Annotated in this window: 98 protein-coding genes (2 of these 98 only partly in view); 45 read left to right on the forward strand and 53 right to left on the reverse strand. The window is 56.1% G+C overall.

The window, feature by feature from the left end; all coding sequences use genetic code 11:
- On the forward strand, positions 1-435 hold the 3' portion of the coding sequence (locus tag QCD69_RS04700; protein ID WP_253454669.1) for a methylglyoxal synthase. Its footprint begins 24 nt before the window's first position; 435 of the gene's 459 nt are visible here — the last part of the coding sequence; the start codon falls outside the window, past its left edge; the stop codon is at positions 433-435.
- A gap of 19 nt (positions 436-454) precedes the next feature.
- On the opposite strand, the gene helD is transcribed toward QCD69_RS04700, so the two are convergent.
- Complete coding sequence (helD, locus tag QCD69_RS04705; RefSeq protein ID WP_301251193.1) at positions 455-2,509, reverse strand: DNA helicase IV; 2,055 nt, start codon at positions 2,507-2,509, stop codon at positions 455-457.
- A 129-nt stretch (positions 2,510-2,638) separates the two neighbouring features.
- Here helD and QCD69_RS04710 point away from each other — a divergent pair, with 129 nt between their 5' ends.
- The gene (locus tag QCD69_RS04710) at positions 2,639-3,085 is read left to right on the forward strand and encodes a YccF domain-containing protein (RefSeq protein ID WP_253454671.1); all 447 of its coding nucleotides are present in this window, start codon (positions 2,639-2,641) and stop codon (positions 3,083-3,085) included.
- Positions 3,086-3,087: 2 nt separating this feature from the next.
- Complete coding sequence (gene yccS, locus QCD69_RS04715) at positions 3,088-5,214, forward strand: YccS family putative transporter (protein ID WP_253454672.1); 2,127 nt, start codon at positions 3,088-3,090, stop codon at positions 5,212-5,214.
- On the opposite strand, the gene QCD69_RS04720 is transcribed toward yccS, so the two are convergent.
- The gene (locus tag QCD69_RS04720; protein ID WP_253454673.1) at positions 5,211-5,834 is read right to left on the reverse strand and encodes a TfoX/Sxy family DNA transformation protein; all 624 of its coding nucleotides are present in this window, start codon (positions 5,832-5,834) and stop codon (positions 5,211-5,213) included. The two genes, yccS and QCD69_RS04720, sit on opposite strands and share 4 nt — an antisense overlap.
- A 199-nt stretch (positions 5,835-6,033) precedes the next feature.
- On the opposite strand from QCD69_RS04720, the gene sulA reads away from it, so the two are divergent.
- Together sulA and ompA are read left to right on the forward strand one after the other, a co-directional pair.
- A complete protein-coding gene (gene sulA / locus QCD69_RS04725; protein WP_253454674.1) occupies positions 6,034-6,531 on the forward strand; it encodes an SOS-induced cell division inhibitor SulA in 498 nt (165 codons plus the stop codon).
- A 348-nt stretch (positions 6,532-6,879) separates the two neighbouring features.
- The gene (gene ompA / locus QCD69_RS04730; RefSeq protein WP_301251195.1) at positions 6,880-7,944 is read left to right on the forward strand and encodes a porin OmpA; all 1,065 of its coding nucleotides are present in this window, start codon (positions 6,880-6,882) and stop codon (positions 7,942-7,944) included.
- A gap of 105 nt (positions 7,945-8,049) precedes the next feature.
- Here ompA and matP read toward each other — a convergent pair whose 3' ends face one another.
- Positions 8,050-8,505 carry a macrodomain Ter protein MatP gene (gene matP, locus QCD69_RS04735; RefSeq protein WP_125288689.1) on the reverse strand — a complete coding sequence of 152 codons (456 nt, stop codon included), beginning with the start codon at positions 8,503-8,505 and terminating at the stop codon, positions 8,050-8,052.
- Positions 8,506-8,688: 183 nt separating this feature from the next.
- On the opposite strand from matP, the gene QCD69_RS04740 reads away from it, so the two are divergent.
- Both QCD69_RS04740 and fabA read left to right on the forward strand, forming a co-directional pair.
- Positions 8,689-10,434: a Lon protease family protein gene (locus QCD69_RS04740; protein WP_301251197.1), complete on the forward strand. Its 1,746-nt coding sequence runs from the start codon at positions 8,689-8,691 to the stop codon at positions 10,432-10,434.
- A gap of 68 nt (positions 10,435-10,502) precedes the next feature.
- Positions 10,503-11,021, forward strand: coding sequence for a bifunctional 3-hydroxydecanoyl-ACP dehydratase/trans-2-decenoyl-ACP isomerase (gene fabA / locus QCD69_RS04745; protein WP_125288691.1), 519 nt, complete (start codon positions 10,503-10,505; stop codon positions 11,019-11,021).
- Between the two features lie 62 nt (positions 11,022-11,083).
- On the opposite strand, the gene rmf is transcribed toward fabA, so the two are convergent.
- From rmf to rlmKL, 6 genes are all read right to left on the reverse strand, one after another.
- On the reverse strand, positions 11,084-11,251 hold the full coding sequence (gene rmf / locus QCD69_RS04750) for a ribosome modulation factor (RefSeq protein ID WP_125288886.1): 168 nt from the start codon (positions 11,249-11,251) through the stop codon (positions 11,084-11,086).
- Positions 11,252-11,528: 277 nt separating this feature from the next.
- Positions 11,529-12,092, reverse strand: coding sequence for a membrane integrity-associated transporter subunit PqiC (gene pqiC / locus QCD69_RS04755; protein ID WP_301251198.1), 564 nt, complete (start codon positions 12,090-12,092; stop codon positions 11,529-11,531).
- Positions 12,092-13,732 (reverse strand): intermembrane transport protein PqiB, encoded by a 1,641-nt coding sequence (pqiB, locus tag QCD69_RS04760; RefSeq protein WP_253454678.1) that lies wholly within the window; start codon positions 13,730-13,732, stop codon positions 12,092-12,094. The genes pqiC and pqiB overlap by 1 nt, the downstream gene beginning before the upstream one ends.
- Complete coding sequence (pqiA, locus tag QCD69_RS04765; protein ID WP_301251199.1) at positions 13,719-14,993, reverse strand: membrane integrity-associated transporter subunit PqiA; 1,275 nt, start codon at positions 14,991-14,993, stop codon at positions 13,719-13,721. The genes pqiB and pqiA overlap by 14 nt, the downstream gene beginning before the upstream one ends.
- Before the next feature lie 14 nt (positions 14,994-15,007).
- Complete coding sequence (locus QCD69_RS04770; RefSeq protein ID WP_301251200.1) at positions 15,008-16,915, reverse strand: ABC transporter ATP-binding protein; 1,908 nt, start codon at positions 16,913-16,915, stop codon at positions 15,008-15,010.
- Between the two features lie 5 nt (positions 16,916-16,920).
- Positions 16,921-19,032 (reverse strand): bifunctional 23S rRNA (guanine(2069)-N(7))-methyltransferase RlmK/23S rRNA (guanine(2445)-N(2))-methyltransferase RlmL, encoded by a 2,112-nt coding sequence (rlmKL, locus tag QCD69_RS04775; protein WP_301251201.1) that lies wholly within the window; start codon positions 19,030-19,032, stop codon positions 16,921-16,923.
- A 135-nt stretch (positions 19,033-19,167) separates the two neighbouring features.
- Here rlmKL and QCD69_RS04780 point away from each other — a divergent pair, with 135 nt between their 5' ends.
- Entirely contained in the window at positions 19,168-20,283 is a 1,116-nt protein-coding gene (locus tag QCD69_RS04780) for a YcbX family protein (RefSeq protein ID WP_301251202.1), read from the forward strand.
- Here QCD69_RS04780 and QCD69_RS04785 read toward each other — a convergent pair.
- Together QCD69_RS04785 and pyrD are read right to left on the reverse strand one after the other, a co-directional pair.
- A complete protein-coding gene (locus QCD69_RS04785) occupies positions 20,280-20,822 on the reverse strand; it encodes a cell division protein ZapC (RefSeq protein ID WP_253454683.1) in 543 nt (180 codons plus the stop codon). The genes QCD69_RS04780 and QCD69_RS04785 overlap by 4 nt on opposite strands.
- A 162-nt stretch (positions 20,823-20,984) precedes the next feature.
- The gene (gene pyrD, locus QCD69_RS04790; RefSeq protein WP_253461041.1) at positions 20,985-21,995 is read right to left on the reverse strand and encodes a quinone-dependent dihydroorotate dehydrogenase; all 1,011 of its coding nucleotides are present in this window, start codon (positions 21,993-21,995) and stop codon (positions 20,985-20,987) included.
- 374 nt (positions 21,996-22,369) lie between these two features.
- On the opposite strand from pyrD, the gene ssuE reads away from it, so the two are divergent.
- From ssuE to ssuB, 5 genes are read left to right on the forward strand one after another with little or no spacing between them, the layout of a single operon-like run.
- Positions 22,370-22,921, forward strand: coding sequence for an NADPH-dependent FMN reductase (ssuE, locus tag QCD69_RS04795; protein ID WP_253454684.1), 552 nt, complete (start codon positions 22,370-22,372; stop codon positions 22,919-22,921).
- Between the two features lie 10 nt (positions 22,922-22,931).
- Positions 22,932-23,900 (forward strand): sulfonate ABC transporter substrate-binding protein, encoded by a 969-nt coding sequence (locus tag QCD69_RS04800; protein ID WP_301251203.1) that lies wholly within the window; start codon positions 22,932-22,934, stop codon positions 23,898-23,900.
- Complete coding sequence (gene ssuD, locus QCD69_RS04805) at positions 23,897-25,042, forward strand: FMNH2-dependent alkanesulfonate monooxygenase (RefSeq protein ID WP_253454686.1); 1,146 nt, start codon at positions 23,897-23,899, stop codon at positions 25,040-25,042. The genes QCD69_RS04800 and ssuD overlap by 4 nt, the downstream gene beginning before the upstream one ends.
- 7 nt (positions 25,043-25,049) lie before the next feature.
- Positions 25,050-25,841 carry an aliphatic sulfonate ABC transporter permease SsuC gene (gene ssuC, locus QCD69_RS04810; protein ID WP_253454687.1) on the forward strand — a complete coding sequence of 264 codons (792 nt, stop codon included), beginning with the start codon at positions 25,050-25,052 and terminating at the stop codon, positions 25,839-25,841.
- A complete protein-coding gene (gene ssuB / locus QCD69_RS04815) occupies positions 25,838-26,626 on the forward strand; it encodes an aliphatic sulfonates ABC transporter ATP-binding protein (protein ID WP_253454688.1) in 789 nt (262 codons plus the stop codon). Before ssuC ends, ssuB begins: the two co-directional genes overlap by 4 nt.
- A 64-nt stretch (positions 26,627-26,690) precedes the next feature.
- Here the strand turns inward: ssuB and pepN are convergent, their stop codons facing one another.
- Positions 26,691-29,306 carry an aminopeptidase N gene (gene pepN, locus QCD69_RS04820; protein WP_253454689.1) on the reverse strand — a complete coding sequence of 872 codons (2,616 nt, stop codon included), beginning with the start codon at positions 29,304-29,306 and terminating at the stop codon, positions 26,691-26,693.
- 263 nt (positions 29,307-29,569) lie between these two features.
- Between pepN and pncB the strand changes: the two genes are divergently transcribed.
- The 5 genes from pncB (at position 29,570) to QCD69_RS04845 (ending at position 35,793) form a co-directional block, all read left to right on the forward strand.
- Positions 29,570-30,775, forward strand: a complete 1,206-nt coding sequence (gene pncB, locus QCD69_RS04825; RefSeq protein ID WP_253454690.1) for a nicotinate phosphoribosyltransferase — start codon at positions 29,570-29,572, stop codon at positions 30,773-30,775.
- Between the two features lie 167 nt (positions 30,776-30,942).
- Positions 30,943-32,343 carry an asparagine--tRNA ligase gene (gene asnS / locus QCD69_RS04830; RefSeq protein ID WP_253454691.1) on the forward strand — a complete coding sequence of 467 codons (1,401 nt, stop codon included), beginning with the start codon at positions 30,943-30,945 and terminating at the stop codon, positions 32,341-32,343.
- A 300-nt stretch (positions 32,344-32,643) separates the two neighbouring features.
- Positions 32,644-33,795 carry a porin OmpF gene (gene ompF, locus QCD69_RS04835; protein WP_301251204.1) on the forward strand — a complete coding sequence of 384 codons (1,152 nt, stop codon included), beginning with the start codon at positions 32,644-32,646 and terminating at the stop codon, positions 33,793-33,795.
- A 259-nt stretch (positions 33,796-34,054) separates the two neighbouring features.
- Positions 34,055-34,420, forward strand: coding sequence for a coiled-coil domain-containing protein (locus QCD69_RS04840; protein WP_301251205.1), 366 nt, complete (start codon positions 34,055-34,057; stop codon positions 34,418-34,420).
- Positions 34,421-34,602: 182 nt separating this feature from the next.
- Positions 34,603-35,793, forward strand: coding sequence for an amino acid aminotransferase (locus QCD69_RS04845; protein WP_301251206.1), 1,191 nt, complete (start codon positions 34,603-34,605; stop codon positions 35,791-35,793).
- An 83-nt stretch (positions 35,794-35,876) separates the two neighbouring features.
- Here QCD69_RS04845 and QCD69_RS04850 read toward each other — a convergent pair whose 3' ends face one another.
- The 7 genes from QCD69_RS04850 to cmoM all read right to left on the reverse strand — a co-directional run bounded on the left by QCD69_RS04850 (position 35,877) and on the right by cmoM (position 46,471).
- Positions 35,877-36,506 carry an MBL fold metallo-hydrolase gene (locus QCD69_RS04850; protein WP_301251207.1) on the reverse strand — a complete coding sequence of 210 codons (630 nt, stop codon included), beginning with the start codon at positions 36,504-36,506 and terminating at the stop codon, positions 35,877-35,879.
- Positions 36,507-36,540: 34 nt separating this feature from the next.
- Entirely contained in the window at positions 36,541-37,095 is a 555-nt protein-coding gene (locus tag QCD69_RS04855) for a YcbK family protein (RefSeq protein ID WP_301251208.1), read from the reverse strand.
- Between the two features lie 187 nt (positions 37,096-37,282).
- Positions 37,283-39,073: a L,D-transpeptidase gene (gene ldtD / locus QCD69_RS04860; RefSeq protein ID WP_301251209.1), complete on the reverse strand. Its 1,791-nt coding sequence runs from the start codon at positions 39,071-39,073 to the stop codon at positions 37,283-37,285.
- 157 nt (positions 39,074-39,230) lie between these two features.
- Positions 39,231-43,682: a chromosome partition protein MukB gene (gene mukB, locus QCD69_RS04865; RefSeq protein ID WP_301251210.1), complete on the reverse strand. Its 4,452-nt coding sequence runs from the start codon at positions 43,680-43,682 to the stop codon at positions 39,231-39,233.
- Entirely contained in the window at positions 43,679-44,389 is a 711-nt protein-coding gene (gene mukE, locus QCD69_RS04870) for a chromosome partition protein MukE (protein WP_125288712.1), read from the reverse strand. Before mukE ends, mukB begins: the two co-directional genes overlap by 4 nt.
- A complete protein-coding gene (gene mukF, locus QCD69_RS04875; RefSeq protein WP_125288713.1) occupies positions 44,370-45,692 on the reverse strand; it encodes a chromosome partition protein MukF in 1,323 nt (440 codons plus the stop codon). The genes mukE and mukF overlap by 20 nt, the downstream gene beginning before the upstream one ends.
- On the reverse strand, positions 45,689-46,471 hold the full coding sequence (gene cmoM / locus QCD69_RS04880) for a tRNA uridine 5-oxyacetic acid(34) methyltransferase CmoM (protein WP_301251211.1): 783 nt from the start codon (positions 46,469-46,471) through the stop codon (positions 45,689-45,691). The genes mukF and cmoM overlap by 4 nt, the downstream gene beginning before the upstream one ends.
- A 129-nt stretch (positions 46,472-46,600) precedes the next feature.
- On the opposite strand from cmoM, the gene elyC reads away from it, so the two are divergent.
- On the forward strand, positions 46,601-47,392 hold the full coding sequence (gene elyC / locus QCD69_RS04885; protein WP_253454700.1) for an envelope biogenesis factor ElyC: 792 nt from the start codon (positions 46,601-46,603) through the stop codon (positions 47,390-47,392).
- Here elyC and QCD69_RS04890 read toward each other — a convergent pair.
- The 12 genes from QCD69_RS04890 to serC form a co-directional block, all read right to left on the reverse strand.
- Positions 47,357-48,250, reverse strand: a complete 894-nt coding sequence (locus QCD69_RS04890; RefSeq protein WP_301251212.1) for a YcbJ family phosphotransferase — start codon at positions 48,248-48,250, stop codon at positions 47,357-47,359. The two genes, elyC and QCD69_RS04890, sit on opposite strands and share 36 nt — an antisense overlap.
- Positions 48,251-48,346: 96 nt before the next feature.
- A complete protein-coding gene (gene kdsB / locus QCD69_RS04895; protein WP_253454703.1) occupies positions 48,347-49,093 on the reverse strand; it encodes a 3-deoxy-manno-octulosonate cytidylyltransferase in 747 nt (248 codons plus the stop codon).
- A complete protein-coding gene (locus QCD69_RS04900; RefSeq protein WP_125288718.1) occupies positions 49,090-49,272 on the reverse strand; it encodes a Trm112 family protein in 183 nt (60 codons plus the stop codon). Before QCD69_RS04900 ends, kdsB begins: the two co-directional genes overlap by 4 nt.
- An 80-nt stretch (positions 49,273-49,352) precedes the next feature.
- A complete protein-coding gene (locus tag QCD69_RS04905) occupies positions 49,353-50,558 on the reverse strand; it encodes a winged helix-turn-helix domain-containing protein (protein ID WP_301251213.1) in 1,206 nt (401 codons plus the stop codon).
- Positions 50,559-50,597: 39 nt separating this feature from the next.
- On the reverse strand, positions 50,598-51,578 hold the full coding sequence (lpxK, locus tag QCD69_RS04910; RefSeq protein ID WP_253454707.1) for a tetraacyldisaccharide 4'-kinase: 981 nt from the start codon (positions 51,576-51,578) through the stop codon (positions 50,598-50,600).
- The gene (gene msbA, locus QCD69_RS04915; protein ID WP_253454708.1) at positions 51,575-53,323 is read right to left on the reverse strand and encodes a lipid A ABC transporter ATP-binding protein/permease MsbA; all 1,749 of its coding nucleotides are present in this window, start codon (positions 53,321-53,323) and stop codon (positions 51,575-51,577) included. The genes lpxK and msbA overlap by 4 nt, the downstream gene beginning before the upstream one ends.
- Positions 53,324-53,359: 36 nt before the next feature.
- On the reverse strand, positions 53,360-55,621 hold the full coding sequence (locus tag QCD69_RS04920) for a ComEC family protein (protein WP_301251214.1): 2,262 nt from the start codon (positions 55,619-55,621) through the stop codon (positions 53,360-53,362).
- Positions 55,622-55,851: 230 nt separating this feature from the next.
- Positions 55,852-56,136 carry an integration host factor subunit beta gene (gene ihfB, locus QCD69_RS04925; protein WP_013201528.1) on the reverse strand — a complete coding sequence of 95 codons (285 nt, stop codon included), beginning with the start codon at positions 56,134-56,136 and terminating at the stop codon, positions 55,852-55,854.
- A gap of 86 nt (positions 56,137-56,222) precedes the next feature.
- Positions 56,223-57,896, reverse strand: coding sequence for a 30S ribosomal protein S1 (rpsA, locus tag QCD69_RS04930; protein ID WP_125288723.1), 1,674 nt, complete (start codon positions 57,894-57,896; stop codon positions 56,223-56,225).
- 117 nt (positions 57,897-58,013) lie between these two features.
- Positions 58,014-58,700, reverse strand: coding sequence for a (d)CMP kinase (gene cmk / locus QCD69_RS04935; protein ID WP_125288724.1), 687 nt, complete (start codon positions 58,698-58,700; stop codon positions 58,014-58,016).
- Between the two features lie 207 nt (positions 58,701-58,907).
- A complete protein-coding gene (aroA, locus tag QCD69_RS04940) occupies positions 58,908-60,194 on the reverse strand; it encodes a 3-phosphoshikimate 1-carboxyvinyltransferase (RefSeq protein ID WP_253454711.1) in 1,287 nt (428 codons plus the stop codon).
- Positions 60,195-60,272: 78 nt separating this feature from the next.
- Positions 60,273-61,358, reverse strand: coding sequence for a 3-phosphoserine/phosphohydroxythreonine transaminase (serC, locus tag QCD69_RS04945; RefSeq protein ID WP_125288726.1), 1,086 nt, complete (start codon positions 61,356-61,358; stop codon positions 60,273-60,275).
- A 307-nt stretch (positions 61,359-61,665) separates the two neighbouring features.
- Between serC and ycaO the strand changes: the two genes are divergently transcribed.
- The 4 genes from ycaO (at position 61,666) to pflA (ending at position 67,872) form a co-directional block, all read left to right on the forward strand.
- Positions 61,666-63,423, forward strand: a complete 1,758-nt coding sequence (gene ycaO, locus QCD69_RS04950) for a 30S ribosomal protein S12 methylthiotransferase accessory factor YcaO (RefSeq protein ID WP_301251219.1) — start codon at positions 61,666-61,668, stop codon at positions 63,421-63,423.
- 359 nt (positions 63,424-63,782) lie between these two features.
- Complete coding sequence (gene focA / locus QCD69_RS04955) at positions 63,783-64,640, forward strand: formate transporter FocA (protein WP_253454714.1); 858 nt, start codon at positions 63,783-63,785, stop codon at positions 64,638-64,640.
- Positions 64,641-64,711: 71 nt separating this feature from the next.
- The gene (gene pflB / locus QCD69_RS04960) at positions 64,712-66,994 is read left to right on the forward strand and encodes a formate C-acetyltransferase (protein ID WP_301251220.1); all 2,283 of its coding nucleotides are present in this window, start codon (positions 64,712-64,714) and stop codon (positions 66,992-66,994) included.
- Positions 66,995-67,131: 137 nt separating this feature from the next.
- On the forward strand, positions 67,132-67,872 hold the full coding sequence (gene pflA, locus QCD69_RS04965) for a pyruvate formate lyase 1-activating protein (RefSeq protein WP_253454716.1): 741 nt from the start codon (positions 67,132-67,134) through the stop codon (positions 67,870-67,872).
- Positions 67,873-67,909: 37 nt separating this feature from the next.
- Here pflA and QCD69_RS04970 read toward each other — a convergent pair whose 3' ends face one another.
- The 6 genes from QCD69_RS04970 to lrp all read right to left on the reverse strand — a co-directional run bounded on the left by QCD69_RS04970 (position 67,910) and on the right by lrp (position 77,280).
- Positions 67,910-69,061 (reverse strand): MFS transporter, encoded by a 1,152-nt coding sequence (locus QCD69_RS04970; protein ID WP_253454718.1) that lies wholly within the window; start codon positions 69,059-69,061, stop codon positions 67,910-67,912.
- A gap of 317 nt (positions 69,062-69,378) precedes the next feature.
- Positions 69,379-70,671, reverse strand: a complete 1,293-nt coding sequence (gene serS, locus QCD69_RS04975; RefSeq protein WP_125288732.1) for a serine--tRNA ligase — start codon at positions 70,669-70,671, stop codon at positions 69,379-69,381.
- Between the two features lie 86 nt (positions 70,672-70,757).
- Positions 70,758-72,101: a replication-associated recombination protein A gene (locus QCD69_RS04980; protein WP_301251221.1), complete on the reverse strand. Its 1,344-nt coding sequence runs from the start codon at positions 72,099-72,101 to the stop codon at positions 70,758-70,760.
- 7 nt (positions 72,102-72,108) lie between these two features.
- Positions 72,109-72,720: an outer membrane lipoprotein chaperone LolA gene (gene lolA / locus QCD69_RS04985; protein ID WP_301251222.1), complete on the reverse strand. Its 612-nt coding sequence runs from the start codon at positions 72,718-72,720 to the stop codon at positions 72,109-72,111.
- Positions 72,721-72,892: 172 nt separating this feature from the next.
- Positions 72,893-76,666, reverse strand: a complete 3,774-nt coding sequence (locus QCD69_RS04990; RefSeq protein WP_301251223.1) for a DNA translocase FtsK 4TM domain-containing protein — start codon at positions 76,664-76,666, stop codon at positions 72,893-72,895.
- Between the two features lie 119 nt (positions 76,667-76,785).
- Positions 76,786-77,280 carry a leucine-responsive transcriptional regulator Lrp gene (gene lrp / locus QCD69_RS04995; RefSeq protein WP_006118610.1) on the reverse strand — a complete coding sequence of 165 codons (495 nt, stop codon included), beginning with the start codon at positions 77,278-77,280 and terminating at the stop codon, positions 76,786-76,788.
- 521 nt (positions 77,281-77,801) lie between these two features.
- Here lrp and trxB point away from each other — a divergent pair.
- The 5 genes from trxB to infA all read left to right on the forward strand — a co-directional run bounded on the left by trxB (position 77,802) and on the right by infA (position 83,581).
- On the forward strand, positions 77,802-78,767 hold the full coding sequence (gene trxB / locus QCD69_RS05000; RefSeq protein ID WP_301251224.1) for a thioredoxin-disulfide reductase: 966 nt from the start codon (positions 77,802-77,804) through the stop codon (positions 78,765-78,767).
- A gap of 148 nt (positions 78,768-78,915) precedes the next feature.
- Positions 78,916-80,673 (forward strand): heme ABC transporter permease/ATP-binding protein CydD, encoded by a 1,758-nt coding sequence (gene cydD / locus QCD69_RS05005; protein ID WP_301251226.1) that lies wholly within the window; start codon positions 78,916-78,918, stop codon positions 80,671-80,673.
- Positions 80,670-82,379, forward strand: coding sequence for a heme ABC transporter ATP-binding protein/permease CydC (gene cydC / locus QCD69_RS05010; protein WP_301251228.1), 1,710 nt, complete (start codon positions 80,670-80,672; stop codon positions 82,377-82,379). The genes cydD and cydC overlap by 4 nt, the downstream gene beginning before the upstream one ends.
- A gap of 33 nt (positions 82,380-82,412) precedes the next feature.
- The gene (gene aat / locus QCD69_RS05015) at positions 82,413-83,105 is read left to right on the forward strand and encodes a leucyl/phenylalanyl-tRNA--protein transferase (RefSeq protein WP_253454730.1); all 693 of its coding nucleotides are present in this window, start codon (positions 82,413-82,415) and stop codon (positions 83,103-83,105) included.
- Between the two features lie 257 nt (positions 83,106-83,362).
- Entirely contained in the window at positions 83,363-83,581 is a 219-nt protein-coding gene (gene infA / locus QCD69_RS05020) for a translation initiation factor IF-1 (protein ID WP_125288739.1), read from the forward strand.
- Between the two features lie 86 nt (positions 83,582-83,667).
- Here the strand turns inward: infA and clpA are convergent, their stop codons facing one another.
- Together clpA and clpS are read right to left on the reverse strand one after the other, a co-directional pair.
- The gene (gene clpA / locus QCD69_RS05025) at positions 83,668-85,944 is read right to left on the reverse strand and encodes an ATP-dependent Clp protease ATP-binding subunit ClpA (RefSeq protein ID WP_125288740.1); all 2,277 of its coding nucleotides are present in this window, start codon (positions 85,942-85,944) and stop codon (positions 83,668-83,670) included.
- Positions 85,945-85,972: 28 nt separating this feature from the next.
- On the reverse strand, positions 85,973-86,293 hold the full coding sequence (gene clpS, locus QCD69_RS05030; RefSeq protein ID WP_125288741.1) for an ATP-dependent Clp protease adapter ClpS: 321 nt from the start codon (positions 86,291-86,293) through the stop codon (positions 85,973-85,975).
- A 317-nt stretch (positions 86,294-86,610) separates the two neighbouring features.
- Here clpS and cspD point away from each other — a divergent pair, with 317 nt between their 5' ends.
- From cspD to ltaE, 4 genes are all read left to right on the forward strand, one after another.
- On the forward strand, positions 86,611-86,844 hold the full coding sequence (gene cspD, locus QCD69_RS05035; protein WP_125288742.1) for a cold shock-like protein CspD: 234 nt from the start codon (positions 86,611-86,613) through the stop codon (positions 86,842-86,844).
- Between the two features lie 279 nt (positions 86,845-87,123).
- The gene (gene hcp / locus QCD69_RS05040) at positions 87,124-88,761 is read left to right on the forward strand and encodes a hydroxylamine reductase (protein ID WP_301251230.1); all 1,638 of its coding nucleotides are present in this window, start codon (positions 87,124-87,126) and stop codon (positions 88,759-88,761) included.
- A gap of 129 nt (positions 88,762-88,890) precedes the next feature.
- On the forward strand, positions 88,891-90,612 hold the full coding sequence (poxB, locus tag QCD69_RS05045) for a ubiquinone-dependent pyruvate dehydrogenase (RefSeq protein WP_301251231.1): 1,722 nt from the start codon (positions 88,891-88,893) through the stop codon (positions 90,610-90,612).
- A 59-nt stretch (positions 90,613-90,671) separates the two neighbouring features.
- On the forward strand, positions 90,672-91,682 hold the full coding sequence (gene ltaE, locus QCD69_RS05050) for a low-specificity L-threonine aldolase (protein WP_301251232.1): 1,011 nt from the start codon (positions 90,672-90,674) through the stop codon (positions 91,680-91,682).
- Here ltaE and QCD69_RS05055 read toward each other — a convergent pair.
- Positions 91,679-92,497: an N-acetylmuramoyl-L-alanine amidase gene (locus QCD69_RS05055; RefSeq protein WP_301251233.1), complete on the reverse strand. Its 819-nt coding sequence runs from the start codon at positions 92,495-92,497 to the stop codon at positions 91,679-91,681. The two genes, ltaE and QCD69_RS05055, sit on opposite strands and share 4 nt — an antisense overlap.
- Positions 92,497-92,820, reverse strand: coding sequence for a heavy metal-binding domain-containing protein (locus QCD69_RS05060; protein ID WP_125288747.1), 324 nt, complete (start codon positions 92,818-92,820; stop codon positions 92,497-92,499). The genes QCD69_RS05055 and QCD69_RS05060 overlap by 1 nt, the downstream gene beginning before the upstream one ends.
- 104 nt (positions 92,821-92,924) lie before the next feature.
- On the opposite strand from QCD69_RS05060, the gene QCD69_RS05065 reads away from it, so the two are divergent.
- From QCD69_RS05065 to QCD69_RS05090, 6 genes are all read left to right on the forward strand, one after another.
- The gene (locus QCD69_RS05065) at positions 92,925-93,461 is read left to right on the forward strand and encodes a lipoprotein (RefSeq protein WP_253454739.1); all 537 of its coding nucleotides are present in this window, start codon (positions 92,925-92,927) and stop codon (positions 93,459-93,461) included.
- A 187-nt stretch (positions 93,462-93,648) separates the two neighbouring features.
- Positions 93,649-94,377 carry an arginine ABC transporter ATP-binding protein ArtP gene (gene artP / locus QCD69_RS05070; RefSeq protein ID WP_253454740.1) on the forward strand — a complete coding sequence of 243 codons (729 nt, stop codon included), beginning with the start codon at positions 93,649-93,651 and terminating at the stop codon, positions 94,375-94,377.
- Between the two features lie 14 nt (positions 94,378-94,391).
- On the forward strand, positions 94,392-95,123 hold the full coding sequence (gene artJ, locus QCD69_RS05075; RefSeq protein WP_301251234.1) for an arginine ABC transporter substrate-binding protein: 732 nt from the start codon (positions 94,392-94,394) through the stop codon (positions 95,121-95,123).
- A gap of 4 nt (positions 95,124-95,127) precedes the next feature.
- Positions 95,128-95,850 carry an arginine ABC transporter permease ArtQ gene (gene artQ, locus QCD69_RS05080; RefSeq protein ID WP_301251235.1) on the forward strand — a complete coding sequence of 241 codons (723 nt, stop codon included), beginning with the start codon at positions 95,128-95,130 and terminating at the stop codon, positions 95,848-95,850.
- Complete coding sequence (gene artM / locus QCD69_RS05085) at positions 95,844-96,512, forward strand: arginine ABC transporter permease ArtM (protein WP_253454743.1); 669 nt, start codon at positions 95,844-95,846, stop codon at positions 96,510-96,512. The genes artQ and artM overlap by 7 nt, the downstream gene beginning before the upstream one ends.
- A gap of 131 nt (positions 96,513-96,643) precedes the next feature.
- A complete protein-coding gene (locus tag QCD69_RS05090) occupies positions 96,644-97,405 on the forward strand; it encodes a transporter substrate-binding domain-containing protein (protein ID WP_301251236.1) in 762 nt (253 codons plus the stop codon).
- Here the strand turns inward: QCD69_RS05090 and rlmC are convergent.
- Together rlmC and QCD69_RS05100 are read right to left on the reverse strand one after the other, a co-directional pair.
- Complete coding sequence (gene rlmC, locus QCD69_RS05095) at positions 97,391-98,518, reverse strand: 23S rRNA (uracil(747)-C(5))-methyltransferase RlmC (protein ID WP_301251237.1); 1,128 nt, start codon at positions 98,516-98,518, stop codon at positions 97,391-97,393. The genes QCD69_RS05090 and rlmC overlap by 15 nt on opposite strands.
- A gap of 48 nt (positions 98,519-98,566) precedes the next feature.
- Positions 98,567-99,019 carry a YbjO family protein gene (locus tag QCD69_RS05100; protein WP_301251309.1) on the reverse strand — a complete coding sequence of 151 codons (453 nt, stop codon included), beginning with the start codon at positions 99,017-99,019 and terminating at the stop codon, positions 98,567-98,569.
- Positions 99,020-99,281: 262 nt separating this feature from the next.
- On the opposite strand from QCD69_RS05100, the gene QCD69_RS05105 reads away from it, so the two are divergent.
- Genes QCD69_RS05105 through QCD69_RS05115 form a run of 3 tightly spaced genes read left to right on the forward strand, consistent with a single transcriptional unit; the run spans position 99,282 to position 101,530 of the window.
- Positions 99,282-99,950, forward strand: a complete 669-nt coding sequence (locus QCD69_RS05105; protein ID WP_301251239.1) for a nucleoside recognition domain-containing protein — start codon at positions 99,282-99,284, stop codon at positions 99,948-99,950.
- Positions 99,940-100,413 carry a YjiG family protein gene (locus QCD69_RS05110; RefSeq protein WP_253454747.1) on the forward strand — a complete coding sequence of 158 codons (474 nt, stop codon included), beginning with the start codon at positions 99,940-99,942 and terminating at the stop codon, positions 100,411-100,413. The genes QCD69_RS05105 and QCD69_RS05110 overlap by 11 nt, the downstream gene beginning before the upstream one ends.
- A gap of 13 nt (positions 100,414-100,426) precedes the next feature.
- Positions 100,427-101,530 carry a M20 peptidase aminoacylase family protein gene (locus QCD69_RS05115; RefSeq protein WP_301251240.1) on the forward strand — a complete coding sequence of 368 codons (1,104 nt, stop codon included), beginning with the start codon at positions 100,427-100,429 and terminating at the stop codon, positions 101,528-101,530.
- Between the two features lie 59 nt (positions 101,531-101,589).
- On the opposite strand, the gene potI is transcribed toward QCD69_RS05115, so the two are convergent.
- From potI to QCD69_RS05155, 8 genes are all read right to left on the reverse strand, one after another.
- Positions 101,590-102,435 carry a putrescine ABC transporter permease PotI gene (gene potI, locus QCD69_RS05120; RefSeq protein WP_253454749.1) on the reverse strand — a complete coding sequence of 282 codons (846 nt, stop codon included), beginning with the start codon at positions 102,433-102,435 and terminating at the stop codon, positions 101,590-101,592.
- Positions 102,432-103,358 (reverse strand): putrescine ABC transporter permease PotH, encoded by a 927-nt coding sequence (gene potH / locus QCD69_RS05125; protein WP_367317859.1) that lies wholly within the window; start codon positions 103,356-103,358, stop codon positions 102,432-102,434. The genes potI and potH overlap by 4 nt, the downstream gene beginning before the upstream one ends.
- Before the next feature lie 12 nt (positions 103,359-103,370).
- The gene (gene potG / locus QCD69_RS05130; RefSeq protein WP_125288891.1) at positions 103,371-104,504 is read right to left on the reverse strand and encodes a putrescine ABC transporter ATP-binding subunit PotG; all 1,134 of its coding nucleotides are present in this window, start codon (positions 104,502-104,504) and stop codon (positions 103,371-103,373) included.
- Between the two features lie 92 nt (positions 104,505-104,596).
- Positions 104,597-105,706, reverse strand: coding sequence for a spermidine/putrescine ABC transporter substrate-binding protein PotF (gene potF, locus QCD69_RS05135; protein ID WP_253454750.1), 1,110 nt, complete (start codon positions 105,704-105,706; stop codon positions 104,597-104,599).
- A 396-nt stretch (positions 105,707-106,102) separates the two neighbouring features.
- The gene (locus tag QCD69_RS05140; protein ID WP_253454751.1) at positions 106,103-106,582 is read right to left on the reverse strand and encodes a YbjN domain-containing protein; all 480 of its coding nucleotides are present in this window, start codon (positions 106,580-106,582) and stop codon (positions 106,103-106,105) included.
- An 86-nt stretch (positions 106,583-106,668) separates the two neighbouring features.
- The gene (rimK, locus tag QCD69_RS05145) at positions 106,669-107,571 is read right to left on the reverse strand and encodes a 30S ribosomal protein S6--L-glutamate ligase (RefSeq protein WP_253454752.1); all 903 of its coding nucleotides are present in this window, start codon (positions 107,569-107,571) and stop codon (positions 106,669-106,671) included.
- Between the two features lie 20 nt (positions 107,572-107,591).
- Entirely contained in the window at positions 107,592-108,314 is a 723-nt protein-coding gene (gene nfsA / locus QCD69_RS05150) for an oxygen-insensitive NADPH nitroreductase (RefSeq protein ID WP_253454753.1), read from the reverse strand.
- Positions 108,298-108,582, reverse strand: a complete 285-nt coding sequence (locus QCD69_RS05155) for a DUF1418 family protein (protein ID WP_301251242.1) — start codon at positions 108,580-108,582, stop codon at positions 108,298-108,300. Before QCD69_RS05155 ends, nfsA begins: the two co-directional genes overlap by 17 nt.
- 186 nt (positions 108,583-108,768) lie before the next feature.
- Here QCD69_RS05155 and QCD69_RS05160 point away from each other — a divergent pair, with 186 nt between their 5' ends.
- Complete coding sequence (locus QCD69_RS05160) at positions 108,769-109,032, forward strand: GrxA family glutaredoxin (RefSeq protein WP_125288765.1); 264 nt, start codon at positions 108,769-108,771, stop codon at positions 109,030-109,032.
- A 78-nt stretch (positions 109,033-109,110) separates the two neighbouring features.
- Here QCD69_RS05160 and ybjM read toward each other — a convergent pair whose 3' ends face one another.
- A complete protein-coding gene (gene ybjM / locus QCD69_RS05165) occupies positions 109,111-109,479 on the reverse strand; it encodes an inner membrane protein YbjM (protein ID WP_253454755.1) in 369 nt (122 codons plus the stop codon).
- A 263-nt stretch (positions 109,480-109,742) separates the two neighbouring features.
- Here ybjM and QCD69_RS05170 point away from each other — a divergent pair, with 263 nt between their 5' ends.
- From QCD69_RS05170 to QCD69_RS05180, 3 genes are all read left to right on the forward strand, one after another.
- Positions 109,743-111,428 (forward strand): aspartate:alanine antiporter, encoded by a 1,686-nt coding sequence (locus QCD69_RS05170; protein WP_253454756.1) that lies wholly within the window; start codon positions 109,743-109,745, stop codon positions 111,426-111,428.
- Positions 111,429-111,814: 386 nt separating this feature from the next.
- Positions 111,815-112,420, forward strand: a complete 606-nt coding sequence (gene ybjG / locus QCD69_RS05175; protein WP_253461051.1) for an undecaprenyl-diphosphate phosphatase — start codon at positions 111,815-111,817, stop codon at positions 112,418-112,420.
- 498 nt (positions 112,421-112,918) lie between these two features.
- Positions 112,919-114,178: an HAAAP family serine/threonine permease gene (locus QCD69_RS05180; RefSeq protein ID WP_301251244.1), complete on the forward strand. Its 1,260-nt coding sequence runs from the start codon at positions 112,919-112,921 to the stop codon at positions 114,176-114,178.
- A gap of 47 nt (positions 114,179-114,225) precedes the next feature.
- Here QCD69_RS05180 and QCD69_RS05185 read toward each other — a convergent pair whose 3' ends face one another.
- On the reverse strand, positions 114,226-115,343 hold the 3' portion of the coding sequence (locus tag QCD69_RS05185; RefSeq protein ID WP_253454758.1) for a serine hydrolase. 85 nt of this gene lie beyond the right edge of the window; 1,118 of the gene's 1,203 nt are visible here — the last part of the coding sequence; its start codon lies off the right edge, out of view; the stop codon is at positions 114,226-114,228.

Raw genomic sequence — 115,343 nt, forward strand, 5'->3', positions numbered from 1 at the left:
GGGGAAAAAAAACATATTGCGCTGGTCGCGCACGATCACTGTAAAGCCTCAATGATGGCGTGGGTCGACAGCCATAAAGCGCTGTTGCAGCACCATACGCTGTACGCAACCGGCACCACCGGCAATCTGATCCAGCGCGCCACCGGCCTGCCGGTTACCGCTATGCTAAGCGGCCCAATGGGCGGCGACCAGCAGGTAGGCGCACTGATTTCGGAAGGCAAAATCGACGTGCTGATTTTCTTCTGGGATCCGCTGAACGCGGTACCGCACGATCCTGACGTCAAAGCGCTGCTGCGCCTGGCAACGGTCTGGAATATCCCTGTTGCGACCAATCGCACCACCGCCGACTTTATTATTCATTCTCCGCTGTTCGCACAGCCGCTTGATATTTCTATTCCTGACTATCAACGTTATTTGCAGGCGCGCCTGCAGTAGACGCCACGGGCGTGCCGGATTACGGCTTGCGTAACAGCGGCACGCCCATGCGTTTAAATTCTGCTACAAAGCCTGACGGCGCATCGCTGTCAAACAGCAGCCAAACCTGTTTTTTCGCCCGCGTAATGGCGACATAGGCCAAACGCCGCTCTTCGGCGTCGGGAAAATCTTCCGGCTGCGGCAGCAGCGCCTGCTCGATAACCGACTCTCTGGCAGCGGCCGGAAACCCATCCTCGCCGCTTTTTAATCCCAGCACCAGTACGTAATCTGCTTCCTGCCCCTTGCTGGCGTGTATCGTTGCAAAAGAAATATTCAGGCCCGGCCAGCGCGTCTTCGCTTTAGCCAGCAGCGTCGGTTGCTGGTAGTGGTAGCGCGCGAGGATCAGGATTTCTTCTTCCTGCGTGACGTAGCCGCTGAGCTTATTCAGCAGCGCTTCCAGCTGTGACTCAGGCAGCAACGAGAGCGCTTTTTTAGTGGCTTTGCTCAGGCTGTTCAGCGGCTTTTTCAGCTGGGACGGGTTGCGCTGGATAAAGTCATTGGCTATTTCGCCAATACGCTCGTTGAATCGCCAGGTCGTGTCCAGCACGCAGCGTTCGCCTTCGCCAAAATAATGATGAAAGGCGGTAGTGAGCGCCATTTCCGCGCCGCTAAAGCGATAAATCGCCTGCCAGTCATCGCCCACGGCGAACAGCGAAGTCTGACTGTTTTGCCTGCGCAGCGCCGCCAGCAGAGCCGCTCGCTGCGGCGACATATCCTGAAATTCATCGACCAGAATGTGCTTCCACGGGCTGATAAAGCGTCCTTTTTCCAACACGGCGATCGCCTGATGGATCAGCCCGGCGAAATCTACCGCGCCTTCTTCTTTCAGTGCGCTTTTCCAGGCTTTTAACAGCGGCGCCATCAGTTTAACTCGTTTGCTGAACAGCTCGCGAACCGCTTCCGGCGCGGATTCGATCATCGCGGCCTGCGCGCCGCCGTGCATCCGCATGAGCTCCAGCCAGCGCTCCAGACGCTCGCCGACTCTGTTGGCCAACGTCTCATCCTGCCAGTAAGCGCCTTCGTCCAGCTCCCAGCCCAAATCCTCATGAAGCCACTGCCGCCAGCCGCTGGCCTGCGCTTTTTTCTCGCTGCACTGTTGCTGCCAGGTTTCTGTCAGCAGCCTGCGCCTCAGCGCGCCGTCGGTTTCCAGCTTGCTAATCACTGGCGACCTGTTGCTGCCCTGCTGAATAATGTGCAGCGCCAGGGAATGAAAAGTGCGCGCTTCAACGTCATCACTACCGAGGCGCGTTTTAAGCCGGTGGTTCATTTCTTCCGCGGCCCGACGGCCAAATGACAACAGCAGAATTTGCTCTGCGGCAGCCGCTTTACGCATCAGCAGCCAGCCTGCACGTGCCACCAGCACCGAGGTTTTCCCGCTGCCCGCCCCGGCCAGCACCAGCACCGCTTCCTCGCCGTTGACTACTGCGCTGGCCTGGAAGGCGCTAAGCGGTGAACTTTCGACGCCGGCAAAAAAATCGGCATACTGCGCCAGCATTTTTTCCGTCCAGCGCCTGTTGCGCTGCTGACGCTGCGCCTCGCTGTTTTCCAGCCAGCGCTGACAGAAAAGGTATGCTTCGCGACAGGATTCAAACTCTTCAAGACGGCTGACGGGCAAAGGCTGAGAGGAGAAAGCATCCCGGATTTTTTCGCCCCAGTTCGCCACTTCCTGACGTTTCAGCCAGCGATCCTGCTGCTCAAACTCGCTCAGGCTGGCAACCTGCTGCTGTAAAACTTCGGCGGCGATCGGGCTCATCTGCTGGCTCCACGCCTGCCACGCCTGATTAAGGTAGTGATAAAAACGCTGCGTTTCCTGCCACTCCGTGCCGTGCAAACGCACCACTTTATTATCGGGCAGCGAAAACTCCAGCTCTCCCCAGACCAGTCCGCGCTTGCAGCGGATCGCCAACAGCTGGTTAAAAGGGATCAGGTATTCATGCTTCTGACCACTGACTTCGACGCCGGCTGCGAGCAGACGCACCCGATTATAGGGATGCTGCGCCAGATGCTTACCCAGCGAGGTTGCTTTCAGTTCCATAGAGGCTCTCGGGCTGCGGTTAATCTGCCGGACAGTTTACCCGGCAAGGATGTACCGCTCCAGCGTTAAAACACGGTATAATCAACGTATTGAATTTTCTTTTTTCGCGCAGCGCGAGGACCCTATCTGATGCGTACCGTTTTAAATATTTTAAATTTCTTTCTGGGCGGTTTTGTCACGACTTTCGGCTGGCTTGTTGCCACGCTGCTCAGCATCGTTTTCATTATTACGCTACCGTTAACCCGTTCCTGCTGGGAAATCACCAAGCTTTCGCTACTGCCGTTTGGCAACGAAGCGGTGCATGTGGATGAGCTTAATCCCGGCAAAAAAAATGTTTTGCTGAACTCCGGCGGCACCGTATTAAATATCGTCTGGTTTATTTTCTGCGGCTGGTGGCTTTGCGTCACCCATATCCTGGTAGGCATCGCGCAGTGTATTACGCTTATCGGTATCCCTACGGGCATCGCACACTTTAAGATCGCCGCTATCGCACTCTGGCCGGTCGGACGCCGCGTAGTCAGCGTTGAAGTCGCCAAAGCCGCCCGTGAAGCCAACGCCCGCAGCCGGTATAACTAACTATGCGTCTGTCGCTGTCGCCACGCCTGCGCCGCTATGCCTATAACAGCGCCCTGCTCTACAACCTGCGCATCTTTTTTGCGCTGGCCGGCACGGCGGGCGTGCCTTTATGGCTGGGCCAGATAACCTGGACTATCCCGCTAACGCTGGGCGTTGTGGCGGCAGCGCTGGCCGATCTTGACGATCGCCTCAGCGGCAGGCTGCGCAATTTATTGATCACCCTGGTTTGCTTTTGCGTGGCCTCCGTCTCGGTGGAGCTGCTTTCTCCTTTTCCCTGGCTGTTTACCCTTGGGCTGGCGCTGTCTACCTGGGGGTTTATCCTGCTCGGCGCGCTGGGTCAGCGTTACGCGACGATTGCTTTCGGCGCGCTGCTGATCGCTGTCTATACGCTGCTGGGGCTTGGTCTGTTTCCCCAGTGGTATTTGCAGCCCTCGCTGCTGTTGACGGGAGCTATCTGGTACAACCTGCTGACGCTGATCGGTCATCTGATTTTTCCCGTACGTCCGTTACAGGAGAATATTGCGCGCTGCTTTGAAGGCCTGGCGCGCTACCTGGAGGCGAAAGCAGGTCTCTTCGATCCAGACATCGAAGAGAATGACGACGCTTCGCTGATTGAAGCGGCAATGACCAATAGCCAGCTGGTCGCCACGCTGAATCAAACCAAGATTTCCATCCAGTCCCGGCTGCGTGGCGATCGCGGGCAGCGCAGCACGCGCCGCACGCTGCACTATTATTTCGTGGCGCAGGATATTCACGAGCGCGCCAGCTCTTCCCACGCGCAATATCACGCCTTACGCAAAGAGTATCGCTACAGCGATATTCTGTTCCGCTTTCAGCGGCTGTTAACCATGCAGGCGCGCGCCTGCCAGCAGCTCTCCAACGCTATCTTGCTGCGCGAACCCTGGCAGCACGATCCGCGTTTTGAGCGCGCTTTTGTGCACCTTCAGGCCGCGCTGGAGCGCCTGAGTGCAAACCAACCCGCCAGCAGCGAACTTAAGGCCATGCACTACCTGCTGCATAACCTTAAGGCTATCGACGCCCAGCTGGCGACCATCGAGTCCGAGCAGGTTTTGCAGGACAACAGCGATGGACGTCTTTCCAGTGAAGGCCTGACCGGCTGGGCAGATATCCGTCTGCGCCTGAGTCGCCATCTTTCGCCGCAGTCGCCGCTTTTCCGTCACGCCGTGCGCATGTCGCTGCTGCTCTGTACCGGCTACGCTTTTATCCAGATCACCGGGCTGGAACACGGCTACTGGATCCTGCTGACCAGCCTGTTTGTCTGCCAGCCCAACTATAACGCGACGAAAAGGCGCCTGGCGCTGCGTATTGTCGGCACGCTGGCCGGTATAGCGATTGGTCTGCCGCTACTCTGGCTGATCCCCTCTGTTGAGGGACAGCTGATACTCATTGTGCTCACCGGCGTGCTGTTTTTCGCCTTCCGACAGTCGCAATATGCCTACGCCACGCTTTTTATCACCCTGCTGGTACTTTGCTGCTTTAACCTGCTTGGTGAGGGGTTCGAGATCGCGCTGCCGCGTATTATCGATACGCTGCTGGGCTGCGGCATAGCCTGGATCGCCGTGGCCTTTATCTGGCCCGACTGGCGTTTCCGCCAGCTTTCCGCCGTCGCGGATCGCACGCTTAATGCCAACTGCCGCTATCTGGACGCCATTCTGGTGCAGTATCACCAGGGCAAAGATAATCGCCTGGATTACCGCATTGCCCGGCGCGATGCGCACAACTGCGACGCCGAGCTGGCCTCAGTAGTGTCTAATATTTCGGCCGAAAAAAACGCCAGCGCGGGCCTGCGTGAAGACGCTTTCCGACTACTGTGCCTGAACCACTCTTTTCTCAGCTATATTTCCGCGCTGGGCGCCCATCGCGAGAAAATCACCAACCCGGCCATGCTGCAACTGATGGATGATGCGGTCTGCTACGTCGACGACGTGCTGCATATTGATATTGTTGATGAAGACAAAGCGGCCAGGCTGCTGGGCAATCTTTCCGCCCGCCTGGCAGCGGCGGAAGCGGCGCCGGACACAAAGGAGCCGCTGGTCTTACAGCAGGTTGGCCTGCTGGTTGCACTGCTGCCGGAAATTGTTCGGTTGAAAAAAAAGGGGCTGGCCTAAGACTTTTGCTGCCTGGCCCAGCGCCGCAGCGTTTCCTTATGCCACTGCCGAAGCTCGGTTTTGACGCTTTCCGGCAGCGCTTCGTAATGGCGGCCCGCGATCGCGCCTTCCAGCGCGAAAAGGACGTTGATGCCCAAATTATTGTTGCTGGCGTACAGCTTGAGCCAACAGCGTCTGGCGCCCTGCTCTTTGAGCATGGCGATAGTGCTGATGCCGACCTGACGTAGCAGCGTCTCGATGCGGATAGTCAAATTGGGCAAATCTTTCAGGCGCTGATTTTGCTGCTTTTGCGTTCGCTGCTGGCGTGCGCCCTGCAGGCAAAGCCGGGAGAGCGCCACCAGCTGCCCGTGCTCTTTCCACAGCGGGTCGTCCACCCGATAATAATCCAGCGCGACCGGCATCCCTCTTTTAGTAAAATGCAGAGGCTGCATCTTCCGCTCCACGATATAGGGCTTTACCTGCTCGCAGGCCCGCAGATAAAGCTCCCCTTCCGCTACCAGCGCGAACACCACGTTCTCTATCGACAGGCTGTAGCCGCCGAACTGGCTGCGGCATTCGATTTCGCCCAGTTCGGCAAGCTGGCGTCTGGCTTTTTCAATCTGTTTTTTTGACTGGCTCATCCTTTTCTCCCTGTATACAGAACACCCTCGTCCCTGTGAGAAATGAAAAGTATGCAATCGTGGTAACAGGTTCAATTACTAATTGCCGTTACAGCCGGTTTCATTGTGATTTTGCGAGACGTTATCAAAATTTAGGGTTGATCTTTGTTCACCACCCTTATACTGTATATCCATACAGTGACCTGCGAGCAAAGCCGATATGCGTACTCATTCCATGAAATCTCATTCTGTTAACAGCCGTTTTCCTCAGCCCCGCTCTTCATCCCATAGCGAAGCGACTGGCCTGATCAGCGAACTGATCTACAGCGAGAATCAGCCGGGCATGACGCAAATGCTACTGCTCCCTTTGCTGCAACAGCTGGGCACGCAGTCCCGCTGGCAGCTATGGCTGACGCCGCAGCAAAAGCTGAGCCGCAGCTGGCTTGCGCGTTCCGGGCTGCCGCTTAATAAAGTGATGCAGGTCCAGGGGCAGGCCATTAATACGCTGGAGGCCATGATTAAAGCGCTGCAAACGGGGAACTACAGCGTGGTGCTGGGTTGGCTGCCTGAGGAACTGACCGAGGAAGATCGTCGTCGGCTCCATGACGCAGCGTTAAGCGGCCAGGCTTTAGGTCTGATTATGCGACCGGATCCGGTCGAAATTGTCGCGTGCAGACCCTTTAATGGGTTAAAAATTCAGTCGAGTTTGTATCATTAAGTAAAAATAAGAGTTTTCTCATCATAAACTTCTTCGCCGGGCATGATAAGCGTCTGATTATGCTATGACCCGGCGTGACAATGGTTTAGCCGCGTTTTTCCCGGAAGTTATCTCCCGCCGTCCTGTACGCAAATGTGTAAAAATGTGTACAAAACGCCGTTTTTTTTCAGACCGCCTTCACATCTTACTTGTAAGTTTGCTGGTACGTTGTAGACTTTACGTCGCCAGGGTGCTCAATAATCTCCCTTTTTTGGATGAGTCATAATCGAGCGTCATAACCCGGCGAAGGATTAAATCAAAGAGCTAATGAAAGCTCATTGCCTATTTGGATGATAACGAGGCGCAAAAATGAAAAAGACAGCTATCGCAATTGCAGTGGCACTGGCTGGCTTCGCTACCGTAGCGCAGGCCGCTCCTAAAGATGACACCTGGTATACCGGTGCGAAACTGGGCTGGTCTCAGTACCACGACACTGGTTACTACGGTAACGATTATGCGAACAACGACGGCCCAACTCACGAAAGCCAGCTGGGCGCAGGTGCCTTCGGTGGTTACCAGGCTAATCAGTACCTGGGCTTCGAACTGGGTTATGACTGGCTGGGTCGTATGCCTAACAAAGGCAATGTCGTAAACGGCGCATTCAAAGCACAGGGCATTCAGCTGGCTGCGAAACTGAGCTACCCAATCTATGACGATCTGGACGTGTACACCCGTCTGGGCGGCATGGTATGGCGCGCTGACTCCACGCAGAACAACAACGGTACTCGCATCAGCGATCACGACACCGGTGTTTCTCCGCTGGCAGCTGTAGGTGTTGAATACGCTGTAACCAAAAACTGGGCTACCCGTCTGGACTACCAGTGGGTTAACAACATCGGTGATGCAAACACCGTTGGCACCCGTCCAGATAACGCCATGCTGAGCGTAGGTGTTTCCTACCGTTTCGGCCAGGATGAAGCAGCGCCAGCACCGGCTCCGGCTCCAGCACCAGCGCCAGTTGTTGAAACCAAGCGTTTCACCCTGAAATCAGACGTGCTGTTCACCTTCAACAAGGCGACTCTGAAGCCAGAAGGTCAGCAGGCTCTGGATCAGCTGTACACCCAGCTGAGCTCTCTGGATCCTAAAGACGGCAACGTCGTGGTTCTGGGCTTCACCGACCGTATCGGTTCTGACCAGTACAACCAGAAACTGTCTGAGAAACGTGCACAGTCCGTTGTTGACTACCTCGTGTCTAAAGGCATCCCTTCTAACAAGATCTCTGCACGTGGCATGGGTGAAACTAACCCAGTTACCGGCAACACCTGTGACAGCGTGAAAGGCCGTAACGCCCTGATCGAATGTCTGGGTCCAGACCGTCGCGTAGAAATCCAGGTTAAAGGCATCAAAGACGTGGTAACTCAGCCTCAGGGTTAAGTTTACGCTTTGATAAAAACCCCGCTTCGGCGGGGTTTTTTGTGGGCGCTATTTCGCGCTGCTGCTTATTGTCCCGCCGGCCGTAATTGCAGACCGTCGACAGGTCTAATCCGGCTTGCCCAGGATCGCCTGCAAATCCTGCCTGAGTGAAGACATCTGGCTGGCATATTTTTCTTTATGCTCTGCATCTTCTATCAGCTGCACAATGGTGTCCGAAAGCGTGACGTTTCGCCGCTGCGCCAGCGCGGCCAGCCGCTGCCAGACCAGATACTCCAGATCGATAGATTTCTTCCGCGTATGCTGATGTTCTGCATTAAAGTGACGCTTGCGGCGCGCGCGTATACTTTGCTTCATGCGGTTTTCCAGCGCCGGATTGATATGACGGGCAATCCATGTCGTTACCTCGCCAGGGCTGTGTTCTATCGCCAGCAGCTCACCGACGGCAGCCTGGGCCGCGCTTCGCTCCAGATAACGCGTGATCGCTTCACCTTCCCGGTGTTTTTTCACCAGGTATGTCCACTTCCATCCGCTTTCAAGGTTTTCCAGTTGCTGGTATTTCATCGGGATCTCATGCTAAACCTGTAACCTATTTAGAATAACAGCTTTTTTAACATAGCCGCACGGAAAACCAGAGCGAACTCGCAATTGCGGCCCGTAAGGGTGCAAAGAAGAACTCAGCGATGCTTAACAGGCTGAAATCTTGTATAATGGCGTATTACTCATTTTAAGAAAAAAACGATAACTTTGATCAACAACCAACTTGAATGGCGCGCCCTGCAGCCCGATACCGACAGCGTTCAGTCGCTTTTCTCCGAGCTTCCTGATGATTCCTGTTACTTTTCCGAAGTACAGCCACGCCTGTTCAATACGCTGAGCCTGCTGCTGGACAGCCAGGCAAAACTGCCGCTGATGCTGGTCAAAACGCCGGAGCACCCGGAGTATCAGGCTCTGCTGCAGACCGTGATTTCAGGTTTTGATGATGAAAGCGTGACGCTGTACGGCGGTCATTATCATATTGACGGCGCGGCGGTCAGCTGGCGTCCGGCCGAGTCGGAGCAGGATAATTTTGCCTCGACGGGCGGCGTGCACAGCGCAGACTGGATTGAGGCGGAACAGCTGTTCGGCTGTTTCCGTCAGTACAATAATACGTTAACGCTTGAACCCGGACTGGTGCACAAGGCTAACGGCGGGACGCTACTGCTTTCTTTACGCGCCCTGCTGGCCCAGCCGCTGCTCTGGCTACGTCTGAAGCAAATCCTCAGCACCCGCCAGTTTAGCTGGCATTCGCCCGACGAGTCCCGGCCGCTGCCGGTTGCCGTGCCGCCAATGCCGCTGCATTTTCGTCTTATCCTGACCGGTGAACGCGACGCGCTGGCTGATTTCCAGGAGATGGAGCCGGAGCTGGCGGCGCTGGCGTTCTATTCGGAATTTGAGGATAACATTCAGATCGTCGACGAGCAGTCGTTCGCTTTGTGGATCAAGTGGGCACGTTCGGTCGCTGCTGATGAAGATCTGCTGATTGCAGACGATCTTTGGCCGGTGCTGATGCGTGAAGCGGTACGCTATACCGGCGACCAGGAAACGCTGCCGCTGTGTCCCGTCTGGCTGGCTCGCCAGTTCCAGGAGGCGGCGGCCAACAGCGATGAAAACCTGATCAACGGCGAACACCTTCAGGCGGCGCTGGATAATCGCGAGTGGCGCGAAGGCTTCCTTGCCGAGCGAATTCGTGACGAGATCCTGCTGGATCAGATCCTGATCGAAACCGAAGGCGAGGCGATTGGTCAAATCAACGCCCTTTCCGTTATCGAATTTCCCGGCCATCCCCGCGCCTTCGGCGAGCCTTCCCGCATCAGCTGTGTCGTACACGTGGGCGACGGCGAGTTCCATGACGTGGAGCGTAAAGCGGAGCTGGGCGGCAACATCCATGCCAAAGGCATGATGATTATGCAGGCATGGCTGATTGCGGAGCTGGAGCTTGATCAGCAGCTGCCCTTCTCCGCCTCGGTCGTGTTTGAACAATCCTATTCAGAAGTCGATGGCGACAGCGCATCGCTGGCCGAACTCTGCGCCCTGATCAGCGCGCTGTCCAGCCAGCCGATTACGCAACAGATTGCCGTGACCGGCTCGGTGGATCAGTTCGGTCGCGTGCAGCCGGTCGGCGGCCTGAACGAAAAGATCGAAGGCTTTTTCCATATCTGCCAGCAGCGCACGCTGAACGGCAGCCAGGGCGTTATCATTCCTGCGGCGAACGTGCGTCACCTTTGCCTGCAGCAGGAAGTGGTGGATGCCGTGCGGGAAGGAAAATTTCACGTCTGGGCGGTGGAAAGCGTGGAGGAAGCCCTTCCTCTCCTGACCAAAACCGAATGGGACAAAGAAGACGCGCCTTGTCTGCTAAGATCGATTCAGGAGCGCATTGCGCAAATAAACCAACAGGAAGGTCGGCAACGTCCGTGGCCGCTGCGCTGGCTGAACTGGTTTAACCAGAGCTAATCGGGCTTGCTCAGCTTACAGCTGTAAGCTAACCTTCGTGCTTCAATAAAATAAGGCTTATTAAGAACATGGTAGATAAACGCAAATCCTACTCAAAAGAAGACCTGATTGCCTCTGGTCGCGGTGAACTTTTCGGTGCCGAAGGCCCGCCGTTGCCGTCTGGCAACATGCTGATGATGGATCGCGTCATCGAGATGAATGAAGATGGCGGCAACTACGGTAAAGGCTTTGTGGAAGCGGAGCTGGATATCAATCCCGATCTGTGGTTCTTCGGCTGCCACTTTATCGGCGATCCGGTGATGCCAGGCTGTCTGGGTCTTGATGCGATGTGGCAGCTGGTAGGCTTCTATCTGGGCTGGCTGGGCGCGGAAGGCAAAGGCCGTGCGCTGGGCGTAGGCGAAGTTAAATTTACCGGCCAGGTTCTGCCAACGGCGAAAAAAGTCTCTTACCGTATTCACTTTAAGCGTGTTATTAACCGCAAGCTGGTGATGGGCGTAGCCGATGGCGAAGTGCTGGTGGATGGCAACGTTATCTATACCGCTACCGATCTGAAAGTGGGTCTGTTCAAGGACACCACCGCTTTTTAAGCGCGTTTAAAAGACGAAACCTCCGCCCGGGCGGAGGTTTTCCTTTTCAATAACAGAGCGGATTACGCGGTAACCGTCCTGTCCTCCATGGCCTGTCGCCAACCTCCCAACCAGTGAGATCTTGCATCTATCATTTGATAGGGACACATCTCTTTAGGGCGTCCGGTAATACCGGCCTGATAACCTCTGGAATGTGCCCGTTCGAGCCGATCTCGTTTCTGTCTCTTCATCATGCCTGTAATCCCCTCTTCAGGTCAGGTGGAATCTGGTGGAAAGAAATCAGTGAGTGCATACGCAGTCACAATTTAGTTCTAACGCCATTTTCGCTGAAGATCAACGCGCAAATTTCACGCCAATGTCATAAACCTGTGCGAGGATAGTGGAAACTTATCGCCTGAAAACTCTCCTGAAAACCAGATAACCTCCTGTATGGCAATAAAAAAAGCCCCGATTGTGCAATCTTCTGATTGTCGACAAACCGGGGCTTAGCGCCAGTGATTAATTTTTCTAATTAAGGCTGCGGATACCGTTAGCTATATCCTGCGCCTCCTGCTGCCAGCCTTCTGCCAGCGTTCTGACCAGCGCGTCGTAGCCATCCTCTTTCTGCGGCAGGGCCAGCGTAAACGAGCGCTTCACGATTTGCCCCTGATGCTCCAGCACCCAGTCGCCGCTGATCACCGCATGGCCGTCGTAACGACCGTGGAAGCCGGTCACCGTTACGTTGAGCTTATCCTGCTGCTGGCCCAGCGGTGAAGCCGAGACCAGCGAGCCGGGCAGCGCCTGGCTCAGGTTCGCCACCAGCGTTTGCTGTAGCTGCTGGTCGAGCGGGCTGGCCCAGAGGTTATTGGCAGCAATCGTATATTTCACGTCGCTGGTTTGGTAAACCAGCCCGTTACCGGACAAATAGTCCGGAACGGAAACATGCTGGACAAAAACCGCTGGCCGCGCGGCATCAACGCTGCTGACGGCCGCGCCCTTCGCCGCCACGGGCAGCTGGTAATAGGTGGTATCGGACGTGCTGCTGCAGGCGCTCAGCGCCAGGATCAAAGCCACAGGTAGCCATTTTTTCATTATTTCGCCCTCTTCGGCTGGGGATCCTGGCCGGGTTTTGCTTCAAACACCAGCGCATTGCTCTTGCTGTTCAACGTTTTCAGCACCGGCTGCAGTTCACGCAGCACCTGATTGAGCTGCTGCATATCGCCGACCAGTTTGCTGTAGGCCGGTGCGCCAGGCTGGAAGCCTTTCATGCTGGCGTTCAGCTCGCGCAGCGTTTTCTGCATATCGGCCGGTAGCTCTTTCATCGACTGGCTGCCGGTGATCTGGTTGATGTTATCCAGCGTTTTCTGCAGCTCGCGAATAGTGCGCTGGCTCTCTTTCAGCGTGCCCGTGGCCTGATTAATCATCGGGTTCAGCGGCAGCGAATTGATTTTATCCAGCGTATCCATCAGTTTCTGTTGGATCTGCGCCAGTCCGCCGCTGGTCGTTGGGATCAGCTCATAGCCCGCAAAAGAGGCCGGTCCTTTGAACGGTTTGGCATTGCTGTCAAAATCCAGATCGATATAGAGCGAGCCGGTCAGCAGGTTGGCCGACTTCAGCGAGGCGCGAAGACCCGCCTTGATACCGTCCTTCAGGTGCTGCTCAATATCAAAGTCCTTGCCCAGCATACTCTGGAAGCGGTCCGGCTCGATGCGGATCAGTACCGGGATACGGTAATCGTTGCCCAGCTGCTGCGCGACTTTAGTGGATTTAAACGGCACTTCCGCGACCGTTCCCAGCCTTATGCCCCGGAACTCTACAGGCGCGCCCGGCTGCAGGCCGCGAATAGAATCGCTGAAGAACATCAGGAAGTCTTTATGCACGGTGTAGAGCGAATCCTGAATGCTGCGCTGATCGTCAAACAGCTTATATTCCGCTTTATTCGCCGCCGCCTGTCCCAGATCCCAGCCGTCCGGCACGTCAAAGCTGACGCCGCCGCTGAACAGCGTGGTCAGCGAGCCCATTTCAACCCGCATACCTGAAGCGGACATATCTACCGCGATGCCGCTGTCCTTCCAGAAGCGCACGTTTGTCGTGACCAGCCGGTCATAAGGGGCGGCGATAAACAGCTGATAGGTCATCATACGTTTGTCGGCGTCGAACTGGCTGGTTTCCACCGAGCCTACGCGATAGCCACGGAACAGCACCGGATCGCCAGGGTTCAGCTGGCCCGCTTTTGCGCTGTCCAGCGTAATGCGTACCCCTTTGGCATCCGGCGGCGCCAGCGGCGGCGCATCCAGCAGCTTATACTGTTCGGGCTGTTCGCCTTTGCTGCCCGGCTGCAGCTCAATATAGGAGCCGGAAAGCAGCGTCCCCAGACCGGTAACGCCTTCGCGGCCGATGGTCGGTTTAACCACCCAGAACGCGCTGTCGCCTTTCAGCAGTTTTTCCATGCCGGCGTTAAGGCGCGCGGTAATTTTCACGTGCAGCAGATCGTCAGTCAGTACGGCGCTTTCTACCGTGCCGACATCAACGCTGCGGCTTTTAATCGCCGTTTTACCGCCTTCGATGCCTTCCGCGTTGGTGGTGATCAGCGTGACCAGCGGCCCCTGATGGGTGAAATGATAAACAAGGATCCACGCACCGATTAATACGGTGACAATGGGGATGATCCAGACTGGTGACCAACGTTTGATTCGATCAACCGTCGCCACGCCATGATTATTTTCCTGCAATGCCTGGCTCCTCTTTAGTTTGGGTACTGACACGATCCCAGGTCAGACGGGGGTCAAACGTCATGGCGGCGAACATCGTCAGGATCACCACCAGCGCAAACAGCAACGCCCCCGTCGCGGGATAAATATTCATTAGCTGGCCCATGCGCACCAGCGCGGAGAGCACAGCTATCACAAAGACATCAATCATTGACCAGCGGCCGACAAACTCCACCACCTCGTAGATTTTATGCATCCTTTCGCTGTCCTGATGCGGCTTGCTTTTGCCGTTGGCATCCCAGCAAAGCCAGCCGATAGCCAGCATTTTTAGCGAAGGCACCATGATACTGGCGATAAAAATCACCAGCGCAACCGGATAGGAGCCTTCTCCCCACAGCAATACCACGCCCGCCATAATGGTAGACGTCGTTTTGCTGCCAAGGGATTCCGTGATCATAATTGGCAGCAGGTTAGCGGGAATATATAAAAGCAGTGAGGTCAGCAGCAGCGCCATTGTCCATTGCAGGCTGTGCCTGCGCCGGGCGTGACCGCGCGTGCCGCAGCGTGAACAGGAGAGTTGTCCGACCGGCAGTATGGCTGTACAGCAGCTACAGGAACGCAGATCCTGCGCCAGGCCGCTGATGGCAGGCACCGGTTTCGCCGGCAACGCAGGCAGAGGCGCAATGCGCTGCCACATCCAGCGGCGATCGACGCACTGAAAAGCGCGCAGCTGCAGCACGCAGAACAAACACCAGGGAATAAAACTGGTGCCGATGCCGATATCGCCGTAGGCCATCAGTTTTACAAAGCTGACCAGCACGCCGGCCAGGAAAATTTCCGCCATGCCCCAGGTTTTGATCTGAAACAGCGCGCGCGCCATCGCTTTTTTTAACGGCGTGGGCAGATTAACCGGGTTCACCAGCAGCAGGATAATAAGCATACAGAGCGCGGGCACGGCCTGCACGAACAGCAGAAACAGCGTCGCCAGGCTGCTGTAATCCACCGAAACCATGACCTGCGGGATACGCATCAGCGTAATTTCGCTGCTCATCCCCGCCACGTGCATATTGACGAACGGAAACAGGTTCGCCAGAAGCAGCATAAACAGCGCCGCCAGCGCATAGCCGGTTGGCCGCTTGCGCGGCTCATCCCAGTTCATGACCAGCGTGGTATCACAGCGCGGGCAGCTGGCTTTGCTGCCCGGCGTGAGAGGCGGCAACTGTGTCATCAGGTCGCACTGCGGGCAAAGCATCCACTGGTCGGCCTGGTGCGATGAACACATAGATTACCTCGGGGTTATTGGTTTTTCAGCGATTCCAGGTATTCCCAGCGCTCGAAAGCCTTTTCCAGCGCCTGTTCGGCTTCGGCAAGCGCATCCAGTACCGGCTGGGTCACGTCGTGCGACTGGCCAAAGAAGCTGGCGTCGGCCACCTTCGCCTGCAGCGAGGCCAGCTCGTTCTCCAGCTGCTCCATCTTCTGCGGCATCTGCTCCAGCTCGCGCTGCAGGTTATAACTCATCTTAGCCGCCGGACGCTTTGCCGGATCGCTTTTTACGGTTTCCTGACGCGTGGCCGGCGCGCTTTGCGCTGCGCTGCGGGTTTGCTTGTAGGCGGTGCGCTGTAGCTGAGCATCATGATAGCCGCCGACAAAGGCGCCGATCTCGCCCTGGCCTTCAAAAATCCAGCACTCGGTAACAGTATTATCGACAAACTGACGATCGTGGCTGACCAGCAGCACCGTGCCCTGATAGCCGTCGATCAGCTCTTCCAGCAGTTCCAGCGTTTCCACGTCCAGATCGTTGGTCGGTTCATCGAGGATCAGCAGGTTGCTGGGCTTCAGGAACAGGCGCGCCAGCAGCAGGCGGTTACGCTCTCCGCCCGACAGCGCACGTACTGGCGTCATGGCACGCTTAGGATGGAACAGGAAGTCCTGCAGATAGCCCAGCACGTGGCGCGGCTTGCCGTTAACCATCACTTCCTGCTTGCCTTCCGCCAGGTTATCCATCACCGTGCGATCGGGATCGAGTTCCGTCCGGTGCTGATCGAAATAGGCCACTTCAAGCTTGGTGCCGATATGCACGCGACCGCTGTCCGGTTTCAGCTGATCGAGCATCAGCTTCAGCAGCGTAGACTTGCCGCAGCCGTTCGGGCCGATCAGCGCAATTTTGTCGCCGCGCTGCACCTGGCGGGAGAAATCCTTCACCAGCTGTTTGCCCGCCACGCCGTAGCTGACGTTTTCCAGTTCAAAGACGATTTTGCCGGAGCGGCTCGCCTCTTCCACCTGCATATTGGCTTTGCCCATCACTTCGCGGCGTTCGGCGCGCTCGTTGCGCAATGCTTTCAGCGCGCGGACGCGTCCTTCATTACGGGTACGACGGGCTTTGATGCCCTGACGGATCCAGACTTCTTCCTGCGCCAGCTTGCGGTCGAATTCGGCGTTCTGCATCTCTTCCACGCGCAGCGCTTCTTCTTTGCCCAGCAGGAACTGATCGTAGTCGCCCGGCCAGGAAACCAGCTTGCCGCGATCGAGGTCAACGATACGCGTCGCCATATTGCGGATAAACGAACGGTCGTGCGAGATAAAGATAATGCTGCCCTGGAAAGTTTTCAGGAAGGTTTCCAGCCAGTCGATGGTTTCGATATCCAGGTGGTTGGTCGGCTCGTCCAGCATCAGCACGCGCGGATTGCTGACCAGCGCGCGGCCCAGCGCCGCTTTACGCAGCCAGCCGCCGGACAGCGAGGAGAGCGGCGCATCGCCGTCCAGGCCGATCTGCTTCAGCACGTCCTGAATACGCGTTTCCAGCTGCCACAGGTTCTGGTGATCGAGAATGCTTTGCAGCCTGCCCATTTCGTTCAGGTTTTTCTCGCTGGGATCGCTCATTACCAGATGCGAAATCGCATGATAGGCCTTCAGGTACTCGGCCTGTTCATTCACGCCTTCGGCAACGAAGTCATACACCGAGCCTTTTACGTTACGCGGCGGATCCTGTTGCAGGCGCGCGATAACCAGGTCCTGCTCATAAATGATGCGCCCATCGTCCAGCGGCTGCTCGCGGTTGATGATTTTCATCAGCGTTGATTTGCCCGCGCCGTTGCGCCCTACCAGACAGACGCGCTCGTTCTCTTCAATATGCAGCTCGGTGTTATCCAACAGCGGCGCGTCGCTGAATGAGAGGTAAGCGCCATGAATACTGATCAGTGACATAAAACTTATTCCTTACCGGCGTGAGTAATCAGCCAGCAGTTATGAATTTGACGGTTGCGGGCGAAGTCCTGCGACTGCGTTTTCGCGGTAATTTCTTCAGCGTGCAGCTGAAGCTCGGCCAGGCCTTCCAGATCCATTTTGAAGCCGCGCTTATTGTTGGAGAACATGACGGTGCCGTTTTTGCGCAGCAGCCTTTTCAGATCTTTCATCAACAGCAGATGATCGCGCTGCACGTCAAAACTCTCTTCCATTCTTTTCGAGTTCGAGAAGGTTGGCGGATCGATAAAGATCAGATCGAACTGCTCGTCGGACTCGCGCAGCCAGCTCAGGCAATCTGCCTGCATCAGGCGGTGCTGGCGGCCGGTCAGGCCGTTCAGACGCAGGTTGCGTTCTGCCCATTCCAGATAGGTGCGCGACATATCCACCGTGGTGGTGCTTTTGGCGCCGCCCAGTCCGGCATGCACGCTGGCGCTGCCGGTATAGGCAAACAGGTTCAGGAAGTCTTTGCCCTTGCTCATCTGCCCAAGCATTTTACGCGCGATGCGGTGATCCAGGAACAGGCCGGTATCCAGATAGTCGGTGAGATTTACCCACAGCTTCGCGTTAAACTCGGAAACCTCGAAGAAGTCGCCCTTTTCGCCCAGCTTCTGATACTGGCTTTTGCCTTTCTGCCGCTCGCGGGTTTTCAGCACCAGACGGTTTGCCGGCAGATCCAGCACGCTGAGCGTGGCGGCAATAACGTCAAACAGGCGCTGACGGGCTTTAGACGGCTCGATGGTCTTCGGCGGCGCATACTCCTGCACCACCACCCACTCGCCATAGCGATCGACAGCGACGTTGTAGTCCGGCAGATCGGCATCGTAAATGCGGTAGCACTCAATGCCTTCCTGACGCGCCCATTTTTCCAGCTTCTTCAGGTTTTTACGCAGGCGGTTAGCGTAGTCTTCCGCAATCTGCGCCACGCCGGAGGTATTCACTCCCAGCTGATAGTTTTTCTGTACGCAGTCCAGCGGGCCGTTTTTCGCCTTGAACTGGCGTTCAGCACGCAGCTGCAGGCAGCTCAGCAGCTCCGGCGACGCGCTGAACAGCGACAGGTTCCAGCCGCCGAAATGCTGTTTCATCAGGCGTCCCAGCTGGCTGTGCAGCGCAATCAGGGCCGGTTCGCTTTCCAGACGTTCGCCGTAAGGCGGGTTGCTCAGCACGGTGCCGGTTGGCCCTTCCGCCAGCGGATTGGTCAGCTTCAGCACGTCCTGGGTGGTAAAGCTGATAAGCTCCGCCAGGCCTGCACGACGGGCGTTAACGCGCGCGCGTTCAATGACGCGGGAGTCGTTATCGTAACCATAAAAACGGGACGTCGTTTCCTGAAGCCCGCGACGAGCGCGCACTTTCGCTTCGCTGGTCACTTCACGCCACAGCGCCTCGTCGAATTTGTTCCAGCCGGTAAAGCCCCAGTGGGTGCGATGCAGGCCAGGCGCGCGATCGCTGGCGATCATCGCCGCTTCAATCAGCAGCGTGCCCGAGCCGCACATAGGATCGACCATCGGCGTGCCCGCCTGCCAGCCGGAGCGCTGCACGATAGCCGCCGCCAGGTTTTCCTTGAGCGGCGCCATGCCGGTTTGCTGGCGATAGCCGCGCTGGTGCAGGCCTTCGCCGCTCAGATCCAGCGCAATGCTGGCATTGTCTTTGTTCAGCCAGACGTTAACGCGGATATCCGGCTGCTCGCGATCCACATCCGGTCGCGCCAGGTTTTTGCGGGTAAAGCTGTCCACGATGGCGTCTTTGACTTTAAGCGCGCCGTACTGGCTGTTGCGGATCACTTCATTCAGCCCGCTGAAATGCACGGCAAAGGTTTTATCGCTGCCGAACAGCGCCGGCCAGTCGATAGCCTGTACGCCCAGATAGAGATCCAGGTCGCTGTATACGCCGCATTCGGTCAGCGGCAGCAGGATGCGGGAAGCCAGGCGGCTCCACATCAGGCTCTGATACATCAGACGATCGTCGCCCTGAAAATGTACGCCGCCCTGGACAATCTGGCAGGCCTCGGCCCCCAGCGCTTCCAGTTCACTTTTTAACAGCTCTTCGAGCCCACGCGCCGTACTGGCAAACAGAGAATTCATAACATCACTTATCATCTGGAAAATTGCTGCGCATTATAGCTAATCCGGGGCGCATGTCATAAAGTTAGCTTCTTTTCGTCAGCCGCTCCCGGCTCTTTTTTTGCGCTGGCGTTTTCTTCCCTGCTGGAGAGCACCATGATTAGCCTGTCCCGTCTGTTTATTCATCCCGTAAAATCCATGCGTGGCACGCAGGTTTCTCATGCTCAGGCGCTTGCCAGCGGCCTGGCCTTCGATCGTATTTTTATGCTTACCGAGGCGGACGGCACCTTTATTACAGCGCGTCAGTATCCTGAAATGGTGCTTTTTACGCCCGCACTGCTGCCGGACGGTCTGCTGCTGGCGGCGCCGGACGGCAGCAGCGCCACCGTGCGCTTTGCGGATTTCGCCGCCGAGCCTGCGCCGGTGGAAGTCTGGGGCAACCATTTCACCGCGCTGATTGCGCCTGCGCCAATCAACAGCTGGCTGAGCGGCTTTTTTCCGCGTCCCGTGCAGCTTCGCTGGGTAGGACCAGAGATGACCCGGCGCGTGCAGCGATTTAGCGAGGTGCCGCTGGGCTTTGCCGACGGCTATCCTTATTTGCTGATTAATGAGGCCTCGCTGCACGATTTACGTAAGCGTTGCCCGGCCGGCGTAAAGCTGGAGCAGTTCCGTCCAAACCTGGTGGTAACGGGCACGACGGCATGGGCGGAAGATCGCTGGGCAACGGTGCGCATCGGCGGCATCCTTTTTGACGCACCGAAACCTTGCAGCCGCTGCATTTTTACCACTGTCAGCACGGAGCGCGGCCGCAGGCATCCCACCGGCGAGCCGCTGACTACCCTGCAAAAATTCCGTACCGCGATGGATGGCAGCGGCGATGTCGATTTTGGTATCAACCTGGTGGCACGCAACAGCGGCATCGTGCGGGTGGGTGACGAGCTGGAGGTGGTTGCCGATAAACCGGCACGCCTGTATGGCGCGGGTGAAGTGGCGGAATCGCTGGAAGCGGTTGCCGTAGCGCAGGAAAGCGTCACCCTCAGCTGGGAAGGCGAGCGCTTCAGCGGCAACAATCAGCAGGTTTTACTGGAGCAGCTGGAGATGCAGGGTTATCGCATCCCCTACTCCTGCCGTGCGGGCGTTTGCGGCAGCTGCCGCGTCCGGCTGGCGTCCGGCCAGGTTCGGGCGCTGAAGAAAGGCGCGCTGCGCGAGGACGGCACGCTGTTAAGCTGTAGCTGCGTCCCGGACGGCGACCTGGTGCTGTTGGCGCGTTAAACGGCGCGGGCGAAGGTGAAAATATGCTGGCTGATGGCGGGCAGCAGGCGATCGTGCATCACCTTGATAGCATCGCCCAGCACCATCGTTTTGCCGCCCAGCTGCAGCTCCGGCTGCGCCAGCAGGCACAGCGCGGCGTTTTCGCCCGCTTCCACCACCAGCAGCGTGGCTTCTTCGCCCGTTTCGCACAGGCGCACCGCTACCAGCTCGCCATCCTGCGGCGTACAGTGACGCGGATGCGCGGAAAAGTGCCAGCTTTTTGGCATCTGCGGCTTCAGAAAACGCAGGGCAACCAGCGCGTTCAGCACCAGCTCGGTACGCTGCCATTCGGTCAGGTCGCACGTCAGGCATTTTTCTGCGAAGGTGGAAAACAGGGCGGCGTCGTCGACGGAGAATTGCGCGGCGTTAAAGGCATCGGGCGTCAGCATTTTACGAGGGAAGCGTGAGCGGAACAGCGCGCCTTCCGCCATAGCCAACATCATGCGTTCCTGTTCGTCATCGAAGAACCAGCGCCAGCTGTCGTCAGGTTTAATCCTCATGAAGTATCCCGTAATGATCGTCAGGTCGGCTATTTATCGCGAGGTCAGCGAACACGCGATCCGCCCCGTGCCAAAATAGTCTGAATAATGCATAAACAGGAGAAAATATAAACGAGCCAGAGGGGAAAATAAACCCCCTGGCCCCGTTAAGCCTGCATTTAATCAAATATGACTGACAATTTCTTTAATCAGCGGCGGCCCTTTGTAAATAAAACCGGAATATATCTGCACCAGCGAGGCGCCCGCCGCCATTTTTTCTTTGGCTGCCACCAGCGAATCTATGCCGCCTACGCCGATAATCGGCAGCCGGCCCTGCAGTTCCTGCGAGAGACGGCGAATGATTTCCGTACTTTTCAGCTGTACCGGACGCCCGCTCAGGCCGCCCGTTTCTTCGCTGTATTTCAGGCCGCTAACCAGCGAACGATCCAGCGTGGTATTGGTAGCGATCACGCCATCAATATTATGCCGCACCAGGCTGTCGGCAATTTGGATAAGTTCTTCTTCAGCTAAATCCGGCGCAATTTTGACCGCTACCGGCACATATTTTTGATGCTGATTTTCCAGCGCCTGCTGTTTGTGCTTAATCGCCTGCAAAAGATCGTCCAGCGCTTCACCATATTGCAGCGTGCGTAACCCTGGCGTATTCGGCGATGAGATGTTGATCGCAATATAACCTGCATAAGGATAAACTTTCTCCATACAGATTAAATAATCTTCTTTACCCATTTCGACCGGCGTATCTTTATTTTTGCCGATATTGATGCCCAGAATGCCGTCGAAGCGAGCCTGCCTGACATTATTGACCAGCTGGTCCACGCCCAGATTATTGAATCCCATACGATTAATAATGCCTTCCGCCTCTCTGATGCGGAACATACGCGGCTTATCGTTCCCCGCCTGTGGTCGTGGCGTCACGGTGCCGACTTCAATAAAGCCAAAGCCCATTGCGCCGAAGGCGTCAATACATTCACCGTTCTTATCCAGCCCCGCCGCCAGGCCCAGCGGGTTTTTGAACGTCAGGCCCATGCAGTTGACGGGCTTAAAAGGAAGAGTTTGTCGAACCAGATGAATAAGCGGCGTTCCGGTTATCCGGTGCAGCTGCTGAAGGGTCAATTCGTGCGCACGCTCGGCGTCGAGCTGAAAAAGCGCGTTACGAACCAGGTTATACATGATCGCTCCTGAGTAGCCCATAATGCCGGGCCGGAAAAGGACTAACGGTTGCCTCAGCAACCCTGAAAACTGTGCAGTCGACACGCCTTCTTCGCTTTTATACGTTATCAGATACAAAGAACAGCGGCCTTCGACATGCGCAGCAACGCTGCAGGCGCGGGGGAAAATGGTAAAGTCCTTTGCCGGGAAAGTAAAACGTTTGCGTGCCCCCATCCCTCTCTTTTTCCGCGCTTTCCTGTTATCTGTTTTTCGCTTAGTCAAAAAGTAACTTAAATATGCCGGATAAATCATTTAAGGCGTCCGTCACACTCTGCCAGGATAGTTCCATAAGTTCAGGAATTATTTTAATCAATAACTTTTGGTTATAAGGAGAGATGATGCGCGTTATTACTCTGGCAGGCAGTCCTCGCTATCCTTCGCGGTCAACCGCGCTGCTGACCCTGTGCCAGCACGCGCTGGAGCAACGAGGCGCCGAGGTGATCCCCTGGAACCTGCATAACTTTCCTCCAGAGGATTTGCTTTACGCCCGCTTCGACTCGCCTGCGCTGCTGGCTTTAAAAGAGGATCTGGCTAACGCCGATGGGCTGATCGTCGCCACGCCGGTTTATAAAGCCTCTTTTTCCGGCGCGTTAAAAACCCTGCTCGACTTACTGCCGGAACGCGCGCTGGAGCATAAAGTGGTGCTGCCGCTGGCGACCGGCGGCACCATCGCGCATATGCTGGCCGTGGACTATGCGCTAAAACCGGTGCTTAACGCGCTGAAGGCGCAGGAGGTGCTGCACGGCGTGTTTGCCGACGACAGCCAGATTAGCCATTACGATCGCCAGCCCGAACTTTCTCCCCTGCTTGCCGAACGCATTGCGGAATCACTCGACACCTTCTGGTATGCGCTGTCGCGTCGTCATCAGCGGCTGGCCGCAGCGGTATAAGGAAGCGCCCATGAGCCTGTTTACACGTTTTGTCTCGGCGCTGGCCTTCAGCGCGCTGTTCACTGGCGGCGCGCTGGCGGACGAGGCCGCGCCTGCCGCTTTCCGTATTGGCTATCAAAAAGGGTCGGTGAGCATGGCGCTGGCCCGCTCGCATCAGCTGCTGGAAAAGCGTTTCCCTCATACGCAGATTAAATGGATTGAGTTTCCGGCCGGCCCGCAAATGCTGGAAGCGCTGAATGTTAACAGCATCGATTTGGGCAGCACGGGCGACATTCCGCCAATCTTCGCCCAGGCGGCCGGCGCCGATCTGCTTTATGTCGGCTCAGAGCCGCCCAAGCCACAGTCCGAAGTGATTTTGGTAGCCAAAAACAGCCCGATTAAAAGCGTCGCCGAACTGAAAGGCCATAAGGTGGCTTTCCAGAAGGGCTCCAGCTCGCACAATTTACTGCTGCGCGCGCTGACCAAAGCCGGGCTGAAATTCAGTGATATTCAGCCTGCCTATCTGACGCCTGCCGATGCCCGCGCGGCTTTCCAGCAGGGCGATGTCGATGCCTGGGCTATCTGGGATCCCTACTATTCCGCCGCGCTGTTGCAGGGCGGCGTGCGGGTGCTGGCCGATGGCGACGGGCTGAACCTGACCGGTTCGTTTTATCTGGCGACCCGCCCTTTTGCTGAAGCCAACGGCGCTTTCGTGCAGCAGGTGCTGGAGACGTTCAGCAAGGCCGACGAGCTGACCCGCAGCGATCGCGAGCAGAGCATTGCCCTGCTTTCGCAAACTATCGGCCTGCCGAAACCGGTTATCGCCAGCTATCTCGATCACCGTCCGCCGACCGTTATTGGCCCGGTCAGCGAGAAAACCGTGCAGGCCCAGCAGCATACCGCCGATCTCTTTTACGCTAACCATTTAATGCCGGTGAAAGTCGATATCGCCAGCCGTGTCTGGCATGTCGCCGCCGCTACGCAAGGAGTCCCACAATGAGCCTTTCCGTTTTCTGGTTTCTGCCCACGCATGGCGATGGTCACTATTTAGGCACGACGGAGGGCGCGCGTCCTGTCGACCACGCTTATCTGCAGCAAATTGCTCAGGCTGCCGATCGTCTGGGTTTTGGTGGTGTGCTGATCCCAACAGGGCGTTCCTGTGAGGATGCCTGGCTGGTGGCCGCGTCGCTGATCCCCGTGACGCAGCGCCTGCGTTTTCTGGTTGCGCTGCGTCCCGGCGTAATCTCCCCTACGCAGGCCGCGCGCCAGGCCGCCACGCTGGATAGGCTGTCAAACGGCCGTGCGCTGTTTAACCTGGTGACCGGCGGCGATGCGGAAGAGCTGGCGGGCGACGGCGTCTTTCTGGATCACCGTGAGCGCTATGTTGAGTCGGCGGAATTTACCCGCGTCTGGCGTCGCGTGCTGGAAGGCGAAACGGTGGATTACGAAGGCAAGCACGTGCACGTTCGCGGCGCCCGGCTGATGTTTCGGCCCGTGCAGCAGCCGCGTCCGCCGTTATGGTTTGGCGGCTCTTCCGAACCTGCTCAGGATCTGGCAGCGGAACAGGTCGATGTCTACCTGACATGGGGCGAACCGCCGGCGCAGGTCAAAGAGAAGATTGAGCAGGTGCGGGCGAAAGCGGCGGCCCAGGGCAGAACGGTGAAGTTCGGCATCCGCCTGCACGTTATCGTGCGGGAGACCAATGAAGAGGCCTGGAAAGCGGCAGATCGTCTGATTTCGCATCTGGATGACGCCACTATTGCTAAGGCGCAGGCCGCGCTGGCAAAAACCGATTCGGTCGGTCAGCACCGCATGGCCGCCCTGCACGGCGGACGTCGCGATAAGCTGGAGATTTCACCCAACCTGTGGGCGGGCGTCGGACTGGTACGCGGCGGCGCGGGCACCGCGCTGGTCGGCGATGGCGCTACCGTAGCGGCCAGGATGCAGGAGTATGCCGATCTGGGCATCGAGACGTTTATTTTGTCCGGCTATCCACATCTGGAAGAGGCCTATCGCGTCGGCGAGCTGCTGTTCCCGCATCTCGATTTGAACGTGCCGGAAGTGCCGCAGCCGAACAACATTACCGCGCACGGCGAAGCCGTAGCGCATGATTTCGCTCCACAAAAAGTGTCGCAGAGCTGAGGTGGCTATGAGCAAACCGCTTAATCGTATCGGCAATCAGCTGATCCCATGGGCACTGCCCATTGCGCTGGTGATCGTGTGGCAAATCGCCTCACAGACCGGCTGGCTTTCTACCCGTATTTTGCCTTCGCCAGAAGCCATAGTGATTACGTTCTGGAAGCTGTCGGCCAGTGGCGAGCTGTGGCAGCACCTGGCGATCAGCAGCTGGCGTGCGGCGGTCGGCTTCAGCATTGGCGGTTCCATCGGCCTGATCCTCGGCCTGATTACCGGCATGTCGCGCCTGGGCGAACGGCTGCTGGACACGTCGGTGCAAATGCTGCGTAACGTGCCGCACCTGGCGCTGATCCCGCTGGTGATCCTGTGGTTTGGCATTGACGAATCCGCCAAGATTTTTCTGGTGGCGCTGGGTACGCTGTTCCCTATTTATCTCAATACCTATCACGGCATCCGCAATATCGATCGCGGCCTGGTAGAGATGGCCCGCAGCTATGGCCTCTCCGGCTGGAGCCTGTTTATTCAGGTGGTGCTGCCGGGCGCGCTGCCCTCCATTATGGTCGGCGTGCGCTTTGCCCTGGGCCTGATGTGGCTGACGCTGATCGTGGCGGAAACCATTTCCGCCAACTCCGGCATCGGCTATCTGGCAATGAACGCGCGCGAATTTTTGCAGACCGATATCGTGGTGGTTGCCATTATCCTGTATGCCCTGCTCGGTAAACTGGCTGACGTCAGCGCGCTGTTACTGGAACGCGTCTGGTTGCGCTGGCATCCGGCTTATCAACTTAAAGAGGAAAACGCATGAGCGAGTTAACGTCTTCTCCAGCGCGTCTTAACGCCGGTACGCCTCTGATCGTTAACCGCGTCAGCAAGCAGTATCACGGCCGCACCGTGCTGAATAACATCGATTTGCATATTCCTTCCGGCCAGTTTGTGGCGGTGGTCGGACGCAGCGGCTGCGGTAAAAGTACCCTGCTTCGCCTGCTGGCCGGGCTGGAAAAAAGCAGCGCCGGCGAGCTGCTGGCCGGTAGCGCGCCGCTGAGCGAAGCCAGAGACGATACCCGCCTGATGTTTCAGGATGCGCGCCTGCTGCCGTGGAAAAGCATTATCGATAACGTTGGCCTGGGATTGAAAGGCCGTGCCTGGAAAAGCGACGCGCTGGAGGCGCTGGCAGCCGTCGGCCTGGCGGAACGCGCCAACGAATGGCCTGCGGCGCTGTCCGGCGGGCAAAAGCAGCGTGTGGCGCTGGCCCGCGCGCTGATCCACCGGCCGGGTTTGCTGCTGCTGGATGAGCCTTTAGGCGCGCTGGATGCGCTGACGCGTATTGAAATGCAGGATCTGATCGAGTCGCTGTGGCAGCAGCATCATTTCACCGTGCTGCTGGTCACCCATGACGTCAGCGAAGCCGTGGCGATGGCTGACCGGGTGCTGCTGATTGAAGAAGGCAATATCGGGCTGGATTTGGTAATCGACCTGCCGCGCCCGCGCCGTAAAGGCTCCGTGCGGCTGGCAGAGCTGGAAGCGAAAGTGCTGGATCGCGTCATGAAACGCTCGCCGGTGGAAGAAGAAAAACGCTACGCGCAACGCTGATTTACGCCGTTGCTAAAAGAAAAAGCCCCGACTGTCGGGGCTTTTTGTCATTTACGCCGGACGATTAGTCCTGAAGCGCCTTGCTGATTTTTTCGTAAAGGTCGCCGGAAAGGTTCTCCAGTGCCTTTAACTTCTCAAGCGCGCCGCGCATCAGCGCCTGACGGGCTTCGTCGTAGCGTTTAAAGCGGATCAGCGGCTCAATGATGCGCGAGGCAACCTGAGGATTGCGCGTATTCAGATCGGTCAGGATCTCCACCAGGAACTGGTAACCGCTACCGTCAGCAGCGTGGAAGGCGGAAGGGTTAGCCGAGGCGAACGCGCCGATTAGCGAACGGATACGGTTTGGATTGCTTAGCGTAAAGGAACGATGGCTGAGCAGCGCGCGAACGCGGCTAAGTACGTCCGCAGCCGGGCTGGTGGCCTGCAAAGTAAACCACTTGTCCATCACCAGGCCATCTTTATGCCAGCGCTCGTCGAATTCGGCCAGCAGCGTTTCCCGGCACGGCAGCTGCGCGGCAACCGAGGCCGTCATCGCCGCCAGCGAGTCGGTCATATTGTTCGCCTGACGGAACTGGGCGGTAACCAGTTTCTCGGCCAGCCCTGTTTCGCCGAAGGCCAGGTAGTTGAGACAGGTATTTTTCAGCGCGCGCTTGCCGATATCGGCATGATCGATACGATATTCGTCCACGCGATGCGCGTTGTAAACCGCCAGCCACTCATCCGCCAGCTCCGTAGCCAGCGTGCTCAGCAGCGCACGGCGCACTTCCGCAATGGCTACCGGATCGATTACCTCAAACAGCTCGGCAATTTCGTTTTCGCCAGGCAGCGTCAGGATCAGCGCCATCAATGCCGGATCGCTGTTTTCCTCCAGCAGCACGGCGCGGAAAGCATCGGCAACGTGCAGCGGCAGCGAAAGCGGCTGGCCCTGCTGGAAGCGGGCGACGTTCAGCCTGATATGGGTCGCCAGCAGACTTTGCGCAGCGTCCCACCGTGAGAAATCGTTACGGGCATGGCGCATCAGGAAAGTCAGCTGCGCATCGCTCCAGTTGTAGTCCAGCTTCACCGGCGCGGAGAATTCACGCAGCAGCGAGGGGATCGGCTGCTGATAAACCTCGTCGAACACAAAGCTCTGGAACTCTTCCGTCACGTTCAGCACATGATGAACCGGATGACCATTGTGCTGCAAAGGAATGACGTTGCCTTCACTGTCGTAAAGCTCGATATCCAGCGGAATATGCAGCGGCAGCTTGTTTTTCTGATCGGCCGTTGGCGGCGTCATTTGGGTAACGTGCAGCGTGTACTGTTGTAGCTCGGCGTTATAGTCATCGCGTACGGAAAGCACCGGCGTGCCGGACTGGCTGTACCAGCGGCGGAACTGGGAAAGATCGACGTTGGAAGCATCCTCCATCGCCTGCACAAAATCGTCGCAGGTCGCTGCGCTGCCGTCGTGGCGCTCGAAGTAAAGCTGCATGCCTTTCTGGAAATTCGCCTCGCCCAGCAGGGTGTGCAGCATACGAATAACTTCAGACCCTTTTTCATACACGGTCAGCGTATAGAAGTTGTTCATCTCGATCACCTGCTCAGGGCGGATCGGATGCGCCATTGGGCTGGCGTCTTCGGCAAACTGCGCGCCGCGCATCACGCGCACGTTATCGATACGATTGACCGCGCGAGAGCCGAGATCGGAACTGAATTCCTGATCGCGGAATACGGTCAGGCCCTCTTTCAGGCTAAGCTGGAACCAGTCGCGGCAGGTGACGCGGTTGCCCGTCCAGTTGTGGAAATATTCGTGGCCGATCACCGCTTCAATGCCCAGATAGTCTTTATCCGTCGCCGTTTCCGCTTTCGCCAGCACGTATTTAGAGTTAAAGACGTTCAGGCCTTTATTTTCCATCGCGCCCATGTTGAAGAAGTCGACGGCAACGATCATAAAGATATCCAGATCGTATTCCAGGCCGAAACGCTGCTCGTCCCACTTCATGCTGTTTTTCAGCGAGGTCATTGCCCAGTCGGCGCGATCGAGGTTGCCGCGATCCACGAAGATCTCCAGCGCAACATCCCGGCCGGAGCGCGTTTTAAAGCTGTCGCGCAGCACGTCAAAGTCGCCTGCCACCAGCGCAAACAGGTAGCACGGCTTTGGAAAAGGATCTTCCCATTTTACCCAGTGACGTCCGTTTTCCGCTTCGCCGCCGGCTATCCGGTTGCCGTTTGACAGCAGATAGGGATAAAGTTGTTGTTCCGCGATGATGGTTGTGGTGAAGCGAGCCAGCACGTCAGGCCGATCCAGATACCAGGTGATATGGCGGAAGCCTTCGGCCTCACACTGGGTACAAAGCGCCTCGCCCGATTTATACAGGCCTTCCAGCGCGCTGTTTTTATCCGGATGAATATCGTTGACGATTTTCATCGTGAATGACTCCGGCAGGCCGGAAACTATCAGCGCGCCCTCTTCCAGCGCGTAATCCGTCCAGGGCCGATCGTCAATCTCCAGCGAGACCAGCGTCAGATCTTCCCCATCCAGACGCAGCGACGCATCAGCCTGGCCCAAACGCTTTACGCGGCTGACGGCCGTCACACGGGTGGTTGCGGCATCCAGTTCAAACGTCAGATCGATGTCGGTAATGGTGTAATCCGGCGCACGATAATCATGGCGATTTTTGGCTTGTGGCAGTTGCGTCATAAGTGCTTCTCATGTCGATAATTAGTTAACTTTGCAAGTCTATTCCGCTTCCTGCAATGTTGCCATGGAGAATCGCGTCGGGCGGTCGGAATTGCTGTTAAAAGCTACATCCTCTTAACAATCGCACGGATTGCCCTCGACCTGCCGGATCGAATTGTGCTGTGATCGGGTTCAATAAATGAGTATTCAAGTTATACTCCTGCGTCATTACTATTTTTTAAACCAGGGATAACGCTCTTCGCCAGAGGATGCTGAAACGCACCATGACACGACATGCTTCCCCGATACTGACCACGCTGCTGGATACGGACGCCTATAAGCTGCATATGCAGCAGGCGGTATTTCATCGCTATCAGAACGTTTCCGTAGTGGCTGAGTTTCGCTGCCGTGGCGACGATCTGCTTGGCATCTACGCTGAGGAAATCGCTCAACAGGTGACCCTGATGCAGTCGCTGGCGCTCAGCGACGAAGAGAGCCGCTATCTTGCCGGACTGCCGTTTTTCAGCGCGGATTATCTGCAGTGGCTGAAACAATTCCGCTATGACCCTGCTCAGGTGCGCATCCGCAATCATCAGGGCAAGCTGGATATCCGCATCGCCGGCCCGTGGCGGGAGGTGATTATGTGGGAGGTGCCGCTGCTGGCGCTGATCAGCGAAGTGGTGCACCGCCACCGCTCGCCGCTGGTCGTCCCCGCGATGGCCGTCGAGCGTCTGCAAAGCAAGCTGCTTGATTTCGGCAAGCTGACGGCAGATTTGGATATGTCCCGCTTTAAGCTGATGGACTTCGGTACGCGCCGCCGTTTCTCCCGCGATGTGCAGCTGGCGATTGTCAGCACGCTAAAAGCCGATTTCCCCTGGCTGGTCGGCTCCAGCAACTACGATGTTGCCCGGCAGCTACAGCTCGCGCCGGTGGGCACGCAGGCGCATGAATGGTTCCAGGCACATCAGCAGATCAGCCCTGTTCTGGCCAACAGCCAGCGCGCCGCCTTGCAGGCCTGGCTGGAGGAGTATCCGAACCGTCTGGGTATTGCGCTGACCGACTGCATCACCATGGACGCTTTCCTGCGTGATTTCGGCCTGAATTTCGCCAGCAGCTATCAGGGACTGCGCCATGACTCCGGCGATCCCGTGGAATGGGGTGAAAAAGCCATTGCGCATTACGAAAAGCTCGGCATCGATCCGCAGGAAAAAACGCTGGTCTTTTCAGACAATCTCGATTTGCCAAAAGCGGTGGAGCTTTATCGCCACTTTGGCCAGCGCATCGAGGTCATTTTCGGTATCGGCACGCGGCTGACCTGCGATATCCCTCAGGTAAAACCGCTGAATATCGTCATTAAGCTGGTAGAGTGCAACGGCAAACCGGTCGCCAAACTCTCCGACAGCCCCGGCAAAACCATTTGCCAGGATAAAGCTTTTGTTCGCGCCCTGCGCAAGGCGTTCGATCTGCCGCTGGTGAAAAAAGCCAGCTAGGCTGCCTACAGAGAGAAAGGCGCCCTGCCTTTCTCTCTTTCTGATTGCCTTTCGTTAAGAAATCTCCTGCCTCGCAACGAATTCTTCTTGTGTCTCATCTTCTGGCAAGTAACATAGCATTGCCCCGGTTTCGGGTAATTTTAATTCTGATGAAAAGAGAGACTTATATGAGCGTTGTGCCTGTAGCGGATGTACTGCAAGGCCGGATCGCGGTTGACAGCGAAGTCACCGTTCGCGGCTGGGTGCGTACCCGAAGAGATTCAAAAGCCGGTATTTCCTTTATCGCCGTCTACGACGGTTCCTGCTTTAATCCTGTCCAGGCCGTCGTTAATAATTCTCTGAATAATTACCAGGAAGAAGTGCTGCGCCTGACCACCGGCTGTTCCGTGGCAATCACCGGAAAAGTCGTGGCCTCGCCAGGCCAGGGCCAGAGCTTTGAGATCCAGGCCAGCGCGGTGGAAGTCGTGGGCTGGGTCGACGATCCGGACACCTATCCGATGGCGGCCAAGCGTCACAGCATCGAGTATCTGCGTGAAGTGGCGCATTTGCGTCCGCGCACTAACCTGATCGGCGCCGTCGCGCGCGTTCGCCATACGCTGGCGCAGGCGCTGCATCGCTTCTTTGACGAGCAGGGTTTTTTCTGGGTCTCCACCCCGCTGATCACCGCTTCCGATACGGAAGGCGCTGGTGAAATGTTCCGCGTCTCCACGCTCGATATGGAAAACCTGCCGCGTACGCCGGAAGGCAAAGTCAATTACGATGAAGATTTCTTCGGTAAAGAGGCGTTCCTGACCGTTTCCGGCCAGCTTAACGGTGAAACCTACGCCAGCGCGATTTCCAAAATCTACACCTTCGGCCCGACTTTCCGCGCTGAAAACTCCAATACCAGCCGTCACCTGGCGGAATTCTGGATGCTGGAGCCGGAAGTGGCCTTCGCCGATCTGGAAGATAACGCCGCGCTGGCTGAAGCCATGCTGAAGTACGTCTTTAAGGCCGTCCTGGCCGAACGTGCCGACGATATGGCTTTCTTTGCCGAACGCGTAGACAAAGAAGCGATTACTCGCCTGGAGCAATTTGTTACTACCGATTTTGCGCAGGTGGATTACACCGATGCTATCGAGATCCTGAAAGCCTGCGGCGAGAAGTTTGAAAACGCCGTCTCCTGGGGTATCGATCTCTCGTCCGAGCACGAGCGCTACCTGGCGGAGAAACATTTTAAAGCGCCGGTCGTAGTGAAAAACTACCCGAAAGACATCAAGGCGTTCTATATGCGCCTGAACGACGATGGCAAAACCGTGGCGGCGATGGACGTTCTGGCGCCGGGCATTGGTGAAATCATCGGCGGTTCGCAGCGTGAAGAGCGTCTGGACGTGCTGGACGCGCGTCTGGCGGAGATGGGGCTGAACAAAGAAGACTACTGGTGGTATCGCGATTTGCGCCGCTACGGCACCGTGCCTCATTCCGGCTTCGGCTTAGGTTTTGAGCGCCTGATCGCCTACGTTACCGGCGTGCAAAATGTCAGGGACGTCATCGCCTTCCCAAGGACGCCGCGCAACGCCAGCTTCTGATTTTTGCATTAAATATAAGAAATTCATATATATAACTAAGGCCAGCCTCGCTGGCCTTTTTTTATTTTTGTAAATTTAGATATAGTTCACAAAGTTCCGTTTTATTTACATATTGAAACACAAATTTTCTTCCTGTAACCAGAATAGGATATTAGTAGCATTTTCGAGGTAGATTAACCGCACCGCGAATGGAAAGATGCGTGCAGATACAGGAAGACACCAAACTCTCATCGTAGTTCTGTAAAGAATTATTGACGGCAGTGGCAGGTGTCCAGATAACTCCAATGAGGGTAATAAATAATGATGAAGCGCAATATTCTGGCACTGGTTATCCCAGCCCTGTTAGCCGCTGGTGCAGCCAATGCAGCAGAAATCTATAACAAAGACGGCAATAAGCTGGACCTCTATGGGAAAGCAGTTGGTTTGCACTATTTCTCTGATAACGACGGCAACGATGGCGACCAGAGCTACGTGCGTTTTGGTTTCAAAGGTGAAACCCAGATTAACGATATGCTCACCGGCTACGGCCAGTGGGAATACAACATCCAGGCAAACAATTCTGAAGGCGGCTCCGACGCGCAGGACGGCAACAAAACCCGTCTGGGCTTCGCTGGTCTGAAATTCGCTGAGTACGGCTCTATCGATTACGGCCGTAACTACAGCCTGCTGTACGATCCAATGGGCTGGACCGATATGCTGCCAGAGTTCGGCGGCGACTCTGCCTATAGCGACCTGGGCATCCTGGGCGGCCGTACGACTGGCGTGCTGACCTACCGCAACACCAACTTCTTTGGCCTGGTTGACGGCTGGAACTTTGCCGTACAGTATCAGGGCAAAAACGACCGTGACGACGTGCGTCGTTCCAACGGTGATGGCTACGCGCTTTCAACTACCTATACTTCGCCAATCGGCGTAGGTATCTCCGGCGCCTACGGTTCTTACGATCGTACTAATGCGCAGGCATCCGGTGTTCGTACCGTGACTAACTCAGACAACTCCGCTGATTCCATCACGCTTAACAGCGGCGCGGGTAAACGTGCTGAAGCATGGGCGACCGCGCTGAAATATGACGCTAACAGCGTGTACCTGGCAGCCATGTACGGTGAAACCCGTAACGCCACACCAATCTCTTACAGCGGCACCTTTGCCGATGGCAGCGATGCTTCTATTAGCTCTTTTGCTAACAAGGCTCAGAACATTGAGCTGGTTGCGCAGTATCAGTTTGACTTCGGTCTGCGTCCATCCCTGGCCTACGTGCAGTCTAAAGGCAAGGATATCGAAAGCGTTGGCGATGCTGACCTGATCAAATATGTTGATGTGGGCGCAACCTACTACTTCAACAAAAACATGTCTACTTACGTTGACTACCAGATCAACCTGCTGGATGACAACAATCCACTGGGTCTGAACACCGACGACACCGTGGCTGTAGGTCTGGTTTACCAGTTCTAATCAAGCAACAAATCGTCTGGCGGGGCTTCGGCCCCGCTTTTTTATTGTCTGCACCTTCGCTTTTCTCTGCCTGCCCTTATTCCCTTCCTGACTTGCCCGTGCTGCTAAATAAAACCTGTCGCTTCCCTATGTAATTTCTTTTTCCGTTTCATAAAAATTCGAGCCATGCCGCAGCGTTCCTGAAAAATTTCCAAAAGTGTTTGTTAGCCACGCGTGAACATGAAAAAATCAGTCTGGATTTAGCTTAAGGAGAGCCAATATGGATATGGACAGCCCTCTTCTGCTAACGCTGTCAAACCACAGCAACCAGCAGGAAAAAAAAGAAACCGAGACGGAAGCGCGCTTTACCCGTATCGAAATGCATATCGCCTGGCTCAGACATGACGTTAACGATATCAGAAACGAGCTCCATGATATTCGTGGGGAAATAAAGGATGTACGCGGCGAGATAAAGGACGTGCGCGGTGAGATACAGGACGTACGCGGTGAGATACAGGACGTACGCGGTGAGATGAAAGATATCCGCAAAGATATGCAGACTGATTTTCGCCTGATGTTTAGCGCGCTGATCGGCGTTGCGCTGGGCCTGGCCTACATTATGGCCAGAGGTTTTCATTGGCTATAGGCCCCGTACGCCAGGAAAGCGGCCGCGCTTATTTTACCTTTACAGGTGTTTATAGCAGCTGGCTGCCGCTACCTTTATCCAGGGCATTCTTTCACTGTTTTTAGCGCAAACGGTTGGCATTTTTATCATAGTGGCGGTACCCTGAATTCTCATTTCGTTTCAGGTTATAACGGACTTTCATTATGTTTGAACGCATTGCAGCTGCACCCGCAGATCCTATCCTTGGCTTAGCCGACCTTTATCGTGCGGACGACCGTCCTGACAAAATTAACCTTGGCATTGGCGTTTATAAGGACGAAACCGGCAAAACGCCGGTGCTGACCAGCGTGAAAAAAGCCGAGCAGTATCTGCTGGAAAATGAAACGACCAAAAATTATTTGAGCATTGATGGCCTGGCCGATTTTGGCAAATGTACGCAGGCGCTGCTGTTTGGCAAAGATAACGCCATCCTGCGTGACAAACGTGCGCGTACAGCGCAAACGCCTGGCGGTACGGGCGCGCTGCGCGTAGCGGCGGATTTTATTGCCGCGCAAACCGGCGCCAGGCGCGTTTGGGTCAGCAATCCTAGCTGGCCTAATCATAAAAATGTGTTTCAGTCCGCCGGACTGGAAGTCTGTGAATATCAGTATTACGATGCGGCCAGCCATTCGCTGGATTTCGACGGAATGCTGAACGCGCTGCGTGAAGCGCAGGCGGGCGATATTGTGCTGTTCCACGGCTGCTGCCATAACCCTACCGGCATCGATCCTACGGCCGCACAGTGGCAGGAGCTTGCCGAGATGTCGCTGGCGAAAGGCTGGCTGCCGCTGTTCGACTTTGCCTATCAGGGCTTTGCGCGTGGGCTGGAAGAAGATGCAGAGGGCCTGCGCATTTTTGCTGCCGGACACCAGGAGCTGATTGTCGCCAGTTCTTATTCGAAGAACTTCGGGCTTTATAATGAGCGCGTAGGCGCGTTCACGCTGGTCGCCAGCGCGGCCGATATTGCCGACACGGCCTTTAGCCAGGTTAAAGCTACCATCCGCGCAAACTACTCTAATCCGCCTGCGCATGGCGCGGCGGTCGTCGCCACTATCCTGGGCAACGATGCGCTGCGTACCCTATGGGAGCAGGAGTTGACCGATATGCGCCAGCGCATCCACCGTATGCGTCAGCTGTTTGTTAATACCCTGCAGGAAAAAGGGGCGAAAGGCGACTTCAGCTTTATTATCAACCAGAACGGTATGTTCTCTTTTAGCGGCCTGACCAAAGATCAGGTGATTAGACTGCGGGAAGAGTTTGGCGTTTATGCGGTCAATTCAGGCCGGGTTAACGTAGCGGGAATGACGCCGGACAATATGGCGCCGCTGTGCGAAGCGATTGCCGCCGTGCTGTAAGTGCACATAAAGCGGATGCGAAATATTTTATCCGTCACGCAATAAAAAAGCCTGCATTACGCAGGCTTTTTTATACGGCAGCTTTATTGCAGAAAAGGATTGGAAATCCGCTCTCTGCCCAGCGTCGAGCTGGGGCCGTGGCCGGGTAAAAAGGTGACGTCATCGCCAAGCGGCAGCAGCTTGTTTTTGATCGCGGCAATCAGGTCGCTATGGCTGCCCTGAGGGAAATCGGTACGTCCCACCCCGCCGCTGAAGATCACATCGCCGGAGATCAGCAGGCGAGAAGCCCGATCAAAAAATACGATATGACCCGGCGTATGGCCCGGACAGAGCAGAACCTCAAGCGAGATATCGCCCACGTGCACAACCTCACCCTCTTCCAGCCAGCGATCGGGCGTTAACGGCGCGCATTCAGGAAAACCAAACATCTGGCTCTGCATCGGCAGCCCTTCCAGCCAGAACGCATCTGCTTTATGCGGCCCAACAACCGGTACGGCATAAAAAGCAGCCAGTTCAGCCGCCGCGCCTACGTGGTCCAGATGGCCATGCGTCAGCAGAATTTGCGTAACTGTTACGCCCTTTGCCGTCGTCTGCGCTTTAATTTTTTCTGCGTCGCCGCCAGGATCGACAATGGCGGCCTGCAGCGTCACCGGACACCAGATCAAAGAGCAGTTCTGCGAAAAGGCCGTTACCGGAATAGTTTGATAATTCATAAGGCTCCATTAATTCCGGTCAGCCCGGATTTTCTTACCAGTGCCTTGCCGGCCCGGTATCAATATGCACAAAGTTGCTTTTGGGATAGTATCCTACACCCCCGGCCCGCATGGAAAGAGCCGCTTTGCGTATATTGCTGAGGGCGATCCCCTCAATATGAAAATCCATTGCCTGGCCCAGCGTATGATAGCTGTGCTTAGCTACGCCGGTGCTGCTGCCGCGTTCGCGCAGCGAGTTGTTGGTCGCCAGCGTACGGTAACCGGAAATCAGCTGTACGGGCTTGCGCGTATCCAACAGCGCCTGGAGCCGATACAGCTGATCGAAAAGATGTGGATCGATGCTTTTGATCCTGTTGGCGCGATAATCACGAAAAAAATGGTTAAGGCGCGTTAACTCATCCTTGTCATAGCTTTTCCCGTTGAAAAACTCGGTTTTAAGGCTTTCTCCGGTATGTAAATTATTCAGCGTCAGAATGCGAGGACGTGAGGTGGAAAGCGAAGCGAAAGCCTGGCCAGGAAGCAGCGACAGGCCTAGTGCCGCGCCGCCCAGGGCCAGTAATTTACGGCGATGAGAGTCGAATTTATCCATTAATCTGTGTTACCCGGCTAAAAAAGTTCTGAAACGGTGGAAACGTTCACCGCCCGGAACCATAACCGGGTAGAAATGTGGCGTCAACCGACGAAACGTGACGGATACGGCAATTCCTGGAGAGGCTGCCGTACACGTCAGACAGGCTGGCTGCAGGCCAACATCAGAAAACCTGAAGAATCAACCACTAGAGTAATAATTGACCAGCTTTCGCCAATACCTGCGCCCCGGAGCGCGCCGTCAGGTCATAATTGTAAATATCTGTACGATATTGCGTACGTCCGTCGTCAGCGACCCAGGCGGTCAGATAATACAGGTTGACCGGAATGTGATGACGCACCGGCACATAACGGGTATCACCCTGCTTCAGCGTGCTGGAGATACGCGAATCATTCCAGCCCGCATCCTGTAACAGCAGATTAGCCAAATCAGACGCCTTGTTTACCCTGACGCAACCGGAACTCAGCGCCCTGATATCCTTCTGGAAAAGATTGTGGTTAGGCGTATCGTGCAGATAGATAGCGTCCGAGCTTGGCATATTAAATTTATAACGACCCAGCGAGTTCGTTGCCCCTGGCGCCTGACGGATACGATACGGGAACGAAGCTGCCGAAACCATCCGCCAGTCAATCATGGAAGGATCGATCACTTCAGCATCGCTGCTCCAGCCGGAAAGCAGCGTGTAGTTGTGCTTATACAGGTAGCTCGGATCCTGTTTTACCTTCGGGATAATATCTTTGCGCACCAGCGTGGTGGGTACATTCCATGGCGGATTAAGCACCACGTTGTTTAAGGCACTGCGCATGAGCGGCGTTTTACGATCCGGACGGCCCACGATAACGCGGGAATCCAGGATCTGATTGCCATTCAGATAATATTTCAGCGAGTAGTTAGCAATATTCACCATGATGCCGTTATGCATATCATCCGGCAGCAGCCTTAGCCGCTGAATGTTCAGCGCCAGCAGCGAGGCCCGCAGCTGCGGAGAAACGTTTAGCCATTCACGCGTTCTTGGCCCGATAACGCCATCGGCCTCCAGGCCCTGCCAGCGCTGAAAGCGTTTCACGCCCGCCACCAAATCTTCAGAATAGATATGGGCAGGATTACTGAGCGTACCACTTTCTACGTGGCCGGCCTGCTCCGGCGTATTCGCCTGCGGAGTTTGCTCTGCGGGAGAGGCCGAAGGGCTAACCGCGATTTCTTCATCTACGAAGGAAGCCGGGACCGGCGTAGTCGGCACCGCATCGTCATCAGGTTTTGGCGTATCGCTGCCGGGCGTCAGCATATTGGTGCGCTGCAAAATTTCTCTCAGCGCAGGCACATCGTCGCTCAGCTGCCCAGGGCGCAGGCTTTGTCTGTCGGTCAGCTGCGGCCAGGCGCGGTTGTCCGCCAGCAAATCTTTTAACGCCTGGTGCATTAAAGGATACTGTGGATGCTGCGGCGCCAAAGAGGCGACAAAAGCATGCGTGGCGCCATGCTCAATTGCCCGCTGCCACTGGTTAATCACCGATAAGGCAGGAACTTCCAGCTTGTAGGGGACATTGCTGTAAAGCCAGGTTTCGCCTTTAGCCGGCACCGTCGAAGCGAATTGCAGATAGCCAAGCATAGCGTCGGAAAGCACGACGTCTCGTTCCAAACCTGTTACCGCAGGATCGGTTAATAATTTAACCCACTGCGTGAACTGCGGCTGTACGCCGGAAATCGCGACTTCCGCCAGCTGCTGCTGAAACTGCTGCACGGCCTGGCGATCCTGCCACAGAGGCTGCATATGCTGCGTAGCATATAACGATGCCAGCGTTTTAAGATAAAAAGGCCGGTAGCCGTTAGTAAACAGCGATTGTAGCTTTACCTGCGCCTGCGAAGCGGAAACGGCGGCCGAATGCGGCATGGCCGCAGCGGCGGGTACGGCTTGCCCCAGCGCTAACGCCAGGCAGCAGGCCAGGCTAAGCTTTGCAAAATGAGTTCCTGTCAGCAACATCCCTTGCCTCCTGTAGCGGGTCTGAACGATCGACGCCTGAATAATGTTATTAGTATAGAAAAGAAAACGGCGCGCGTATGCAGCGGCGCGCCTGAGAGAGTAATTCGGCGGCACGGATTTTGCTATACGTGCCGCCGATTATTTTGTGCTGTTCGACTCAGGAGGAGAGTTCGGCAGGCTCTGCCGAAATATTGGCAGGCTCGGCCGCGAAGCCGCGCAGGCCAACCACGTGAACGTGCTCGCTGTTGTTGATAACCTTACGCACCAGCTTATAGGTCGTGCCTTTCTCCGGGCTGATATTCTCCGGCGCGGCAATAATCAGCTGCATTTCAAGGCGATCGCACAGTTCAAAAAGCGTGGCGATAGATTTGGCATCCAGACGCGCCGCCTCATCCAGGAACAGCAGGCGACAAGGCGATATATCTTTACCGCGCAGGCGGCGAGACTCTTCTTCCCAGCTTTGCACCACCATCACCAGAATCGACATCCCGGTGCCGATCGCCTCGCCCGTCGACAGCGCCCCGCTTTCCGCGCGTAGCCAGCCATCAGAACCGCGGTTAACCTCCACTTCCATAGAAAGGTAGTTGCGGTAGTCCAGCAGCTCTTCGCCGATAGTTTGCGGCGTGCGCTGTCCCATATCGATCTGCGGATTCAGGCGCTGATAGAGCTTCGCCAGCGCTTCGGAGAAGGTCAGACGCTGGCTCTTGAACAGATCCTGATGCTGTTCGTGCTGCTCTGAAAGCACGTCCAGCAGCGTGGCGTGCGTTTCCCGCACGTTGACGTTCAGCCGCACGCTGTGTACCTGACCAAAGCTGACGCTCTGCAAGCCCTGGTTCAGCTGGCGGATACGGTTCTGCTCGCGCTGGATGGTTTTGCGAATGATGTTCGCCACGCTGCGCGAGCTGATAGCCAGCATCTGCTCACGAGCGGTCAGCTCTTCGCTCAGACGGCTCAGCTCAATTTCCATCTGCTCGATCGCTTCTACCGGATCGTCCGTGCGGATAATATCCTGACGGATACGCTCGCGCAGATGCTGATAAACGGCGATAAAGAACTCAATTTTACGCTCAGGCCGCTTAGGATCTTCCGACTGGCGCAGGATATCACGCAGGTGCTCGTTATCGGCGACCGCCAGACGCAGCGCGCCCAGCGCCTTATCCGACATGGAGCGCAGCTCGTCGCCGCCCAGATAGGCCAGCTCGCGGCGATGCAGACGACGTTCGACGCCGTTATCTTTCACCATGCGCAGAACGGCGACCCAACCGGCTTTGGCGCTGACCACCTGTTCGCGGCTCTGGTGATAATCACGCTCGACGCGCTTCAGTTTTTTCTGCAGCGCGTCCATTTCCGCTTCACAGAAGGTCAGCTGTTTTTCCAGCTGGTTGCGGCGGCTGCGGTTATTGCTCAGCGCCGTATAAAGCTCGTCGCGACGCAGCCGCGCGCGCTCTTCCGCGCTGGCATCCGCCTGCACGCCGATAGCCTGCATTTCCTGCTGTAGCTCCTTCAGCATATCTCGCTTGGCATCATACGAGCTTTTCAGCGAGGCGAGCACCTGGCTGTATTGCGTCAGCTGCGCCTGATGGTTTCTCAGCTGCTCGCGCGCACGCGCACGTTCGGCCTCTGCCTGCTCAAGACGACGACGCAGCTTCTCGTTGAGGTCGCTGTTGCCGTCAAGCATTCCGGCCGAGTCCGCATAGTTGAAATGCGCGCGTCGCTGCACCACTTCGGTGATGGCGAAAGCCTGCTGACGCGCATCGCGCTGCGCCTGCTGCGCCTGCTGATAATCCAGCTTGAGCTGCTCATGCTGTTCCGGGTCGCTTTGCAGCACCGCCACCAGCGGCTCCAGCTTAGCGAGGGCGGCACCGTGCTGCTGCAGGAAGCGTGCGGCTTCCTGCGCTTCGTCCAGGCGCGCCAGCAGCTCTTCGTGACGATCCTGGAGCGTTTCGTCCAGCAGCAGGCTAACGCGCGGCATCAGTCGGTTAAGCTGAGCGACACCCTCTTTCGCCTGGTCAAACTGCTGGCGCTGCTGCTGGTTTTCGCTTTCATGTGAGCTGATGGCGCGCTCAAGCTCGCCGCGGCGGCCATTCAGCTGACGAATTTCCGCTTCCGGATCCGGCTCGAAGGCCACGCCCAGATGGCCGCCGATAAAGCGGCTGAACGCCTGATGCAGGCGCTGCGTTTTCTGCACGTCGAAGGAGAGCGTGGCGTAGCGTTCCGCCAGCGTTTCGCGCTCGGCACGCAGCAGCTCCAGCTGGTTTTCACGAGCGGCGCGGCCAAACAGCGGGACTTTCGGAAAGCGGGAATAGCGCCACTGACGATCGCCCGCTTTGACCACGACCGCTTTTTGTAACTCTTCAACATTGAAGACGCTGTCGTCGAACGACTGCGGATCCCCTTCGATCAGATAGAGATCTTCCGGGCACTCTTCCAGCCCGTCCAGCTGTTCACGCACCAGCGACAGATCCGGCACCACGATAGCGTGGCGCGCAGGGCCGTACAGCGCGGAGAAGTAAGGCGCGTCCTCAATGGTGACGTCATCATAAATTTCAGAAAGCAGCACGCCGCCGAAACGCTCGGCCAGCTGGTTCAGGCGCGCATCTTCCGATCCGCCCGGCTGGCTCAGCCGATCGATCTGGCTTTCCACCTCGCGTTTGCGGCTGGCGACTTCATCACGCTCAACGGTGGTTTCACGCTCGCGCTCCAGCAGGCGCTGCATATGCTCGGTTACCTGCTGGCCGTTTTCCAGCGCCTCGCCGGTCTGCTCGCGCAGCTGGGTTAAAATTTCCTGCGCGTTCAGCCACTGCGGCGCCTGTCGCGTCAGGCGGGCGATACGTTCACGCACTTGCTCCAGCTCCTGGCGCATCGCCAGACGTCGTTCGCCCGCGTCGGCAACGCTCTCGCCAAGCTGCTCAATGCGCGCTTCCAGCTCATACTGCAATGCTTCCAGCTCTTCTGGCGCGTACTGCTGACCGTGCTTTTTGCAGAACTCGTTCAGCAACCGCTCGGCTTCCTGCTGCTCGCGCAGCCGCTGCTCCATCTCTGAAAGACGCGAGCGCAGCGACTGGAGCTGATCGGCGTGATAGCGCTGATTGCCGGCGTCGCGTAGCAGCTCGCGGCCGGTCTGCCAGGCTTCGCTGCGGCTCACCGGCCCGGCAATACGCGTCACCAGCTCAAACGCCTGCTCGAACTGGCTGTGCGCGGCCTGCGCCACGCTCATTTTCTGCTCCAGCATCAGCAGCCTGTCCGTGGCTTCCTGCTCTTTCGCCCGGAAGGTTTCCTGCCATTCCTGAGCGTTCTCAATAGTCAGCTCGCGGATCTGGCAAATTTCCTGAGCGCGCTGTAAGGCCGCCAGCGCCTGCTGGTATTGAATAGCGCGCGTTTGCTGTACATCCAGCGCCTGCTGATAGTCGGCCAGCTGGCTTTTCAGCTCGTCCACTTCCAGCTCGGCGGCTTCCGCCCGCGCTTCGTTTTCTTCATGGACTTCGCGCGCTTCAGCGACGACCTCGTTCTGCTCTTCCAGGCGATAGGTCAGCTCGTCGATATCGCCTTCGTAACGCTCGATTTTTTCCTGCTGGCGCATGGCAGTCTGCACCAGGTTAAGGTGATCGCTGGCGCTCTGGTAATCCGTTTCCAGATCGCTTTCCGCCCCGCTATGCTCCGCCAGCTCACGCGCCATTTCCACATGGCGATACTGCTCGGCGGCCAGCTGTTTACGGCTGCTGAAAAGCTCGCTGCGCTGCAGCATGGCGCCGTCCAGGTGAACGCGTCGCTCGTTGGCATGGCGCATATAGTCGGCGGCTACGTAGCTGGTCGCTTCTGAGATAAGATGCTTAAAGAGATCGCGATCGGACTGCGTTACGCGGATCGCTTCCAGCGTCATCCGGTTTTCACGCAGCGCCGCTTCCATATCCTGGAAAGCCTTACGCACGCCGCCGTTTTCCGGCAGCAGGTAGTCACGCAGCGAGCGCGTAATGGCGCTGGAGATGCCGCCGTACAGCGACGCCTCGATCAGGCGGTAGTATTTGCTGCGATCCGCCGCAGAGCGCAGACGACGCGCCACAATGCCCAGATCGAACATCATCGAGTGGTATTCAGTAATGGAGTTGTACTGCTTAAACTGCACGCTCTCCATCGCTTCGAACTTCTCTTTCAGCTCGCTGAGCGGCAGCACGCGAGCCTGACGAGCGTTAACCGTTTCGGTCAGGATCTCCGTCGGGTTAATGGACGTCGGCAGGCCGTGAATACTGAACGGTCTGATATCCACTTTGCGGTCGCGGCCGGCGATTTGCTGCAGGCGCACGCCGACGATAACGCGCTGGTGCACCGAGTTAACCACGTCCAGCGCCGCATAGCAGACGCCCGGCTTGAGCTTGCCGTGCAGGCCTTTGTCACGCGAGCCGGAGGTCGCGCCCGCTTCCGTAGTGTTACGAAAGTGCAGCAGCGTCAGATCGGGGATCAGCGCGGTAACGAAAGCGGCCATCGTGGTCGATTTCCCCGCGCCGTTACCGCCGGACAGCGTGGTAACCAGTTCGTCAAGATCGAAGGTTCGGGCAAAAAAGCCGTTCCAGTTAACCAGCGTTAGCGAGCGAAATTTTCCGCGTTCAATCATTCTTCTTCCTCCGCCTGGCCGGCGTCGTTACCCTGCTCTTCTTCGTTCTGGCGGGCCTGGCCGCTTTCCGTAAACATTGCCTCGCCGTCTCTGATCATTCTCAGCTGCGCTTCGCGAGGATCGTCCCCGCTACGCACGTCGGCGCCAAAGCGGAACACGGATTCGGTGATGCGGAACTTGCTGCTGTCATGGCCCATAAACCACACCATGCCCAGACGACGCAGGCGGCTTAAGGAGGCGCGCATTTTTTCATGCAGCTTCTGACGGTCCAGATCCGAACCGGTTGAGCGCTGGTTTACCAGCTTAAGCAGCTTGCTTTCATCCGCCAGCGTCAGCAGTTCGTCGTACAGCTCCTGCTGGGTGAAGATGCCTTCATTGGCCAGCCGCTCGGGGCTGAGGTAAAGCCAGCACAGGACTTTGCCCACCATCATATCCAGTTCGGAAAGCACCGAGCGCGCAATCAGCGTGGTAGAGCGGGGACGCAGATAGAAAAAGCCTTCCGGCGCGCGGATAAGCTCCACGTTATAGCGCAGGTAAAACTCTTCCAGATATTCCTGGTAATCCATCAGAAAAGCATGATTGTCCAGCTCTTCAATACCGATATGGCGGCCCGCGCGCAGCTGGCTGTCGAGCGCGGGAAATAACGGGTTAGCCAGCGCCATCGCCAGCTTAACCGGCATCACTTGTTCAATATTTATCGATGACATGCGCCTGTACCTTGGCTCCGTAATCATTAATGGCCTGCCACTCGGCGGGCAGACCGGAAAAATCAGCTTCGGCGACGCCTAAACGCACGGCCTGGTCGACCACGATCCTTGCCACGTCAAAATGGCGGGCGCGGGGATATTGCGCCAGATAGTCGCGCATCACCACGCCCAGATTCAGCGGTTTTTGCTGGGCTTTATAGATGGCCAATGCCTCTTCGATCATGGCGGCCAGCTGCTCGCGAATTTCGCTCAGCTCTTCGTATTCCAGTTCGGCAGGCAGTTCGCCCATCACCTCTTCGTTACGCAGCGTCAGCTCTTCGTCACGCACGTCAAACAGGCGTTCGGCATTGGCATAGGTCAGCGCCCACGGCGCGTCGAAATAGTTTTGCAGCGACTGACGCAGGCGCTGAGCGAAGACGCGGTTTTTATCCATATCAATCGCGGTACGGATAAATTTATGCACGTGGCGGTCGTAGCCAATCCAGAGATCGATGGCCTGCTGGCCCCAGCTGATAATGCGGTCAAGCTTGTTTTGCAGATCGAACACCAGCTTGTCGATAAAGCCGAGGTCGGGACTGCCCAGAGTGGCGTCCTGGATCCGCAGCAGGTTAGCCTGCAGCTTGTCGCCTGCGGCTTCCAGCGTATCCTGCAGTTCGCGCAGCGTGCCGGAGGTTTCATTCAGCAGCATCTCGCAGCTTTCAATCGCCGCGCGCCAGTCTTTGTTGAGCAGCTGCGCGATATCGTCTTTCACCGCCTGCTGCTGCTCATCCATAATGCGCTGGGTGATATCAATGCTGTCAAAAATCTCGGCAACGGAATATTTTAGCGGCGCGAAGACGTTGCGGTGCCAGTGAAAGTCATCGCCGTCTTCATCCGCCGCATCCGCCGCGCGCTTCAGTTCGCTTGCCACGATAGAAAGCTGCATGGAGAGCCGCAGCGTAGAAAACTCACGCTGGCGAATGTAGTAATCGGTGATGCCGATCGCGAGCGGCGTCAGGCGGTAAATGGCCTGCCCTTCAGCCTGTTCGCTGGTAAAGCGATTAAGCAAACGCTGCCGCACCATGTCGTTGATAGCGTTGTTGGCGCGGACGCTGACGGTTTCGCTGGTCTGTTCAAATCCTTCGCTGACGTGACGGAAGGCGTCCGTAAGTTCGCCTTCGCTCATCTCGCCATCCATGCGCTCGCCGTTAAGCGTGGCGACCGCCAGCAAAAAAGCCAGACGTTCGGTAGGCAACGAGACGGAAAAATCATTTTTTCGCGCCCAGGCAACCAGCTCCGGTACTGTCTGGGAAAATTCACTCATGCTTCGTCCTTTATGGGCTTCCGCGCTGTTACGTGGATATAGCGACCCAAACTTAAAAATGGCTCCTGGCGGCAAAAGCGCTTTTCCAGCGCCAGGATCTCGTCAAATCGTTCTGTTTGCTTGTGCTTATCGCGCATATAGTCGTGAAAAACGCGCACGCCGGCTTTGCTTTCGACGGTGAAGCCGATCTCCGCCAGCCAGCGATAGACCTGCTCCGGGTCGCGCGGATAGTCCGGCGACAGGGTTTTACGTTTGCGCTTGCGCAAATCGGCCTGCATATAGCCAAAGTTGCCCAGCACCAGCGTCTGCATCATCAGCCCGTTGAGGTTGTAAAACATCAGCGAGAGCACGCCGCCGGGCGCCAGCGTATCGTAAAGCGCGGCCAGCACCGCTTCCGGCTCGGCAACCCATTCAAGCACAGCGTGAAACAATACCAGATCGACAGGCTGAACCAAATGCTGACCGACTTCCTGCGCGCTGATTTGTCTGAATTCCATGTGGTCGCTCACACCTTGCTCGCTGGCGTTAAGGCGCGCGCGCTGCAGCATTTCTTCGGATAAATCGCACAGCAGAACCTGATGGCCAAGGCTCGCCAGCCCACAGCTGATTTGGCCTTCGCCGCCGCCCGCATCCAGCACGCTCAGCGGCCTTTGTGGCAGCGTCGCCAGAATCGCCTCCAGCTCCTGCCAGGCGATGGCCTGGCGAATACGGCCTTTGGTGGTGCCGTAGATATTCTGCGAAAATTTTTCCGCAATATCATCAAAGTTGCGATCCTGCATAAGCGGGCTCCGGGCTGGGCAAAAGGGTGAATCCGGCGGCTATTTTGGCATACACTGAGGGAGAATGAACCTTTCCGTCACTGCTTCGCTTTCGGGTGGCGTTTTTTCGGACAAAAGGAAGCTGTTTTTATGCTTTTTACGCTTAAAAAAGCGATTGGCGGCCTGCTGATGCCCTTGCCGCTGCTGCTGTTAGTGATGGCGGTCGGACTTTTTCTGCTCTGGCGCAGCCGCTGGCAAAAAACCGGGAAAATTATACTCTCTTCTGCCTGGCTAATCTTGTTATTGATCAGCCTTCAGCCTGTTGCTGATAGCCTGCTGTCCCCTGTTGAGAACCGTTTCGCTACGTGGCAGGAGAGCCGGAAGGTGGACTACGTTGTGGTGCTGGGCGGCGGCTATACGTGGAATCCGCAGTGGGCGCCGGGATCGAATATGATCGGCAACAGTTTGCCAAGGCTGGTGGAAGGGATCCGTTTGTGGCGTGAAAATCCAGGATCGACGCTGATCTTTACCGGCGCGGCCGCGCAGAACAATCCCGTCAGCTCGGCGGAAGTCACGGCCAGAGTGGCGCAGTCATTGGGCGTACCGCGCAGCGCCATTATTACGCTGGATAAGCCGCGCGATACGAGCCAGGAAGCGCGGGAGGTGGCTAAAGTGGTTGGCCGCCGCCCTTTCCTGCTGGTGACCTCCGCCTCGCATCTGCCGCGCGCCATGCTGTTTTTTCAGCAGCAGGGGCTGGATCCGCTGCCCGCGCCGGCTAATCAGCTGGCTATCGCTTCGCCGCTGAACGCGTGGGAGAAAGCCATTCCCTCCTCGCTGTGGCTTGGTCACAGCGAGCGCGCCATCTATGAGACGCTGGGACGACTCTGGCAAAAGATAACGTCGCCTTCACTCAAGCCAGGGCAGCAGGGAGCGAGCGGCTAAATCGAAGCGGGCGCGGTTGAAACGGCCGGTATGGATCAGCCGATCCGCTTCTTCCCACAGCATATAGAGCCAGCGTCTGGCGATAAATCCTTCCGCGACGGGCGCCTGTTGCAGATAGCGGAACAGCAGCGCTTCCGCCGGGCCTTCCTCACTCAGGCGAAACAGCTCGTATTCACGCGGCGCCCAGAGCGTTCTGCCGGGATTGATCATTGACAGCAGCTGGTCGCTCCAGGCCTCCTTCAGCATATTGCTGAGCGACAGGTTGCCGTGCACCAGCACGCAGGGATCGTCGAAGTCGTCAAAAAGCGCGCAGAGGTTCTGGCGACAGCGAAAGAGAAAACGGTGATCTTCCATCGTCAGCCGCTCCGGGCGCATATAGCTCAGCGTTGACCACCACACCTCAACCCGCTGTTTATACCAGGCGGGCCAGTTATTCTCCTGCGTGCTGTCTACCGTACCGACCAGACCGTGGCTGTCGATGCGATGCCAGGCCAGCAGCGCGGCGACGATCTGATCCTGCAGCTGCTGCCAGCGAGCCGGCGTGCGGGTGGGCGCTTCGACCGAAACGCCGCCCATGCGCTCAATCAGCAGGATCTCATGCTGCGGCGGCAGCTGGCTGACGATCAGCCCGTATACCGTCGGCATACGCACGGTGCTTTCGCGCGCCAGCATCGACAGCTTATAGGCTTCCTGCGAGGCGATTCCTTTGGTATTGAAGTATTTTGCCATCAGCGGCAGAGAATGGCCTTTCCCATCGTAAAGCGAGTAGAGGCTGGCATAAGGCTGTTCGCTGATGCATTCGAGACGGCTTAGCGTCTCACCCAGCACTATCGAAAGTTCTGAACGAAGATGTTCCATCTGCTGCTCCTGATCGCAAGCGAAGTCGGATTGCCGTTTTTTTCCTGGTAATAGCAAGAAGCAGAGAACCAGGGCCGCTGCCGGCCCTGAAAATAGTTACTGCATGGCTGCCCGCACGCGTTCCAGATCTTCCGGTGTATCAACACCCGCGCCCGGAACGGCCTGCGCCACGTCAACATGGATTTTTTCGCCGTACCACAGTACCCGCAGCTGTTCGAGCAGCTCAATCTGCTCCAGCGGGCTGGTCTGCCAGCTGACATAGCGGCGGATAAAGCCGGCACGATAGCCGTAAATGCCGATATGGCGCAGAAAATGATCGCCAATCGCCTGCTGCGAAACGGCAAACCGCTCGCGGTCCCACGGGATGGTCGCGCGCGAAAAATAGAGCGCGTTGCCCTGCGCATCCCTGACCACCTTCACGGCGTTAGGGTTAAACGCTTCTTCCGCTGACTCGATTGGTACCGCCAGCGTCGCCATACCTACGCTGCTTTTCGCCAGATTATCCGCTACCTGCCGGATGATGACCGGCGGGATCATCGGCTCATCGCCCTGCACGTTGACGATCACCGTCTCGTCAGGGAAACGGTATTTCTCAATCACCTCGGCCAGCCTTTCCGTGCCGGACTGATGATCGGCTCGCGTCATGCAAACTTCGCCGCCCGCTGCTTCTACAGCACGCGCGACGTCATTATTATCCGTAGCGACAATCACGCGCTCGGCTCCTGATTCACGCGCGCGTTCCATAACATGCACGATCATCGGCTTGCCGTGGATATCGACCAGCGGTTTTCCGGGCAGCCTGGTGGAAGCGTAGCGCGCCGGAATAATTGCGACGAAACTCATGGATGCGTCTCTTCCAGCGTCAGCGAGCGCGCTTCCGTTTCAAGCAGAACGGGGATGCCGTCACGCACCGGATAAGCCAGCCCGTCAGGCTTGCAGATAAGTTCCTGACGATCTTTATTGTAATACAGCTTACCGTGACAAACCGGGCAAGCAACGATTTCAAGCAAACGATGATCCATGGTGTCTCCCTGGTGGATCCGATCAGACAGAACATTAGAATATCATAGCTCGCGGTTGAGCGGTTAACCTCCCCGTCGGCTTAAAGCGCCCATTCTTTTGGCCAGATCGCGGCCAGTTCCGCAGGCAGGTTTAGCAGATGTACTTTTTGCGCGCCCTGCCAGCGGGCAAAACGGCTGATGGCCTGCTGAAGATCGGTCAGCAGCCCGGCGGTGATCCTCACGCCCGGCTCCAGCCACAGTTGCTTGATCAGCAAAACTTTTTCTTTGCGCTGCATTTTGGCATCCAGCCGCCCTTTTAGCGCGCCGCGATGCAGTATCGGCAAAACAAAGTAGCCATACTGCCGCTTCGCTTCCGGCGTATAGCACTCCAGACGATAGGAGAAGTTAAACAGTTCCAGCGCCCGCTTGCGATCCCACACCACCGGATCGAAAGGCGACAGCAGCGCAGTATGCGTGGCCTGGCTTTTTTGCTCCAGCATCGGCAGCTGTGAGTGATGGAGATAGCACTGCCCTAACGTTTCGACCTCCACCGGCACTACCGTGCCCGTCTCAATCCACATTGCCAGCTGCTCTTTTACCGGCGCACGCTTCAGCCGATAGTAATCTGCCAGCCACTCGGCCCGGAAAAGCCCCAGACTTTGCGCGCTGTTGTACAACATTTGCCTGACCGCCTCTTTCTCTTCCAGCGCGTGCAGCGCATCATCCCATTTCGGCAGCACCCGCTGACGAAGGTCATAAACCCGCTGGAAATTACGCCGTTCGACCACCATCAATTCCCCGGCGGTAAATAAGTTTTCCAGATGGCGCTTGTGCGGTTTCCACGCCCACCAGCCGGACTGCTGGCCCGGCGGCGCGGCGAAGTCGGCCGATCTTACCGGCCCGTGATCTTTGATATGCGCCAGCAGCTGCGCGACCTCCTGCTGCCGCGTCTCTGCCCATGCGCCGTTATATTTCCAGCCCATAGCCTGCGGCGAAAGCATACGGTGGCGCAGCAGCGGATAATCCTCAGCAGGAATAAAACAGGCCTCATGCGCCCAGTATTCAAACAGTCTGCCGCTGGCCAACGCCTCTTCCAGCCACGCGGACGGATAGTCGCCAAGTCGGCTGAACAGCACCAGATAAGGGCTGCGGGCGACTACATGGATAGTGTCGATTTGCAGCAGAGACATTTGCCGCACGCAATTAAGCAGATCGGTAAATCGCGCTTTGCGCTGCGGCGGACGAAGCAGCCCCTGAGCGGCAAGATGAATATGGCGGGCCTGAATTAGTGAGAGAGAAATCGACATAATGCACCTGTATTCACATAGTGCATTCAGTTTAGCGAGTTATTTTTGCGTAAGGGCAATAATGCGGTTCAGCAGCGCGTCAGCCCGATCCGTCGGCAGCGCCGCGTCCACCGGCAGATACCACCAGTTAGCCGCGGCAAAGCGGCTGGCTTTAACCGCATCCTTCTCCGTCATCAGCAGCGCCTGGTGTGCAGTCGCCAGCGGGGCCAGCTGCGCCTCGCTGTAGGCCTGGTGATCGGCGAAAGAGACTTCCTTAATCGGGATAACGCCCAGCTGACGCAGCGTGGCAAAAAAACGCGGCGGATGACCGATACCTGCCATAGCGACCACGTCGCCAAGCGATGCCGCAGGGCGGGTTTCGCCGGTTTGCAGATTGACAGCAAGGCCGGGCGTCAGGCGCATCGCTGTTTCATCAGCCAGCGCCGCGCCGCCGTTAGTAATGACCGCGTCCACCGTTTGCAGGCGTGATGCCCGCTCGCGCATTGGACCGGCCGGCAGCCACCAGCCGTTGCCAAATCGACGCTGACCATCAATAACGACTATTTCAAAATCTCTGGCCAGCGCGTAATGCTGCAGGCCGTCGTCGGTGATAATAATATCCACCTCGCCCTGCGCCAGCAGCGCCTGCACGGCGTCTTTACGGCGGGGTGAAACGGCCACCGCCGCGCCGGTGCGGCGATAGATCAGTATCGGTTCATCACCCGCCTCGCTAGTGGTCGTATTGCCATCAAGCACCAGCGGATAAGCTTCCGCTTTACCGCCGTAGCCTCTGGATACCACGCCGGGGCGCAGACCACGCTGCTGCAGTGCCTGCACCAGCCAAATCACCACCGGCGTTTTGCCGTTGCCGCCAGCCGTCAGATTCCCGACCACGACCACGGGCACCGGCGCGCGCCAGGCCTTTCGCCAGCCCTGACGATAGCTAAAGCGGATCAGGCTGGTGATCAGCCCGTACAGCCAGCTGAATGGCAGCAGCAGCCGCCAGAGGCCGGACCGACCGCTCCAGAGGCGCTCAATCATTGACCAAACTGCATTTTATGAAGCTGAGCATAGGCACCCTGGCGCGCTAACAGCTCGGTATGGCTGCCGCGCTCCACGATATGGCCATCCTCAACCACAACGATTTCATCTGCCTTTTCAATAGTGGAGAGGCGATGCGCAATAACCAGCGAGGTACGGTTTTTTTGCAGCTCATCCAGCGCTGACTGAATAGCGCGCTCCGACTCGGTATCCAGCGCGGAAGTAGCCTCATCCAGGATCAGGATCGGACAGTCACGCAGCAGCGCGCGGGCAATGGCAATACGCTGGCGCTGGCCGCCGGAAAGCAGCACGCCATTTTCACCGATGACCGTATCCAGGCCGTTATCCATTTTACTGATAAAGTCCATAGCGTGCGCCATCGTTGCCGCTTTTTCGATATCTTCCCGGCTGTACTGCTCGTTGCGGGCGTAGGCGATATTATTGGCTACCGTGTCGTTAAACAGATGCACGTTTTGCGAGACTAAAGCGACCTGATTTCGCAGCGAGCTGAGCGTATATTCACGCAGATCGTGACCATCCATCAGAATTTCGCCCTGCTGGATATCGTAAAAACGCGTCATCAGGCTGGCAATCGTGGATTTACCCGATCCAGACCGTCCCACCAGCGCAACGGTTTTGCCCTCCGGGATCGCCAGGTTGATATTATGCAGCGCAGGCGTTTCGCGTCCCGGATAGGTAAAGGTCACATTGCGGAACTCCACATCGCCGCGAGCGCGCTCAATCACGCGCGTGCCCGTATCAACTTCCTGCTCGCTGTCGAGAATGGAGAAAAGCGTCTGGCAGGCGGCCATGCCGCGCTGGAACTGGGCGTTAACGTTCGTCAGCGATTTTAGCGGGCGCATCAAACCAAACATAGAGGTAAAGACGACGGTAATCGTGCCCGGTGTCAGCGTTGCCATTACGCTTGGGAAGCTGGCAGCATACAGAACAAAAGCCAGCGCCAGCGAAGCGATAAGCTGAATAATAGGATCGGACACGGAAGAAGCGGAAACCAGTTTCATCCCCTGCTGACGCATCCGATTGCTGACGCGGTCAAAACGCTGGGTTTCGATTTGCTGTCCGCCAAAGATCAGCACTTCTTTATGCCCTTTCAGCATCTGTTCTGCGCTGGTGGTCACCTGGCCCATGGTGTTTTGCATGCTTTTGCTGATATTACGAAAGCGTTTTGACACCATACGGATTGCAAAGGAGACGACCGGCGCCAGCAGGATCAGGATTAGCGACAGCTGCCAGCTGTAGTAAAACATCATAATAAACAGGCCGATAATGGATGCGCCTTCGCGCACTACCGTTACCAGCGCGCTGGAAGACGATGAGGCGACCTGTTCGGAATCATAAGTAATGCGCGACAGCAACGTGCCGGTAGATTGCTGATCGAAGAAAGCGACCGGCATCCCCATCATATGGCTGAAAAGACGCCGACGCATCGACATCACCACATTCCCCGATACCCAGGAGATGCAGTAGCTTGAGATATAGCTTGATATGCCGCGTACCAGCATCAGGCCGATAACGGCGAGGGGCATCCAGACCAGTACGGAGGAGTCCGCTTTACCAAAACCATCGTCCAGCAGCGGCTTAAGTAAGGACATCATCAGCACGTCGCCCGCTGCGTTAATAATAAGAGCAACGGAGGAGACGGCCAGCCCCGGTTTAAAGGGTTTGATCATCGGCCAGAGGCGTCGAAAGGTCTGCCAGGTGGAGAGATCTTTGTCCTGATGCATGTGTTAACCAGCTTCCAATTGAAATAGCCGCTCATTCTAACTGGAATAACGTGTTACGCCAAACCACTGATGGTACCAACGGGGCATTATTTGCGCTCTTAAGCTTAAAACACGCCAGTTATCCTTAGAAAATTCTACGCTGATTTGCCCTGCCACAGCCGTGTCGTACCAGCTGTAATTGTTCTTCAGATAGCGGGTAATTACCCTTTCCGCCGGTAGCTTCCAGACGCTATAGCGGGCAGCGGAAGCCAGCGCGGCCTGGCCAGCCACCCTTCGCAGCAGGGGCGGCGAAGACGACGTTCCACTACCGTGATGCGGCACCTGTAATAGATCCGCCCGTAACGCTTCGCCATAGCGCCTGACAAGCTGTAGCTCTGCGGGCGTCTCAATATCCCCGGTCAGCAAAACCCGCCATTTACCATCCGTCACCATTACGACGCAGGACTGATTATTACCGTGCTCTTTCTGCGGTCGCTCCGGCCAGAGAACCTGAAAATTTAACGTCTGCCAGCGCCAGTTTTGGCCCTGATAGCAGGGTAAATGTCCCGATACGCCCAAATCGCTGTGGATTTTCGCTGCGGGAAACGCCTTGTGCAGGCTTTCCAGGCCGCCGATATGGTCGAGATGGCCGTGGCTTAAGATAATGTGTTGTAGGCTTATGCCCTGCCAGCGAAGCCAGGGAATAATCTGGCTTGAGGCCGCGTCGCCCCCTGCCCATCTGTTGCCGGTATCATACACAACCGCATTTCCCCGCTGCGAAATTACTACGGCCAGTCCATGACCGATATCCAGCATATCCATACGCCACTCTGGCTGCCTGACGTGCAGCCGCCAGCACAGCAGCGCCAGACATAAGCTGGCCAGCGTAAAAGGGGAACTTCGCCACCAGTGAAAGCGCCAGGCAAAGAGCAGCAGCAGGCACACGGGACTGAGCCATAATGCCTGCTGGCTGACGGTAAGCCAGCCGTCGGGCAGCTGCCGTAAGGGATAAAAAACCAGCGCCAATGAGCGATCCGCCGCCCACCAGAGCAGCTGGCTTAGCGATGCGACAGGCAGCGATAAAACGGCGCCAAGGATCAGCGGTACCGTAAGCAACGTGACCAGCGGCACTGCCCACAGGTTAGCCAGCAGCGCGCTGACGCTCACGCCGTGAAAAATAAAGATCTGTAGCGGCATCAATAATAAAAACAGCCCGGTCTGTAAGTGCAGCAGCTGTAACGGCAGCCAGCGTTTTTTCCCGATAAAGCGTCCGGAAAGCGGAAACCATTGATACCAGAGAAGTAACCCGGCGACGGCAACAGCTGACAACCATAAGCTGTCCGACAAAATGCTTAAGGGATCGAAAAACAAAATAGCACCGATACACAGCCGCCAAACCTGCCAGCCGCTACAGTTACGCCCCTTCAGGCGCAGCAGGCTCCAGCTAAGCAGCGCCACTATCGCCCGCAGCGCCGGAGGGCTTCCGCCGGAAAGCCAGCAGTAGATCAGCGCCAGCGCGATGCCGCTAAACAGGGGAAAACGATACTCTATCCAGCTGGCGCGGAAGCAAGGCTGGAAAATTCGCGCTATCAGCCAGCCTACGCTCGCAGCCAGGCCTATATGCATGCCTGAAATCGCCATCAAATGCGCCGTCCCGGTCTCCCTCAGCAACGCTTTTGTCTCGCTGCTTAGTTCGCTACGTTCACCAAACGTCAACGCCAGGATAACGCTATGCCAGGGCAAGGCGGCGAAATAGTCACGACTTTTCTGCATGACTTTTTCACGCCAGCCACAGCGGCTGTCGACAATCTGCCATGTCAGCGCCCTGCCCGTCAGCGACGTGCTGACAGCCAGCGCGAAACGTTGCGCATCGAAGCCGCCCTCGTTAAGGCGCGCATGCACGGGCCGCAGCCTGAGCTTCATACGCCAATGCTGGCCCGGACAAAACGTTTGGGTACCCGGTATAGCGATCAGGGCGTAAACAGGTGGAAAAAGACGTTTCTCCGCCACGCTTTCAATGCGTATTTTGACGCGTTGCGACTGCGGCTGTAGCTGTTCAATGCCCACTACGGCTTCAACAGGAGCCGCTGAGAGAAAGGCGGTTTGTTGTAGAAGCGTTTTTGCCGGGATAACGGCCCAGATAAAAAGCAGCAGAACCAGGGCACTTTCTCTTAACCAGCGCTGTCGGGTTATCAACAGGAGCGCAATCAGCCCCAGCAAAAGCTGGATGGCGGCTGTATCAGGCAGCGCCCGCAACCAACAAAGCGGCAGCGCTGCGATAATCATCCACAGCGAGAGTCGGCTAAGGCTATAGGACATAATGCTACCTCCGTTACGCATGACGGAAGTCTGACGGGGTTTCATTACGGGCGCAGCCAGCATTTCTCAGTCTTCAGAAACGTAGCGCAACATTTTTATCAGGTTGCAGAAAGCAATACAGGGTTTGCGAGGAGGCTCTGGTTAATCCACTATCGGACTGGATCCAGCTATGCTGCAGGCAAAAAAAAACGACACCGAAGTGTCGTTTTATTGCGTGGTAATGCGAAACCTTAGCCGTAGATATTCGCGCGATCGCGTAATTCCTTGCCCGGTTTGAAGTGCGGAACGTATTTACCTTCCAGCTCAACCTTGTCACCCGTTTTAGGGTTACGACCGGTACGGGGAGCACGATAGTGCAAAGAAAAACTGCCGAAGCCCCGGATTTCGATGCGTTCGCCCTGGGCCAGCGTAGTGGCCATGTGCTCAAGCATCTCTTTTACCGCATCCTCAACGACTTTCGCCGGAATATGAGAGTGCTGGCCAGCAAGTCTTTCAATCAGTTCTGACTTGGTCATAAATCCTCCGGTTAATCCCTGTTGGAAAAGGCTTTGGCAATCACGGCTGGTTCAGGGCAGCTTAAGCCGCCCTGATGCAAGCGCAATTACTCGCCTTTAGCTGCTTTAAATGCTTCAGCCATAGCGTTAGAGAAGTTGCCTTCTTCCTGTTTGGTGTTAACAGTATTGATAGCTTCTTTCTCGTCAGCCTGGTCTTTAGCACGAACAGACAGGCTCACTACGCGGTTTTTGCGATCCACGCCAGTGAACTTAGCTTCAACGTCGTCGCCAACGTTCAGAACCAGCGTAGCATCTTCTACACGGTCGATTGAAGCTTCAGAAGCGCGCAGGTAACCCTCAACGCCGTCTGCCAGTTCAACTGTAGCACCTTTAGCGTCAACTGCAGTGACTTTACCGTTAACAATGGCACCTTTCTTGTTCAGAGAGATGTAGTTGTTGAACGGATCTTCTGCCAGCTGCTTAACGCCCAGGGAGATACGCTCGCGCTCTGCGTCAACCTGCAGAACCACAGCAGCGATTTCGTCGCCTTTCTTGTATTCACGAACTGCTTCTTCTCCGGTAGCGTTCCAGGAGATGTCAGACAGGTGAACCAGGCCGTCGATGCCGCCGTCCAGGCCGATGAAGATACCGAAGTCAGTGATTGACTTGATTTTACCTTCAACGCGGTCGCCCTTGTTGTGGGTTTCTGCGAACTGCTGCCATGGGTTAGATTTGCACTGCTTCAGACCCAGGGAGATACGACGACGTTCTTCGTCGATGTCCAGAACCATAACTTCAACAACATCGCCCACGTTAACAACTTTAGACGGATGAATGTTTTTGTTGGTCCAGTCCATTTCTGAAACGTGCACCAGGCCTTCAACGCCTTCTTCGATTTCAACGAAGCAGCCGTAGTCGGTCAGGTTGGTTACACGACCAGTCAGGCGGGTGCCTTCCGGGTAACGCTTAGCGATTGCGACCCATGGATCTTCGCCCAGCTGTTTCAGACCCAGAGAAACACGGGTACGTTCGCGGTCGAACTTCAGCACTTTAACAGTGATTTCGTCGCCAACGTTGACAATTTCGCTTGGGTGCTTAACGCGTTTCCAGGCCATGTCAGTGATGTGCAGCAGGCCGTCAACGCCGCCCAGATCAACGAATGCACCGTAGTCAGTGAGGTTCTTAACGATACCTTTAACTTCCATGCCTTCCTGCAGGTTTTCCAGCAGCTGATCGCGCTCTGCGCTGTTTTCGGATTCGATAACCGCACGACGTGAAACCACCACGTTGTTACGTTTCTGATCCAGCTTGATTACTTTGAATTCAAGCTCTTTGCCTTCCAGGTGCAGCGTGTCGCGTACTGGACGAACATCAACCAGGGAACCTGGCAGGAACGCACGAATACCGTTCAGCTCAACTGTGAAGCCACCTTTCACTTTGCCGTTGATAACACCGGTAACAGTTTCAGCATCTTCGTAAGCTTTTTCCAGCGTGATCCAGGCTTCATGACGCTTAGCTTTCTCACGGGACAGCAGGGTTTCACCGAAGCCGTCTTCCACTGCGTCCAGAGCAACGTCAACTTCGTCGCCTACCTGGATTTCCAGTTCGCCGGCTGCGTTCTTGAACTGCTCTGCAGGAATTGCAGATTCAGATTTCAGACCCGCATCAACCAGAACTACGTCTTTGTCGATAGAGACAACAACGCCACGAACGATGGAACCCGGGCGGGTTTCGATTGTTTTTAAGGATTCTTCAAATAGTTGAGCAAAAGATTCAGTCATATTGATAATCTTCAGGATTCTTCAATTTAACGTCCACCTGACATCCTGCCGGGTGGGGTTGTTTCACATGCCCTGTGATATCCATATCAAAGGGTTAAAAAAATCGGTTCTGCGATGCTACTGCGGCAGAGAAAGTTTTTCGCGCGCATAATTCAGAGCAGTTTCAATCACCTGCTCGATTGACATGCTGGTTGAATCCAGCACTAACGCGTCTTCTGCCGGTCTTAACGGTGCGATAGCACGGTTGCGATCGCGATCGTCACGCTCTTTTATCTCAGATAAAAGGCGTTCAAAGTTAACACTAAAGCCCTTCTCCTGCAACTGTAGCATACGGCGATGCGCACGCTCTTCAGGGCTGGCATCCAGAAAAATCTTTACCTGGGCGTCCGGAAAAACCACCGTACCCATATCTCTTCCGTCCGCAATAAGGCCTGGCGCTTCCCGGAATCCCCGCTGACGGCGCAGCAGCGCTTCACGTACGCGCGGGAAAGCGGCGACTTTCGAGGCCGTATTGCTGACATCCTGAGTGCGAATTTCGCTTGAGACGTTTTCGCCCTCAAGGATGACTTCCATCTCGCCATCGCTGGGCACAAAGCGAACATCCAGATGCGCCGCGATAGGGACCAGCGCCTCTTCAGAAGTCATGTCTACCTGATGGTGTAACGCGGCCAGCGCCAGCACGCGATAAATAGCGCCTGAATCCAACAGATGCCAGTTTAATGCCTCAGCCATTGCCTTGCACAAGGTCCCTTTACCGGCTCCGCCTGGACCATCAATGGTGATCACCTGGGCTATAGGCGTCATGTCGTTCTCCTGTTGGTGGAATGCCTGCTTAACCTGCTCAGGCAAATAACGCCGCATATTATACGCTGCTCTACTGACGATCGTTACCCCTTAAGCGTAGACGGGCTGAAATTAATCGAGAACCGCAAAAGGATTTCCCAGGCAACCAATGCCAGGAGCGTGAAGCAGATCGCAACCCGCTGCACAGGTATGCAGCGGGGGCGTTCGTTATGCCGGCTGGCTGAGACGTGCAAACTGCTCGAAATAATCCGGGAAGGTCTTGGCCGTGCATTTCGGATCGAGAATGGTCACTGGCGTAGCAGACAAGGCCACCAGCGAGAAGCACATCGCCATACGGTGATCGTTGTAAGTGCCGATTTCAGCATACTGAATAGTTTCAGGCGGCGTGATGCGAATATAGTCATGCCCTTCTTCGACTTCAGCACCAACTTTACGCAGCTCGGTCGCCATTGCCGCAAGACGATCGGTTTCTTTCACGCGCCAGTTGTAGATATTACGCATTACCGTAGTGCCTTTGGCAAACAGTGCCGCCGTGGCGATAGTCATCGCCGCGTCCGGAATATGGTTCATATCCAGATCGATAGCGTTCAGTTCGCCGCGCGTGCAGGCGATATAGTCGTCGCCCCATTCAATAACCGCGCCCATTTTTTCCAGCACGTCGGCAAAATGAATGTCGCCCTGCATACTTTTTCGACCGATACCGGTGACTTTAACCGTACCGCCTTTGACTGCGGCCGCTGCGAGGAAATAGGAGGCGGAAGAGGCATCGCCTTCCACCAGATAATCGCCTGGCGAGGTATAGTTCTGATTGCCCCTGATACGAAATACAGCGTAATTATCGTTTTCTACCGTGACGCCAAAGGTCTGCATCAGGTTCAGGGTAATATCGATATAAGGTTTTGAAACCAGCTCGCCCTTAATGGCAATGGTCGTGTTTTGTGGAGCCAGCGGCGCGGTCATCAGCAGCGCGGTCAGGAACTGGCTGGAGACGCTACCGTCGACGGCCACTTCGCCCCCGCTGAAGCCGCCTTTGATATGCAGCGGCGGATAATCCGTCTGTTCAAGATAGTCGATCTGCGCGCCGCCCTGGCGCAACGCATCGACCAGATGACCAATCGGACGTTCTTTCATCCGCGGCTCTCCGGTCAGCACAATATCGTTAGAACCCAGGCAAAGCGCGGCGGCCAGCGGGCGCATCGCCGTCCCGGCATTGCCTAAAAAAAGCTCCAGCGGCTGCGTCGACTGCAGAGGGCCGCCCTGACCAGTCACTTCACACTCTGTGCGGTCTTCAGAAAGCGTAAAGCTTACGCCCAGCGCTTTTAGCGCGTTCAGCATATGACGCACGTCATCACTGTCCAGAAGGTTGGTCAGACGAGTAGTGCCTTTTGCCAGCGCAGCGAGCAGCAAAGCGCGATTTGAGACGCTTTTGGAACCAGGTAGGTTAACGGTACCTTCTACTCGCGCGACGGGTTGTAAAGTCAGGGATTCCTGCATGTGAGACTTCTTCTCCAGATAAAATGCAACAAAACCCCGCACCGGGCGAGGTTTTACTATCAAAACCGTACCGGCTAATTAACCGTGACGACGTTCAAAATCAGTCATAAATTCGGTTAGCGCTTTAACGCCTGCCAGCGGCATAGCATTGTAAATTGAAGCGCGCATTCCGCCTACGGCACGATGACCTTTTAACGCATGCAGGCCAGCCGCGAATGATTCTTCGAGGAAAACCTTATCCAACGCTGCATCAGCCAGCTGGAAAGGCACATTCATGCGCGAGCGGTTAGCGTGAGCCACATCGTTACGGTAAAAATCACTGTTATCAATGATACCGTAAAGCAGATCGGCTTTAGCCTGATTCCGCTTGTCCATTTCCGCTACGCCGCCCTGTTCTTTCAGCCATTTAAAGACCAGGCCGGAAAGATACCATGCAAAAGTCGGCGGCGTGTTAAACATGGAGTCGTTTTCGTTTAATACCGTGTAATCCAGGATTGACGGCAGCGCTTTCTGGGCTTTGCCCAGCAGATCTTCACGTACGACCACCAGCGTCAGGCCAGCTGGCCCAATGTTCTTCTGCGCACCGGCATAAAGGACGCCATAGCGGTTGATATCCAACGGACGGGAAAGAATAGTGGAAGAGAGATCGGCTACGGCAATCTTATCGCCGAAGTCCGGCTCTTCATTAATAGCAACACCGTCAATGGTTTCGTTTGGACAATAGTGAACATAGGCTGCTTTATCTGAAAGCGCCCACTGGCTCATAGGCGTAATAGCGCGCAGCCCGTCAACGGTTGTTTTCACGTCAATGACGTTAGGCGTACAGTATTTTTCCGCCTCTTTAATCGCGCTGTGCGCCCAGTAGCCGCCGTCGGCATAGTCTGCCGTACTCTGGCTGCCCAACAGGTTCATCGGAACGGCAGCAAACTGCGCGCGCGCGCCGCCGTGGCAGAATAATACTTTGTAATTTGAGGGGATTTTCAGCAGATCGCGAAAATCTTTTTCCGCTTCCACGGCCACCTGCGTAAACTCCTTGCTGCGGTGGCTGATCTCCATCACGGAAGTTCCTGAACCCTGCCAGTTGCAGAGTTCCTGTTCGGCACGACGTAGCACTTCTACCGGCAGCATTGCTGGACCGGAGCTAAAATTGAAAACCTGGCTCATTTCCCCTCACCACTTTCAGATCAATCGATTTCGAGTCTGCTACCGGTTTTATCATTGCCACCCTGGCGCTGCAATGTTTAATCGGGTCAGCCGACCAGTTATGCGGCCTGCGCCGCAACAGCTTGTAGCGTGAAATATAGTGACCACGATATTTTGTGAGGCGTCTTCCGGTTAGCTTTTTTTATGGCCGATCTGCGCAGGCAAAAATGCCACAATAGCCGGGTAAAACAGTTCGTCGGATAGCGAATGGCCGGGAAACCCCGTATCATGGCGCGTTTTCAGCACAACCCAAAAACGAGTGGGCACTATGACGCAAACTTATATTCCAGGCAAAGACGCCGCACTGGAAGATTCCATCGCACGCTTTCAGCAAAAATTACAGGATCTTGGCTTCCATATTGAAGAGGCCTCCTGGCTGAATCCGGTTCCTCATGTCTGGTCGGTCCATATTCGCGACCGCGACTGCCCGCTCTGCTTCACCAACGGAAAAGGCGCCAGCAAAAAAGCGGCGCTGGCTTCGGCACTGGGTGAATATTTTGAGCGTCTGTCGACCAACTATTTCTTTGCTGATTTTTGGTTAGGTAACGCGATCGCCAACGGCGATTTCGTGCATTATCCTGACGAAAAATGGTTTCCGCTGCCGGATGACGACAGCCTGCCGGAAGGCATTCTCGATGCGCGACTGAAGGCGTTTTACGATCCTGAGCAGGCGCTTAGCGCCAGCGATTTGATCGATCTGCAGTCCGGCAATGCCGCACGCGGCATCTGCGGCCTGCCGTTTACGCGTCAGTCCGATGGGCAAACGGTTTATATTCCGATGAATATCATCGGTAACCTCTACGTCTCTAACGGCATGTCGGCAGGCAACACGGCCAACGAAGCGCGCGTTCAGGGCCTTTCTGAAGTCTTCGAGCGCTATATCAAAAACCGCATTATCGCCGAATCTATCAGTCTGCCGTCCATCCCGCAGGAGGTGCTTAACCGCTATCCGGGCGTAGTGGAGTCCATTGCTAAACTGGAAGCCGAAGGCTTCCCAATCTTCGCTTACGACGCTTCACTGGGCGGCAACTATCCGGTTATTTGCGTGGTGCTCTTCAACCCGCAAAACGGTACCTGTTTTGCTTCATTCGGCGCGCATCCTGATTTTGGCGTGGCGCTGGAGCGTACCGTGACAGAACTGCTGCAGGGACGCGGGCTGAAAGATTTGGATGTCTTTACGCCGCCAACCTTTGATGATGAAGAAGTCGCCGAGCACGCTAATCTGGAAACGCACTTTATCGATTCCAGCGGTCTGATCTCCTGGGATATGTTCAAGGACGAGGCGGATTATCCTTTTGTCGACTGGAGCTTCGCAGGCACCACGCAGGAAGAATTCGCCACGCTGATGGCCATCTTTAAAGCGGAAGATAAAGAAGTCTATATTGCTGACTATCAGCATCTGGACGTGTATGCCTGCCGTATCATTGTGCCAGGCATGTCAGATATCTATCCTGCGGAAGATTTGCTGCTGGCTAATAACAGCATGGGCGCTTACCTGCGCGATACGCTGTTATCACTGCCCGACAGCCAATGGGAAAAAGAGGATTACCTGGCGCTGATTGAACGCCTGGACGAAGACGGCCATGACGACTTTACCCGCGTACGCGAGCTGCTGGGCCTGGCAACAGGCAAAGACAACGGCTGGTACACGCTGCGTATCGGCGAGCTGAAAGCGATGCTGGCCCTGGCAGGCGGCGATATCGATCAGGCGCTGATCTGGACGGAATGGACTATGGAGTTTAATGCCTCCCTGTTTTCACCCGCCCGCGCCAACTACTATCGCTGTCTGCAAACGCTGCTGCTGTTGAGCCTTGAGGATGAACGCGATCCTGTGCAATATCATACTGCTTTCGTACGTATGTATGGACAGGAAGCCGTAGACGCGGCATCTGCCGCCATTAGCGGTGAAGCGCCTTTCTACGGGTTGCAGAGCGTGGATGAAGAGCTGCTGGCCTTCCCGGCTCATCAGTCGCTGCTGGCTGCCTATGAAAAGCTGCAGCAGGCGAAACGCCGTTACTGGAAATAATATTTTTGGCCCGCTCGACAAAAGCGGGCCTTTTATCAGGGCCAGTTTTAACGCTAATTAATCCATTAATTTTTCTTAAGGTTAATAAAAAGTAGTTTATTTATTTCCAGGTATTAAAAAATTTATTTATTCGGGATCTATTTTATTGCAGTTGTTAACCAGAAAAGCAGATGCTATTTAAAAAATAATAGATAAATTAAAATAAATTTTAACTAATAAAATCAATAAATTAACCCACCTTACACGCCTTTTTTTTAACTCGTTCCGACAATGTCCGGCGTCAATATGATCCACATCAATTTCTCACCTATACTGCTTTGTTAGTATTTCGTTGTTGATAAACTTCAGGAGACGTTAGTGTGAAAGCTGGCAATCCGTTCGATTTACTTTTACCGTCTGAAATGGCTAAAGTCGCTGAGGAAGCCGGTGTCTATAAAGCTCAAAAGCACCCCTTCACCACGTTTTTTTTGGCGATTACCGCAGGCGTTTTTATTTCCATAGCGTTTGTTTTTTATATCACGGCCACAACAGGGACTGAAACTATCCCTTATGGCGTAGCGAAGCTTATTGGCGGCATCTGCTTTTCGCTGGGGCTGATGCTGGTCGTGGTCTGCGGTGCCGACCTTTTCACCTCGACCGTGTTAACCATGGTGGCTAAAGCCAGCGGACGGATTACCTGGGGTCAGCTGGCGCGCAACTGGCTCAATGTCTATATAGGGAATTTCTTCGGCGCAATGTTTTTTGTCGGGCTGATCTGGTTTGCCGGCCAGTATATGGTGGCAAATGGTGCATGGGGGTTAAATGTTCTGCAAACGGCTGACCATAAGATGCACCATACTTTTATTGAAGCTGTCTGCCTCGGCACCCTCGCTAACCTGATGGTTTGCATGGCGGTCTGGATGAGCTATTCCGGCCGCAGCCTGACGGACAAAATGCTGTCGATGGTGCTGCCCGTAGCGATGTTTGTCGCCAGTGGTTTTGAGCACAGTATCGCCAACATGTTCCTTATCCCCATGGCGATCGTTATTAAAGATTTCGCCGCACCGGAGTTCTGGCAGGCCACGGGAACCACGGCAGCACACTTTTCCAGTCTGACAGTAGGCAACTTCATTGTTGACAATCTTATCCCCGTGACGCTTGGCAACATTATTGGCGGTGGATTGCTGGTCGGCCTGACCTACTGGGTTATCTATTTGCGGGACGGCGATCATCACTGATTGCCGACAACAGGATTAAGCCCTGCTGTGCTGCAGCAGGAACGAAAGAACTTCATTGAAAAGGTGATCACATGAGCGAGCAAAATGTAAACCAGGCTGCTGCCTGGGCAGGCTTTGCAGAGGGCGAATGGCAGAACAGCATCAACGTCCGTGACTTCATTCAGAAAAACTATACGCCTTATGAAGGTGATGAATCCTTCCTGAGCGGCGCAACTGAAGCGACCACTAAGCTGTGGGATAAGGTAATGGAGGGCATCAAGCTCGAAAACCGCACCCACGCGCCGGTCGATTTCGATACCGATTTAGCCTCTACTATTACCTCCCATGACGCTGGCTATATTGACCGCAAACTGGAAACCATTGTCGGCTTACAGACTGAAGCGCCGCTGAAACGCGCGCTGATCCCTTTTGGCGGCATTAAGATGGTGGAAGGCTCCTGTAAAGTTTACGGACGCGAGCTGGACGCCGGCCTGAAAAAAGTCTTTACCGAGTACCGCAAAACGCATAACCAGGGCGTATTCGATGTTTATACGCCGGATATTCTGCGCTGCCGTAAGTCCGGCGTGCTTACCGGTTTGCCAGATGCCTACGGCCGCGGCCGCATCATTGGCGACTACCGTCGCGTTGCGCTTTACGGCATTGATGCGCTGATGAAAGATAAATTCGCCCAGTTTGCCTCGCTGCAAAGCGATCTTGAAAATGGCGTCAATCTTGAAGCGACAATCCGTCTGCGTGAAGAGATCGCCGACCAGCATCGCGCGCTGCAGCAGATTAAAGAAATGGCTGCCAAATACGGCTGTGATATTTCCGGCCCGGCCACAACGGCGCAGGAAGCCGTGCAGTGGACCTACTTTGGCTACCTGGCCGCCGTTAAATCGCAAAATGGCGCGGCAATGTCTTTTGGTCGCGTATCCACCTTCCTGGATATCTACATTGAACGCGATCTGCAGGCGGGCAAAATCACCGAGCAGGATGCACAGGAACTGATTGACCACCTGGTGATGAAGCTGCGTATGGTGCGCTTCCTGCGTACGCCTGAATACGATGAGCTGTTCTCCGGCGACCCAATCTGGGCAACGGAATCGCTGGCCGGTATGGGCGTTGACGGCCGTACGCTGGTAACCAAAAACAGCTTCCGCTTCCTGAATACCCTGTACACTATGGGTCCTTCGCCAGAGCCAAACATGACCATCCTGTGGTCTGAAAAACTGCCGCTGAACTTCAAGAAATTTGCGGCCAAGGTTTCAATCGATACTTCATCCGTTCAGTACGAAAACGACGATCTGATGCGTCCTGACTTCAACAACGACGATTATGCTATCGCCTGTTGCGTCAGCCCGATGATCGTCGGCAAGCAGATGCAGTTCTTCGGTGCCCGCGCCAACCTCGCTAAAACCATGCTTTACGCTATCAACGGCGGCGTGGATGAAAAACTTAAAATGCAGGTAGGCCCAAAAGATCCGCCGATGATGGACGACGTGCTGGAATATGAAAAAGTGCTGGATCGCATGGATCACTTTATGGACTGGCTGGCGAAACAGTACGTTACCGCGCTGAACATCATTCACTATATGCATGACAAATATAGCTACGAAGCTTCTTTGATGGCGCTGCACGATCGCGATGTCTATCGCACCATGGCCTGCGGTATTGCCGGTCTGTCCGTCGCTGCCGATTCACTTTCCGCGATCAAATATGCCAAAGTTTCCCCTATTCGCGACGAAGATGGACTGGCCGTTGATTTCAAAATTGAAGGTGAATATCCGCAGTTCGGCAACAATGACTCACGCGTAGATGATATTGCCTGTGACCTTGTTGAACGCTTTATGAAGAAAATTCAGCAGCTGCAAACTTATCGTGATGCTGTCCCGACTCAGTCGGTGCTGACTATCACCTCTAACGTGGTATACGGTAAGAAAACCGGCAACACGCCAGACGGTCGCCGTGCCGGTGCACCTTTTGGCCCAGGCGCTAACCCAATGCACGGCCGCGATCAGAAAGGCGCTGTGGCTTCGCTTACCTCCGTTGCGAAGCTGCCATTTGCCTACGCTAAAGACGGCATCTCCTACACTTTCTCTATTGTGCCAAACGCGTTAGGTAAAGATGACGACGTACGTAAAGCCAACCTTGCCGGTCTGATGGATGGCTATTTCCATCATGAATCCAGCATTGAGGGCGGTCAGCACCTGAACGTTAACGTGATGAATCGCGAAATGCTGTTGGAAGCGATGGATAATCCTGAGAAATATCCTCAGCTGACCATTCGCGTTTCGGGTTATGCGGTGCGTTTTAACTCGCTGACCAAAGAGCAGCAGCAGGATGTGATTACCCGTACCTTTACGCAAACGATGTAAGCCTCAGGGCTCCGGTTCGCCGGAGCCCAGCCTGCTTTGCCAGCCCTCTTCTTCGCAGGCGGCTGGCAAAACAGACTTAACGCAGCTTCAGACTGCGCAGCCGCTACAAGCGGCATGACTATGGAGAATTCACCGCAATGTCAGTTAAAGGTCGTATCCACTCGTTCGAATCCTGCGGGACCGTTGATGGCCCCGGCATCCGCTTTATCACCTTTTTTCAGGGCTGCCTGATGCGCTGCCTCTACTGCCATAACCGGGATACCTGGGATACGCACGGCGGTAAAGAGGTTACGGTGGAAGAGCTGATGAAAGAAGTTGTCACCTATCGTCATTTTATGAACGCATCAGGCGGCGGCGTTACCGCTTCGGGCGGTGAAGCTATCCTGCAGGCTGAGTTTGTCCGCGACTGGTTTCGCGCCTGTCATGCAGAAGGCATTCATACCTGTCTGGATACCAACGGCTTTGTTCGCCGCTACGATCCGGTTATTGATGAACTGCTGGAAGTAACCGATCTGGTGATGCTGGATCTCAAGCAAATCAATGATGATGTTCACCAAATCCTCGTCGGCGTCTCTAACCATCGCACGCTGGATTTTGCCCGATATCTGGCCAAAAAGAATATTCGTACCTGGATACGCTATGTGGTTGTCCCCGGTTATTCCGATGATGATGACTCCGCACACAGGCTGGGCGAATTTACCCGCGACATGGGCAACGTCGAGAAAATAGAGCTGTTACCCTATCACGAGCTGGGTAAACACAAGTGGCTGGCAATGGGTGAGGAGTATAAGCTGGACGGCGTCCATCCTCCCAAAAAAGAGACGATGGAGCGGGTCAAACATATCCTCGAAGGATACGGGCATAAAGTGATGTATTAACGAGCGGTGACCCGCTCGTTATTTTACTTTTCAGCCATCAGGCATGTGCGATCGGCGTGGCATGACGATCGGCCTTGCGCAGCAGCATCATCAGATAAACCAACGCCACGCCCGCAATCATCACAAACAGTACACGGTCAGAATAGCTCTGCATCAACATTGAGGTCAGCGCCGGTCCTGCAAGGCTACCGGTGGTATAGCTCAGCAGCAGCGCCTGATTCATCGCCACCAGCTCATGATGCGCCACTTTTTCGCAGGCCCAGGACATCGCGACAGGGTAAAGCGTAAAGCCTGAACAACCCAGCACAAAGAGCGCGGGTGCCATAGCCGCATTGCTGAGCATCGCTACCGCGCCCAGGATGACGCCAAACACCAGCACGCGCAGCACCAGCAGCCGCCCATAGCGATCGGCCAGGCGCCCTACCGGCCACTGTCCGATAATGCCGGCGCTGACCAACAGCGCCATCCAGTAGCCGACGGCGGAGTCGTTCATTCCCTGATGGGAAAGATACAGCGGCATCAGGCCGTACAGCGATCCCAGCAGGATCCCGGAAATAATGCAGCCGTTGATGCCCAGCCGTGCGCTGCGTCGACGCAGCATAGACCACATGCGCCCGGCAGGAGCTTCTTCTCCCTCGCCGCTGGCGGTAATCCGGGTAAAAACCAGCGGCAGAATAGCCGCTACGATAAAACCGGTTACCCAGGGCAGAGTATGCAGCAGTTCCGTTGACACCTTGCTGACCAGCAGCTGACCAATCACCGTCGCCACATAATAAACAATCATATAGGCCGCCAGCAGCTGACCACGATTACGCAAGGTGCCGCTGCACAATAAGGCGCTTTCAACCACTACCCATATCAGAGCGCAGCCGATACCCGCGACGAAACGCCAGACGGACCATGCCCAGAAACCGTGTTCGAAGCCCAGCGCGGCCGTAGCCAGGGCAAACAGCGCGGTAGCAATGTAGTAAGCGCGATTAAAGCCCAGCCGCTTGATTAGCCAGCCAGCTATCAGGGTGCCGATCAGGTTTCCCGTAAAATAAGCGGAGCTGACCGTGCCGACCTGCCAGGTAGGCAGAGCCTCATGAGTAAGCCAGAGCGGCACCAGCGTGTTGAGCACGGCGATGGCGATAGTCAGCAGCAGCAGGCCGCAAAGCAGCACAATAACGGGACGGGACCAGGTAGACATAGTCAGAAATGACCAAAATAAAGGAAGATTTTGCGCGCATAATGCCACTGGCCGAATTATTGTCAACGGGGCGTTTTGGGGCACCGCACAATTTGCCGTGCGGTGATTTAATTTTTTTATCCGCAGCTCTGTAAGCACTGATTAAAAGGCAACCCATACCTGTTTAACCCTTTGATAATGAATATCTAATAACGAAAACGGGTTTCTTTATCGATGATATTTATTGCTTGATAGCCTGCATGGTTAAGGGCTGCTAAAACCGCAGGCAAAAAAAAACCTGTGGGTATGAACCACAGGTTTTTTAGCTGTCCCGAAGATTAGCCGATAAACTCAAGGCCTTTCATATAAGGACGCAGCGCTTCCGGCACCTGAATTCGGCCGTCTGCCTGCTGATAGTTTTCCAGAACGGCAACCAGGGTGCGGCCTACCGCCAGGCCAGAGCCATTGAGCGTGTGCACCAGACGCGGTTTTTTCTCTGTTTTGCTACGACAGCGCGCCTGCATACGACGAGCCTGGAAATCGCCCATATTGGAACAGGAAGAGATTTCACGGTAGGTATCCTGCGCGGGCAGCCAAACCTCCAGATCGTAAGTTTTGCATGAACCGAAGCCCATATCGCCGGTGCACAACAGCACCTTGCGGTAAGGCAGCTCCAACAGCTGCAGCACCTTCTCCGCATGGCCTACCAGCTCTTCAAGCGCCTGCATGGAGTCTTCCGGCCGCGTGATCTGTACCATTTCAACCTTGTCGAACTGGTGCATGCGGATCAGCCCTCGCGTATCACGACCGTAGGCGCCAGCTTCAGAGCGGAAGCAAGGCGTATGCGCGGTCAGTTTCAACGGCAGCGACTCTTCTTCCAGAATTTCATCACGAACCAGGTTGGTCAGCGGCACTTCTGCGGTAGGGATCAGCGCATAATCGCTGGCCGAGGCTTCCTCATCCAGCGGACGAGTATGGAAAAGATCTTCGCCGAACTTCGGCAGCTGGCCCGTTCCGTAAAGCGTGGCGTGGTTAACCAGATAAGGGACGTAAGTTTCCAGATAGCCATGCTGTTCGGTATGCAGATCGAGCATGAACTGGCTAAGCGCACGATGCATCAGCGCAATTTGCCCTTTCATCACCACAAAGCGCGAACCGGTCAGTTTGGCAGCGGCGGCAAAATCCAGACCGGCGGCCATTTCGCCCAGCTCGACGTGGTCACGCACGGCAAAATCATATTTGCGCGGCTCGCCCCAGCGGCTGACTTCCTGATTCTCGCTGTCGTCTTTGCCCAGCGGCACTTCGTCAACGGGAATATTGGGGATCGCTAAAGCGACATCACGAATTTCGTTCTGTAACGCATCCAGTTCCGCTTTGGCCGCATCCAGGCGTTCGCCCAGCGCGTTCACTTCCTGACGTAACGGCTCGATATCTTCCCCACGCGCTTTGGCCTGCCCGATAGATTTGGATCGGGAGTTACGTTCAGCCTGCAGCGTTTCGGTTTCGACCTGCAGAACTTTGCGGCGCTCTTCCTGCGAGCGCAGCGTTTCAACGTCCAGCTTATAGCCCCGGCGTGCCAGTTTTTCAGCGACTGCGTCTGGCTCATTACGCAGCAGATTGGGATCGAGCATGCTTGTCCTGTGATCAGTAAAAAAAGTGGGCGCATTCGCCAGGCGAATGCATTGAATTCCTTGCTAACCTTACCGCAACGCCCGGATCAACGATAGCGTTTTGTCGGGCTATTTTGATCCTGTTCAGCAAGCCAGGCCAGCTTTTCGCCAATCTTTCCTTCCAGCCCGCGCGAGGTCGGCTGATAATAGCGCGTCTGCGCCATTTCCCCCGGGAAATAGTTCTCCCCCGCGGCGTAGGCGCCGGGTTCGTCATGCGCATAACGGTATTCGGCGCCCAACCCCATCTCTTTCATCAGCTTTGTAGGCGCATTACGCAGATGTTCAGGCACATCGTAATCCGGCCGATCGCGCGCGTCGCGCATCGCTGCCTTAAAGGCGGTATAAACGGCATTGCTTTTCGGCGCGCAGGCAAGATAAACAATCGCCTGAGCAATAGCCCTTTCGCCTTCGGCCGGCCCTACACGCGTAAAGCAGTCCCAGGCAGAAATAGCCACCTGCATGCCACGCGGATCGGCGTTGCCCACGTCTTCGGAGGCGATAGCCAGCAGGCGACGGGCCACGTAAAGCGGATCGCCGCCTGCCGTAATAATTCGGGCATACCAGTAAAGCGCAGCATCGGGCGCAGAGCCGCGCACCGATTTGTGCAGGGCGGAGATCAGATCGTAAAAGCGATCGCCTTTATTATCGAACCTGGCACTGCGTTCACCGGAAACTTCGTTAAGCAGCTGCGGCGTTAGCAGACGCTCGCCTTTGTCGCTGACCTCGGCCATATCGGCCATCATTTCCAGGGTATTTAACGAGCGGCGAGCGTCGCCGTTGACCAGCTCCGCAATCATTCTGCGCGTAGCATCAGGCAGCACGATGTTTTGCTTGCCGTAGCCCCGCTCGCTGTCTTGCATCGCCTGATCCAGCACGCTTTCTATATCTTCAACGGTCAGAGACTTCAACAGGTAGACGCGCGCCCTGGAAAGCAGAGCGGAATTGAGCTCGAAAGAAGGGTTTTCCGTCGTAGCGCCAATAAAGGTAATAGTGCCGTCTTCAATATGCGGGAGAAAGGCGTCCTGCTGGCTTTTATTAAAGCGATGCACTTCATCGACAAACAGGATAGTGCGACGTCCGGCATTGCGGTTCTGCCGCGCACGCTCAATAGCCTCACGGATCTCTTTTACGCCTGAAGTGACGGCAGAAATGCGTTCGACATCCGCCTGACCGTAGCGACCAATGATTTCTGCCAGCGTGGTTTTGCCGGTACCTGGCGGCCCCCAAAGGATCATTGAGTGCAGGTGCCCTGCCTCAATGGCCCGCGGCAGCGGCTTCCCCGTCGCCAGCAGATGCTGCTGACCGATATATTCCGCCAGCGTGCGTGGCCGCATACGCGCGGCCAGAGGCTGAAACTCGTTATGAGAAAAATCCAGAGAGAGTGTGCTCACGCTGACCTCACTGACGTTGATCGTCCACCGTCACGCCCTTGGGCGGCGTAAAACGGAATTTGTCGGGGCTGACCGCAGTGTTCTGCTGGCTTTTCAGCGTATAGCTGCTGCGCTGCCCGTCCTGTTCAACGGCGCTGAACTGATTGATGGTGCCGCTGGCGGAGACGTTAATCGTAAACTGCTTCAGGTTGCCATCGGCTGATTTTGGCGTCAGCTCGAAGTTATCGCCAAGCTGTTTGATGTTGTACTGCTTCCAGTCGCTGCGCTGGTTGCGGGCAATCAGCATAAACGGCGTATTGCTGGTGGCGTCTTTCAGCCATGTCGCGCTGACCTGCTCGACAAAGGGATTATAGAACCACAGCGTTTTGCCATCCGAGATCAGGATGCTTTCGTCCGGCGCGGTCATATGCCAGTTGAAAAGATCGGGACGTTTAACCCACAGCTCGCCTTCGCCATCCTGCACGGACTGGCCGCTGCCGTCGGTGACTTTTTGCTGGAAGCTGGCGTGAAAACTGGTGACTTTATCCAGACGCTGCTGCAGGTCGGAAGAAGCGTCCGCCAAAGCGCTGGCAGAGGCAAAAGTAGCAAGCAGACAGCATGTGATAGTGAGTTTTTTCATTTACGACATCCTTATTGAAACTTTTGTATCCCGATTAGCGGGCAGGCTTAACTGTAGCCAGGCAGCAAAGAAAGCAACAGGGGAATAAGCTGATTGCGATAGATCGGAGATGGGGACAAAGCGCTGAAATTCAACGGGTCGGCATAACCGACCCGCTGCTTTTGACAAAATATTACATCTCGTGCGGCGGTGGCGAAAGCACCTCGCGGTTGCCGTTATGACCAGGCGGCGACACGATACTTTGCGCCTCCATCTGTTCAATGATACGGGCTGCACGGTTGTAACCGATGCGGAACTGCCGCTGCACGCCGGAAATAGACGCACGACGCTTTTCTACCACGAAGGCGACCGCCTGGTCGAACAGCGGGTCGAGCTCTTCATCGCCATCCAGCCCCAGCGACGCGCTTTCGCTCTCTTCGCCAGCGGTAATGCTTTCGATATATTGCGGACGACCACGCGCCTTCCAGTCTTGTACCACGGCGTGAACTTCTTCATCCCGCACAAAGGCGCCATGTACGCGCACCGGCATTGAAGAGTTCGGCGGCATATAAAGCATATCGCCCATGCCCAACAGCGATTCCGCGCCACCCTGATCAAGAATGGTGCGCGAGTCGATCTTGCTGGAAACCGTAAACGCAATGCGGGTTGGGATGTTAGCCTTAATCAGGCCGGTGATCACATCCACCGACGGACGCTGCGTCGCCAGCACCAGGTGAATACCGGCGGCACGCGCTTTCTGCGCCAGACGCGCAATCAGCTCCTCCACCTTTTTACCCACGGCCATCATCAGATCGGCGAACTCATCCACCAGCACTACGATGTAAGGTAGTTTTTCGAGCATCGGCGGCGATGTTTCCATACTGTCGCCCGGCTTCCAGAACGGATCGGGAATAGGCCGCCCCATCTCTTCCGCCAGCTTAACTTTTTCGTTATAACCCGCCAGGTTACGCACGCCCAGCGCCGACATCAGCTTATAGCGACGCTCCATTTCGCCGACGCTCCAGCGCAGCGCGTTGGCGGCATCTTTCATATCCGTGACCACTTCGGTCAACAGATGCGGGATGCCTTCATAGACCGACAGCTCAAGCATTTTCGGGTCGATCATAATAAAGCGCACTTCTTCCGGCGTGGCTTTATAAAGCATGCTAATAATCATGGCGTTAACGCCAACGGACTTACCGGAACCAGTTGTACCGGCGACCAGCAGGTGCGGCATTTTCGCCAGATCGGCCACCACCGGCTGGCCTGCGATATCTTTTCCTAACACCACCGATAGCGGCGACGGATTGTCGCGGAACTTATCGCATTCAAGCACTTCACGCATATAAACGGTCTGGCGATGCTTGTTTGGCAGCTCCAGTCCAACGTAAGGCTTGCCGGGGATCACCTCCACCACACGAACCGCTACGGCAGAAAGCGAGCGGGCCAGGTCGCGCGACAGATTGGAAATACGCGCGGCCTTCACGCCAGGCGCAAGATCCAGTTCAAAGCGGGTAATAACCGGCCCTGGAGAGATACCAACCACCTCGGCTTTAACCCGATAGTCGGCCAGGCGGGCTTCCACCAGGCGGGCAGTCTGCTCAAGAGCAAACATATCGACGGGTTCGGCTTCCGCTGGCGGTGCCGTCAGTAGATCCAGGGTAGGCAGCGGCGTGGTTGGTTTCTCAAGCGGCTGCTCATGACGCACCAGGAATGGATGGAACAGGCTATCCTGTGGTTTGACTTCCGGCTGGATTTGTTCAGCCTGGCGTACAGGTTCCTGAGCCGCTGGCTGCCATGCTGGCGCGGCCGGTTGTGCAGGCTCCTGAGCCGCTGGCTGCCACGCTGGCGCAGCCGGTTGTGCAGGTTCCTGCGCGGCTGGCTGCCATGCTGGCGCGGCAGGTTGTACAGGCTCCTGAGCCGCTGGCTGCCACGCTGGCGCAGCCGGTTGTGCAGGCTCCTGAGCGGCTGGCTGCCACGCTGGCGCGACAGGTTGTACGGGCTCCTGAGCGGCTGACTGCCACGTTGGTGCGGCCGGTTGTGCAGGCTCCTGCGCCGCTGGCTGCCATGCTGGCGCCGCCGGTTGTGCAGGCTCCTGAGCGGCTGGCTGCCATGCTGGCGCAGCCGGTTGTGCAGGCTCCTGGGCGGCTGACTGCCACGTTGGCGCAACAGGTTGTACGGGCTCCTGAGCGGCTGACTGCCACGTTGGCGCGGCCTGTTTTACAGGTTCCTGAGGCTGGCTGTGCTGCTGCCACTGCGCAGCAGGCCTGCTCTGTTGATTTTCAGGCGGCAGCGTAAACAGCGGTTCGCCTGCGCCGTCATCAACCAAATCTTCTTTAGGCGAGAAATCAAATGCGCCATCGGTATCCAGCGTGAAGGCAGGTGCGCTTTGCTGCGGCTGTCCATAACGCTGGCTTTGCTGTCCGGCAAACTGACGGGCGAGCTCGGCCTGATGACGCGCTTCCTCTTCATCTTCCTCAGCGCTTTCTGCTACAGGCGCGCTGTTTGCTGCGCTATCAGGCTCAGCGTAACGCGCCTGCTGCTGAGCGGCAAAAGCGTCGCGCAGATGGCTTTCATCCTGGCCCGGCTCTTCCGCCCCTGTTGGCGCAGAAGCCTGAAGACGCTGCTCCTCTTCTTTCGCTTTTTCTTCCGCTATACGCTGCGAAGGCAGCTTAATACCATAGGAAGCCAGCTCGCGACGCGTCGGCAGCTTAACCGGATTCGGCCGCGGCAAAGCGGGGCCAATACCCTGCTTAACCTGCGGATTAGCCGGAGCCGCCTCGCTGGTGGCGCTGAAGCCTGGCATAAACGCCGTGGAGGCGGCGGCAGATTGCGCCGCGCTGGCCAGATCCTGTGCGACCTGCTGCGGCTGAGCCGGCTGCGTCGTAGAGAAATCGAAAGGTGAGGCATCCGCTTCCCGCCAGTTGCCCATGCGGGGAGCATCATCTTCATCAGCAACAGGAACCGATGGCGCAGGCGTTTCCGCCGGCATCTCGAAGCGATAAAGTTCAGGCTCTGCCGCTGCTGGCGGCGTGGAAACCTGTGCAGCAGGCTCGGCCTGTTGCTGAGCGCTCCCGGGCGCTGCTGTAACTGCGGAAGTCACCGGCGTTGCCGTAGCTGCGGACGCTACCGGAGCCACAGGTGCTGCCGTGGAAACCGTCTGTGCAGCGGCAGGGGCCGCCGTCGGGGCTGCCGCAGGCTTGCTCAGCAGCGGATCGTTGTCGTCCTCTTCGGCCGTTGCCGGCACTGCCAGCAGGATATCGTCTTCATCATCGTAGCGGGCACGCTGCTTCGAAACCGGTTTTTCATCCGGCTCATCGTCATAATCGTCATATCTGTATTCGTCACTGCGCGAACGCCCGCTGGCGAAAGTCAGCACGCCCATGACAGCCGCGCCAATTTTTTCAGCGATGGTCAGCCAGGACCAGCCGGTATAAAGCGTCAGACCGGCCGCCCACACGCACAGCAGCGTCAGGGTGCCGCCTGCGGCGTTAAACCATGGCGCCATCGCATTGCTGAGCAGGCTGCCAATTACGCCGCCGGAAGCAAAATACCAGATATCGTCAGCGTTTAGCGCCGCCAGGCCGCATGATGTGACCACGAGCGCCAGTACGCCGATCAGGCGCAGCGCCACCGCAAAGTAATCAATGTAATCCTGCGAATGCCGCTGGCGGAAAGTGATCCAGCATAGTCCCAGGATAACCGCAGGAATGGCGTAGGCCATCACGCCAAAAATGAAGAACAGCGTATCTGCCAGCCATGCGCCAATGCCGCCGCCCAAATTATGGATGGGTTCATGCCAGGCAGTTTGCGACCAGCTGGGATCGGAGGGGTTAAAGCTCAACAGCGCCACCATCAAATAGACGGCAAAAAGCGCCACAACAATCAGTAACGCTTCAAGCAGGCGACGACCGCTGCTCAGCGACTGTAGGGAAACATCTTTATCTTCTGTATATTCCTGGCTCAAGAGTACTCTCCAGGTGCCTGTAAACAATGGAGGCAACAGCGTCGGGCAGGCCCGACGCTGAAACTGTATGAATTCACAGGAGTGTACCGAAACCTATCAGGTTTTGCACCTGCCCTGTGTTACCGCGTCTTAATGACTAAGCGGTTACTTTGTTTCACTTCTTCCATGACCACATAGGTCCGCGTATCGTTTACGCCGGGCAGGCGCAGCAGGGTTTCACCCAGCAATTTACGGTAGGCGGACATATCCGGCACGCGCGTTTTCAACAGGTAGTCGAAATCGCCTGAAACGAGGTGACACTCTTGAGTTTCCTCAAGTTTTTGCACTGCGGCGTTAAATTGTTCAAACACGTCGGGCGCGCCACGATTCAGAGTAATCTCAACAAATACCAGCAGCGAGGCATCCAGATAGTGCGGATTCAGCTGGGCGGTATAGCCAAGGATAAACCCCTGTCTTTCAAGACGACGAACGCGCTCAAGGCATGGTGTAGGTGATAAACCTACGCGTTTGGAAAGCTCGACGTTGGAGATACGTCCATCCTTTTGCAGTTCGTTAAGGATATTACGATCGATTCTGTCGAGATCTTTTCCAGGCCGTTTTTTATTGTCTACCATTATTATTGTCTCTCTTAATGCCTTCCCTTTGCCTGCCACACCCTGAACGAAATCATTATCGCAGGGTTGTTCTAAGTGAAGTCTGGAGCCTGTTGCGGTGTTATCACGCCCATCCGTATGACGCATGTTGTCTGTCCACACCATGCGTCATGACCAATGACAGACTGAGTTTATTGAGCCGGATGTCCCAAAACAGGAAAAATCTGTCTTGTAAGCTCAAATGTCCTCTGCTTCCCCCACTGTTTTCGCAAAAGCACAGCCGATTGTCAAAGTAAAACAACCAAAATCAGTACAACATGCCAGATGTTGCGCTGCATGACTGTTTTATAATGAAAAAATTTACTCATTGCACCATTTTACAGCGCGTTTCGCCCTGCTTTGGCGCAGTGGTGCCGCTGCTCCCTAAGGGAAATCGGTTAAACCTTTTGCAACCATCGCTAACAAAATCGCAGAACGCTTTTGTTGCCGACCTAAATTCCCTACAATCGCAACATAGTTGGCAGCTAAATAATGAGGGTCTCATGAGCACGGCCAGACACAGTAAATTACTTATCTTAGGTTCCGGCCCCGCTGGATACACGGCGGCTGTTTACGCAGCGCGCGCTAATCTCAACCCCGTGCTGATCACCGGGCTTGAAAAAGGCGGCCAGCTGACCACCACCACGGATGTGGAAAACTGGCCCGGCGACCCGCACGATCTGACCGGTCCGGGTCTGATGGAACGCATGCATGAACATGCGGTAAAATTTAATACTGAAATTATCTTCGATCATATTCACAGCGTTGATTTACAGCATCGCCCTTTCCGTTTGATCGGCGACAGCGGTGAATACACGGCAGATGCGTTGATTATTGCTACCGGCGCCTCCGCTCGCTACCTTGGCCTGCCTTCTGAAGAAGCGTTTAAAGGCCGCGGCGTTTCAGCCTGCGCAACCTGTGACGGCTTTTTCTACCGTAATCAGAAGGTAGCCGTGATCGGCGGCGGCAATACGGCCGTAGAAGAAGCGCTGTATCTGGCGAATATTGCGTCGGAAGTGCATCTGATCCACCGTCGCGACAGCTTCCGCGCGGAGAAAATCCTTATCGATCGCCTGATGGAAAAAGTGCGTAACGGCAATATCGTGCTGCATACCAACCAGACGCTGGACGAGGTCATGGGCGATCAGATGGGCGTCAGCTCGCTGCGCCTGCGCTCCACGCTGGACGAGTCGCAGCAGGATCTGAGCGTTGCCGGTCTGTTTGTTGCTATCGGCCACAGCCCGAATACGGCGATCTTTAAAGATCAGCTGGATCTGGAAAACGGCTACATCAAAGTGCAGTCAGGCCTGCACGGTAATGCAACGCAAACCAGCATTCCGGGCGTGTTCGCCGCAGGTGACGTTATGGATCATACCTATCGTCAGGCGATTACCTCTGCCGGCACCGGCTGTATGGCCGCGCTGGATGCGGAACGCTATCTGGATGGTTTAGTTAAAGAATCTCAGTAATCGTTACTGCTTTGATGCGATCTCGGTAAAGGCGACCTGTTAAGGTCGCCTTTTTATTTTCTGCGCTGTACCATTGCTCGCGATTACCCTTACTAAGGGCATGGCATTGCAATTTTACCTGCCCCAACGCGCGGCATATTGGTACAGCATGGATAAATTCCGACAGCAACAGCTCCTTCCCTGGCTAAAAAAACAGCGTATCTACGGCAATTTCTGGTTCAGACTATCGCTGCTAATCGGCATGATCGGCGCGCTGCTTATTGTTTACCAGGCCTGGCTATTGGCTACCCTGCTGCAAGGGCTGATCGTTGATCATCTTTCTCGCGATGCGCTTCTTCCGCAATTTATTCTGCTGCTTTCCTGTTTTGTGCTGCGCGGCGTATTTCTGTGGCTGCGTGAGCTGGCCGGGTTCGCTTCGGGCCGGGCCATCCGGGAGAAACTGCGCCGCGATATTCTGGACAAGCTGACTAAGGCTGGCCCCGCCGTTATCCAGGGTCAGGCTGTCGGAAGCTGGACCACGCTTTTGCTGGAGCAAATTGATAACCTTCAGGATTACTACGCGCGTTATTTGCCGCAAACGCTGCTGGCCGCGCTCATCCCCTGCCTGATCCTTGCTGTTCTGTTTCCCGTAAACTGGGTGGCAGCGCTGATCCTGCTGCTGACGGCTCCGCTTATTCCGCTGTTTATGGCGCTGGCCGGTATGGGCGCGGCCGACGCTAACCGGCGTAATTTTCAGGCCCTTGCACGGCTCGGCGGCTATTTTCTCGACCGCCTTCAGGGCATGGAAACGCTGCGGCTGTTTAATCAGGCCGACGCGGAAACCGATCGTATTCGCACCGCTTCGGCCAGCTTTCGTCAACGAACCATGGAAGTACTGCGGCTGGCCTTTCTCTCCTCGGCCGTACTGGAGTTTTTTGCTGCCGTTTCTGTAGCAGTGGTGGCGGTCTATTTTGGTTTTTCCTACCTCGGCGAGCTGAACTTCGGCCATTACGGCACCGGCATCACGCTTTTTGCCGGCTTTCTGTCGCTTATCCTTGCGCCGGAATTTTTTCAACCGCTCAGAGAGCTGGGCACGTTTTATCATGCCAAAGCGCAGGCTACAGGCGCCGCTGACGCGCTGGAAAAATTCCTGACAGCGGAACGGCTTCAGGCATCATCCGGCACGCTGACGCCCAACGTTGAGCAAGGTATGACGCTTACCGCCGCTGATTTGCGGATTATGACGCACGGGGGGATAGAGCTTGTCGGGCCGCTCAATTTTACCCTTAGCGCAGGGAAAAGAGTGGCGCTGATTGGGCGAAGCGGCGCGGGCAAAACCTCTTTGCTGAACGTCCTGGCCGGGTATTTGCCCTATCAGGGATCGTTGAAAATAAACGATACGGAGCTGCGTGATATCCTGCCGTCCTGGTGGCAACAGCAGCTTGCCTGGGTGGGACAGAACCCACATTTACCTGCGCAGACCGTACGCGAAAATATTGTTGCGCATGGCGAGGGCGATCCGCTCAGGTTACAGCAGGTTTGCGAGCTGGCTGGCGTGGACGAGTTTCTGGCGCGCCTGCCTGAAGGCCTGGAAAGCGCGGTCGGCGAACAGGCGGCGGCCCTCTCCGTAGGGCAGGCGCAGCGCATCGCTGTGGCGAGAGCGCTTTACAAGCCTTGTCGACTGCTGCTGCTGGACGAGCCTGATGCCAGCCTTGACGGCCCGGCTGGCGAGCACGTAAACCGGGCGCTGCTGGCCGCCTCTTTCAATCAGACCACGTTGTTTATTACCCATCGGCTCGATCGCTTAGCGGAGTGGGATGAAGTCTGGCTGCTCCAGGCGGGAGAAATCGTCCAGCAGGGCAGTAAAGCGCAGCTGCTGCAACGGCCCGGCCCCTTTAAAGCGCTGGTTGAGGAGGCGCAGGCATGAAGCTAATCCGACCCTGGCTTGCGCTTTTGCGCCCGCACGCTCCGCGCCTGATGCTGGGCATTTTGCTGGCGGTCGTGACGCTGCTGGCGAGCATCGCGTTGCTGACGCTTTCCGGTTGGTTTCTTGCGGCCTGCTCGCTGGCGGGCGCCGCCGGGCTTTACAGTTTTAACTATATGCTTCCTGCGGCTGGCGTAAGAGGTGCCGCAATTTTACGCACCGTCGCTCGCTATGCGGAAAGGCTGGTCAGCCATGACGGTACTTTTCGTATTCTGGAAGATTTACGCGTGTTCACTTTTAATAAATTGATCCCGCTTTCGCCCGGCGCGCTGGCTCGTTTCCAGCGGGGTGACCTTCTGAATCGGCTGGTAGCCGATGTGGATACGCTCGATCACCTTTATCTGCGCCTGCTCTCTCCCCTACTCGGCGCGCTTGTCGCGATTGTGACGGTAACGCTTCTGCTCGGCTCGCTGAACTGGCCGCTGGCGCTGATGTTGGGCGGTATCATGCTGGCGACGCTGCTGCTGCTGCCGCCAATCTTTTACTGCCTGGGACGGAAAGAAGGCGAAGCGCTGGCGCACCTGCGCGCCCTGTATCGTAGCCAGCTGACAGGATGGCTGCAAAGCCAGGCGGAGATGCGAATTTATGGCGGCGTGCAGCGCTTTCGCGCCCGGCTTGATAACACGGAAGCGCGTTGGCTGGGCGCTCAGCGCTTCCGCGCCCGTCTTACCGGCTTATCGCAGGGATTGCTGACGATTATTACCGGCGCGACGGCCGTTTTGCTGCTCTGGTCAGCCTCAGCGCTGTTTCATGACGCCACGCTCGCTCTGTTCCTGTTTTGCGCGCTGGCGGCCTTCGAAGCCCTGGCTCCGGTTGGCGGCGCCTTTCTGCATCTGGGGGAAGTCTTCGCCTCTGCCCGTCGCGTTAATGAAGTGATTCTGCAAAATCCGGCCGTGAACTTTCCGGCTGAGCAGGGCAAAAGCCCTGCCGGTATCCGACTAAAGCTGCATGATGTCAGCTTCAGCTATAACGAAGGTTTTCCCGTGCTGCGCTCGATCTCCCTGGACATTGCGCAAGGTGAACACGTTGCGCTGCTGGGCAGCAGCGGCTGCGGTAAATCCACGCTGCTTCAGCTGCTCACCCGCGCATGGGATCCGACAAACGGCGAAATCCGGTTAAACGATCGTCCGCTGGCCGCGTGGGATGAAGCCACATTACGCAGGGCTACCGGCGTTGTGACGCAGCGCGTGTATCTGTTTAACGCCACGTTACGCGATAATTTATTGCTGGCCGCGCCGCATCGCCATGACGACGAGCTGCTCGCCATGCTGCGAAAAGTCGGGCTGACAACGCTGATTAACGCTGAAGGCCTCGATGCCTGGCTGGGCGAAGGCGGCCGTCAGCTGTCGGGTGGCGAGCGGCGTCGGCTGGGGCTGGCCCGCGCGCTGTTGCACGACGGCCCTTTATTGCTGCTCGACGAGCCGACGGAAGGGCTGGACACCCACACCGAACGGCAGATCCTTACCCTGCTGCGGGAAGCCGCCCGCGGCAAAACGATGATCGTGGTCACGCATCGTCCGCAGGGGCTACGCCATTTCGACAAAATTTGCCTTATGGAAAGCGGCACCGTGGTCGAACAGGGAACGCACGTCGAATTAATCTCAAAACGCAGCCGTTACAGCGCTTTCCTGCAGCGGATTACGGTATAGTCATAGCCTTCTCGCATTACTGAGACAGTGACTATGCGCCTGATGCAGCTCTCAAGAGAATCACTTAATTTTCCACCGCCGGAGATGGCGCTGCGTGAACCGAACGGCCTGCTGGCGATGGGCGGCGATTTAAGTCTGCCCCGCCTGCTCAGCGCCTATCAGCGCGGGATTTTTCCCTGGTTTTCGCCAGGCGATCCTATCTTATGGTGGTCGCCGGATCCGCGCGCGGTGCTGTGGCCGGAAAAGTTTCACCTTAGCCGCAGCATGAAGCGTTTTCATCAGCGATCGCCCTATCGCGTGACGCTGAATCAAAGCTTTAGCGAAGTAGTGGAAGGCTGCGCCAGCGATCGTCAGGAAGGCACCTGGATCACGCCCGCCGTGAAGCACGCCTGGCAGCAGCTGTTTGATGCTGGCGAAGCGCAATCCATCGAGGTCTGGCACGACAAAGAACTGGTTGGCGGTATGTACGGCCTGGCGCTGGGACAGATTTTTTGCGGCGAATCGATGTTCAGCCGCTGTGAAAATGCCTCAAAAACGGCGCTGCTGGTTTTCAGCCGCTATTTTCTACAGCAGGGCGGCAGGCTGATCGATTGCCAGGTGCTGAATCCCCATACCGCTTCGCTTGGCGCCGAAGAGATGTCCCGCGCTGACTATCTTAAACAGCTTGATTTGCTGGCCAAACAGCCGCTTCCGCCCGAATGCTGGCGTCAGCAGACCCTTTTTTAAGACCGTACGGTGATGTTTTCCACGCAGACCAGGATAATAATGGTATAATATGAGAGCTTGGTATGCGTGTATAAGCCTTTTTGAAGACCGCACTTTCCCCCCGGTTTTGTACCAACTCTTGATTACGCGTTTCCGTGCGCTGCTTATGCCGCAGGGAGGCCGACGCTGGTGGAATCATCAGCTATTCTTTACATAACGTTCTTAAATCGGCATTATTTGCTGATTCGAGACAAAGGTTATAACACCCAGAGGATTTGATGGCCAAAGAAGATAATATTGAAATGCAGGGTAAGATAGTGGATTCATTACCTAACACTATGTACCGTGTTGAACTGGAAAATGGACACGTCATTACTGCGCATATCTCCGGTAAGATACGCAAAAACTATATCCGTATCTCAACGGGCGACCAGGTTACCGTAGAACTGACCCCATACGATCTGAACAAAGGTCGTATCACTTTCCGTATCCGCTAACCTACTTTACTGCAGATGCTGGCGCCTGATGCGCCGCACGGGTAAAAAAAAGGCCGAAGAATCTTCGGCCTTTAGTTTTTTTACGCCTAATGTACAGAGCCTTCCGTTTTGCGCTTTTCGGCGCTCACGAACTGGTAAGTCAGCTGGTTCTGCTCTTTGTCGAGCGCCACCGAAACCGACCCGCCGTCCACCAGGGAGCCAAACAGCAGCTCGTTCGCCAACGGTTTTTTCAGGTTTTCCTGCACCGTACGCGCCATTGGACGCGCGCCCATCGCTTTATCGTAGCCTTTTTCTGCCAGCCAGTTGCGCGCTTCGTCGCTGACTTCCAGCGAGACGCCTTTCGCATCCAGCTGCGCCTGCAGCTCAACGATAAACTTATCCACTACCTGATGGATAACCTCGCTGTCGAGGTGTTTGAACCAGATAATGTTATCCAGGCGGTTACGAAACTCTGGCGTAAAGATCTTTTTGATCTCTTCCATCGCATCGGTGCTGTTGTCCTGATGGATCAGACCAATAGATTTACGTTCGGTTTCACGTACGCCAGCGTTCGTGGTCATCACCAGCACCACGTTGCGGAAATCGGCTTTACGCCCGTTGTTATCGGTCAGCATCCCGTTATCCATCACCTGCAGCAGCAGGTTGAAGACGTCCGGATGCGCTTTCTCGATTTCATCAAGCAGCACCACGGCGTGCGGATGCTTGATCACCGCGTCCGTCAGCAGCCCGCCCTGATCGAAACCGACATAGCCCGGAGGCGCGCCGATCAGACGGCTGACGGTATGGCGTTCCATATATTCCGACATATCGAAACGCAGCAGCTCAATGCCCAGCGCTTTCGCCAGCTGTACGGTGACCTCTGTTTTACCCACGCCCGTAGGGCCGGCAAACAGGAAGGAACCAACAGGCTTGCGATCCTGCCCCAGACCGGCGCGGCTCATCTTGATCGCTTCGGTTAAGGCTTCGATAGCGTTGTCCTGACCAAACACCAGCATTTTCAGCCGGTCGCCGAGCGTTTTCAAAGTGTCGCGATCCGTGGCGGAAACGCTCTTCTCAGGAATACGCGCGATACGGGCAACCACGGATTCAATATCCGCCACGTTAACCGTTTTCTTGCGCTTGCTGACCGGCAGCAAACGTGCGCGCGCGCCCGCTTCGTCAATCACGTCAATCGCTTTATCCGGCAGATGACGGTCGTTGATATATTTCACCGCCAGCTCAACCGCTGCACGTACTGCTTTTGCGGTATAGCGGACGTCATGGTGCGCTTCATACTTCGGCTTGAGGCCGTTCAGGATCTGCACCGTTTCATCTACCGTAGGCTCGGTAATATCGATTTTCTGGAAACGACGCGCCAGCGCGCGATCTTTCTCAAAGATATTGCTGAATTCCTGATAGGTGGTGGAACCCATCACGCGAATTTTGCCGCTGGAAAGCAGCGGTTTGATCAGGTTGGCGGCATCTACCTGCCCGCCGGAAGCGGCACCGGCGCCGATGATAGTATGGATCTCATCGATAAACAGAATGCTGCTGTTATCCTGCTCAAGCTGTTTCAGCAGCGCCTTAAAGCGCTTCTCGAAATCGCCGCGGTATTTAGTACCGGCAAGCAGCGACCCGATATCCAGCGAGTAGATGGTGGCGTCTTTCATCACTTCAGGCACGTCGCCCTGCACGATACGCCACGCAAGCCCTTCGGCGATCGCGGTTTTACCCACGCCCGATTCGCCCACCAGCAGCGGATTGTTTTTCCGGCGGCGGCAGAGAACCTGAACGGTACGCTCCAGCTCTTTATCCCGCCCGATCAGCGGATCGATACCGCCTACGCGAGCAAGCTGGTTAAGATTGGTGGTGAAGTTTTCCATACGTTCCTCCCCGCCTGCCTGCTCTTCGTTAACAGGGTTTTCTGCGCCCGAAGCGGGCCCCTGCTCATCTTTGCGCGTGCCGTGAGAAATAAAATTAACCACGTCAAGGCGGCTGACTTCATGCTTGCGCAGCAGATAGGCAGCCTGGGATTCCTGTTCGCTGAAGATAGCGACCAGCACGTTAGCGCCCGCTACTTCACTGCGGCCGGATGACTGCACATGGAAAACGGCGCGCTGTAGAACGCGCTGAAAGCTGAGCGTAGGCTGTGTGTCGCGCTCTTCTTCGCTGACCGGCAACACCGGGGTTGTTTGTTCGATGAAGGCTTCGAGCTCCTGCCGCAGAGCCACAATATCCACCGTGCAGGCTTCAAGGGCCTCTCTTGCTGATGGGTTACTGAGCAACGCCAACAGCAGATGCTCGACGGTCATAAACTCATGTCGGTGCTCGCGCGCTCTGGCGAAAGCCATATTTAAACTGAGTTCCAGTTCTTGATTGAGCATAGGCACCTCCCCCATTAGATCGCCTTATTCAGGCTTTTTCCAGCGTACACAGCAACGGATGTCCGTTCTCCCTCGCATATTTATTGATATGCGCGACCTTGGTCTCCGCCACTTCGGCGGTAAAGACACCGCAGATTGCCTTTCCCTGGTAGTGAACCGTCAGCATCAGTTGCGTTGCACGTTCAACATCATAAGAAAAGAACTTTTGCAGTACGTCAATAACAAATTCCATAGGTGTATAATCGTCATTATTCAGAATAACTTTATACATCGAAGGCGGCTTGAGACCTTCGCGGAGTTTGTCTTCTGCAAGATGTTCAAAATTAAGCCAATCGTTAGTGTTTCCCATACGTACCCAATATGAAAACGTTGCCTGCCTGCATCAGACTAACACCCTTAAGCGTAAGTTTAGCACGCCCGAAATGCTGTCCGAAGCCGGTGAATTTTTGCACCAACCTGCAACTACGCGACCTTCATCACAAAAATAGCAATAGCGTTAACTGCTTCAAATTTTGATGAATTCATCCCGGCATCTCCTCTTCATTCGCTTGACGCCTGGTACGATTTCTCTACAGTACAGGCGTATGCTGGATGCGTTTTAACCAGCCTGGAGGCCAATGCCTCACTACCTCACCCATTTGAATGTCTTGCGAGGGATCCAAAAGCATGGAGACGGGTACTGTTAAATGGTTCAACAATGCCAAAGGCTTCGGCTTTATCTGTCCGGTCGGTGGCGGCGAAGATATCTTTGCTCATTATTCCACTATCCAGATGGATGGCTACCGAACGCTGAAAGCCGGGCAGCAGGTTCAGTTTGATGTGCACCAGGGGCCAAAAGGCAATCACGCCAGCCTGATTGTCCCCGTTAATGCCGAAGCGGCAGTTGCTGTCAGCGCCTGACCGCTTAGTGATATTCTGACCAACCTTGCAATAAAATGCCAGCCAGCGTCGCTGGCATTTTTATGGGCAACTTTTACCAACCTTAGTAAAGTGGCGCCGTCCTGTCATTTTTCAAGCCCCCTTTTTGCACGAAATTAATTTTCATCCTCGCTTCTTGCCCTCCGCCGCGTTTCAGCGCAGTAAATTTGCGTTAAATCAACCTGGCTGCGTTTTTTCAGGACAGATTATGTCCTGAAGGATTAATGTTGCATTTTAAATGCAACTTTAAAGGATAAGGCTATGTTTTGCGTGCAATGTGAACAAACTCAGCGCCGTCTTGCGGGTAACGGCTGTACCGGCGTGCGCGGCGCCTGTGGGAAACTGGCACAAACGTCAGATTTGCAGGATCTGCTGATTGCCACGCTTCAGGGGCTTTCCGCCTGGGCGCTGGTGGCGCGACAGCAGGGTATTATTCTGCATGATATCGACAGTTTCATACCAAAGGCGCTGTTTGCCACGCTAACTAACGTCAATTTTGATTCCTCACGCATCGTAGCGCTTGCCCGTCAGGCCACCAGCTACCGGGAACAGCTAAAAGCGTGCTGTAAGCTTCCTTGCAGCGCAGAAAATTATCCTGCGGCGGCAATAGTCCTGGAAAGCGATGACCCTGGGCAGCTACAGCAACAGGCGCTGGCGTGGCGCCCCAATCGCGGCCATGCGCATGAGGATATTATCGGTCTGCGCCTGCTGTGCCTGTATGGCCTGAAAGGCGCGGCGGCCTATATGGAACATGCCCATGTTCACGGCTACTTCGATAACACCATTTACCAACAGTTTCATCAGATCATGGTCTGGCTGGGTGCGCAGCCGGACAGCGCCAGCGATCTGCTGGCGGCGGCGATGGATATCGGCAAAATGAATTTCGCCATCATGGCGATGCTGGATAAGGCGCAGACCACCACTTACGGTTCGCCGCAGCCCGTGGCGGTTAATACCCGGCCGGTGGCGGGAAAAGCGATCCTGATTTCCGGGCACGATCTGCGGGATCTGCAACTGTTGCTGGAACAAACCGCAGGCAGCGGTATCAACATTTACACGCATGGCGAAATGCTGCCGGCACATGGCTATCCGCAACTGAAGCGCTATGCGCATCTGGTCGGCAACTATGGCAGCGGCTGGCAGAACCAGCAAAAAGAGTTCGCCGCCTTTCCCGGCCCGATCGTTATGACCTCCAACTGCATTATCGATCCTTTCAGAGGCGATTATCAGCAGCGTATCTGGACCCGCAGCATTGTCGGCTGGCCCGGCGTGAATCACCTGCACGACGACGACTTTTCTGCCGTTATCGCGCAGGCGCAGCAGATGCCGGGCTTCTCCACCAGCGAGATCCCCCGCACCATTACTACGGGCTTTGGCCGCCAGACGCTGCTTGACGCCGCCGACAGCGTGATTGAGCTGGTGAAACAGCATCAGCTGAGGCATATCTTTCTGGTAGGCGGCTGCGACGGCAATCGCGTGCAGCGCAGCTACTTTACCGATTTGGCCACCGCCATTCCCGATGACTGTCTGATCCTGACGCTGGGCTGCGGTAAATATCGCTTTAACAAACTGGCTTTCGGCACGCTGGACGGCCTGCCTCGTCTGCTGGATGTGGGCCAGTGCAACGACAGCTATGCGGCTATCGTGCTGGCGGTCAGGCTGGCGGAAAAATTAAACTGCGACATTAACGATCTGCCTTTATCGCTGGTGCTATCCTGGTTTGAGCAGAAAGCGATTGCCGTGCTGCTGACGCTCTTGTCCCTCGGGGTAAAAAACATTTACACCGGCCCGACGGCGCCGGGTTTTCTCACGGATAATCTTCAGGCGCTGCTGAAAAAAGAGTTTGGTCTGCGGCCGACATCTTCCGTACCCGCAGATCTGGCAACGGCGCTGCATTGATGCCTTGCCGCATTATTTTCGCCTGCGGCGCGCGCCGTATAATGCCCTACCCTTTGCTCAGCCTCGACTATGCTTTTTGCTGAAGATCTCTCCCTTCGGGACACTGATTAAAGCTTTAAAGGAGCAGAAATGAAGCAAACGCTAGCCGCACTGGTGGCGAAAACACTTGAAAACGCCGGCGTAAAACGCATTTGGGGCGTAACCGGGGACTCGCTTAACGGGCTGAGCGACAGCCTGAACCGCATGGGCACCATCGAATGGATGCCGACTCGTCATGAGGAAGTCGCCGCTTTCGCTGCCGGGGCCGAAGCGCAAATCAGCGGTCAGCTTGCCGTCTGCGCCGGTTCGTGCGGGCCGGGCAACCTGCATCTGATCAACGGCCTGTACGACTGCCACCGCAACAACGTGCCGGTGCTGGCGATTGCCGCGCATATTCCCTCCAGCGAGATCGGCAGCGGCTATTTCCAGGAAACGCATCCGCAGGAGCTGTTTAAAGAGTGCAGCCACTACTGCGAGCTGGTTTCCAATCCCGAGCAGCTGCAACAGGTGCTGGGCATCGCGATGCGTAAAGCTATTATCAATCGGGGCGTGTCGGTCGTGGTTATTCCTGGCGACGTGGCGCTACAGCCCGCGCCGGAAAACGCTCGCGCCGAATGGTATCCGCCGCAGTTCCCTATCGTGCAGCCGCCCGCCAGCGAACTGGACAAGCTGGCGCAGCTGCTTAATGAAGCAAAAAATATCACGCTGATGTGCGGCTACGGCTGTGCGGGCGCGCATACGGAAGTGGTGCAGCTGGCGGAAACGCTGAAAGCGCCCATCGTTCACGCGCTGCGCGGCAAAGAATATATTGAGTACGACAACCCTTACGATGTCGGTATGACCGGCCTGATTGGCTTTTCATCCGGCTATCACGCCATGATGAATGCCGATACGGTGATCCTGCTGGGAACGCGTTTCCCTTACCGCGCTTTTTATCCTGAAAAAGCGAAAATTATCCAGATTGATATCGATCCGGGCAGTATCGGGTCGCATTGCCATGTGGATATGGCGCTGGTCGGCGACGTTCGGGCCGCCCTTTGCGCGCTGCTGCCGCGCCTCGAAGTAAAAGAGGATCGCGCGTTTCTGGATAAGGCGCTGAAGCATTACCAGGAAGCCAGAAAGAGTCTGGACGAGCTGGCGACCGCCAACGACAAACAGGCGATCCACCCGCAGTACCTGGCGCAGCAGCTTAGCGAGCTGGCCAGCGAAGACGCGATTTTTACCTGTGACGTCGGCACGCCTACCGTCTGGGCCGCACGCTATCTGAAAATGAACGGCAAACGTCGTCTGCTGGGATCGTTCAACCACGGTTCCATGGCCAACGCCATGCCGCAGGCGCTGGGAGCGCAGGCTATTGACAGGCAGCGCCAGGTGATAGCGATGTGCGGCGACGGCGGCTTCTCTATGCTGATGGGCGATTTCCTGTCGGTAGCACAGCTTAAGCTGCCGGTGAAGCTGGTGGTGTTTAATAACAGCGTGCTGGGCTTTGTGGCGATGGAAATGCAGTCCGGCGGCTATCTGACCGACGGCACCGAACTGCAAAACCCGGCATTTGCCGATATCGCCAACGCCTGCGGCGTGAAGGGCATTCGCGTGGAGCGCGCTTCCGAGCTGCCTCGCGCTATCGAAGAGATGCTGGCGCACGACGGCCCGGTGCTGCTGGATGTGGTCACAGCCAGCGAAGAGCTGGTGATGCCGCCGCAGATCAAGATGGAGCAGGCGAAAGGCTTTAGCCTCTATATGCTGCGCGCGCTGATCAATGGTCGCGGCGACGAAGTGGTCGAGCTGGCTAAAACCAACTGGCTGCGGTAAAACATTGGTCTGTCTCACGGACGCTGCGGCGTCCGTTTTGCCCTTTAAGGAGCGCAACGGTGATCGACTTACGCAGTGATACGGTAACCCGCCCTTCTGCCGCGATGTTGTCCGCAATGATGGCGGCGGAAACCGGCGACGATGTTTATGGCGACGACCCTACGGTTAACGCGCTGGAGGCCAAAGCGGCCGCACTCAGCGGGAAAGAGGCCGCGCTTTTTCTGCCGACCGGCACCCAGGCCAACCTGGTGGCGCTGCTCTGCCACTGCCAGCGCGGCGAAGAATATATCGTCGGCCAGCTGGCGCATAACTACAAATATGAAGCTGGCGGCGCGGCGGTGCTGGGCAGTATTCAGCCGCAGCCGATCCTTGCAGCAAAAGACGGTACGCTGCCGCTGGACGTGGTCGAACAGTTTATCAAGCCGGATGATTTTCATTTTGCAATGACCCGGCTGCTGAGCCTGGAAAACACCCATAACGGTAAAGTGCTGCCGCTGGCCTATTTGCAGGAAGCCTGGGCATTCACGCGCAGCCATAAGCTGGCGCTGCATGTGGACGGCGCGCGCATTTTCAATGCGGCCGTGGCGCTGGGCGTCACGCTGCGCGATCTTACGCAGTATTGCGATACGCTGACAATCTGTTTGTCGAAAGGTCTGGGTACGCCGGTCGGCTCGCTGCTGTGCGGCAGCAAAGACTATATCGAGCGCGCGAAGCGCTGGCGCAAAATGACCGGCGGCGCCATGCGGCAGTCGGGCATTCTGGCGGCGGCCGGGCTTTACGCGCTGGAGCACAACGTCACGCGGCTCCAGGACGATCACGATAACGCCGCCTGGCTGGCTGCGCAGCTAAAGGCCGCTGGCGTGCAGGTTTCCAGTCAGAACACCAATATGGTGTTTGTGCGTCTGCCGGCACATCAGGCTGAGCCGCTTAAAGCCTGGATGCGTGATAAGGGCATCGTTCTGCATACCGGCGCGGTGACGCGTTTGGTCACGCATCTGGATGTCGAGCGTCCGGCGCTGGAAAAAGTGGTCGCGGAATGGAAAGCGTTTCTGGCCAGCCAGCCGGACTAACCGCCATACTTTTCTAACAGCGCCTCGGCGATAGCCTCGCTTTCCGCGTCCGCCACGCCTGAATAGTCAGCGGGCCGGAAATGCATCTGAAAAGCGGCAATCACCCGCTGTTGCTGCGTGGCCGACATATCAGGCGTCGATTCATAGCCGTAGCGCGCCAGCAGCGACAGCAGATGCCCGCTGTCCGTCAGCTGGCCAGGCGCTCTTCCCGCCAGGTAATAGCTTACGCGAGCCTCGTCCGGCCAAGCGCCAATGCCCTGTTGATAAAGCCAGCGCCACGGAAACAGCGGGCCGGGATCCTGCTTGCGCTGCGGCGCGATATCGCTGTGTCCGACGACATCCTGCGGGCGAATACCGTAGCGCCGGGTGATATCCCGCGCCAGCGGCATCAGCGCGGCCATCTGCTCGCGGGAAAAAGGATACCAGGCTCGCCCTTGCGGCGTGCGGCGATAGCCCGGATTTTCCAGTTCGATACCGAGCGAGGTATCATTGAGCCGCGTCGCGCCGCGCCAGAAACTGATGCCCGCGTGCCACGCCAGCTCGGATTCCGGCACAAGCCGCAGCACCACCGGTTGCTTTCCATGCTGGAAGGGTTTGGCCGGAATAAGATAGTGCACGCTGACTTCCCGGTCGGTCAGCGTAGCCAGCGAGCGGGGAAAATCCTCAGCGGTATAGTGAATAACCAGCACCTTAATACGCGGACGAGCCCCGTAAGCGGCGTGGCGCGTATCCACTACGTAGCCATTCTGTTTTTCCAGACCGGATGTACAGGCGCTCAGTACGATGGCCGCCGCCAGCGCCGTCAGCAGGCGCATCAACGGCGTGTTTTAACCGCGGTGCCGCTGACGCTGACCATCAGCATACTGCTGTCTTTGCCAACGGTTTCGTAATCGATATCAATCCCGACCACGGCGTCCGCGCCCATGGCCTTCGCCTGCTCTTCCAGTTCGGCAAAGGCTATCTGGCGCGCTTTGCGTAACTCTTTCTCATATGCGCCGGAACGGCCGCCGACGATATCGCGAATGCCGGCAAAGAAATCGCGGAAGATATTGGCGCCCAGTATCGCTTCGCCGGTCACGACGCCGCAGTATTCCGTTATGGGCTGGCCTTCCAGCGTTGGGGTAGTGGAAAATTGCATGATTTTCTCCTTAACTTCAATCCAGGGTTTTAGCTCTTATGGCCAGGCAGACCAGCTATACTTTATGCTAAAAAACGCCATCCAGAAACCATAAGGAAATCAAGATGAAGTTACAGCTTGCCGCTCTGGCTCCGCTGGCGCTGCTGCTCAGCGCCTGTACCACGGTACAACCCGTCTTTAAGGATAATGGCAGCCGCACCTCTCCCTGCGTCGAAGGCGGCCCGGATTCTGTTGCCCAGGCGTTTTACGATCTGCGCCTTGAGCAGCCTGCTCAGGGCCTGCCGAACGCCACCCAGCTGGCTAAATATCGTCCTTACCTCAGCGACAGGCTCTATCAGACGCTGCTGAAGGCCGATAGCGATCCGCAAAAAGAAGCGACCCTGCGCGGGGATATCTTCTCAAGCCAGGCGGCGGGCGCCACCTCGGCGAGCGTAGCGGATTCATCGTCAATCCCTAACCACGACGCGCGCAATATTCCGCTGCGGGTTAAGCTCAGCCGCGACGGTGACAAGCCGCAAAGCTGGCAGGATGAAGTGCTGATGATCCATGAGGGCACCTGCTGGGCGGTGGACGACGTGCGCTATCTTGGCCCCGCGCCGCATATTGAAGGCGGCTCCCTCAGCCAGCGCCTGCTGCGATAGTGTTTTCCGCGCACCGCCGACGAGCGGTGCGCCTCTTTCCCCTGCTGCATTTTCATCCAGCCTCCCTCATTTTGTGCTAGCCTTGTAGTTAACTTGCCTGCATAAGCGAATTTTTCGCCGCGCTGATTGCATAACTATGCCGTCAACGTTAAGATTCGCAGAACTAATCGCTATTCACTTTTTGCGCATGAGTATTCAACTAAACGCTGTAAACTGCTTTTATGGCGCCCATCAGGCGCTTTTTGATATTCAGCTAACCTGCCCGGAAGGCGAAACGCTGGTGCTGCTCGGCCCAAGCGGCGCCGGCAAGAGCTCGCTGCTGCGCGTGCTGAACCTGCTGGAAATGCCGCGCTCCGGCACGCTGGGGATCGCCGGTCACCATTTCGACTTCAGCAAAGCGCCGGGCGACGCGGCTATCCGCGAGCTGCGTCAAAACGTTGGCATGGTGTTTCAGCAGTACAATCTCTGGCCGCACCTGACGGTGATGCAGAACCTAATCGAAGCGCCCTGCCGCGTGCTGGGATTAAGCAAGGATCGGGCGCTGGCTCGCGCCGAAAAACTGCTGGAACGCCTGCGCCTGACCAAATTCGCCGACCGTTTTCCTCTGCACCTGTCCGGCGGACAGCAGCAGCGTGTTGCTATCGCTCGCGCATTAATGATGGAACCGGCCGTGCTGCTGTTTGATGAACCAACGGCGGCGCTGGATCCGGAAATCACGGCGCAGATCGTGGCGATTATTCAGGAACTCTCTGAAACCAATATCACCCAGGTGATCGTTACCCATGAGGTCGAAGTGGCGCGCAAAACGGCCAGCCGCGTCGTCTATATGGAGAATGGTTATATCGTGGAACAGGGTGACGCCAGCCGCTTTACACAGCCGCAAACCGAAGCGTTTGCCAATTATCTTTCGCACTGATGCAGGACATAATGATGAAAAAAATCGTACTTGCCGCGCTGTTAGCCGGTGTAAGCCTGAGCGCCAGCGCCGCGCAGACCATCCGTTTTGCTACTGAAGCCTCCTATCCTCCTTTTGAATTTGTCGATTCCGACAACAAAATTCAGGGTTTTGATGTCGATTTAGCGAACGCGCTGTGTAAAGAGATGGACGCGACCTGCACCTTTACCAATCAGGCCTTCGACAGCCTGATCCCAAGCCTGAAGTTCCGTCGCTTCGACGCGGTGATGGCCGGAATGGATATTACGCCCGAGCGTGAAAAACAGGTGCTGTTTACCAAAGCCTATTACGATAATTCCGCTTTATTTATCGCGCAGAAAGGCAAAGTTACTGACGTAGCCGCGCTGAAAGGCAAACGCGTCGGCGTGCAGAACGGCACCACGCACCAGAAATACCTGACCGAGAAACTGACGGAGGTGAAAACCGTGCCTTACGACAGCTATCAGAACGCCATTCTGGATCTGAAAAACGGCCGTATTGATGCCGTATTCGGCGACACGGCGGTGGTTAACGAGTGGCTGAAGCAGAACGCCTCGCTGGCCGCGGTTGGCGAGAAGGTCACCGATAAAGACTACTTCGGCACCGGACTGGGTATCGCCCTGCGCCAGGGCAACACCCAGCTTCAGGGCAAATTCAACGCCGCGCTGGATAAAGTGAAAGCCGACGGCACCTATAAAACCATCTACAGCAAATGGTTCCAGCAATAACGGAATGAACGAATTTTATCCTCTTGCAAGCGCCGCCGGGATGACCGTCGGCCTTGCCGTTTCTGCGCTGGCCGCAGGCCTGATTCTGGCGATGATTTTCGCCGTCTGGGAGTCCGCCCGCTGGCGGCCGGTCGCCTGGATCGGCACCGCGCTGGTGACGCTGTTTCGCGGGCTGCCGGAAATTCTGGTGGTGCTGTTCGTCTATTTTGGCGCCTCGCAGCTGTTACTGACGCTTTCCGACGGCTTTACGCTGCATCTGGGCTTCGCTTCATTGCCGGTGCAGATGACGATTGAAAATTTCGACGTCAGCCCGTTTCTCTGCGGCGTTATCGCGCTGTCGATCCTTTATTCCTCTTACGCTTCGCAGACGCTGCGCGGCGCGCTGAAGGCGGTGCCTCAGGGACAGTGGGAGTCGGGCCAGGCGCTGGGCATGAAAACGCCGGCGATATTCTTCCGTCTGATCCTGCCACAAATGTGGCGTCACGCGCTGCCGGGCCTGGGCAACCAGTGGCTGGTGCTGCTGAAGGATACGGCGCTGGTATCGCTGATCAGCGTCAACGATATTATGCTGCAAACCAAAAGTATCGCCTCACGCACGCAGGAGCCTTTTACCTGGTACATGGTGGCAGCGGCAATTTATTTACTTATCACGCTGCTCAGCCAGCAGGTTTTAAAGCGTATCGAAGCGCGTACCACCCGTTTTGAGCAGGGGAATAACGGATGCTGAGCTATTTACCCGAGCTGCTGAAAGGGCTGCATACCAGCCTGACGCTGACGGTGGCCTCACTGCTGCTGGCGCTGCTGCTGGCGTTGCTGTTCACGGTGATCCTGTCGCTGAAGATCCCGGTACTGAGCCAGGTCGTGCGCGGCTATATTACGCTGTTCACCGGCACACCGCTGCTGGTGCAAATCTTTTTGATTTACTATGGGCCGGGACAGTTTCCTTCCATTCAGGCGATCCCGTGGCTATGGAACGGGCTGTCGCAGCCCTGGCTTTGCGCCCTGCTCGCGCTTTCGCTTAACAGCGCGGCCTATACCACCCAGCTGTTTTACGGCGCGGTCAGAGCTATTCCTGCCGGTCAGTGGCAATCCTGTGCCGCGCTGGGGATGAACCGTAAAGATACGCTGCGCATTCTGCTACCCTACGCGTTTAAACGCGCGCTTTCCTCTTATTCCAACGAGGTGGTACTGGTATTTAAGAGCACCTCGCTGGCTTATACCATTACGCTAATGGAAGTGATGGGCCAGGGACAGCAGCTTTACGGGCGTACTTACGACGTGACGGTTTTTGCCGCAGCAGGCGTCATTTACCTGTGCGTTAACGGCCTGCTGACGCTGATGATGCGCCTGATAGAACGACGAGCGCTGGCTTTCGAGCGCCGTAGCTGAGCCACCATGCCGGCGGCATCGGTCGTCGGCATTCGTCAAATAACAGCGCTTAACCGTCAGTTAATCCGCGCATAACGCCGCGGCGGCAGCCGTCATACTATCCCGATAATATTCACGCAAGGGCCGGAGACATGCTTAAGGTTTGCGTTTTTCTGCTTGTCGCATTTGCTGCCAACGCGCTGGCCAGCGGCCCGCTTCGCTTTGCCACTTCGGCGACCTATCCGCCTTTTGTCTACCTGAATGCCGGGCATCAGCTGGTGGGGTTTGATATCGAGCTGGCAAAAGCCCTGTGCGAAAAAATAGCGCGGCAGTGTCTCTTTACCAATAATGATTTTGACCGCCTGCTGCCTTCGCTAAAATTCAACCGCTATGACGCGGTGATTTCCGGCCTGGATATTACCGAAGAGCGCCGGGAAGAGGCGGATTTCACCCAGCCTTATCTGGAAAGTTCCGGCATGGTGATTGCGGTTAAAGGCCGCTACGCCTCTTTAGCGGAGCTGCGCGGCAAGCGCGTTGGCGTCGCCGATGCCACAACCTTACAGGCCTGGCTGCAAAGTTCGTGGCCGGATATCATTCCTGTCGCGTACGACAACTATCAGAATGCGCTTCTGGATATCCGCAGCGCCAGGCTCGACGCCATTTTTGGCGAGACGCCTTCCATGCAGACCATCCTGAGAAGCAATCCCGGCCTGGACGCCGTAGGCAAGCCGATTACGGATAATCGCTATTTCAGTGCAGGCCTGGGTATCGCGGTACGTAAAGGCGATAAGGCGCTGCTGGAGCAGCTGAATGGCGCGCTACAAAGCCTGAGCGATGACGGTACGCTGCACATGCTGAAGCAGCGCTGGCTTGGCCCGGCGGCTGACCTGCCCGCCGAGTCAGAGATGCCGTAGCAGCGTCAGCACTTCGCCGTGCGCGGTATGCGGGAACATATCGAACAGCTGCACTTTAACAAGGGTATATTCGCTCAGGCGGGCGATATCGGTAGCCATGGTCTGCGCGTTGCAGCTGGAATAAAGAATGAACGGCGGCGCCATGCGGCTCAGATACTCGCAGAGTGCGGCGCCAATACCGCGACGCGGCGGATTGACCAGCACCAGATCGGGCGTGCTGCCTTCGCCGGTAGCAAACGCCGTAGAGTCCAGCGCGGCGAAGCTGACTTTCTCCAGCCCCATCTTTTCCGCTGACCGTTTAGCGCAGGCAATGGCCTCCGCGCTGATTTCAATGCCGGTCAGCGACATCTCTGGCGTGGCGCAATGCAGGCCGAAGCCGCCTACGCCGCAGAACAGATCCCACATGCTTTTGACGCCCAGCTCGCTTACCCATGCTTTTGCCGTAGCGTACAGCGAGGCGGCTACCGCCGGGTTGGTCTGAAAAAAACTCTGCGGCCGGATCCACAGCGGCACGTCGTTCAGCTGGTCGGCCAGCGCCTGATTTTCCGTTAGCGGGATCTCTTCTTCGCCTTCCAGAATCGCCATATGCACCGGCTGAATATTGGCTGAAATCACGCTCAGCTGCGGCAGCTGCGCCTGCAGGGCGGGCAGCGCGTTAGTGAGCTGGGCCAGCTTCTCTTTGGATCGCAGCACAAAGCGCAGCATCAGCTCGCCGCTGCGGCTGCTTTCCGTCAGCAGGATAAACTTCAGCTCGCCGCGCCTGCGCGCCACGTTATACGGCGTCAGACCCGCGCGGGCGATAAAGGGTTTCAGCTGCGCAAATACCGCGGCGAAGCTGTCGGGATAAAGTGGACAGCCACAAAGATCGACTGGCGTCCCGTCGCGATGCACAATGCCGAGCAGCGGGCGCTCCACGCTGCCGCTGACCACCATTTTCGCCTTGTTGCGAAAGCCCTGCTGCGCCGAAGTGACCGGCGGCAGCCATTCGCTGACCGCCTGCGCGGACAGAAGCTGTTGCAGCTCAGACTGCTTCTGGTTCAGCTGTTGCGAATAGGGGCGATCCAGCCACTGGCAGGAGCGGCAGCGATCGGCATCATAAAGGGCGCAGTGCATGTCAAATCTCGTCAAACAAAAGCGGGCGGGGATTGTACCACTGTGGGATCAGCGCTGCTGAAAAAATTCCCGGCTGCTGGCAGGGAAAAAGAGCAGCCCCAGCACCAGCAGGTCAGGCAGCTTTTGCGAGAGCAGCAGATGCCCCTGCTCGCCGTGTAAAGAAAATATTTCCGGGCCGATCCAGCCCGCCGACGCCATCAGCATATAACCGATCACGATTAGCTGCGAACAGCCGTAGCCCAGACGTCCCCAGCGGCGGCCATGCAATAGCGCAAGCGCACAGCGTAGCTCAATAAAAAAGAGCAGCTGGCTGGCGATAAATATCAGGGTGGCGCTCCAGCTTTGCGCGGCAAGATGGATAACATTCAGCAGCGTATTCAGCCCCATTTCATGCACTTCCAGCGCGACGCTCAGGCAGCGTGTCATAATGATAGCGATTGCCGCCACCACCACCGGGACGGGGATCTCGCAGGCTGGCTCCTGTTTCAGCACCTCTGACATCATTTTCTCCCGTCCATGCTCCGTTTTAGTGCAGGTATGCCCGTGCAGCGTTCCCCTGCCCTCGTTTGCCGTGCTTTCGGCCACGGCTGTCGCTTCGTTAGCGCCAGAGAAAAAGAAAGCGCGAGGCTTTCTTTGCTCGATCCTCTTTCCTGGCACGATAACTGCTTCTCACCTGTTGAATTAGCAGCAATTTATGTTTAGTCCAGTTTACGCACAATTGCCACTGGATAAGATTTTTCGGATCGCTACTCGGGAGACAAAAATGGAGACTGGATCGGCAAAAGCTCGTGAAAACTGGACGCCAGGCATTGGCGCTTATCTGGCCCTGATCGTGGCTATTCTCTTTTTTTCCGGCCTGTTTTTAAACGTGGAAGGGGCAAAATGGCTGGGCGCGTTTGACTTCACCACCCTCGGCGGCAAGTTCGGCACCATTAAGGATGCCGCGCGCGCCACCTTTCTCGGTGAGGGCGGCACGGGCGCTAAAGCCGGTTTTCTGTTTGCGCTTTCGCTGGTGCCGACGGTGATGCTGGCGCTGGGCCTGCTGGAAATCTTCACCCACTATGGCGCCATCCGCGCCGCTCATAAGCTGCTGACGCCGCTGTTAAAACCCCTGCTCGGCATTCCGGGCCGCTGCGGGCTGGCGCTGATCACCGATTTGCAAAGCACCGACGCGGGCGCGGCGCTGACCAAAGAGCTGCACGATGAGAAACAGATAGGTAAAAAGGACGTGGTGATTATGGCCGCCTGGCAATACTCCGGCGCGGGGCTGATTAACAACTATTTTGCCATTGGCTCGGCGCTGTTCGTCTCGCTTTCCGTCCCGGTGCTGGTGCCGCTGGTGCTGATGTTTGTATTAAAGTTTGTTGGCGCTGCCGTGGTGCGCCTGGTGTTAGCTACTGTTTATAAGCAGGATTTCCAGCATGAAAAATAATCCGCCCGTTGCCGTTTCCCATAATCCTTTTGATGTGTTCGTGGTTGGCGCGCGCAAAGGGTTTCATATCGCTATTCATAATTTAATGCCTAACGTCATTATGGCGTACGTGATTGCCGAGATGCTTAACCTGCTGGGCGTGATGGCCTTTATCGGCAAGGTCTTTGCGCCCGTAATGGGCCTGTTTGGGCTACCGGGCGAAGCCGTGACGGTGCTGCTTACCGCCTGGCTTTCGTCGTCGGCCGGAACCGGCGTGGCGGTAAGCCTGCTGGCGAAAGGCGTGCTGACCGGCGCCGATATTACCATCCTGGCGCCGGCCATCTTTCTGATGGGATCGCAGCTGCAATATATGGGTCGCCTGCTGGGCGTGGCCGACGTGCCGAAAAAGCACTGGCCGCTACTGATGCTGACCAGCGTTCTAAATGCCGTTATCGCCATGCTGGTGATGCGTTTTATCGCTTAATGGAGGCTTTATCGTGTTAAAAGTTTTGGAACATTACGCCTTTCTGCATGAAATCCCGGAGCTGGGATTTGAGGAGTTTAAGACTTCCGCTTACCTGGGTCAGCAGCTGAAAGCTGCCGGGTTTCAGGTGACGGAAAACGTCAACGGCACAACCGGTATCGTCGCCCTGCTCGACAGCGGCGTACCCGGCCCAACGCTGGCGCTGCGCGCCGATATGGACGCGCTGGGGCATATCATCGACGGCGAGGCCTGCGCGCGCCATACCTGCGGGCACGACGCGCACTCTTCCGTGGTGCTGACCGCCGCGCAGGAGCTAAAAGCAGAGAACGCAGTTAAACGAGGCCGCCTGAAGCTCATTTTCCAGCCAGCGGAAGAGTTGGGCACCGGCGCGCTGGCAATGGTAGCAGGCGGCGCGGTCGAGGATGTGGATATGCTGCTGGGCTTTCATCTTCGTCCGGCGGAAGAGTGCGCCGTCGGCACCGCGATCCCCGCCATGTACTATTCCGCCTGCGTCACTCTTGAAGCCACCATAGGTGGGCAAACCGCTCACGCCGCGCGGCCGCATTTGGGCATCAACGCGCTGGATGCCGCGGTCAGCGCCGTACAGTCGGTTAACGCCGTGCATATGGCGCCGGGTAAAAGCTGGAGCGCCAAGGCCACCCGGTTTTTATGCGATGCGGGCGTCACTAACTCCGTTCCCGACACGGCCCGCGTAGTGTTTGACCTGCGCGCGGCGGAAAACGAGGATATGACGCAGCTGCAAAGTCGGGTGGAGCGAGCGATAACGCAAAGCGCGGCGGCCTACGGCGCTACCGCTAAAATTGCAGTGCTGAAAGCGATGCCCGCCGCTGAGATCGATGCGGAGATGACGGCGCTGGTGGCGGAAGCGATCAAAGAGGTATTGGGTGAAGCGGCGTTAATGCCGGTACGCTCAACGCCGGGCAGTGAAGATTTCTTCCACTATCCCGTGCAGCGTCCGGCAATCAAAGCAGGGTTTTGGGGGCTGGGCACCGGCCTGACGCCGGGTTTGCACCATCCGGATATGCGTTTTGACCTGGATGCGCTGCCGGTCGGGGTGAAAATCTTTAAGGCCTGCGTGATAAAGATTTTAGGCTAGTCGCGCCGCCATTCAGGCTGGCGGCGCCGCCAGGCCGATCGTCCCTGATCGGCCTGCCGTTAGTGACCTTTTTGCGCGCGCTGCGCATCCCGAATGCGCTGTTTCTCTTCGTGCGCCATAAACCGCCAGGCAATAAAGCCAACAATACCCACCACAAACAGGATCAGCGACGCCAGCGCGTTAATCTCCGGATTAACGCCGCGCCGCACGGTGGCGAAAATCTGCATTGGCAGCGTGGTCGCGCCCGGCCCGGTAACGAAGCTGGCAATCACCAGATCGTCCAGCGACAGCGTAAAGGCCAGCAGCCAGCCGGTGACGATCGCGGGCGCGATCATCGGTACGGTGATCACGAAGAAGACCTTCAGCGGCGTGGCACCTAAATCCATTGCCGCTTCCTCAATAGAGCGGTCCAGCTCGCGCAGACGGGCGTTGATCACTACCGCTACATAGGCCGTACAGAAAGTAACGTGCGCCAGCCAGATAGTGAGCATGCCGCGATCGCCAGGCCAGCCAAAGGTATTGCCCATTGCCACAAACAGCAGCAGCAGCGACAGCCCGGTGATCACGTCCGGCATCACCAGCGGCGCGGTAAGCATAAAGGCGAAGCCGGTTGATCCCTTAAAGCGGCCGAAGCGGACGATCGCTACCGCCGCCATCGTGCCCAAAATCACCGCGGCCGTTGCCGACAGCGCGGCGATGGTCAGACTCAGCGTGACCGCGCTTATCATCGCGCCATCGTGGAACAGCACGTTGTACCAGTGCAGCGAGAAGCTTTCCCATGCGGCCAGCTGCGATGAGTTAAAGGAATAGACCACCAGCAGCACCATCGGCGCGTACAGGAAGAAAAAGCAGACTATCAGGATTGCAATACGCCACGGGGAGCGCACGGTCGGCAAAGCACTCATGCTTTTTCTCCCAGCTCTTTGTTCTGATGCTTATGAAACCAGATGATAGGCAGGATCAGGATCAGCAGGATAATTACCGCCAGCGCCGAGGCGACCGGCCAGTCGCGGTTGTTAAAGAACTCCTGCCACAGCACGCGGCCGATCATGATGCTGTCCGGACCGCCGAGCAGTTCCGGGATAACGTATTCGCCGACTGCCGGAATAAACACCAGCATGGAGCCGGCGATAATGCCGCCTTTGGTCAGCGGCACTATTACGCTAAAGAACGTTTTCAGCGGACGGGCACCTAAATCCAGCGAGGCTTCCACCAGCGAATAGTCGATACGGGTAAGCGCGGTGTAAATAGGCAGCACCATAAAAGGCAGATAGCAGTAGACGATGCCGATATAGACCGCGAGATTGGTATAAAGGATTGCCACCGGATGATCGATAATGCCGCTCCACATCAGAAAACGGTTCAGCACGCCGTTATCGTTCAGAATGCCCATCCAGGCATAAACGCGCACCAAAAAGGAGGTCCAGGAAGGCAGGATCACCAGCAGCAGTAGGATATTGCGGGTAGAAGGCGAACTGTACGCCACGGCCCACGCCAGCGGATAGCCGATAATCAGGCAGGCTACGGTAGAAATTGCCGCCACCTGGAGCGAGTGCAGGTAGGCATCGATATAGAGCGGATCGTCCGTCAGCGTCAGATAGTTGCCAAAATTGATCACCGCGGTCAGCTGACCATCCGCCCAGCTGAACAGGTCCGTATAGGGTGGGATAGCTCGCGCAATATCGGCGAAGCTTATCTTGAGCACGATCAGAAACGGCAGCAGAAACAGCAGGACCAGCCAGAGATAAGGCAGCGCGATCGCCAGCTTGCGGCTTGAGCGCAGCCTGTTCAGCAATGCCGGACGTCTGGACGCAGTAACTTGAGTCATAAACGCCTCCCCTTATTGCGTCAGCACGACGCAGCTATCCGTATCCCAGCAGAGGCGGACTTCGTCTCCCCAGGTCGGTGCCCCTTTACGGAAGCGATAGCCATTCTGCAACTGCGCGCTGATCATCTGGCCGCTGTGCAGGCGCACATGGTAGATGGAGAGATCGCCCAGATAGGCAATATACACCACTTCGCCCACGGCAAAGTTACAGCCATCGGCGGGCACTTCATCGCTCAGCATGACTTTTTCCGGGCGCAGCGCCACGTGTACAGGCACGCCGTCCACAATGGATGCGTCGGAATCAACCTTCAGCGGATGGATCAGGCCTGGACTGTCGATAATCAGGCCGTCTGGCTGGCGCTCGCGCAGCATTCCCTGAAAAATATTTGCTGAACCGATAAACTCGGCGCTGTAGCGCGTCGTGGGATGCTCGTAGATCTCTTCCGGCTCGCCGATCTGCACAAACTTGCCGCGATTCATAATGGCGATACGTCCGGCCATCGTCATCGCTTCTTCCTGATCGTGAGTAACCATCACGCAGGTCGCGCCAACGCGCTCCAGAATGTCCACCACCTCCAGCTGCATCCGGTCACGCAGTTTTTTATCCAGCGCGCCCATCGGCTCGTCCAGCAGCAGCAGCTTAGGGCGTTTAGCCAGGCTGCGGGCCAGCGCCACGCGCTGCCGTTGTCCGCCGGAAAGCTGGTGCGGCTTGCGCTTTGCATACTCCTGCATATGCACCAGCGCCAGCATCTCACTGACGCGCTCGGCGATCTCAGCCTTGGGCAGCCGATCCTGTTTCAGGCCGAAGGCGATATTTTGCTCTACCGTCATATGCGGAAAAAGCGCATAGGACTGAAACATCATATTGACCGGGCGTTGATAGGGCGGCACGTGGGAGAGATCCTGGCCATCCAGCATAATCTGCCCGGAGGTAGGCGCTTCAAACCCGGCCAGCATCCGCAGCAGCGTGGATTTGCCGCAGCCGGAAGCGCCCAGCAGCGCGAAGATCTCACCTTTGTAAATTGTCAGATTGACGTCGTCAACCGCGTGCTGTCCGTCAAAGGACTTGGTCAGATTGCGAATTTCCAGCAGCGGCGTAACCGCCCTGCTGACTTTTTTTTGCGGACGAGGGATCGCGTCGTTCACTTCCATTACACTCCGGCGCTTTTAAACGGTCATGCCGTATAAAAAGAAAACAGAGGCGGGGTCGCCTCTGTGATAACTCAGTGAGGCTTCAGCTACTTGCCACTTTTAACTTTAGTCCATGCCCGCGTGCGCACACGATCGAGTTTCGGATCCTGGACTTTCAGCACAAACAATTTAGCCATCGTCTCCGCGTTGGGATAGATGCCCGGATTGTCGCGTACGCTGGCCTCCACTAACGGCACCGACGCTTTATTGCCGCTGGCGTAAAAAATCTTGTTGGAGATATTCGCCATCACGGCTGGCTCCATCAGATAGTTCAGGAACTGATAAGCCTCATCCATGTTCTTCGCATCTTTAGGAATGGCCAGCATATCGAAGAACGCCAGCGCGCCCTCTTTTGGAATGCTATAGGCGATGTTCACGCCGTTTTTCGCGGCGGCAGCGCGATTCTTCGCCTGCAGCACGTCGCCCGCCCAGCCGATAGCCACGCAGGTATTGCCGTTCGCCAGATCGTTAATGTACTGCGAAGAGTGGAAGTAGCGGATGCTCGGACGCAGCTTCAGCAGCAGATCGGTCGCCGCGCCGGAATAATCTTTGGCATCACTGCTGTTAGGATCTTTGCCCAGGTAGTTCAGAACGGTAGCAAAAATCTCTTCCGGGGCGTCCAGGAAAGAGACGCCGCAGCTTTTGAGTTTTTCCAGATTCTCCGGCTTCAGCACCAGATCCCAGCTGTTAACCGGCGCATCTTTGCCCAGTGCGGCTTTCACCTTATCGACGTTATAACCAATGCCGGTGGTGGCCCAAAGGTAGGGAATGGCGTATTTGTTGCCCGGATCGTGCTGCTCAACCTTTTTCAGCAAATCAGGATCGAGGTTTTTATAATTTGGCAGCTTGCTCTTATCCAGCGGCTGAAAGACGCCGGACTGTAGCTGGCGCGCCAGAAAACTGGAGGATGGCACCACGATATCGTAGCCGGTGCTGCCGGCCATCAGCTTGCCTTCCAGCACCTCGTTGGAGTCGAACACGTCGTAGACGACTTTAATGCCGCTCTGCTTCTCAAAATCAGGCACGGTATTGGGCGCAATATAGTCGGACCAGTTATAGACGTGCAGCGTCTTATCCGCCGCCGTGGCGCCAGCTGAAACCGCCATCACCATGCCAGCAACCAAGCCTGACAACCATTTTTTACGCTGGTTGAACATGTTTTCCATCCTCCTGAACAGAGATAATTACGGCTAAAAGCGGGCCAACGGCGTTTCGCTTACTGTAAGGATTAGCCGCCGCGCTGTTAAATAGAAAAAACCTATACCTGCTGCGACCTTGCACACAAAATGCAGTTTCGCAAGGATAGTCCCACAATGCAGGCCAGACCAGAGCCGGGCGCAAAAAACGCCTTTTATCGATATTCGCCTGGTTTTACTCTATGCAAGCGAGCCGGGAGCGGTAAAACGGCGCAGAAAATAGGGGAAAAACGGCCCTGAGCCAGCATAAAAGCGGGAAAAGCGCGGGGGAAAAATGAAGGAAACGGCCGGATGCGGCCTTAAACAGGGAGATATGCGTCCGTCAGGGCCGCCAGGCCCTGAAATAGTGACTGAAAATCAGTGCAGCATAGAGTGTGAAGCGATGATTTCGCCGCGATCTTCCTCTTCGCTCATCATCAGCAGATGATTGGCAAAGGCTTCCATCACTACCATTGAGATCTGCTCTTCACTCTGCTTCATAAAATGCACGAACTGCCCATAGGTCAGGCCAGCCGTGATGGTAAGCGACTGGCAGACAATCAGCTTGGGCAGATTATCATCCTGGATATCAACGAAAGCTTTCACCGTCAGTGAACTGGCGTTGATCTGTGACAGATCGCCCACCAGCGGGATCAGTGCGGTGGGTTTGACTTCCGCCAGCGCGGAAAACAGAATAACGTTGTCCACCAGATCCAGCTTGGCATCAAACACCCCGTCGAAATTCTGCATATGCGGCAGGTGAAGCGCCTGACAGGAATCGCACTCAAACCAGGTGATGCTCTGCTGATCCAGCCAACGTCGTAAAAGCTCGATATCGGGAACGACGAGTGAATCCATGTAATTGGTCTCTTACTGCCTTAAAATTGCGCCCTAGCTTACGTAAAAAAGCCCCTGAACACCACGACTGTGTAGTAAATATCAGGTCAACCGCCGGTTTTCAGACAGAAACCAGGCTTCGCCTGCTGCTCAATCCAGGCGATCATCTGCGTGGCGATATCCCTCCCCGTGGTCTTTTCGATGCCTTCCAGACCCGGTGAGGCATTAACCTCCATCACCAGCGGCCCGCGCTCGGCGCGTAAAATATCCACGCCCGCCACGTCCAGACCCAGCGTCGCCGCCGCGTGCACGGCAATCTCCCGCTCGCTGTCGGTGATCTCCACCCTGCGCGCTTTGCCGCCGCGATGCAGGTTCGAGCGGAACTCGCCTTCTTTGGCCTGCCGCTCAATAGCCGCCACTACCCTGCCGCCGATCACCAGGCAGCGGATATCCTTGCCTCTGGCTTCCTTGATAAATTCCTGCACCAGAATATGCGCGTTAAGGCCGCGGAAGGCGTCAATCACGCTTTCGGCCGCCTGACGCGTCTCCGCCAGCACCACGCCGATGCCCTGCGTGCCCTCCACCAGCTTGACGACCAGCGGCGCGCCACCCACCATCTCGATCAGATCGCTGGTATCGTCCGGCGAATGCGCAAAGCCCGTAATCGGCATGGGAATGCCTTCCCTGGCAAGCAGCTGCAAAGAACGCAGCTTGTCACGCGCGCGGGTGATAGCGACCGATTCGTTAAGCGGATAGCTGCCGCAAACCTCAAACTGCCGCAAAACGGCCGTGCCGTAAAAGGTAATAGCCGGTCCAATACGCGGGATAACCGCATCATAATGGCTCAGCTGCCTGCCCTGGTAATGAATGGCCGACGATCCGGGATTGATATTCATATAGCAGGACAGCGGATCGATAACTTCAACGCTGTGACCGCGTAGCTGGGCGGCTGCCAGCAGCCGCTTGCAGGAATAGAGCGAGCCGTCCCGGGAAAGAATCGCTATTTTCACCCGATTTCTCCGAAAGGGTTTTAACGGGTTGCCCATCCCTGCTTATGCAGGTAATCAAGCATAAACGGACGACTTTCTTTGATAATGGTTTTCTGGATATGTTCGCTCCAGCTTTCACGCCGCGCGTTGCTTTCACGCGTCAGATAATACGCCTCGTGCTGGGCGTCATAAGCGGCCAGCGTGTCCGGGTCGATCGGCTGATAGCGATTCTCGTGAACCAGCATAGCGGCCGGCATGCGGGGTTTTAACTGCGGGATCTGCTCAGGCCAGCCCAGGCACAGCCCAAACAGCGGCAGCACGAACTTCGGCAGACCCAGCAGCTCGGTGACTTCGGCGATGCTGTTACGGATGCCGCCGATATAAACGCCGCCCAGCCCCAGCGATTCTGCGGCCACCAGCGCGTTTTGCCCCATCAGCGCGGTATCCACGCAGCCCAGCAGCAGCTGCTCCGCCAGGCCCAGCTGCGCTTCCGGACAGATCTGCTGATGACGGTTAAAATCGGCGCAAAAAACCCAAAACTCGGCGGCCTGGCCAACATATTTTTGTCCGCCGGTCAACTCGACCAGCTTCTCACGCACCGCTTTGTCGGTGATGCGGATAATGGATGAGCACTGCAAAAAGCTGGAGCTGGAAGCCGCCTGCGCGGCCGCGATAATCGCTGCTCGTTCAGCCTCGCCGATGGGTTGATCAGTAAAAGATCGGATAGAACGGTGGGAGCAAAGTAGCTCAATAGTCGGCGTCATGCTTCTCTCCTGGTGAGGATTTTTCAGACAAGTTAAACAGCTCCGGCGCCATTGCTTTCGCCGTACGCCACATCATCACGATGGCGGCGGGCAGCATCATCATAAGGCCAACGATAAGCAGGATCGTGGCAGCAAAGGCTCCGGAAAAAGATGCAGGCAAGGGTAGCACCTGATGCAGCGCTAAGTAAGAGAGCAGCAGGATAATTCCGCCCAGCGCCTCGGCAATCAGCACTGGTTTAGGCATGTTACTGAAGGTTAAACCGCCCATACCGCCTCCGTCTCTGGGTGTTAAGCGTTCATACAGCGTAACCGGTTTATCTCTATATAGATGAAACGAATCGAAACGACAGGTAATTCCTTCTTTCTTTCACCTGCGGAAGTGGGCATGATAAGCGCCATTACATGATAAGTTGTGATGTACATCACACTAAATCTGACCTTTGAGGAGACCCCTATGTTTGCCGTAATTTTTGGACGTCCTGGCTGTCCTTATTGTGTCCGCGCTAAAGAACTGGCTGAAAAACTGACCGAAGAGCGTGAAGATTTTAACTTCCGCTACGTGGACATCCACGCTGAAGGCATCACCAAAGCCGATCTGGAAAAAACCGTGGGCAAACCGGTGGAAACCGTACCGCAGATTTTCCTCGACCAGACTCACATTGGCGGCTGCACCGATTTTGAAGCCTACGCCAAAGAAAACCTGGGCCTGTTCCAGTAAGACTTTCTGTTCCTGACTTTTGTTGGGATGATAAAAAAGAGGGCCGCCATGCGGCCCTCTTTTTTTTGCCTGCCGCGCTTAGCTGTGCGAATGCCAGAACAGCGTGCGGCAGAGCATAACGGCCAGCGCGCCGGAACCGCACCAGAATATCGCGCTGGTATCAAAAGCCAGCTCCTGCAACGGTGCGTGATAGTGCAGCGAATAGTAGTGCAGAAAAATCAGGCAAAGCGGCGTAGCCAGTAAAGCGCCCAATAACGCTATCGTCAGCGGGTGCTCTTTTGAGGTCAGCGCCGCGATAGCGCCCGGCAGAGTAAACATCAACAGGCCCGGCCTCGCCTGTGCCCAGGCCGTCCCCTCTATGACCATACCGTAACGTACCGCCAGAAAAACGATGCTGTAGAGAACAAAACTAAACGCTACGCTTGTCCAGGACATACCCTTAAACATAATAGGATCTTCTCTCGGTAATTGATGTTATCACCTGGCCGGAATGACGCCGGACTGATTTTCCCTGTTCTAAATAAACAAAAGCCATGGCTTTTACTGGCTGAAAAAGCGTGAAGCGATTAAAATGACGACCGTTTTATTTGGCTCTGGGCTGTAATTCGCGGAAATTCCTGAATGTTGCCGCTGCTCTGATGGCAGTGCAATAAATTTAGCGTAAAACACCCTTTAATTCAACATGTTACTAGTAAACAAGAAGTTAAACCGTGAATATAAACGTCGCAGATTTGTTAAGTGGAAATGACATTCTGTTATTATTCGTCGTACTGGCGCTCGGGCTCTGTCTGGGTAAATTACGCCTGGGTTCAGTCCAACTGGGTAATTCTATTGGCGTTTTAGTTGTTTCTCTTCTGCTTGGCCAGCAGCATTTTACGATGAATCCCAACGCCCTTAATCTCGGTTTTATGTTATTTATTTTTTGTGTGGGTGTGGAAGCCGGGCCGAATTTTTTCTCTATTTTCTTCCGCGACGGCAAAAATTATCTGATGCTGGCGCTGGTCATGGTTTCCAGCGCGGTGCTGATTGCGCTGGGGCTGGGCAAACTCTTTGGCTGGGATATCGGTCTGACCGCCGGTATGCTGGCAGGCTCCATGACGTCCACGCCGGTATTAGTGGGGGCTGGCGACACGCTGCGCCATACCTATCCCAGCGGTGCGATGCTGAGCCAGGCGCAGAACAACCTCAGCCTGGGCTATGCGCTGACCTACCTGGTCGGGCTGGTCAGCCTGATTTTCGGCGCACGCTATCTTCCCCGGCTTCAGCACCAGGATCTGCCGACCAGCGCGCAGCAGATTGCCCGCGAGCGTGGCCTGGATGCCGAACAGCGCAAGGTTTACCTGCCGGTGATCCGCGCCTATCGCGTAGGGCCGGAGCTGGTCGCCTGGATTGACGGTAAGAACCTGCGCGAGCTGGGTATCTATCGGCAAACCGGCTGCTATATAGAGCGTATCCGCCGCAACGGCATTCTTGCCAATCCTGACGGCGATGCCGTCCTGCAGCAGGGAGACGAGATTTCATTAGTGGGTTACCCGGATGCGCATTCCCGTCTTGACCCCAGCTTCCGCAACGGCAAAGAGGTGTTCGATCGCGATCTGTTGGATATGCGCATCATCACCGAAGAGATCGTGGTCAAAAACAATAACGCCGTGAACAGAAGGCTCAGCCAGCTCAAGCTGACGGATCACGGCTGCTTTCTGAACCGCGTGATCCGTAGCCAGATTGAAATGCCTATTGATGACAGCATTATTTTAAACAAAGGCGACGTGCTGCAAATCAGCGGTGAAGCGCGGCGGGTGAAGTCGGTGGCTGACAAAATCGGCTTTATCTCTATTCACAGCCAGGTTACCGATCTGCTGGCCTTTTGCGCCTTCTTTATTATCGGGCTGATGGTGGGCATGGTCACCTTTCAGTTCAGCCGCTTCAGCTTTAGCGTGGGCAACGCGGCTGGCCTGCTGTTCGCCGGGATCATGCTGGGCTTTCTGCGGGCGAACCATCCGACCTTTGGTTATATCCCGCAGGGCGCCTTAACGATGGTGAAAGAGTTTGGCCTGATGGTATTTATGGCCGGCGTAGGATTAAGCGCGGGCAGCGGTCTTTCGCACGGCATGGGCGATACCGGTCTGCTGATGCTGGCGGCCGGCCTGACGGTCAGCCTGCTGCCGGTGGTGATCAGCTTTGTTTTTGGCGCCTGGGTACTGAAAATGAACCGCGCCTTGCTGTTTGGCGCCATTATGGGCGCTCGCACCTGCGCGCCAGCCATGGAAATTATCAGCGACACGGCCCGCAGCAATATTCCGGCCCTCGGCTATGCGGGAACTTACGCTATCGCTAACGTCCTGCTCACGCTGGCCGGAACGTTAATCGTGCTGATCTGGCCAATGATGGGTGGCTAAAATAATTTCCGATTGTTTGCGAACTTTTGCTGGTGCCCGCAGTCATAATTAATGCCACTGCTTTTCTTTGAAATCCCCAGATTGTGGAGCCCGTTAATCTTATGATTGACGGGTTTTTTTCTTTTTGTTTTCCGCTGTTTCCTGCCTGTTCCCCTTTTTCTGTCCTCAATCCTTAACGAAACCACAACCGCTAACGGAATTAAGAGCGAGCCTATTTAACTTTTATTGGGCCGCTTCTACCTTATGCGGCTGCCTTCAGGGATGCCGTGACGGGCTGGCCGCCGCGCAAACCTCTGAGCAGATTGCGACACTTTAAGGCCGTCACCGGCCCGTTTTTACTTTCAGGTACGTCAGGTACCGCTGAACGAGATGAGGAAATAACCATGCTGGAAGCGCTAAACCGGTCGCTGTTTCTCTGGATTAACGCCACGCCCGACACGCCCGCCTGGTTGATATCGCTGGCTACCCTGGTGGCTCGCGATCTGATCACCATTGTGCCCGTACTTATTGTCGCGCTGTGGCTGTGGGGGCCGAGAAGTCAGGTTGGCTCGCAGCGCCGGCTGGTCCTGAAAACCGCTATCGCTTTGGCCTGCGCCTTAACCGTATCCTGGCTGATTGGCAGCCTGTATCCTCATCCACGCCCCTTTGTTATCGGACTGGGCCATCAGTTTCTTGCGCACGACGCGACGGAATCCTATCCCAGCAATCACGGCACCATTATTTTCACTTTTGCCATCGCCTTTTTCTGCTGGCATCGCGCCTGGTCAGGCGTAGTGCTGCTGGCGGCCGGCCTGGCAATTGCCTGGTCACGCATCTTCCTGGGCGTTCACTGGCCAATGGATATGCTGGGCGGCCTGCTGTTGGGGATGCTTTCCTGCCTGGTGGCGCAGGTTACGTGGCATTTTTGCGGCCGGCGCTTATTGCATAATATTTCTTCGCTTTACCGCCTCTTATTTGCTTTCCCTATTCGCAAAGGCTGGGTGCGTGAATAATACTTTGCCAGGTTAAGTGTAATAATCAGGCCGAAGCAACGGCTTACATTATCGACACAATATTGCGCAACAGGCCGAAATAATAAACGCTTTTTATTCGTCCGTTGCGCAAATGAATAAAATTAGCCCTACGCATTGAATCTTAATTTTAAGTTATTGATTTATTTATATAAAAATCATAAATACTGTAAATGCTCGTGAGAGAGCATTATTTAACCAATCGCGCAGCGGCCAGATTTGGTTTTAATGACTATAGTAACCGCTTCCACTCAGCACTTCTTATGGTGCTAACCTTTCTATTCAGACGATCGCGCTATAAATACGCAAAGTAATCCCTTTATCTGAGATCTGTGCCTTCTAATTTTCCCTTTCTTCTTCTTTTTCTGGTGGTAGAGTGTTGCTCGCCTCAGCCAGAGTAGTTAATTACGCTGACGAGCGCCGTTTTCCTGCTTTACGTTCAGGTTATTTAGCTCACTATTTTCAACCGGGAGATTGTCAATGGAATCCACTAAAACGGCTACGCTGCCGTCAACGGACGCGTCGACAGAGTGGCGCAAAAGCGACACCACGTGGATGCTCGGCCTGTACGGCACGGCTATCGGCGCTGGCGTGTTGTTTTTACCGATCAATGCCGGTATCGGCGGGCTGATTCCTCTGCTTATTATGGCGGCTCTCGCTTTTCCTATGACTTTTTTCGCTCATCGCGGTCTCTGTCGCTTTGTACTCTCCGGACGCGGCGATCGGGATATTACCGGCGTGGTGGAAGAACATTTCGGCGCGGGCGCGGGCACGCTGCTTACCCTGCTCTATTTCTTTGCTATCTATCCTATCCTGCTGGTTTATAGCGTGGCTATCACCAACACCGTCGAGAGCTTTATCACCCATCAGCTTCATTTGTCGCCACCGCCCAGAGCGCTGCTGTCGCTGATTTTGATTGCGGGTTTGATGGCTATCGTGCGCTTCGGCAAAGAGACCATTGTTAAAACCATGAGCGTGCTGGTTTATCCTTTTGTCCTGGTGCTGATGGCGCTGGCGCTATTTTTGATCCCACACTGGAACAGCACGATTTTTCATCATGCGGAAGGCAGCAGCAAGGGCCTGTGGATGACGCTCTGGCTGGCTATCCCGGTCATGGTGTTTTCTTTTAATCATTCACCGATTATTTCGGCTTTTGCGGTAGCAAAGCGTCAGGAATATGGCGATAACGCGGCAAAAAAGTGCGCGCGCATTCTGGCCCGCAGTCATCTGATGATGGTAGTGACGGTGATGTTTTTCGTCTTCAGCTGTGTGCTTAGCCTGTCGCCGGAAAACCTGGCGGAAGCGAAAGAGCAGAACATCTCTATTCTTTCTTATCTGGCTAACCATTTTAATACCCCGCTGATGGGCTGGCTTGCGCCGCTGATCGCGATGGTCGCTATCACCAAATCGTTTCTGGGCCACTATCTGGGCGCGCGCGAAGGCTTTAACGGCCTGATCGCCAGGACTTTCCGCCAGCCGCCGGCGGAAAACAAACTGAACCGGATAACGGCAGTCTTTATGTTTCTGACCACCTGGCTGGTAGCAACCAAAAACCCCAGCATTCTGGGGATGATTGAAACGCTGGGCGGGCCTGTAATTGCCGTGCTGCTTTTCCTGATGCCGATGTACGCGATTAACAAGGTGCCGTCGATGCGCCAGTACAGCGGGAAAATCAGCAACGTATTTGTGGTGCTGACAGGCCTGATCGCCATTTCGGCTATCGCTTACGACCTGTTCTGACCAGGGATGCGCCACGGATGGCGCCGTAGCATGTCGATATTAAGCGCTTAGCCTAACCATTTGCCGAACCAGCCTTGCAGCTTCATCAGCACAAAGTCCCACATCCGGCTAAACACGCCCCCCTCTTTCACCTCATCCATCGCCACCAGCGGACGCTGCTCAATAGTTTTACCGTTCAGCTGAAAATCAATGGTGCCGACGATCTGATTTTTCTTTAACGGCGCCGTCAGCTGCGGCTCGTTGAGCGTAAAGCTCGCTTTCAGCTCCTTTGCCCGATCTTTTGGCAAGGTTATCGCTGCATCTTCCGCCACGCCCAAACGCACCTCTTTCCGATCCCCGAACCAGACCCGCTGCGAAGCAAAGGGTTTGTCGGCTTTTATCGGCGTGATAGTTTCGTAAAAACGGAAACCCCACGTCAGCAGTTTTTCGCTTTCGCGAAAGCGTATGGCGTCGGTTGCTGCGCCCAGTACCACGGAGATCAGCCGCTGTTCTCCTTGCGTCGCTGAAGCGACCAGGTTGTTTCCCGCCCCGGCGGTATGGCCGGTTTTGATGCCGTCTACCTGCAGATTTGTGCTCCACAGCAGACGGTTACGATTGTGCTGTTTAATATTATTGAACGTGAATTCTTTCTCTTTATGCAGCGCGTATTCCGCCGGCACGTCGCGGATCAAAGCCTGGCCAAGCAGCGCCATATCACGGGCGGTGCTGTACTGGCCGTCTGCATCCAGCCCGTGCACGGTTTTAAAATGCGTGTTTTTTAGCCCCAGCGCCTGGACGTAATTGTTCATCAGCCCCACAAAGGCGTCCTGGCTTCCCGCCACGTAATCCGCCAGCGCAATGCTGGCATCGTTGCCGGACTGGATCACCACGCCTTTGTTCAGTTCGGCGACGGGAATGCGATCGCCCGGCTTTAAAAACATCAGCGAAGAGCCTTTCAGTATAGGGTTACCGGTAGCCCAGGCATCCTGGCCGATGGTGACCAGATCGTCATCGTGAATTTTTCCCGCTTTCATCGCCTGTCCAATAACATAGCTGGCCATGATTTTGGTCAGGCTGGCCGGATCGTGGCGCTCGTCCGCATTGGATGCGGTTAGTACCTTACCGCTGTGGTAGTCCATCAGGATCCAGGCTTTGGCCTCAACCTGTGGCGGCACAGGGGCTTCCG

This window comes from Erwinia sp. PsM31 (assembly GCF_030433775.1).
GTDB classification, from domain to species: domain Bacteria; phylum Pseudomonadota; class Gammaproteobacteria; order Enterobacterales; family Enterobacteriaceae; genus Erwinia; species Erwinia aeris.

Coding starts and splice junctions, on each gene's coding strand:
- helD (WP_301251193.1), bottom strand. CDS start 2,509: ATGGAACTGAAAGCAACCTCGCTGGGTAAGCATCTGGCGCAGCATCCC.
- QCD69_RS04710 (WP_253454671.1), top strand. CDS start 2,639: ATGCGTACCGTTTTAAATATTTTAAATTTCTTTCTGGGCGGTTTTGTC.
- yccS (WP_253454672.1), top strand. CDS start 3,088: ATGCGTCTGTCGCTGTCGCCACGCCTGCGCCGCTATGCCTATAACAGC.
- QCD69_RS04720 (WP_253454673.1), bottom strand. CDS start 5,834: ATGAGCCAGTCAAAAAAACAGATTGAAAAAGCCAGACGCCAGCTTGCC.
- sulA (WP_253454674.1), top strand. CDS start 6,034: ATGCGTACTCATTCCATGAAATCTCATTCTGTTAACAGCCGTTTTCCT.
- ompA (WP_301251195.1), top strand. CDS start 6,880: ATGAAAAAGACAGCTATCGCAATTGCAGTGGCACTGGCTGGCTTCGCT.
- matP (WP_125288689.1), bottom strand. CDS start 8,505: ATGAAATACCAGCAACTGGAAAACCTTGAAAGCGGATGGAAGTGGACA.
- fabA (WP_125288691.1), top strand. CDS start 10,503: ATGGTAGATAAACGCAAATCCTACTCAAAAGAAGACCTGATTGCCTCT.
- rmf (WP_125288886.1), bottom strand. CDS start 11,251: ATGAAGAGACAGAAACGAGATCGGCTCGAACGGGCACATTCCAGAGGT.
- pqiC (WP_301251198.1), bottom strand. CDS start 12,092: ATGAAAAAATGGCTACCTGTGGCTTTGATCCTGGCGCTGAGCGCCTGC.
- pqiA (WP_301251199.1), bottom strand. CDS start 14,993: ATGTGTTCATCGCACCAGGCCGACCAGTGGATGCTTTGCCCGCAGTGC.
- QCD69_RS04770 (WP_301251200.1), bottom strand. CDS start 16,915: ATGTCACTGATCAGTATTCATGGCGCTTACCTCTCATTCAGCGACGCG.
- rlmKL (WP_301251201.1), bottom strand. CDS start 19,032: ATGAATTCTCTGTTTGCCAGTACGGCGCGTGGGCTCGAAGAGCTGTTA.
- QCD69_RS04780 (WP_301251202.1), top strand. CDS start 19,168: ATGATTAGCCTGTCCCGTCTGTTTATTCATCCCGTAAAATCCATGCGT.
- QCD69_RS04785 (WP_253454683.1), bottom strand. CDS start 20,822: ATGAGGATTAAACCTGACGACAGCTGGCGCTGGTTCTTCGATGACGAA.
- ssuE (WP_253454684.1), top strand. CDS start 22,370: ATGCGCGTTATTACTCTGGCAGGCAGTCCTCGCTATCCTTCGCGGTCA.
- QCD69_RS04800 (WP_301251203.1), top strand. CDS start 22,932: ATGAGCCTGTTTACACGTTTTGTCTCGGCGCTGGCCTTCAGCGCGCTG.
- ssuD (WP_253454686.1), top strand. CDS start 23,897: ATGAGCCTTTCCGTTTTCTGGTTTCTGCCCACGCATGGCGATGGTCAC.
- ssuC (WP_253454687.1), top strand. CDS start 25,050: ATGAGCAAACCGCTTAATCGTATCGGCAATCAGCTGATCCCATGGGCA.
- ssuB (WP_253454688.1), top strand. CDS start 25,838: ATGAGCGAGTTAACGTCTTCTCCAGCGCGTCTTAACGCCGGTACGCCT.
- pepN (WP_253454689.1), bottom strand. CDS start 29,306: ATGACGCAACTGCCACAAGCCAAAAATCGCCATGATTATCGTGCGCCG.
- pncB (WP_253454690.1), top strand. CDS start 29,570: ATGACACGACATGCTTCCCCGATACTGACCACGCTGCTGGATACGGAC.
- asnS (WP_253454691.1), top strand. CDS start 30,943: ATGAGCGTTGTGCCTGTAGCGGATGTACTGCAAGGCCGGATCGCGGTT.
- ompF (WP_301251204.1), top strand. CDS start 32,644: ATGATGAAGCGCAATATTCTGGCACTGGTTATCCCAGCCCTGTTAGCC.
- QCD69_RS04840 (WP_301251205.1), top strand. CDS start 34,055: ATGGATATGGACAGCCCTCTTCTGCTAACGCTGTCAAACCACAGCAAC.
- QCD69_RS04845 (WP_301251206.1), top strand. CDS start 34,603: ATGTTTGAACGCATTGCAGCTGCACCCGCAGATCCTATCCTTGGCTTA.
- QCD69_RS04850 (WP_301251207.1), bottom strand. CDS start 36,506: ATGAATTATCAAACTATTCCGGTAACGGCCTTTTCGCAGAACTGCTCT.
- QCD69_RS04855 (WP_301251208.1), bottom strand. CDS start 37,095: ATGGATAAATTCGACTCTCATCGCCGTAAATTACTGGCCCTGGGCGGC.
- ldtD (WP_301251209.1), bottom strand. CDS start 39,073: ATGTTGCTGACAGGAACTCATTTTGCAAAGCTTAGCCTGGCCTGCTGC.
- mukB (WP_301251210.1), bottom strand. CDS start 43,682: ATGATTGAACGCGGAAAATTTCGCTCGCTAACGCTGGTTAACTGGAAC.
- mukE (WP_125288712.1), bottom strand. CDS start 44,389: ATGTCATCGATAAATATTGAACAAGTGATGCCGGTTAAGCTGGCGATG.
- mukF (WP_125288713.1), bottom strand. CDS start 45,692: ATGAGTGAATTTTCCCAGACAGTACCGGAGCTGGTTGCCTGGGCGCGA.
- cmoM (WP_301251211.1), bottom strand. CDS start 46,471: ATGCAGGATCGCAACTTTGATGATATTGCGGAAAAATTTTCGCAGAAT.
- elyC (WP_253454700.1), top strand. CDS start 46,601: ATGCTTTTTACGCTTAAAAAAGCGATTGGCGGCCTGCTGATGCCCTTG.
- QCD69_RS04890 (WP_301251212.1), bottom strand. CDS start 48,250: ATGGAACATCTTCGTTCAGAACTTTCGATAGTGCTGGGTGAGACGCTA.
- kdsB (WP_253454703.1), bottom strand. CDS start 49,093: ATGAGTTTCGTCGCAATTATTCCGGCGCGCTACGCTTCCACCAGGCTG.
- QCD69_RS04900 (WP_125288718.1), bottom strand. CDS start 49,272: ATGGATCATCGTTTGCTTGAAATCGTTGCTTGCCCGGTTTGTCACGGT.
- QCD69_RS04905 (WP_301251213.1), bottom strand. CDS start 50,558: ATGTCGATTTCTCTCTCACTAATTCAGGCCCGCCATATTCATCTTGCC.
- lpxK (WP_253454707.1), bottom strand. CDS start 51,578: ATGATTGAGCGCCTCTGGAGCGGTCGGTCCGGCCTCTGGCGGCTGCTG.
- msbA (WP_253454708.1), bottom strand. CDS start 53,323: ATGCATCAGGACAAAGATCTCTCCACCTGGCAGACCTTTCGACGCCTC.
- QCD69_RS04920 (WP_301251214.1), bottom strand. CDS start 55,621: ATGTCCTATAGCCTTAGCCGACTCTCGCTGTGGATGATTATCGCAGCG.
- ihfB (WP_013201528.1), bottom strand. CDS start 56,136: ATGACCAAGTCAGAACTGATTGAAAGACTTGCTGGCCAGCACTCTCAT.
- rpsA (WP_125288723.1), bottom strand. CDS start 57,896: ATGACTGAATCTTTTGCTCAACTATTTGAAGAATCCTTAAAAACAATC.
- cmk (WP_125288724.1), bottom strand. CDS start 58,700: ATGACGCCTATAGCCCAGGTGATCACCATTGATGGTCCAGGCGGAGCC.
- aroA (WP_253454711.1), bottom strand. CDS start 60,194: ATGCAGGAATCCCTGACTTTACAACCCGTCGCGCGAGTAGAAGGTACC.
- serC (WP_125288726.1), bottom strand. CDS start 61,358: ATGAGCCAGGTTTTCAATTTTAGCTCCGGTCCAGCAATGCTGCCGGTA.
- ycaO (WP_301251219.1), top strand. CDS start 61,666: ATGACGCAAACTTATATTCCAGGCAAAGACGCCGCACTGGAAGATTCC.
- pflB (WP_301251220.1), top strand. CDS start 64,712: ATGAGCGAGCAAAATGTAAACCAGGCTGCTGCCTGGGCAGGCTTTGCA.
- pflA (WP_253454716.1), top strand. CDS start 67,132: ATGTCAGTTAAAGGTCGTATCCACTCGTTCGAATCCTGCGGGACCGTT.
- QCD69_RS04970 (WP_253454718.1), bottom strand. CDS start 69,061: ATGTCTACCTGGTCCCGTCCCGTTATTGTGCTGCTTTGCGGCCTGCTG.
- serS (WP_125288732.1), bottom strand. CDS start 70,671: ATGCTCGATCCCAATCTGCTGCGTAATGAGCCAGACGCAGTCGCTGAA.
- lolA (WP_301251222.1), bottom strand. CDS start 72,720: ATGAAAAAACTCACTATCACATGCTGTCTGCTTGCTACTTTTGCCTCT.
- lrp (WP_006118610.1), bottom strand. CDS start 77,280: ATGGTAGACAATAAAAAACGGCCTGGAAAAGATCTCGACAGAATCGAT.
- trxB (WP_301251224.1), top strand. CDS start 77,802: ATGAGCACGGCCAGACACAGTAAATTACTTATCTTAGGTTCCGGCCCC.
- cydD (WP_301251226.1), top strand. CDS start 78,916: ATGGATAAATTCCGACAGCAACAGCTCCTTCCCTGGCTAAAAAAACAG.
- cydC (WP_301251228.1), top strand. CDS start 80,670: ATGAAGCTAATCCGACCCTGGCTTGCGCTTTTGCGCCCGCACGCTCCG.
- aat (WP_253454730.1), top strand. CDS start 82,413: ATGCGCCTGATGCAGCTCTCAAGAGAATCACTTAATTTTCCACCGCCG.
- infA (WP_125288739.1), top strand. CDS start 83,363: ATGGCCAAAGAAGATAATATTGAAATGCAGGGTAAGATAGTGGATTCA.
- clpA (WP_125288740.1), bottom strand. CDS start 85,944: ATGCTCAATCAAGAACTGGAACTCAGTTTAAATATGGCTTTCGCCAGA.
- clpS (WP_125288741.1), bottom strand. CDS start 86,293: ATGGGAAACACTAACGATTGGCTTAATTTTGAACATCTTGCAGAAGAC.
- cspD (WP_125288742.1), top strand. CDS start 86,611: ATGGAGACGGGTACTGTTAAATGGTTCAACAATGCCAAAGGCTTCGGC.
- hcp (WP_301251230.1), top strand. CDS start 87,124: ATGTTTTGCGTGCAATGTGAACAAACTCAGCGCCGTCTTGCGGGTAAC.
- poxB (WP_301251231.1), top strand. CDS start 88,891: ATGAAGCAAACGCTAGCCGCACTGGTGGCGAAAACACTTGAAAACGCC.
- QCD69_RS05055 (WP_301251233.1), bottom strand. CDS start 92,497: ATGCGCCTGCTGACGGCGCTGGCGGCGGCCATCGTACTGAGCGCCTGT.
- QCD69_RS05060 (WP_125288747.1), bottom strand. CDS start 92,820: ATGCAATTTTCCACTACCCCAACGCTGGAAGGCCAGCCCATAACGGAA.
- QCD69_RS05065 (WP_253454739.1), top strand. CDS start 92,925: ATGAAGTTACAGCTTGCCGCTCTGGCTCCGCTGGCGCTGCTGCTCAGC.
- artP (WP_253454740.1), top strand. CDS start 93,649: ATGAGTATTCAACTAAACGCTGTAAACTGCTTTTATGGCGCCCATCAG.
- artJ (WP_301251234.1), top strand. CDS start 94,392: ATGAAAAAAATCGTACTTGCCGCGCTGTTAGCCGGTGTAAGCCTGAGC.
- artQ (WP_301251235.1), top strand. CDS start 95,128: ATGAACGAATTTTATCCTCTTGCAAGCGCCGCCGGGATGACCGTCGGC.
- artM (WP_253454743.1), top strand. CDS start 95,844: ATGCTGAGCTATTTACCCGAGCTGCTGAAAGGGCTGCATACCAGCCTG.
- QCD69_RS05090 (WP_301251236.1), top strand. CDS start 96,644: ATGCTTAAGGTTTGCGTTTTTCTGCTTGTCGCATTTGCTGCCAACGCG.
- rlmC (WP_301251237.1), bottom strand. CDS start 98,518: ATGCACTGCGCCCTTTATGATGCCGATCGCTGCCGCTCCTGCCAGTGG.
- QCD69_RS05100 (WP_301251309.1), bottom strand. CDS start 99,019: ATGTCAGAGGTGCTGAAACAGGAGCCAGCCTGCGAGATCCCCGTCCCG.
- QCD69_RS05105 (WP_301251239.1), top strand. CDS start 99,282: ATGGAGACTGGATCGGCAAAAGCTCGTGAAAACTGGACGCCAGGCATT.
- QCD69_RS05110 (WP_253454747.1), top strand. CDS start 99,940: ATGAAAAATAATCCGCCCGTTGCCGTTTCCCATAATCCTTTTGATGTG.
- potI (WP_253454749.1), bottom strand. CDS start 102,435: ATGAGTGCTTTGCCGACCGTGCGCTCCCCGTGGCGTATTGCAATCCTG.
- potH (WP_367317859.1), bottom strand. CDS start 103,358: ATGACTCAAGTTACTGCGTCCAGACGTCCGGCATTGCTGAACAGGCTG.
- potF (WP_253454750.1), bottom strand. CDS start 105,706: ATGTTCAACCAGCGTAAAAAATGGTTGTCAGGCTTGGTTGCTGGCATG.
- QCD69_RS05140 (WP_253454751.1), bottom strand. CDS start 106,582: ATGGATTCACTCGTCGTTCCCGATATCGAGCTTTTACGACGTTGGCTG.
- nfsA (WP_253454753.1), bottom strand. CDS start 108,314: ATGACGCCGACTATTGAGCTACTTTGCTCCCACCGTTCTATCCGATCT.
- QCD69_RS05155 (WP_301251242.1), bottom strand. CDS start 108,582: ATGGGCGGTTTAACCTTCAGTAACATGCCTAAACCAGTGCTGATTGCC.
- QCD69_RS05160 (WP_125288765.1), top strand. CDS start 108,769: ATGTTTGCCGTAATTTTTGGACGTCCTGGCTGTCCTTATTGTGTCCGC.
- ybjM (WP_253454755.1), bottom strand. CDS start 109,479: ATGTTTAAGGGTATGTCCTGGACAAGCGTAGCGTTTAGTTTTGTTCTC.
- QCD69_RS05180 (WP_301251244.1), top strand. CDS start 112,919: ATGGAATCCACTAAAACGGCTACGCTGCCGTCAACGGACGCGTCGACA.